This is a genomic window from Microbacterium testaceum, assembly GCF_003075375.1.
GTDB lineage: Bacteria > Actinomycetota > Actinomycetes > Actinomycetales > Microbacteriaceae > Microbacterium > Microbacterium testaceum_E.
Genome location: NZ_QDFT01000001.1, coordinates 1 through 115,343, shown reverse-complemented (window position 1 = coordinate 115,343; position 115,343 = coordinate 1). Strand labels below are relative to the sequence as shown.

Sequence of the window (115,343 nt, the reverse complement as noted above, 5' to 3'; positions counted from 1 at the left end):
CGCCCGGACCCTCCTGCAGGACGTGACGGCGACCCTCGGCTGAGACCCCTGACGGGGAGCATGACCGGCGTATGACACGATGAGTCGTGTGAAGGGCATCATCCTCGCCGGCGGTTCCGGTACCCGACTTCATCCGATCACACTGGGCGTCTCGAAGCAGCTCATCCCCGTGTACGACAAGCCGATGGTGTACTACCCGCTGTCCACCCTCATGCTCGCCGGCATCCGCGACATCCTGGTGATCACGACCCCCCACGATGCCCCGTTCTTCCATCGTCTACTGGGTGACGGGTCGCAGTTCGGGATCGACCTCTCGTTCGCCGAGCAGCCCTCGCCCGATGGGTTGGCGCAGGCGTTCACCATCGGCGCCGACTTCATCGGAGACGACAGCGTCGCTCTCGTCCTGGGCGACAACCTGCTCTACGGCCCCGGACTCGGCTCGCAGCTCAAGCGGCACAACGACGTCGACGGCGGCGCGGTCTTCGCGTACTGGGTGGCGGAGCCCCAGGCGTACGGTGTCGTCGAGTTCGACCGGGACGGACGCGCGGTCTCCCTCGAAGAGAAACCCACCCATCCCAAGAGCAACTACGCGGTCCCCGGACTGTACTTCTACGACAACGACGTCGTGGAGATCGCGAGGGGACTGCGCCCCTCGACGCGCGGCGAGTACGAGATCACGGACGTGAACGCGGAATATCTCCGACGTGGAAAACTGCAGGTCGAAGTGCTCCCCCGGGGTACGGCATGGCTAGACACGGGGACCTTCGATCAGATGACGGATGCCGCCGACTACGTGCGCACCATCGAGCGTCGGACGGGGTTGCGCATCGGTGTTCCGGAAGAGGTGGCGTGGCGACAGGGGTTCCTGAGTGACGAAGCCCTCCGCGATCGGGCGAACCAGCTCGTGAAATCCGGTTACGGAACATACCTTCTCGAGATTCTTGAAAGAGGACGCGGATGACCCATCTGCTCGTGACCGGCGGAGCCGGTTTCATCGGCTCCAACTTCGTGCATCACGTCGTGGCGAACACCGACGACACGGTGACGGTGCTCGACAAGCTCACCTACGCGGGCAACCGTGCGTCGCTGGCGGGCCTGCCCGAAGACCGCGTGCGCCTGGTGGTCGGCGATATCGCGGACGCCTCGGTCGTCGACCCCCTGATGGCCGAGGCCGACGCCGTCGTCCACTACGCGGCGGAATCCCACAACGACAACTCGCTGCACGACCCCCGCCCGTTCCTGGACACGAACATCATCGGCACGTACACGCTGCTCGAGTCGGCGCGCCGGCACGATGTCCGCTTCCACCACATCTCCACCGACGAGGTGTACGGCGATCTCGAGTTGGACGACCCGGCGCGATTCACCGAACAGACGCCTTACAACCCCTCGTCCCCGTATTCGTCCACCAAAGCCGGTTCGGACCTGCTCGTGCGCGCCTGGGTCCGTTCCTTCGGCGTCCGGGCGACGATCAGCAACTGCTCGAACAACTATGGGCCTCTTCAGCACGTGGAGAAGTTCATCCCGCGCCAGATCACCAACGTTCTCCGCGGCGAACGGCCCAAGCTGTACGGCGCCGGTCAGAACGTCCGAGATTGGATCCACGCCGATGACCACTCCTCCGCGGTCCTCGCGATCCTCGCGAAGGGCGAGATCGGCGAGACCTACCTCATCGGAGCGGACGGCGAGAAGAGCAACAGGGACGTCGTCGAGCTCATCCTGGAGCTGACAGGACAGCCCGCCGACGCCTACGATCTGGTCGCGGACCGCCCCGGGCACGATATGCGGTACGCCATCGATTCGAGCAAGCTCAGATCATCCCTCGGATGGTCGCCCTCCTACGCCGACTTCACCGCCGGCCTTGCGGCGACGATCGAGTGGTACCGGGCCAACGAGTCCTGGTGGGCTCCCGCCAAAGACGGCGTCGAAGCCTTCTACGCGAGCAAGGGTCAGTGAGGACGACGCTCCATGCGATTCGGTAAGGCTCTGGCCTCGCACACCACATCGATCCCGGGTCTGCTGGTGATCGATCTCCCGGTTCACGGCGATGATCGCGGTTGGTTCAAAGAGAACTGGCAGCGGCAGAAGATGACGGCCGCAGACATCGGTCTGCCCGATTTCGGTCCTGTGCAGAACAACATCTCCTTCAACGACGAAGTCGGCACGACGCGGGGGATCCACGCGGAACCGTGGGACAAACTGGTCTCGGTGGCGAGCGGACGCATCTTCGGCGCGTGGGTCGACCTGCGCGAGGGCGACAGCTTCGGCTCCGTCTTCTGCACGGAAGTCGATCCGTCCACCGCGATCTTCGTGCCGCGCGGAGTGGGGAACTCCTATCAGACCCTCGAGGCCGACACCGCATACTCCTACCTGGTCAATGACCATTGGGCGCACGACGCGACCTACACCTTCCTGAACCTCGCGGATGAGACCGTCGCGATCGACTGGCCGATCCCCCTGGACCGGGTGCAGATCAGTCAGAAGGACAGACTCCACCCGAGACTGGCCGATGTCGTGCCCATGCCCCCGAAGAAGATCCTCGTCGTCGGCGCGGACGGTCAGCTCGGGCGAGCCCTCGAGGTCGAATTCGGGCGTCATCCGTGGATCGAGTACGCGGGACGTGACGAGTTCGATCTCTCCTCGCCCGACGTGACCTCCGCACGCCGATGGCGCGACTACAGCGCGATCGTGAACGCTGCGGGCTTCACGGACGTCGACGGCGCTGAGACGCACGACGGGCGCGCCGAGGCGTGGGCCACCAACGTCAGCGCGCTGTCCGCCCTCGCCCGTGTCGCCGTCACGAATGACCTTCTGCTGGTGCATGTGTCCAGCGATTACGTCTTCGATGGCCGAAATCTGGATGCCTACACCGAAACGGACCGGCTCAGTCCTCTGGGCGTTTACGGACAGACGAAGGCAGCGGGCGAAGCGGTCGCCTCGGTCGTGCCGCGCCACTACATCCTGCGGACGAGCTGGCTGATCGGGGACGGTCCCAACTTCGTGAAGACGATGATGCACCTGGCTCAGACGGGAGCGTCCCCGACTGTCGTGGACGATCAGGTGGGCTCTCTGACCTTCGCCCGCGATCTCGCCAAGGTGGTGAAAGAGCTGCTCGAGACCCGCGCCCCGTACGGGATCTACAACTTCGTGGGTCGCGAGGGAACCAAATCGTGGTTCGGGTGGGCGCAGGACGTCTTCGCCGCGCTCGGCCACGATCCCGCTCGTGTCGCCCCCATCGGAACCGCGTCCTATTCGGAGGAGCACGGTGGCGGGGTCGCCCCACGACCCGCGAACAGCATCCTCTCCACGCAGAAGATCGAAGCCACTCTGAATGGGCTCACGCCGACCACGTCGCTCGCGGACTACCTCGAGAGCATCAGCTCGGTCAGGTGACGCCTTCCTGGTGCGTCGCCTCCGGGTGGGGCACGCACCCGATCTATCATCAGGGTGTGTCCCGTATTCTCCCGTCCCTGCTCGCCGGCGCGATCATCGTCATCGCTCTGAGCGGCTGCGCCCAGCAAGCCTCGTCGACGAGCGGAATGGCCTCGGAGAGCGCGCGGCCGTCCGCTTCATCGCCGGCTCCGACGGCGACGCCGACGTCTCCGTCACCCACCCCTTCGGCTTCGGCGTCACCCACGGTGGCACCGAGCCGCAGCTCTGAACCCGCCGACGATCCCTTCCCCACGTCGGCACTCGCGGATGTGTGCGTCACGGGCGTGCTCGAATCAGGCGCACCGACCGCTCGTACCGATATCGGCGCAGCCGAACGGGCGCAGGAAGCGAACGGATTGTGGGCCGTCGCCGTGCCCGGAGTGACCGATGCGGGGGCCGACGTCCTTTTCCTCTGCACCGTGTCGGGCACCGCGGACGCCTTCCAGCTCGAGCTCCGCGCTCAGATCGACGGTCGACTCGATGCGTCCTGGCAGTCGCGGCTCGATGATCTCGAAGCGGGCCGGATCTGACGCTACCGGTTCGAACGATCCTGATCCAGGATCTCCCGCACGCGCGTGGCGTCACCCCACACGGCGGGTGAATCGTAGGGACGGTCCGGGAAAGCGCCGTAATCCAGGCGAATGGGCAGCCCCTTGTCCGCGATGAAACGCTCCACCTGGTCGGCGAGAGCGACCGGTACCCCGCTGCAGCAATTGATCACGCCCGTGGCACCGGCGGTCAAGGCGACGGCCGAGATCTGATCGGCCAGTGCGCGGACATCGATGAAGTCGTACCGATTCCGCCCCGTGGTGAAGGGAATCGACTCCTTCCCCTCATCCACCGCATCGAGCAGACGCGCGAAGATCGATTTGTTGCGGCGATCGTCACCGTGGATGTAGAAGCAACGGACCCAGCTCAGCTCGGCCCGCTCCCAGGACTCCGAGGAGAGCATCAGGGACCGTCGAAGCGCGTCCTTGGCGATACCGTACTGAGAACGCGGCGCCGTCGGGGTCTCGGCGGTGATCGCGCCCTCCCAGTACCCGACCTCATGCATCGTGCCCAGCACGACGACTCGGTCCACGAGATGAGCCACCGTCTCGATGAAACGCACGTGGGCCGACAGGTTACCCATATGAGTGGGGGCGTTGTGCTGGAAGCCGTCCTGCCACGCCAGATGGATGAGCCGGCTCGACGTCTCGCCCACAATGGATGCGACGTCGGTCGACGGGTCGAGGACGTCGGCGATCACGGTCGTGGCACGCGGATCGACGTCCGCGCCCGCCTGACGAACGACAGCCCGGACGGCGTGCCCCCGATCGAGGAGGTCCGTCACGACGTGTCGCCCGACGTACCCGCCCGCCCCGGTCACGACCACCGTCTCGCGGCGTGGGACTTCACTGGTCATCGGCTCTCCTCTGTCTCGTTCGTGCGTGGACGATCCCCATCGGGGCAGCTCGTCCTCAGCTGTCCGCACCACCCCGGATGAGCCGACGCTTCATGCGTCGCCATCGCCTTCCGAGCGGTGATCGCGCTTCCAGCTCCTCCGCGACGATCCTCCGGACCTCGTCGCGCACGATGGTCCGCATCTGCTCCGACAGTCGTTCGACGGTCTGCCTCTGAAGATGGGCGAGGTAGAGGGGCAGCCCCGTGCCGTTCTGCTCGACCCACGACGTGAGTTCTCGGTCCCGCACGGTCAGATCGTCGCGGACGTGCTCGTGCTGCAGCCCCAGTGTCGAGTTGGCCTCCGACTGAGTCGCCCCGGGACGATGCACCCAGTAGGCGAGTGGCGGCCCGCTGATGAACCCGATGGGGAAACGGGGTAGCACCCGCAGGTAGAAGTCCCAGTCCTCGACCGCGTCGAGGCTCTCGTCGTACCACCCCACGGCATCGTGGACGCTCCGACGGTAGAGGAACGAGATGGGTACGGCGCGATTGATCTCGAGGAGCTCGGTGAGGGAGACACGTTCCATTCCCGACCAGAACGGAACGCGGTCGATCTCGCGCCAGGCCGACCCGTCTCGTTCCTCGAGAACGATGGCGGTGCTCGTCATCACGCCCGCGCACCCGGTGTCGGCATCCAATCGCTCCACCGTCCGCGACAGGAATTCGGGATGCCAGCGGTCGTCGTCGTCGTGCAGGACGACGTACTCCCCCCTCGATTCCCGGATGCCGAGGTTCGCCGCTCGGCATCGCCCGCGAGGCTCGACCGTGTCGACGACGCGAACGGTGTTCACACCGGACCGGGCGGCGATGTCGCGCAGATGCTCGCCGCCGTCACCGTCGTTGACCAGGACGACCTCGAGATCGGTGAACTTCTGCGCCGCCACATCGTCCAGTGCGCGCTGCACGAAGTCAGGCCTGTTCCGGGTACGGATGACGACAGAGACACGAACCGGCACCGCACCAGCCTAAATGACGCATCGGACCGCCGCCGGACCATCCCCGCTCGCGATCCGGGGTGATCTCACGGCGTCCGCACCTGCACGCACTCGGGTTTGGTGTCCGCGCCCGAGTTGCGGTTCACCGCATAGGCGCACACCCAGTGCGTCCCCGCGGCCACCGGCACCTCACCGTAGTACCCGCGGGTCTGACCGGCAGAGGGGTAGGTGTCCGCGAGCGGGGCGTACCCGAGGTTCGCCGGCCAACGGAACCACTGCGAATCGACCTGGACGATCACATCCGTCGTCGCGTCGAGGGCATCGGGATCGAAGGCGTAACCCCACACCGCCAGCCCCTTGCCTGCCGGGTAGGCGCCCATCATGCGGGTGACCGGAGACTGGTCGGCGGGCTGCGGGACCTGCACCTGACGACAATCCGCGGCGGGGTCCGCCCCGTCGTTGGCGTTCAGGTAGTAGATGCAGATCCAATGAGTGCCGGGGGTGGTGGGGACGCTTCCGGCATAACCGTGGTTCGCCCCGGCATCGGGGAACGTGGCGAGCGAGTCGCGGTTCGGCTTGTCGGCCGACCAGCGGTACCACTGGGAGTCGACCTGAACGATCACGGGAACGGCCGCCGCGGCTGCGTCGGGATCCACGACCCATCCGGACACGTTGATCACGCGGCCGTCGGTGGTGACGCTCTGGACCGCGCCCTGCGGAGAGACGTCCGCGATCGAGGGGACCTTGACGTCACGGCAACCGAACGGGACATTCGTCCCGGCGTTCTTGTTGATCATCGTGAGGCAGATGGTGTGCGCGCCCGCCGGGATCGGAAGGACAGCTCCGAAGCCATGCTGGTAGTTCGCGCCGGCGACGAGCTCCGGCCCGAGAGCGTAAGGCTGATTCGCCGTCACGACGTACCAGGTCTTGTCGACGAGGACGTGCAAGTCCACACTCGCGTCGACCGCGTCGGGATCGATCGCCCACCCCCAGAAGTGGATTCCACGAACCGTCGTCCAGAGGTCCTTGAGCTCCCCGCGAGGTGAGACGCGAGCAGGGAAGTCGACGGCACGGCATCCCAGAGACTGATCTGTTCCCGTGTTCTGGTTCACCGCCGTCACGCAGACGTTCTGCGTCGACCCCGGCGGGCCGGGAATGAGGCCCCTGAACCCGTGATTCGGGCCCGCCCCCGGGAAGTTGTCGGCGACCGGTTGATATGGCTGATCGGCCGTCAGGTAGGACGTGCTCCCTCCGACGTCGATCTTGATCTGCAGTGGCGAGGTGAGCGCATCCCCGTCCACGGCCCAGCCACCGATCCAGACTCCGTCTTCGGTCGCGCTCATCTCGGTGAGGACGCCCACCGGAGACTTGACGTTCTTGGTGGGATCACCGAACCAGTCGGTCCACATCCGCCAGAAATTGCGATTGCCGTACGCCGAGCAGCGATCGCCCTCACCGTAGAGGTTCCGCATGGCGGCGTCGTTGGGGGTGTACGGGGTGTAGATGTACAGACCGGCGGTCGCCTGGTTCTGGATGAAGACGGCTTTCGTGCCGCAGTTGCGCGCGGGTTCCGGGTGGTAGTTGATGTTGTTCGTCCGACCGGCGACATAGTTCCATCCGCCGGTCGTCGCCGTGACGCGATAGATCTGGAACTGCCGGGCACCGTAGTACAGCTGCGAGAAGAAGCCCGCGAACGCGGGGTCGCAGGGCGCCGTATCCGGACATGATTGGCCGAGCGCGTGGTCCAGCGCATACTGCGACGGGTTCGACGACGTGATGAGGCCCTGCTCCTTCTGGAGCATCACGAGGAGCGTCCGCTGGCTGATGCTGCAGGCAGCGCCGACCCTCGCGATCATGCTCGCGGCGGTTTCCTGGGTCCGGCCGTCCATCGCCTTGCAGTACCGTGAAGCGGCCATCGAAGGGGTGTTGCCCTTCAGCGCGGCGACGCAGTTCGCCTTCTGTCCGCATCGGTTGTTCGCATCGAGGAACGATTGAACCTCGGACGCGGACATCGCCGACCCGTCGTAGAAATTCTCGTCGGTGATGATCAGCCCCGGATCGAACCTCGACGCGTCGGCCGCCGCAGCGGGCTGCGAATCGAGAAGGCCCGTCGCGGGGAGCCCCGCACCGAGAATCAACGCGGCGAGAGCCACCACCGCGAACAGCCGGCGGAGGATCGGCGATGGTTCACGCATGGAGGGGCCTCTCTGACACGGGCGCCCGCCGTACCCGCACGCCATCGCGTTAGCGTCTCACACTCGATGCGATGACGCGTGCAGCACGCCGGGAAGACCGGATGTCGTCCGGTCTCAGGCGTCGTCGCGCTTGTCGAAGCGGACCATGTTCATGAAGGCGTGCACGTCACGGGTCGAACTCATCCTGACCCCGGCCGCGACCATTCGACGAGCCAGGTTCCAATCGCCGGGCTCGTCCACGCGCCAGCTCTCCGTGTCGTACTCGAAGAAGCGCAGACCGGAGAGGTACAGAGTCGATTGGAAGCTGAATCCGCCCGCCGCGGGCGGGTCGCTGAAGATCACACGGTCGACGCCCTCGGTCCGGTCGCGCTGGATGAGGGCGCCGTAGACCAGTTCGGCCCGCTCGGCACGCGCCAGCTCGAGCAGTCTCTCGATATGGTCCGCCGCGAACTCGTCGTCGTCGTCCAGCGGGGCGATCCAGGCTCCCTCCGCACGACGAGCAGCTTCGTTCATGGCGGGGGACCCCGCGACCATCCACCGCAGGTGCGGATGAGCCGGGTATGCCGCTCGTTCCGGCAGCTCGAAGTAGCGCACGCGCGGATCGCCCAGACCCTCCAGCGCAGCGCGCGTCGCGGGGTTCGGACCGTCGTTGACCACGACGATCTCGAGGCGCTGATAGGTCTGCTGCAGGACGGACGCCAGCGCGACCTCGACGAGCTCGCGCGTCCGGTTGTAGCTCGCGATACGGACGGTCACCAGCGGCTCGGTCTCGTCCCACAGTGCGTCGTAGCCGGGCGACATCCGGAAACCGTCGAGCGCGGCGCGAAGATCCTCGATGCCGTCCCGCTCTCGACGGGCGGATTCGATCTGGGCTTGCGAACGCAACTCGAGATGGCGGAGAAGTCCGTCCGTCTCGCGCCACCACTCGCGGGTCTCATCCCTGAAGCCGAGCTGAACCGCCGCGGACTCGTTCACCGCATCTTCGAGACGTTGCATGCGTGCCGCCAGGTCGGCGACGGCCCACTCCAGCGAACCGGGGGTGGGGCCTGTTACGGGGTCGGTCATCAGGTGCTCCGGGGGGTAAGGCGGTCGACGATGTCGGCGAGATGGTGGAAGACCTGTTCCGGCAGGCCTTCGAAGACGGGCAGCGCGATGCACCGTCGGCTTATCGCGTCGGTCGTCGCCAGGGTCCCCTGGCGGACGGCTCCGACGAATCGGGGCTGCTGATGAACCGGCGGCGCGTAGTAGACCCGCGCCTCCACGCCGGCTGCGCGCATCCCCGCGAGGATGGCATCCCTCGTCCCCTCGTCGGGCAGGACGATCGTCGCGAAGCAGACGGAGGACAGCTCGGCATGAGGGACGAGACGAGCCCCCGGAAGGCCTTCGAAGACGAGCGCGTAGCTTCGCAGCAACTCGCGACGGCGGCCGAGCGACTCCTCGAAACGCTCGAGTTGCCTCAGACCGATCGCGGCGTTGATCTCCTGCAGCTTGCCGTTCAAGCCGGCACGGACCGACCCGCCGGACGCGAAGCCAAAGTTCGAGTACGAGCGGGCGGACTCGATCAGGTCGAGGTCGCGGGAGATGATCGCACCCCCCTCGCCGATGGCGAAGGGTTTGGTCGCGTGGAACGAGAAGACCTCGCATGTGCCGCGCGCTCCGACGGGCGCCCCATCGGGATACACGGAGCCGAATCCGGCCGCCGAATCGATGACGAGCGGCACACCGTGCTCTGCGGCCAATTCCTCCCACGCTCCGACGTCAGGATTGCCGACGCCGAACGAATTGCACAGGAGGATGCCGTCGATCTCGGATCGTCGGTCGCGCAGAGCATCGCGTGCCGCAGCCAAGGACGGCTGGAGGGTCTCGCCGTCGACGTCGATGAAGAGCGGTTCGCGGCCGACGGCCTGAATCGACTGCGGCCCCGCGGCGAAAGTGAACGACGGCACGATGACGAACCGTCGTCGAACAGGGGTGTCGGTCGGCACCGGGTCGCCTAGGACGACCGACAGCGCCGCGACCAGCGCGATGGTCGCATTGCAGAATGTCGCCGCACCGAAGTCGTCGCCGACGAACGCGGCGATCCGAGTCGCGAAGTCCCGCTCCTTCGGCCCGAAGTTCGTGAACCAGTTGGATTCGATGATGTCGGTGACATCGCTCGCGATGGTCGCGGCAGGCGGGAAGACGGGCCGGATGAAAGGGACCTCATACGACATCGAGCCACCCCCTCTCGACGCGAAGGACCCGGGCGGGGACCCCGACGTGCACTTCGAGCGCGGGGACGTCGTGACGGACGACGGCGCCGGCGCCGACCACCGCGCCCTCTCCGACGCGCACGCCCTGAAGGATCGTGGCCCCCAGGCCGATGAACGCCCCCGCACCGATGGCAGTCCGCCCGCCGATCCGCACCCCGGGAGAGACGGTGGCGTAGGCGCCGATCACCGTATCGTGGCCGACCGTGGCCCCCGCGTTGATCAGCGCGTGCTCACCCACGACAACCCCCGACATGATGATCGCGCCGGGAGCGACCATCGTTCCCACGCCCAACCGCGCGTCGACGGCCACATACGCCGCCCGCGACACCGCTTGGGCGAAGAGCGAACCAGGCCATCGCTGAACGATACCCCGGCGCGCTCCGGGAGCTCCCAGCGCCGCGACGACGGGTACACTGCGTTCCCCCTCCGCGGAGGAGAGGCTGACGACGGGTGCGGGTCCGTTGATCGCGGCCCGAGCGGTGGGGAGATGCTCGTCGTCGACGGCGAAGAAGGCGACCGTCGCGCGCAGGAACTCTGCGACCTCACGCGCCTGACCACCCGCCCCCAGGATGCCGATCCGGAGCGCCTCGGTCACGGCCGCGATCGATTCGCCACTCTCGCGCGAAGGCCTTGCGTCTTCCGACGACCGAAATCGGCCACCCGCATGGCGAACCGGATCGGGGCGGCGTATCGGAAGCCGCGGCTCCGCAGGAGCGCATCGAGATCACCGCGGACGCGTCGCAGTTCATCGCGATCGTTCAGAAGCGACACGATCTCGGCGACGGTCCCGCCCCGGCCCAGCACGATGTGCTCGTCGATCTTGGCCGACACCCTCAGCTGGGAGGCCTGCCATTGCGTCTGATCGTGGGCGGTGTAGGACGATTCCCGACCTTCCCATCGCCGGTAGATCGCCGTCATCTCACCCGCGTCGGCGACTCCCAGGAGCAGCGATCCTCGCAGGATCATGTCCCAGTCCTCGCAGACGTAGAGCTCCTCGTCGAACCGCAGGCCCAGGACGGTGAACAGTTGAACGGGAAAGGCCCACCCCATGAAGGGAGAGAAATTCATCCGCAGGTGGGCGAACTGGTCGAATGTGGCCGGGTATTCCGCGCGAGGCCATGAGGTGTGACGGAAGCCGTCCTTGCCGCCCGCCCACGACTCGTGGTGCGCTTTCTGCGAGGCGACCACCGAGCGCACGAGCTTTCCCGGCTCGCGTTCGGCGATCTTCGCGAACGTCTCGACCCAATTGCCGAAGACCAGATCGTCGTCGTCGTAGAAGGAGAGGTATCGCCCGCGGGAGAGTTCGATGGCCTCGTTCAAGGGCCTGGCCCGGCGCCCGCCTCCGACGCGGACGACGCGGATGCGTTCCCGGAAGCTCGCGGGCTGCGCCGCCACGAGCTCCTCGACGATCTGCTGCTCCGCGGGATCGGTGTGATGGCACATCACCAGGACCTCGAAATCCTCGGAGGTCTGGCCCGCGAGACAGAGGAGGGAGTCCTTGAGCGTCTCGGGGCGACGGCCCTGGGTTCGGAGGACCACGGTGAGGAAGCAGGTGCGCGTCGCACCCGCCTGGGACAACTCCACCGTGAGCAGGTCGGTGAGGCGGTGGGCCCCACGGCTGGACGCGGGCTGCTCTTCGATGTGGTGGAACAGAGCGGTGAGCGAGTCCGCGCGCGCCGCAGGTATGCGCTCCACCCGGTTGGTCCGATCAGAAGCGGTGCTGTGCATAGTGATCTCCGATGAATCTGGCCACGGTGTGCTCAGGGTCGAGAGGGCTCGGCAGATCCCCCGCTGCGCGTCGGGAATCGAATGCGCGCCCCGCTCGCTCGAGGAACTCGACGTCGCTGGTGCGGAACACCTCCAGCAGCTGCTCGACGCGCTCGGAATAGGAGTACTTCCAGGCGAGCATGAGCGACGCTTCGGCGGAGTAGTAGCGTTCGGCCGGCGTGGTGGGCCATGACGCGTCGACCAGAAGGCGCTTGTCGTGGAACACGGCCGCAGCGGGCTCGAAGAGGACACGAAGTCCCTCGAGCCGCACGCGCCAGGAGTAGTCCACATCGTCGCCGTAGAGGAAGAACGTCTCGGAGTCGAAGCCGCCCACGCGTTCGAAGAGTTCCCGCGGGGTGACCGCGCAGGCGGTCGACGCCCAGCTCGTGTCGCCGGTCCCGGGCTCGTAGTCCTTGGGGTGATCGAGGGGGACCTGCCGCGCCTCGACGACCCCGACGTCGCTGCGCAATGCACGCACGAGGGATTCGACGGCGTCCGGGGCCATCCTGGCATCCGGGTTCAGGAAGAGCAGGACGTCCGCATCGGACCGCGCCGCGAGCCTGTTGTGCCCGGCGGCCGAGCCGAGGTTCGCCGCGAAGAACTCGACGTCGGACCGACCGCCCGCCTCGACGGCCGACCGGCCGATCTCGGCGACGACCTCGTCCGGCAGCGTGGGCGAGGGGGCGCAGTCACCGAGGCGGTAGTCCCACCCGCTCACCACTCCCGCGGCCATCGCACGCTCGAGAGAGTTGAAGGCCGCCTCGGCGGCCCGTCGGACGTCTTCCGGCGAGTTGGCGTACAGGACCGATTGCACGGTCACTCGTCTACTCATTCGTCTTTCCCTACTCCACTCCGATGGGCGACGCCGAGGCGTCCGTCGATGCACTGCGCGATCGTGACGTCCAGCGCGAACGCCAGAACGCGATCCCCTTGCCGGGGCCCCAGTTCTTCAGCGCGAGGGCGCGCTTCTCGATCACGTGCCAACTCAACCATGCCAAGAAGAACGTGATGGGCACGGCCGCGAGGGTGAAGAGCACGTAGCCGGCGCGGAAGACCCCGAGGTAGGCCAAGCACTGCTGGACGAGGAAGCCGTAGACGTACACGCCGTAGGAGTAGTCGTTCTTCGCACCGATCCACTGCAGCCACCGCGGCAGACGGGCGGCCAGGTACAGCACCAGGTATCCCCCGGCGGGGATACCGAGGACGGCGAACCCGCCCGTGAACATCGTGGCGATCAGCACCACGGCGGCGAGAATCCCCAGTCGATCGTCGTAGGCGATGCGCTCGGAGTAGATGCCGAGCGTCGAGCCCACGAGGAAGGCGGTGCCGAGGAAGATGACCTGCGGATCCGCCAGCAAGGGCAGGATCGCGCCCATGCGATCGGGGGCGACCACCGAGGCCACATGCGCGACCAGGAACGCACCGGTCAAGGCCGGCACGACGATCCGCGCGCGCGCCAGGACCGCCGAGACCGCGAGGACCGCGATCAGAAGATAGAAGCCCCACTCGTAGGCCAGCGTCCACAACGACCCGTTCAGAACGCTCGCTTGCACGGTTTGCCCGTACGGCGTCTCGACGAAGAGGTCGTGGATGCCGTACGCACCGATCGACAGGGTCCAGTTGGCCGTCACGTAGCCGAACGGACCTCCGGGGCCGAGGGTGAAGTATTCGCCCAGCGGGCGTCCCTCCGCCCACCAGACGGATGGCCCGACGACGAACGCCGCGAAGACGAGCACCCCCCAGAAAGCGGGGAAGATGCGGATGGCACGTCGCCACAGGAACTGGACGACGTCGGTCGCGACGCCGCTCTTGACGATGAGGTACCCGCTCACCGCGAAGAAGCCGCCGACCGCGAGACCACCCAGGGAGGTCTGTCCGTTGGTGTACCTCCAGAACGGGTCCTCACCGAAACCGCCGAGCGGGAACGCGTGGTCGACGATGACCAGGGAGGCGAGGATCAGCCGCAGGACGCCGAGGGAGTTGCGATGACCGTCGAGAGCCTCGCCGAGCGAGACCCCTGAGCCCCGAAGCAGATTCGAGCGGGGAACATCCGTCGTCGAACTCACCGAGACCATGTCTTCGCCCCTCCTCGGAACGTTCCGTCAGCCACCATGATGCAGGGAGGCGAGATAACGCTCGATGACGACATCGGCGGAGCCGGTCTCGACCAAAGACCCGTCCTTCATCCACGCGACGTTGTCGCACATCTCTTTCACCGCTTCCATGGCGTGGCTCACGAGGATGACCGTCTTGCCCTGGCGCTTGAATTCGACGAACTTCTCCGCGCACTTCTCCTGGAACTCGACGTCACCGACCGCCAGCACCTCGTCCACGACGAGGATGTCGGGATCGACGTTGATGGCCACAGCGAACCCCAGACGCACGTACATGCCCGACGAGTAGTTCTTCACGGGCTGATCGATGAAGTCCGCGACTCCCGAGAAGTCGACGATCTCGTCGAACTTCGCCTTGATCTCCCGTTGCGACATCCCCAGGATGGAGCCGTTCAGGTACACGTTCTCTCGACCCGTCAATTCGGGGTGGAATCCCGATCCGACTTCGAGCAGCGCCGCGATCTTGCCCTGCGGGCGGATGTCGCCCTCGTCGGGGACCAGGATGCGAGCCAGGCACTTCAAGAGGGTCGACTTACCCGACCCGTTGCTCCCGATGAGCCCGAAGGTCGAACCGGCCGGGACCGTGAAGCTGACATCGCGCACGGCCCAGAAGTCCTTGTGGACGGAGATGCGACCCCGCATGACCGCCGATTTCAGGCTCTGATTGCGCTCTTTGTAGAGACGGAACTTCTTGCCCACGCCCTCGATGTCGACCTGACCGATGCTCACAGGACCTCCGCCAATCGTCTTTCGCTCCGACGGAAGACCCACAGGCCGACGACGAGAGCGACCAGTGCCCACGCCGCCGCCGCCGCCCAGTCACCGGGTTCCGGGAACGTGTTGTCGTAAAGAAGTGTGCGGAAGATCTCGACGAACCGATCCATCGGGTTGATGCGATAGAGATCCAGCACGGTGAGGGACGTCCCGAAGAGCGGTCCCGTCGTCGCCGAGAGGTTCTCGACGTAGGAGACGGGATAGATGATGGGCGTCAGGTAGAGCCAGAACTGCATGACCAACCCGAGCAGGTACTGCGTGTCCCGGAAGTACACGTTGGCGACCGAGAGCATCAGGGCGAGTCCCGCGGAGAACAGGACGAGGAGCACCATCCCCGCGAGCACGAGGGGGATCCACGGCCACACGACCGCGCCGAAAAGGCTGAGGATGACGATCAGAACAGCCGTCTCGATCAGCCAGGTGTACGCGATCGACAGCACGATGGAAAGCGGGAGCACGATCCGGGGGAAATACACCTTCTGGATCAGGCTCGCATTGTCGACGAGAGAGCCCATGCCCACGGACACCGCGTTCGAGAAGAACAGCCACGGCAGCAGTCCGGACAACAACCACAGGGCGAAGACGTCGAGACCGCTGGGGTCACCCGGGTCCGGCTTGACGCGCAGGATGAGCGAGAAGACCGCCGTGTAGATGAGCATCAGGGCGAGCGGGTTCGCGAGCGACCACAGCTGGCCGAGAACGGTCCTCTTGTACTTCCCCCTGATTTCGCGGAGGGCGAGGTTCGCCAGCAGTTCGCGCGCCGAGAGGAGCTCTCTCACATACCCCATGAAACCTCGTGTCGATCAGGGAACACAACAACGGTCAAATGTATCCCAATCGCACCTGGGGAATAGGCGGGAGCCGCCCTCACAGCTCCGCGTGCAGCGCCCACACCCGCTCGGCCGTGGCGCTCCACTGGAACCCCTTCGCCCGGTCGCCCGCGAGGACGCGGAGGCGCTCGGCATCCGTCCCCAGGGCCCGCGAGAGCGCGGTGTCGAGCTCGGCGGCGGGGGCGAAGGCCGCGGCGTCGGCGAGCACCTCGTGATGCACGGGGGTGTCGACGGCGGCGATGGGGATGCCGATCGCCAGGGCGTCGACGGCGCGCCAGGGCCAGTCGGTGCGTGCGCCCGTGGCCATGAAGGCCGCGGCGTGCGAGAGCACGGCGGCGCGATCCCAGCGGTCGAGCGCGCCTCGGCAGTGCACCCGGGCCTCGCCGAGCCCGGCGGCCGCGGCGATGTCGATGACGGCGGGTTCCTCGCCCTCGGGGACGTCGAGCACGACGACGTCGCCGTCCCAGCCTGCGGCCACGACCGCGGCGAACCCCGCGAGCAGGCCGTCGGACTCCGCGGCGCCGCCGGCGAGCACCACCGACGCGGTCGGCAGGTCGAGAGCCCGCAGGCGGCCCACGGCATCCGAGGGCACCCGCAGACCCGCCGCGGGAGCGCCGCTGATGACGCGCACCTTCTTGACCAGCTTGGCCTTGGCCACCTCGCCCAGACGTTCCGCCATGGCGTGCGTGGGGACGATGACGGCGTCGGCGTGACGCGCGACGCGCGAGAGCAGGGCGCGCGCGGCGAGCAGCTCGGGCCTGCTCAGCTCATCCGGCGTCTCGAAGGCGCGCAGATCCCACAGGGTCGCCACGATCTGGTGCGTCTCGTTGACCCGGTCGTGCCGCACGAGGGGCGCGAGCGAGGTGGGCGAGTGGATGAGTCCCTTTCCGATCCCGGGAGCCACCCCCAGCTGCCAGGATGCCGCGAGCTCGCGCCGACGCATCGACAGGCGCGTCTCGGAACTCAGGCCGGGCACGGCCTGGTCGTCGGGGATGCCGGGCGAGGGCACGATCGCGGCGACGTCGCAGCCGCGCGGGGCGGTCGCGATGAGGGCTTCGGTGAGGGATGCCGAGGCCTCGGCCAGGTCGCGCGAAGTCGGGGCGACGAGCTGGTCGAGGACGACGCGCAGGGTGACGGTCACGAGGTCGGCGCCTCCGTCTCGGTCGGTGGGTGCAGCTTGTCTTTCACCATCTGCTTCACCTGGTTGTAGTCGGGGTCGAACTCGTCGACGCCGCCCTCGGGGGTGAGCTCGAGCGTCTGCACCGGCTGATCCTTCGCCTTGAGGGCGAGATTGACCAGGGTCGGGGCGATGAGGCCCTGCGGCAGGTCGGTCTGGACGATGTTCGTCCCGGCGGCGGCGACCTCTTGGAAATGCGCCAGCACGTTCTGGGGGTTGGTCTGGGCCAGGATCGCCTCTTGCAGCTCGCGCTGGCGGCGCATGCGGTCGAAGTCGCTCGTCGTGTAGCGCGAGCGGGCGTACCACTGCGCGGTGTCGCCGTCCATGTGCTGCTGCCCGGCCTCGACCCAGCCGAACGCCCAGTCGTCGACGGGCTGGCCGTCGTAAGCCGGACCGCCCTTGGGCAGGCGCTCCTTGACGTCGATGTCGACGCCGCCGAGCGCGTCGACCAGGTCGGCGAAGCCCTTCATGTCGATGAGGACGTAGTAGGGGATCTGGATGCCCATGATCCCCTCGGCGGCATCCTTGGTCGCCTCGACCCCCGGCTCCGAACCCTGCGACTTCGCGTCGGGATACAGCTTGTTGCCGTCCTGGCAGATCTCGACCTCGGTCTTGAGCTGATTGATGCCGCTCCCCCACCCGCACGTGGCATTGGCGTAGCCCGTGTGACCGTTCGGGTACTCGTCCTGCATGGGACCGGGGGCGAACGGGAAGTGCGGCATGTCGCGCGGGATGCCGGTGATCGTCGTCGCGCCCGTGTCGGCGTTGATGGACACGACCGAGATGCTGTCGAAGCGCATCGAGTCGCGGCCCTCGCCCGAGTCGGCGCCGAGCAACAGGATGTTGTAGTACCCGTCGGACGGGGGAACGACGGGTGCGGACTCGCCGAACAGTTCCGCGAACGCGTCGCGCGTGGTCCCGGCGGCCTGCGCCGCCCAGGCTGCTCCGGAGCCCGAGAGCACGAGCAGACCCACCGACACGATGACCATCGCGACGCGCGAGATCGCGCCCACGCGCACCAGGCGAACGAGCCGCAGGGTGTCGATGGTCAGCACGATCCAGAGCACCAGGTAGCCGATCAGGGCGATCTGCACGATCGTCAGCGGAAGCGGCCGGAACCACGACAGGAACTCGGGGACGAACGAGCCCGTCGCGATCGCGAACAGGACGCTCGGCGAGAGCAGAGCGGTGGCCCCCGCGAGGATCAGCACGGTCCACATCGCCAGCGTCGCGCCGAGGCCGAAACGACCCAGTCGCCGGTTGCCGGCGAGCACCTGCGCCGAACCGGGCAGGACGAAGTTGAGCACGACGAGCCACCACCCGCGGCGCGTCATGACGGCGGCGGAGGTGGCATCCGGATGACGCAGCGGACGCGACTCCATGAGCGGGGTCTGCGTGCGCGGGCGTGCGGCGGCGAGGGTCACAGGGACTCCTTCAGCCGCCGGTTCTTCTCTTCCACCTGACCTTCGAGGTCGCGGGCGTAGGCCTCGACCCTCTCGGTGAGCGCGTCATCGGCGCTGCCCAGGATCCGCGCGGCGAGCAGGCCCGCGTTCTTGGCACCGTTGATCGACACGGTCGCGACGGGGATGCCCGCGGGCATCTGCACGATGCTCAGCAGCGAGTCGAGCCCGTCCAGCGTGGCGAGCTGCACCGGCACGCCGATCACCGGAAGAGCGGTGACGGATGCCAACATGCCCGGCAGGTGCGCGGCTCCCCCGGCGCCGGCGATGATCGCCCGCAGACCGCGGCCGCGCGCCTCGCGCCCGTATCGCACGAGCTTGTCGGGGGTGCGATGGGCCGACACCACCTCGACCTCGTGCGGGATGCCGAACTCCGTCAGCACCTGCGAGGCGTCGCTCATCACGCGCCAGTCGGAGTCGGAGCCCATGACGACGCCGACCACGGGCGTCTCGGAAGAATGCAGCGGCCGGGTCACCGGTCCAGGCTAGAGCGGCTCGCTGGAAGATCGCGGAGCGGCGCGCTCTCGGCATCCGGTCAGTCGAAGAAAGCGGCCGCCGCGCGTCCCTCGTAGACGACGTCGTCGAGGTCGTCGCCGACGACGTTGACGTGCCCCACCTTGCGCCCGGGCCGCGGCGCCTTGCCGTAGGTGTGGATCTTGGCGGCGGGGTGGGCCGCCATCGCCCCGGCGAAACGCTCCTCGAGCGTGCCCTCGGCGGGCCCCCCGAGCACGTTGATCATCACGGTCCAGTCGGCCACGGCATCCGTCGCTCCCAGGGGCAGGTCGAGCACCGCGCGCAGGTGCTGCTCGAACTGGCTGGTGACCGCGCCGTCCTGGGTCCAGTGGCCGCTGTTGTGGGGGCGCATCGCGAGCTCGTTGATGAGGATGCGCTCGTCCGTCGTCTCGAACAGCTCGACGGCCAGCATGCCGGTGACGCCGAGCCCCTCGGCCACCGCCACCCCGATCTGCGCCGCGACGCGCTGCACCCGCTCGTCGGCGCGCGGGGCGGGAGCGACCACCTCGGCGCAGACGCCGCCGCGCTGCACCGTCTCGACGACGGGATAAGCGCGCACCTCGCCCGACGGGCGGCGCGCGACCTGCTGGGCGAGCTCGCGCGTGAAGTCGACCAGTTCTTCGACGAGCAGCGCCCCGCCGTTGGCGTCCTCGGCGAGGGCGGCGAACCAGTCGTCCGCCTCGGTCGCCGCGGACACCACCCGCACACCCTTGCCGTCGTAGCCGCCGCGCGGTGTCTTGACCACGCCTCGGCCGCCGTGGGCGTCGAGGAAGTCCTGCAGCGCGGCGGTGTCGGACACGGCCGCCCAGTCCGGCTGCGGAAGTCCGAGCTCGGCCATCTTGGCGCGCATGACCAGCTTGTCCTGGGCGACGCCCAGCGGCGCGGGTCCGGGGTGCACCGACACGCCCGCGTCGACGAGGGCGGCGAGCACGTCCTGCGGCACGTGCTCGTGGTCGAAGGTGATCACGTCGACGTCGCGCGCGAAGGAGAGCACGGTCTCGGCGTCGCGGTAGTCGCCCACCGCGGTCGCGGCGATCGCCGCCGACATGCCCTCCTGCTCGGCCAGGACGCGGATCTCGACCCCGAGCTCCACGGCGGGCGCGATCATCATCCGCGCCAGCTGTCCGCCACCGACCACTCCGACTCGCAGCGCCATGCCGCTCCTTCCGTCGGCATCCATTCTGTCCGGGCACGCGCGGCCGCGCGACCCGAGGGCCTGTGCGGGGCGTGGGCTGCGACGGGCTCGGCCCGGATCCGGTGTCAGTACCCGCCGACCGCGCCCGAGCCGAACGTCTGCGAATCGCGGTGCGCCAGGATCTGGTTGACCTCGACCTGGTCGACGAGCGTCTCGTGCACGAGGACCGCGTGGGGGATGTTCTTCATGCGCAACGGCGGCTCGACACCGTTCGACAGGGTGAGCGAGCCCGCTCCCCACAGACGCTGCAGGATGCCGCGGCGCATCTGGATCGCGTAGCCCCGCACGTGCGAGATCTCGCGCTGCGTGCCGCCGAAGGGCCCCGACCGCTCGATGACGCGCCGCGTGGTGATGGTCCAGGTGTGCGAGAGCCACACGAAGAACGGCACGACCACGAGCAGCAGCACGAGGACTCCCGCCGCGCTCAGCAGCATCCAGTTCTCGTACGGTGCGGGCAGGTTGTCGTAGAAGAACGCCGTGGCCCCCGACACCGCGATCAGCACCAGGGCCGACCAGAACAGGCGCCGCGCGTGCGCGCGCAGACGGGCGATGCGCAGCTCGGGCGCCGCCGTGCCCGGCGCCGGCATGCGCGGGCGTCCGATCGAGCTCGACGGCTGACTCACCCCTTCATTGTGCGGTGCGGATGCCGTGAGTCAGCCGATGCCACGCCCCGGCGCGTCGCGGGTCAGCGCACGTGCACCACGTCGCCCGCCGAGACGACGGTCTCGAGCGTGCCCGACTCGACGACCAGGCGGCCGTCGCCGTCCAGGCGCACGGCGGTGCCGGCGAGCGTCGAGCCGTCGGGCATCGACACCGTCACCTGACGACCGACGGTCGCGCACAGCTTCTCGACGTCGTGGTGCACGCGGTCGCCCTCTCCGCGAGCGAGCCGCGCGACGGCGTCGCCCAGGTGCTCGAGGTAATCGGCCAGCAGGCGGTCGTCGTCGCACTCGACGCCGATGGCGGCGAACGAGGTCGCCGTCGTGACGGGCAGGTCGGCCCGACTCATCCGCGTGTTGACGCCCGCGCCGACGACGACCGTGTCGAAGGTTCCGGGGACGGCTTCGGCCAGGATGCCGCAGATCTTGCCGCCGTCCACGAGCACGTCGTTCGGCCACTTCAGCTGCGCCTCCGCGCCGTGACCGGCGAGTTGGCGGCGCACCGCCGTGGTCATCGCCGCTCCCGCCACGAGCGGGATCCACCCCCGCAGCGCGGTGGGGATCGTCGAGGCGTCGACGACGACCGAGACGGCCAGGGCGGTACCGGCCGGAGCCGTCCACGAGCGATCGAGACGACCGCGCCCGGCGCGTTGATCGTCGGTCACGAGCAACGACAGGTGCGGCCACCCCGCGGGGTCGGCCATGACGGCGGCGACGACGTCCGCGTTGGTGGAGTCGGTGGTCTCGACGACCTGGACGCGGGGACTGTGGGCGGCGGCTCGCGGGTATCCGGCGGCGGGGATCGGCATGAGCACACCCTAGGCATCCCGGCAGGGTCGTGGCATCCCCCGGCCCATCCCGGGCGACCCGCGGGGGTGTTGCGATGGATGGATGCCACAGCACCCTCGCCCGTGGCTTGTCTGCACCCTCCAACGTCGGTGCCGGTGCGGTCGCTAGGGTGGAAAGCGTGACCGACCAGCCCGATCTCTACACCACCGCCGGCAAGATCGCGGACCTGCGCAACAGGTTCCAAGAGGCGGTCGTCGATGCCGAAGCCACCGCCCGCGACAAGCAGCACGCGAAGGGCAAGCTCACCGCCCGCGAGCGCCTCGAGATGCTGGTCGACCCCGGCTCGTTCGTCGAGCTCGACGAATACGTGCGCCACCGTACGACGGCCTTCGGCATGGACAAGTCCCGTCCCTACGGCGACTCGGTCGTCACGGGCACGGGCACGATCCACGGCCGTACGGTCGCCGTGTACGCGCAGGACTTCTCGACCTTCGGCGGATCGCTCGGCGAGGTCGCTGGCGACAAGATCATCAAGGTGATGGAGCTGGCGCTGCGCAGCGGCATCCCGATCATCGGCATCCTGGATTCCGGCGGCGCCCGCATCCAGGAGGGCGTGGTCGCACTCGGCAAGTACGGCGAGATCTTCCGCCTCAACACCGCCGCCTCGGGCGTGATCCCGCAGATCTCGATCATCATGGGACCCGCCGCCGGTGGAGCGGTGTACTCCCCCGCCCTCACCGACTTCGTGATCATGGTCGACAAGACCAGCCAGATGTTCGTGACCGGCCCCGACGTCATCAAGACCGTCACCGGCGAGGACGTCGGCATGGAGGAGCTCGGCGGCGCCCACACGCACAACACCCGCTCGGGCGTCTCGCACTACCTCGCCGACGACGAGGACGACGCGATCGACTACGCGCGCGGCCTGATCGGCTACCTGCCCGACAACAACCTGGCCGAGATCCCCGTCTACGACACCCCGTTCGAGTTCGAGACGACGGATGCCGATCGCTCGCTGAACACGATCATCCCCGACTCCCCCAACCAGCCCTACGACATCCACACCGTCATCGCGGGCATCGTGGACGCCGGGGAGTTCCTCGAGGTGCAGCCGCTGTTCGCCCCCAACATCGTGATCGGCTTCGGCCGCATCGAGGGACGCACCGTGGGCGTCATCGCCAACCAGCCCTCGCAGATGGCCGGCACGCTCAACATCGACGCGGGCGAGAAGGCCAGCCGTTTCGTGCGCTTCTGCGACGCGTTCTCGATCCCGATCGTGACGCTCGTCGACGTGCCCGGCTACCTCCCCGGCACCGACCAGGAGTGGACCGGTGTCATCCGCCGCGGCGCGAAGCTGCTGTACGCCTACGCCGAGGCCACCGTCCCGCTGGTGACGGTGATCCTGCGCAAGGCCTACGGCGGCGCGTACATCGTCATGGGCTCCAAGCAGCTGGGCGCCGACATCAACCTCGCCTGGCCCACGGCCGAGATCGCCGTCATGGGCGGCCAGGGCGCGGTCAACATCCTCTACCGCGGCGAGATCAAACGCGCCGAAGAGGCCGGCGAGGACGTCGCCGCCGTGCGCACGCGGCTCGCGAACGAGTACACCTACAACGTGGCATCCCCGTTCCTCGCCGCCGAGCGCGGGGAGCTCGACGGCATCATCGAGCCCGCGCAGACGCGCGTGTCGATCGCCAAGGCCCTGCGCGCCCTCCGCAACAAGCGCGCGAGCCTGCCGGCCAAGAAGCACGGGAACATCCCGCTGTGAGCGACACCGCCCCCGAGGTCGCGCCCGGCGCCGGCCTGCCGCCCGTCGTGGCGGAGGTCGTGCGCGGCACGCCCACCGAAGAGGAGCTGGCCGCGGCGATCGTCGTGGTCACCGAGTCGTACGTGCGCGAGGTGGCCGAGGCGACCGTCCCCGACGTCGCTGCCCGGTCGCGGTGGGAGCTGTCGGCCCGCGGCCTGCGCACCCCGCTGGACCGCGGCGCCGGCTGGCACGGCTTCACCGGCTGAACTGTCCCCCGAAATACCTACAGACGGCGCTCGTCGGGTGCCGAATACTGGAGGAGCTGGAACGCATCACGCGTTCGGTCGGTCCGCTCTCTCGAGCCGGTTCCGGCCGCGTGGACGGTTTTCGGGTAACCGTCCACCCGGGTGAGGGGCCGGCGACTACGCCGCCCCTCACCCCCACCTCCCCTGCGGCGGTAACGGTATTTGTCGACGGATCCCCCACCCCCCCTGTGTCGATGAGGACCACCGGACCGCAGGGGTGGTGGGTCTGGCACGCCGAGGACCGACGCGCGCGCACCCCTCGCTCGGGGCGGCGACTCAGCGCGGGCGACGGATCTCGCGCCACAGGTCGACGTTGTCGTCGTCCCCACCCGCGGCGTCGCCCGCGGAGCGTCCGACGACGGTCACCGCGACCTCGTGGTGCGGCGACGTGCGGATGATGACGCGATCCGACACCGACTCCCGCAGGATCCGCGCGAGCTCGCTGCGGATGCAGTCCAGATCCGACACGGCAAGGCCCTCGAGACCCCCCTCGTCGAACAGGCTGACGGCCGCGCCCCGGCGACGGGCCGCGTCGATCTCGGCGCGGACGCCGTCGTCGAGCAGGCGGGTGCCGCGCAGTTCGTCGCGCAGGCTCGCCTCGGCGCGGCGCGCGGCCTGCTTGTCGGCCGGGCGCAGATTGCCGCCGTTCTCGATCGTCCGCGCAAGGATCGGTCCCGCGGCCTGCAGCGCGCGCTGCACGTGCAGTCGACGCTCGCGCTGACGACCGCTCTGCGACGCCTGCCACGCCGACGCCGCCTGCTGCAGCTCGGCCAGTCGTTCGGCATCCCGCGCCGCGCGGTCCAGCGCGATCGTGACCAGCTGCGCCGCCGTCACCCACACGAACGAACCGACCAGCCCCAGACTCAGCGCCTGCAGCGGACCGAGCCAGATCGAGGTCGACACGGTCAGGATGCCCATGCCCGTCCACGCGACGACGGGGCGCCGCCGCACCATGACGATCGTCATGAGGGCGCCGATCGCGCCGATCACCCAGGTCACGAACGGCTGGGTGCGGCCGGACTCCGACACGGCGAGGAACGGCGCGTTCGAGACCACGACGGTGACGAGCAGGGCGAGGACGACGCCCCAGCCGGGGAGCATCGCCGGAGTCGTGGCCGTCGCCTCGGTACGGCGGTCGCGCGCGCCGATCGCGAAGATCCACAGCCACGTGACGGGCAGGTAGAGCAGCAGCGCCATCACGATGAGCCAGCCGCGCTCGACGGTGTCGGGCGACGTCCAGATGAGACCGCGCGCCGCGAGGTACGCCGTGAAGGCGAGACCGATGACGGACAGGATCGAGCGGACGGTCACCAGCGGTCACCGCTCTCCCACTCGAGGGTCACCGTGGTGCCGCCGGCCTGTGAGTCGATCTCGCTGCGCCCGCCGACCGCGGCCAGGCGCGCGTCGATGGATCCGCGGATGCCGAGACGGTCGGGCGGGATCGCCGCCACGTCGAACCCGGGTCCGGTGTCGCGCACCCGCACGGCCACGCCGCCCGGCGCCGCGTGCCCCGACAGCTGAACGGTCAGACCCTGCGCGTCGGCGTGCTGCACGGCGTTGGCCACGGCCTGCATCGCCGCCAGGACGAGGGCTCGCGCCACCCGGCCGGGGACGCGCGGCGTCCCCTCTTCGACGCGGCGCACGACGCTCAGCTCGACCCCGAGCTCGCGCGCGGCGGTCTCGATGTCGTCGGCGAGACGCACGGCCGGAACCGGCTCGTCGCTGCCCTCGAGCGAGTCCTTCTCGGCGTTGGCCAGGCGGGTCAGGGCCTCACGGGCCATGCTCACCGCCAGCGTGCGCTCCCGCGGGGTGGACGCGCGCTCGGCGGCGAGGAGCGCGCCGAGCACGCTGTCGTGCATGAGGGCGGCGACGGCGACGCGCTCGTGCTCCGTGGCCGCGGTCGCGGCGGCCGAGGCGTAGCTCGACACCGCTGACGCCCGCGCCTGATCGACGTTCGCGGCGATCGAGCGATACATCCACCCGAGGGTCACCAGGACGCTGCCGAGGATCAGGGCGAACGAGACGTCGAGCGCGATCGGCACGACGAAATCGCCGCGCCCGCCGACCTGGATCATCCGGACGATGCCGAACATCACGGGAGTGGCGATGGTCCACGCCACCTGCAGCCACAGGGGGAAGGCGACGATGGTCGCCACCGTCGCCACGTTGACGAGGTAGAAGATCCAGGGATTCTCGGTCGGCACCGGGGCCGGTCCCCCGGCCGTGGCCACCGGCCAGACCACGAGAGCCAGAAGGAAGACGACCGCGAAGACGCCCGAGAAGACGCGCGCGAAGCGCCCGAGGGAGCACGCCACGACCATCGCGACCAGCGGCAGGAAGACGGCGACCACGAGCGGCACGTGCCACCCGTCGGCCTCGTCGCCGGGGCCGAACGCCGCCGCGAAGGCCTGCGCGCCGAGCACCAGGGAGCCGGGGCCGACGATCAGCGTGATGACGCGTTCGATGCGCGTCTGCGTGAAAGAGCCCTGTTCGGCCTGGACCTCTCGCGTGTGGGGGATGCGCCCCCAGGCTTCGTCGAGCACGGACCGTTCGGTTTCAACCATGACCGGGAGCGTCATCGGGCGCGTCCTGGAGGATGCCGTCTTCCATCGCCCGTCGCAACAGGTCGACCTTGGTCGGGGCCGGACGTCCGACCTCGACGTACTTCACGCGCACCCGCGTGATGTTCTCTTTCGCGGTGGAGTAGGCCACACCCAGGCGGTCCGCGACGGCCTTGAGCGGCAGCCCGGCCGCGTACAGCCGCAGCACCTCGCGCTCGCGCACCGACAGCTGGGCGTCGGCGAACTCCCGGTCCCCCTCGACGGCGCTGGCCCACTCGACGTTGTCGAGCAGTTCGCCGCGCGCGACGGTGCTGATGGCGCCGAGCACCTCGTGGGTCGGCGACGACTTGCTGACGATGCCGGCGGCGCCCGCGGCGAGCGCCTCGCGCACCGCGGCGGCGCGATCGGCCACGCTGTGGATGATGACGCTGGATCCGTCGCGGACGACCCGGTCGACGTTCTCGGACACCGTGGTGCCGTCGCCGAGCGTCAGGTCGAGCACGACGACGTCGGCGGGCGAGGCCACGGCGCTCTGCCGCCACGACAGATAAGCGGCGACATTGGCGCCCGAGAAGACGACCTGGGTGGCCTCGGTGCGCGCGAGCGCGGCTTCGAGCCCGAGTCGGACGGACTCGTGGTCATCGATGAGGGCGACGCGCGTCATGCCGTCATCGTATCGGCGCGACGCGCCGCCGCGCAGGGATGCAGCCCGCTCTCGGCGCGTCCTCCCCCGCGGGCGCGGGCCCGGCGGACCCGTCGGACACGGACGGAGGGATGCCGCACCTCAGCGCCGCAGGACGGCGACGGCCTCGACGTGGTGCGAGTTCGGGAAGAGATCGACGCCGCGGATGCCGCGATCGGCGCGATAGCCGTGGTCGGCGAAGGTGGCGAGGTCGCGCGCGAGGGCGACCGGGTCGCACGCGACGTAGACGACCGCCGACGGACGCAGGGCGGCGATCCCGTCGACGGCGTCGCGACCGGCACCCGCGCGCGGCGGGTCGAGCAGCACGACGCCGCGGGCGAGCCGCTCGCGCTCGCGCGCCGAGGCGTCGGCGGCGAGTCGGGCGACGAAACGGTCGACCCGCGCGGTCTCGGCGCGCGCGCCAACCCACTCCGCGAGGTTCTCGCCCGCGTGCTCGGTGGCGCGCGGGTCGCTCTCGACGCTGACGACGCGCGTCCCCGCACCGCCCATCTCGGCCAGGGTCGCGGCGAACAGCCCGACCCCGCCGTAGAGGTCGAGGTGCGTGGCCTCGGGATCGAGCTCGCCGACGGATGCCGACAACTCGGCCGACACCAGCGCGCTGAGCGTGTGCGCGGCCAGGCGGTGCACCTGCCAGAAGCCGCCGGCATCCACCCGGAAGACCCGGTCGCCCACCCGCTCCTCGACGACCTCGGGAGCCTGACGCGCGCGGTCACCGTCGGGCCGGGGCAGGACGCGCACCCGGCCGTCGGCGGGCTGGACCAGGTCGATGCGGCCCGGGCGCGCCCCCGCGCGCGCCTCGCGGGCCGCGCTCTCGACGGCCTCGGTCGCCAGCGGCAGGTCGGGGGTCTCGACGACGTGGTGGGTCCGCGCGGCGTAAGCCCCGACGCGGCCCGCGTCGTCGACGTGCAGGCTCACCCGGGTGCGCCAGCGAGCGCCGTCCGCGGACTCCGGGTGCTCCGCGTCGCCCGCGGGCCGGACGTCGACGGGAAGCTCGAGGCGACCGACGCGCTCCACGGCCTCGCGGATGACGCGCTCCTTCAACGCGCGCTGGTGCGACGGGTCGATGTGCCCGAACTCGGCGCCGCCCACGCGCTCGGCCGGGTCGACGTCGATCGCGGCGGAGCGCCACACGTGGGGGCGGCGCTGGGGCGCGGCATCCAGGACCTCGATGGCGTCGGCGCGCCAGAACGCCTTCTTGCGCGTGTCGGTGAGTCGCGCGCGCACGCGCTCGCCCGGCAGCGTGTCGGGGACGAAGACGACGCGTCCCTCGTGCCGACCGACGAACACGCCGCCGTGGGCGATGCCGGTGATGTCGAGTTCGATGAGGTCGCCGTCGTGCATCCCCCGAGCCTGACACATCCAGCCGGGAGACCGCCGGGGCGCGCGTCGGTAGCGTTGACGCATGCGCGTGTGCCTGGCATCCACTTCCCCCGCTCGCATGATGCTGCTGCGTCAGGCGGGTATCGAACCGACGACCCGTGCTCCCGAGGTCGACGAAGAGGCCGTCGTGGCCGCGGTGGAGGCGGCCGAGGGACGCCGGCTGCCCGCCCCCGAGCACGTGCTGCTGCTCGCGCGGCGCAAGGCCGCCGACGTCGCGCACCGCCTGCGCGCCGAGGACGCCGCTTTCGACGGCTTCGTCATCGGCGGGGATTCGATGTTCGCGCTCGGCGACGAGATCCTCGGCAAGCCGTACACCGCCGAGGCCGCCACCGCGCGCTGGCACGCGATGCGCGGGCGCACCGGCGAGCTGCATTCGGGGCACAGCGTCTTCCGCCTCGCGCCCGGCGAGGAACCGCGCGAGGCCTTCGCCGTCGCCGAGGCGTCCGTGACCTTCGCCGCCGACGTCGACGACGACGAGATCGCCGCCTACGTCGCGAGCGGCGAACCGCTGCTGGTGGCCGGGGCGTTCACCGTCGACAGCCTGGGCGGCGCGTTCATCGAGCGGGTCGACGGCGACCCCTCGACGGTGGTCGGCATGTCGCTGTCGACCGTGCGCCGTCTCGTGCGCGAACTCGGGGGGTCGTGGACGGAGCTGTGGAACCGTTCGTAGACTCCCGCACACGTTTTTCGGCGTTTCTTGTCGAGGAGGGTCAAAAGGCGGGCAGGACCCCTCGCTAGGCTGGGAGGATGCCGAAGATCGCCAAGGTCCTTGTCGCCAACCGCGGCGAGATCGCCGTCCGAATCATCCGCGCCGCCCGTGACGCGGGCAAAGCCTCGGTCGCCGTCTACGCCGACCAGGACCGCGACGCCCTGCACACCCGCCTCGCCGACGAGGCGTACGCCCTCGACGGCGCCACCAGCGCCGACACCTACCTGTCGATCGAGAAGATCCTCTCGGTCGCCCGCCGTTCCGGCGCCGACGCCGTGCACCCCGGGTACGGCTTCCTCGCCGAGAACGCCGACTTCGCGCGCGCCGTGATCGGTGCGGGCCTGACGTGGATCGGCCCCTCTCCGGACGCCATCGAGGCCCTCGGCGACAAGGTGACCGCGCGCCACGTGGCCGAGAAGGTCGGCGCACCCCTGGCCCCCGGCACCCCCGGCCCCGTCTCGGGTGCCGACGAGGTCATCGCCTTCGCCAACGAGGTGGGTCTGCCCATCGCCATCAAGGCCGCCTACGGCGGCGGCGGACGCGGCCTCAAGGTCGCGCGCGAACTCGACGAGGTCGCCGAGATGTTCGAGTCCGCCACACGCGAGGCCGTCGCCGCCTTCGGCCGCGGCGAGTGCTTCGTCGAGAAGTACCTCGACAAGCCGCGCCACGTCGAGACGCAGTGCCTCGCCGACGCGGCGGGCAACGTCGTGGTCGTCTCGACGCGCGACTGCTCGCTGCAGCGACGTCACCAGAAGCTCGTCGAAGAGGCCCCCGCGCCGTTCCTCACCGACGAGCAGAACCGCATCCTGTACGCGGCATCCAAGGCCATCCTGAAAGAGGTCGGCTACGTCGGCGCGGGAACGTGCGAGTTCCTCATCGGGGCCGACGGCACCATCTCGTTCCTCGAGGTGAACACGCGTCTGCAGGTCGAGCACCCGGTGTCCGAAGAGGTCACGGGCCTCGACCTCGTGCGCGAGCAGTTCCGCGTCGCCGAGGGCGAGGAGCTCGGCTACGACGACCCCGCGCCCGTCGGCCACTCGCTCGAGTTCCGCATCAACGGCGAGGACCCGGGCCGCGGCTTCCTGCCCCAGCCCGGCCCCATCCACGTCTTCAAGACGTTCGGTGGCCCCGGCATCCGTCTCGACTCCGGCGTCACCGCGGGCGACAGCGTCTCGGGCGCGTTCGACTCGCTGCTGGCGAAGATCATCGTCACCGGTCGCGACCGCGCCGAGGCCCTCGAGCGCGCCCGCCGGGCGCTCGACGAGTTCGAGGTCGCCGGCATGCCCACCGTGCTGCCGTTCCACCGCAAGGTCGTCCGCGACCCCGCCTTCACCGCCGAGGACGGCACGTTCGGCGTGTTCACGCGGTGGATCGAGACCGAGTTCGTGAACGACATCCCCGCGTGGGACGGAGAGCTCGAGGCTCCCGCCGCGGCCCCCGGTCGCCACACCGTGGTGGTCGAGGTCGGCGGCAAGCGGCTCGAGGTGAGCCTTCCCGACCGCATCACGGCCGCGGCTCCGCAGGTCGGCCGTCCCGCCGCCGCTCCCCCGTCACGCCGCTCGCACGCGGCCTCGCCCGCGGCCGGCGCCACCGGCGACGCGGTGAAGTCGCCGATGCAGGCGACGATCGTCAAGGTCGCCGTCGAAGAGGGCCAGCAGGTCGTCAAGGGCGACCTCGTGGTCGTGCTCGAGGCGATGAAGATGGAGCAGCCCATCCAGGCGCACAAGGACGGCACGATCGCCGGCATCGACGCCGCGCCCGGCACCACGGTCTCGGCCGGTCACCAGCTGCTGCTGATCAGCTGACGCCTCGCTTCCCCACGGCGCCGCGCTCCTTCGGGGGCGCGGCGCCGTGCGTCGTTCAGCGGGGCGCGGGGCGGCGCGGGGCGGGGCGCGGGGCGGGGCGCGGGGCGGGCGCGGGCGGACGCGGTCTGGCGGGACGCGGGCCGGCGCGGTTTTGCGGGGCGGGGGTCGGCGCGGCGCGGCGGCGATAAACGGCATCCGTGCCGAAACACGCTGCGAGACCGCGTTCCTCGACAGGGACGGCGTTTATCACGACGAAGAGGGCGTGCTCCGGCGTCGACAGGCAGTGGGGCGCGGCGCCGTGCGCGGATCAGCGGGGCGCGGGGCCGGCTGCGGCGCGCGGGCCCGGCTGCGGGGCGGCAGGCCCGGCTGCGGGGCGGCGAGAAACGGCATCCGTGCCGAAACATGCTGCGACACCGCGTTCCTCGACAGGAACGGCGTTTATCGCGACGGAGAGGGCGTGCTCCGGCGTCGATAGGCCGTCGGGACGCGGCGGTGTGCGCGGTTCAGCGGGGCGCGGGCCCGGCTGTGGGGCGGCGAGAAACGGCATCCGCGCCGAAACACGCAGCGACACCGCGTTCCTCGACAGGAACGGCGTTTATCGCGACGAAGAGGGCGTGCTCTGGCGTCGACAGGCCGCCGGCGAAGGAGGGCCGTGCCACGTCCAGCGGGCGCGGGCCGTGCGCGGTTCAGTGGGGCGCGCGCCCGGCCGCGGGGCGGCGAGAAACGGCATCCGTGCCGAAACACGCTGCGACACCGCGTTCCTCGACAGGAACGGCGTTTATCGCGCGCGAAAGGGCGTGCGCCGACGCCGGCAGGACGCAGGCGCAGACCGGAGGGCGGCGCCGGCAGGATGGAGGACGGCGCCGGCAGGACGGGGGACGGCGCCGGCAGGACGGAGGACGGATGCCGCAAGGCGCGGCATCCGGAAGGGTCAGTCCTCGCCGGGGTCGTCGCGGTCGACGATGTGCATCGCGCGCGCGGCGTCGGTGATGCTCGAGGTGAGCGAGGGGTACACCGCGAACACGCGGGCGACCTGATCGACCGTGAGGCGACGCTCGACGGCGATCGCGATCGGGTAGATCAGCTCGGACGCCTTGGGGCCGACGATCACGCCGCCCATCACGGTGCCGCTGCCCTCGCGGGCGATGAGCTTGACGAAGCCGTCGGTGATGCCCTGCATCTTGGCGCGCGGATTGGCCGAGAGCGGGAGCTTGCGCACCTTGCCGGCAATCCGGCCCTCGGTCACGTCCTGCTCGCTGAATCCGACCGTCGCGATCTCGGGCGCCGTGAAGATGTTGGCCGTGATGCGACGGGTCTCGAGCGGGATGACGATGTCGCCCAGGGCGTGGAAGATCGCCTGGCGCCCCTGCATCGAGGCGACGGATGCCAGGGGGTAGAAGTTCGTGCAGTCGCCGGCGGCGTAGATGTTGGGCACCGAGGTGCGCGCGACGCGGTTGACGCGGATGTGCCCCGAGGGGGTCATCTGCACGCCGGCCTGCTCGAGACCGAGACCGGCGGTGTTGGGGATCGAGCCGACCGCCATGAGGCAGTGGCTGCCCTCGATCGTGCGACCGTCGGCGAGTGTGACGACGACGCCCTCGCCGGTGTTGACGACCGACTCGGCGCGCGCCTTGGCCAGCAGCGTCATACCGCCGCGCTGGAACACGCGCTCGAGGACGGCGGCGGCGTCCTGGTCCTCGCCGGGCAGCACCTGGTCGCGGCTCGACACGAGCGTGACCTTGGCACCCAGGTTCATGTACGCCGAGGCGAACTCCGCACCCGTCACGCCCGAACCGACCACGATGAGGTGCGAGGGGACGGACTTCATGTTGTAGAGCTGCGTCCACGTGAGGATGCGCTCGCCGTCGGGCTGCGCCGAGGGCAGCTCGCGCGGGGACGCGCCCACCGACACCACCAGGGTCTCGGCCTCGATGCGGTCGAAGTCGGTGCCGCCGGCCTCGGTCGACACCACGACCGCGCCGTTGCCGTCGAGGCGCCCGTGACCCGAGATGATGCGGACGCCGGCCTCGAGCAGCGAGGAGCGCATGTCGTCGGACTGCTGGCGGGCGAGGGAGAGCAGACGCTGGTTCACCGCGGCGAGGTTGATCGCGACCTCGGGGGTCAGCGGCTTGCCGCGGTCGTCTTTGGCGAACAGCTGCACGCCAAGGCTGCTGGCGTTGCGGATGGCGACGGCGGCGTCGGCCGTGGCGATCAACGTCTTCGAGGGCACGACATCCGTGATGACGGCCGAGCCGCCCACCCCGGCCCGCTCGACGAGGGTCACGTCAGCGCCGAGCTGAGCGGCCGACAGCGCCGCCTCGTACCCGCCCGGGCCGCCGCCGACGATCGCGACGGACTGCTTGCGCTCGAAGCTCTGCACCATGGCATCCATTCTGTCAGCGCGGACGTGCGCGCCCGTCACCGCGGGCGTATTCCCCGACCGACACGGGCCCGCCGTCTGGCCCGCGCGCCCCGCGTTTTCTAGAGTGGGGGGATGTCCAACAGCACTTCTCACCCGCTCGATGACCCGGCGGTCGACCCGTTCGAGGTCGCCACGGCCGCAGCGGCCGACATCGCCCGCCTCTCGGGCGTCGAGCATCACGACATCGCCGTCACCCTCGGGTCCGGCTGGGGACGCGCCGCCGAACTCATCGGCGAGGAGACGGCGTCGTTCCCGGCGACCGAGGTGGTCGGCTTCTCTAAGCCCGCTCTCGAGGGTCACGTCGGCACGCTCCGCAGCGTGCGCACCCCCGGCGGCAAGAACGTCCTGGTCATCGGCGCGCGCACGCACTACTACGAGAACCACGGCGTCCGTCGGGTCGTGCACAGCGTGCGCACCGCGGCCGCGACGGGCGCGTCGACGATGATCCTCACCAACGGCGCGGGCGGTATCCGCGAGACCTGGAAGCCCGGCCAGCCCGTGCTGATCAGCGACCACATCAACCTCACGGCCGACTCGCCCCTCGAGGGCGCCACGTTCGTCGACCTGACCGACCTGTACTCGAAGCGCCTGCGCGACATCGCCCGGCAGATCGACCCCACCCTCGACGAGGGCGTCTACACCCAGTTCCGCGGTCCGCACTACGAGACCCCCGCCGAGGTGCAGATGGCGAAGACGATCGGCGGCCACATCGTCGGCATGTCGACCGCCCTCGAGGCGATCGCCGCTCGCCAGGCCGGCATGGAGATCCTCGGCTTCTCGCTCATCACGAACCTGGCCGCCGGCATCCAGCAGACGCCGCTCAGTCACGAAGAGGTCCTCGAGGCCGGCCGCGAGGCCGAGCCCGTCATCTCGGCCCTGCTCGCCCGCGTGATCGGCGCGCTGTGAGCGCCCATGTCGAGGCCGCCCGCGCCTGGATCGCGCAGGACCCGGATGCCGTGACCCGCGAGGAGCTCACGGCCCTGGTCACCCGCGTCGAGGACGGGGATGCCGAGGCATCCGCCGATCTGGACGACCGCTTCGCCACCCGCCTCGCGTTCGGCACGGCGGGCCTGCGCGGCACCCTGGGCGCCGGTCCCAACCGCATGAACCGGGTGCTCGTCGCCCAGGCCGCCGCCGGTTTCGCCGCGTACCTGGCCGAGCGCGCCGACGGGGCGACCCCGACGGTCGTCGTGGGCTACGACGGGCGCCGCAACTCCGACGTCTTCGCGCGGGACTCCGTCGAGATCTTCGCCGGAGCGGGACTGAACGCGATCCTGCTCCCCCGGCTGCTGCCCACGCCCGTGCTCGCCTTCGCCGTGCGCCACCTCGGCGCCGACGCCGGCGTCATGGTCACCGCGAGCCACAACCCGCCCGACGACAACGGTTACAAGGTGTACCTGGGCGGCGACGACCGGGGGGCGCAGATCGTCTCTCCGGCCGACGCCGAGATCGCGGCGCACATCCAGCGGATCGCCGATGTCGGCAACGTCACGACCCTCCCGCGCTCGGTGGGCTACGCCAACGCCCCCGAGTCGCTCGTCGAGGCGTACGTCGCCGCGACCGCCGCCGTCGCTCCCGCCCCCGCGGGCGCCGACGGTCTGCGCTGGGTCTACACCGCGATGCACGGCGTCGGGTGGGAGACCGTCTCGCGCGTGCTGAGCGAGGCCGGGTACCCGTCCCCCGTGCTCGTCGAGGCGCAGATCCACCCCGATGGGCGGTTCCCGACCGTGGCGTTCCCCAACCCCGAGGAGCCCGGCGCGATGGATCTTGCCTTCGAGACCGCCCGCGCGGCCGACGCCGAGCTGATCATCGCCAACGACCCCGACGCCGACCGGCTCGCGGTGGCGATCCCCGACGCCGACGCCGAGGGCGGCTGGCGCCGCCTGACCGGCAACGAGATCGGGCTGCTGCTGGGGTGGCGCGCCGCGCGTCAGGCGGCCGAGGCGCGGGATGCCGACACCCCGCCCGCGGACGACGAGAACCCCGACGCGGGAGCGACGGCATCCCTCGCCTGCTCGTTGGTGTCGTCACCGGGACTGCAGGCGGTCGCGGAGCACTACGGTCTGGCGTTCCACTCCACGCTCACGGGCTTCAAGTGGATCTCGCGCGCGCCGGGGATCGTGTTCGGGTTCGAGGAGGCCCTGGGTTACCTCGTCAACCCCGGGACCGTCCGCGACAAGGACGGCATCTCGGCCGCGATCGCCCTGCTGGGCATGGCCGCCGAGGCGCGTGGACAGGGGCGCACCGTCGCCGACCTGCTCCAGGAGTTCCGCGACACGTTCGGCGCGTTCGCGAGCGATCAGATCTCGGTGCGCGTCACCGACGTGAGCGAGATCGGCGGGATCATGGCATCCCTGCGCTCCCAGCCGCCGTCCGCGGTCGGCGAGGTCGCCGTCACCCGTATCGACGATCTGCTCGAGGGCGTCGACGGCTTTCCTCCCGGCGACGTGCTGCGCCTGTGGCTCGAGGACGGTTCGCGCCTGATCGTCCGTCCGAGCGGCACCGAGCCCAAGCTCAAGCTCTACCTCGACGTGCGCGGGTCGTCGGCGAAGAAGGCCGGTCGCCGTCTGGCCGCGCTGCGCGCCGGCGCAGAGGAGCTGCTCGCCTCGGTGCGCTGAGGTCGTGTTCTCGCCGCGTTCCCGCGGCGTGGGGCGGGGTTCTCTCGTCGGGGCGTGATCTCTGCGCCCCGACGAGGGGGATGCGCCCCGAACCCCTCCTTGCGGGGTTCCTCCACAGGGCGCTTTCCCGACGCGTCATCCCCCACGGACAGGGCAGTGGCGGATGCCGCGACCGCCGCGCCGCGACACTGTCGATCATGTCCGGTCTCACTGTTCTCTCTCGCGACGACCTCGCCGCGGACGGCGTCGGCTCATCGGCACTCGAACGGCTCCTCGGCACGGGGACGATCGTCCGGCTGCGGCCCGGTGTCTACGTCCGACCAGGCTCCGACGCCGCCGCGAAACCCGAGGAGTGGATGGTCGCGCGCGCGCAGGCCCTCGCGAAGATCAGCCGCCGCGCGCCCCTCTTCTCCCACCTCACGGCAGCTGCGTTGCACGGTCTCCCCGTCTACGCCCCGTCCTCGACCAGGGTGCACGTCATCCTCGATCCCGACCGTCCGGGAGCCGCGGCCGACGTCGTGAGGCACCGCGGCCACGTTCCCGCCGATCAGATCGAACACCGCCGTGGCCTTCGATGCACCAGCCTGGAACGAACGCTCTCCGATGTCGCGCGCACCGCGGCCTTCGAGACCGCGGTGTGCGCCCTGGACGCGAGTCTTCGGCCGATCGCCGTTCCCTCACCCGGCGTCTTCCTGCCCGACGCGGCGGCGGAATGGCTCGAGCGCATCCGCGAGATCGCGTCGATGTCCGCGCACGGACGGACCCGTGCGTTGCGCGCGCTGGTGTTCGCCGACGGTCGTGCCCAGCTTCCCGGTGAGAGCATCAGTCGCATCCGCCTCGCCGAACTCGGGTTCGCGCCGCCCGATCTGCAAGTCGCCGTTCCAGGGCCCGCGGGCCGCCCCTTCTACGTCGATTTCGGCCTCGACGACGTGCGCGCCTGGGGCGAGTTCGACGGCGAGTCGAAGTACCGAGACGAAGCCCTGCGTTCCGGTCTGTCTCTGGACGAGGTGCTTCTGCGCGAGAAGCAGCGCGAGGACTGGATCCGCGGGAGCACGCAGCGCCCGATGGCGCGGTGGCAGTGGACGCACTTGCGCAGCAGCGACACCCTCGGCCGGCGCCTCTCGAGCTTCGGCATCCGCCCCCGCTGAAGCCCCCGTCCGAGTCATAGGGCCGGCTGCGACCGCCCGGGTTCGGGGCGGGATGCTTCGCTCGGGCCGCGAATCCCCCGCCCCAGCGCGCGCGATCCGCCCCAAACCGGGCCGCACGGGTTCGGGGCGCGATTCCTCGCCCGGGGCGCGAATCCCCCGCCCCAACGCGAGCAACCCGCCCCAAACCACACCGCACGGGTTCGGGGCACGATCCGTCGCCCGGGGCGCGAATCGTCCGCCCCAACGCGCGCAATACGCCCCAAACCCGAACCGCCGGGTTCGGGGCGCGATTCCTCGCCCGGGGCGCGAATCCCCCGCCCCAACGCGCGCAACCCGCCCCAAACCCAAACCGCCGGGTTCGGGGCACGATCCGTCGCCCGGGGCGCGAATCGTCCGCCCCAACGCGCGGGATGCGCAGCAAACCCAGACCGCCGGGTTCGGGGCGCGATTCCTCGCCCGGGGCGCGAATCCCCCGCCCCAACGCGAGCAACCCGCCCCAAAACCAAACCGCACGGGTTCGGGGCGCGATCCGTCGCGCCCCGAACGGAAGAAGGAGCCGCGGACCGGACGGCGAGCCCGGCGTCAGCCGTCGATCACCGCGACCAACTCGTCGAGGAACGCGGGGAACGACACCGCGCGGCGCACGATGCGCTGCACGCTGTCTCGCTCGCTGAACACCTCGACGAACTGCTCGAACACCGTCTGGAACGCCTCGCGGTCGGTCTCGCTGAACGCCACCAGCGCCACGACCTGCACGCGCCCCTCGCCCCAGGCGATCGAGGGGTCGGCGATCCCGATCGCGATCCGCGTCTGCGTCGCGGTCATGCCCATCGCGTGGGGGACCGCGAGCGCGTCGGTGAACGCCGTCGACGAGATCCCCTCGCGCTCGACGGCACGGTCGACATAGGCCTCGTCGATGACCCCCTGCTCGACCAGCAGCCCGCCCAGGCGCCGGATGACGCCGGCTTCGCCGGTGGTGGCATCCACTCCCCGGACGAAGGCCTCGGGGGCGAAGTAGCGCTCGAGCTCGGCCCGCAGTCGGGCGAGGCGACGCCCCCGGCGGATGCGCCCGGCGGCCGCTTGCACGCGCTCGACGTCGGCGTCGGTGAGGAAGGGCTGGATGCGCACGAAACGGTCGCCGGGCCGCGGCGGGTCGATGGTCGTGAGCACGAGGTCGGAATCGATCGCGTCCCACGCCGGGTCGATGCGCGTCTCGACGCCCACGACCTCGATCGCCTGGCCGAGCGAGCGGTCGACGCTCGAGCGGAGCAGCTCGTGCAGCTCGTAGTAGCCGGGACACACGATGGTCGCCGTCAGCAGCTGATCGGCGCGACGGCTGCGCTCGAGGCGGCCGCCGACGTGCATCGCGATGTAGGCGATCTCGTCGTCGAGGATCGGGATGCCCAGGCCGTCCTGCAACCCCTTGGCGATGTAGACGGCGACCTCGAAGATCATCGGGTACGTCGACTTCAGCGAGCGGGTCAGGGGGTTGCGCGACCACGCCTGCTCGCGCGAACGCGCCAGCAGGTTCTGCACGTGCAGCGCGAGGCGCAGGATGAAATCGTCGTGGGCGATGTCGACGAGGAACTCGGATGCCGCGTTCTCGACGACCAGGCGGACCGCCGCCTCGACCGCGGGGTCCAGGCGCGCGCGCACGTCGTCGCCGGCGGGCGTCCCGGGTGCGACGATGCGCGTCAGCACGAGGGTCGCGAGGTGGCGCAGGTCGCCGGAGCCGAGCTGCACGCCGATGTGCTTGCGCGTCAACCGGTCGAGCAGGTCGACGACCGCGGCGGCCGCGTCGGACGAGTCGCCGCCCGGCGAGCCGAGCGCGCGGTCGCGGGTGGTGCGGTCGGCCGCGATCGCGATGTGCATGACGACGTCGCCGATGCCGATCTCGTTGACGTAGTAGCCGAGACCGCCGAGCTCGGCGACCAGCTCGGCCTTGAAAGGGCCGAAGGCCCGCGCGCCGACGGAGCGCTCCCCCAGCGTCCGGCGCAGCGCGTCGAGGTCGAACAGACCGGCGTCCATCTCGTCGTGCGCGAGCTTGGACAGCAGGCGGCGCTGGGCGACCTCGGTCCCGCGCAGACGGGCGGTGGATGCCGAGCGCTCCAGCGTCAGCTCGGTTCCGCCCAGCAGACCGCGCACGCGCGCCAGGTCGGCCTCGAGGGTGGCGGTGCTCACGTGCAGGGCGTCGGCGGTGTCGAACACGTCGATGCCGTCCGCGGCATCGAGCAGCCGGCGGACGAGGGTGTGGAGGCGATCGCGGGGCGTGCCGGCGTCGGCGCCGGGCGCGGCGCGCAGCGCCGAGGCCGCCTCGGAACCGGCACGGTAGCCCAGGGGACCCGATTCGATCGCGGCCGCACCGGCGACGCGGGCGTTGATCGCGGTGACGTACGACCGGATGCTGCGGGGCGTGACGCCGAGGGCGTCCGCCAGCGAGGCCGCCGTGGACCATTCCGCGTCGCGCATCAGCAGAGCCAGCAGGCGGTCCTGGCGAGCCTTGGTCGTCACGATCCGTCCTTTGCGCCGCGTCGGTCGGCGGCGTTCTTCCCATCCAACCACGCTGTGCAGCGCTCGGCCCCGCTCCGCGCGAACGCGGGCGCGGCGATACGCGGAACACACGTTCCGGGGGGTGGGAAACGAACCTGGTTGTCCGCTGTGAACGCCGTGCGCAGAATCGAGAGGAAGAAAGGCCGGTCGATGAAGATCCTCGTGGTGTGTGGAGCGGGTGCGTCGAGCACGTTCGTCGCGCAACGCGTCCGTCGTGCTGCGCTCGACCGGGGCCTCGATCTCTCTGTCATGGCGGGCACGTCCCGTTCGGTCCCGAACGACCTGGATGCCGCCGATCTCGTGCTCGTGGGCCCGCACCTGGCGCTGGACGTCGAGCGCATCCGCGCCGAAGCCGCGCCGTGGAACGCCCTCGTCGTCCTTCTGCCCGACGACGTCTTCACCGACCTCGACGGCACCCGAACCCTCGCCCTGGTCGAGGACGCGCTGCGTTCACGCCAGCACGCGGACACGATCTGAGAGCGACGGAGAGACCATGCCCCACCTGACCCGCACCGTCCGCATCGGTTCGTCGCGCGGCCTGCACGCGCGTCCGGCCAAGCTCTTCGCGCAGGCCGCGAAGGACGCCGGCATCCCGGTGACCCTCGCCAAGGACGCGGGCGCCCCCGTCAACGCGGCGAGCATCCTGGGCATCATCGCGCTCGGACTCGAGCAGGGCGACTACGTCACCCTCACCGCCGACGGCGACAACGCCGACGCGACGCTGGAGCGCCTCGCCGAGCTCCTCACCACCGACCACGACGCCGAGTAAAGGAAACACAGCACCATGACGGAACTCCGTGGAGTCGGAATCGGACTGGGCGTCGCCCAGGGACCCATCGCGCGTATGGCCGAGCCCCTGCCCGCCCCGAAGGACGCGAAGAGCGAGCTCTCGGTCGAAGAAGAGACGGCGCGCGTGCGCGAAGCCGTCGGCGCCGTCGCCCGCGAGCTCGAGGCCCGCGGCGCGCAGGCCGGTGGAGCCGCCCGCGACGTCCTCGAGGCGCAGGCGATGATCGCCGAAGACCCCACCCTCGAGGCCGAGGTCGACAGCCGCCTCGCGGCCGGCAAGACCGGCGAGTTCGCCGTCCACGACGCCTTCGCCTCGTTCCGCGAGCAGCTCATCGCCCTCGGCGGGTACCTCGGCGAGCGCGCGGCCGACCTCGACGACGTCGCCCAGCGGGTCATCGCGCGCCTGCGCGGCGTCGCCGCCCCCGGCATCCCCGATCCCGGACACCCCTTCGTGCTCGTCGCGAAGGACCTCGCCCCGGCCGACACGGCCCTTCTCGACCTCGACAAGGTGCTCGCCCTGGTGACCACCGAGGGCGGGCCGACCTCGCACACCGCGATCCTCGCGCGCGAGAAGTCGATCGTCGCCGTCGTCGGAGCGAGCGGCGCGAAGGACCTCGCCGACGGGCGGACGGTGATCGTGGATGCCGCTGCCGGCGTCGTGACCGTCGACCCGAGCGACGACGACCTCGTCCGCGCGCGGAACCGAGCCGACGCCCGCAAGGCCGCGGCATCCGCTCCCCTCACCGACGGCGCCCTCGCCGACGGCACGAAGGTGCCCCTGCTCGCCAACCTCGGCAAGCCCGGCGGCGCCGCCGAGGCCGTCGCGCTCGGCGCCGAGGGCGTCGGACTGTTCCGCACCGAGTTCCTGTTCCTGAGTTCGAGCTCGGCCCCGACCGTCGAGGAGCAGCGCGCGGCCTACATCGAGCTGCTCAGCGCCTTTCCCGGCAAGAAGGTCGTCGTGCGCGTCCTCGACGCGGGCGCCGACAAGCCGCTGCCCTTCCTCAACGACGCGCACGAGGAGAACCCCGCCCTGGGTCTGCGGGGACTTCGCGCCCTCCGCGCCAGCGAGGACATCCTGCGCGAGCAGCTCACCGCCCTCGCCGAGGCGGATGCCGCCACCCGCGCCTCCGAGGCCGGTCCCGCCGACCTGTGGGTCATGGCACCCATGGTGTCGACCGTCGAAGAGACCCGCTACTTCACGGCCCTCGCCCAGGACTACGGCCTCAAGACGACCGGCGTCATGGTCGAGGTGCCCTCGTCGGCGCTGCTGGCCGACCGCATCCTGCAGATCGCCGACTTCGCCTCGATCGGCACCAACGACCTGACGCAATACACGCTCGCCGCCGACCGCCTGCTCGGTTCGGTCGCCTCGTTCCAGGACCCGTGGCATCCCGCCGTCCTCCGCCTCATCCGCGAGGTCGGAGCTGCGGGCCGCGCGAACGGCAAGCCCGTCGGCATCTGCGGAGAGGCCGCCGCCGACCCGCTGCTGGCCGTCGTGCTCGTGGGCCTGGGCGCCACGACCCTGTCGATGGCCCCGACGGCCCTCGCCGACGTGCGCGCCAGCCTGCTCACCCACACTCTCGACGATGCCCGCCGCATCGCCGAGGCCGCCCTGGCCGCGGACGACGCGGCCTCCGCCCGCGAGGCAGCCCAGGCCGCCTCGTCCTCACCCGTCGCGGCGTAAGCCGCACCCTCATGCGGCTCACGCCGCACAGCTGAACAAGGAGACACAGCAATGACGACGACGTCACCCACCAAGAAGCCGGGAGGAGCCCGGATCGCCGTCCAGCGGTTCGGCACGTTCCTGTCCGGCATGATCATGCCGAACATCGCGGCCTTCATCGCATGGGGATTCATCACCATGCTCTTCATCCCCGCCGGGTTCTTCGGCGCCAACAGCCCCTTCGGCTGGCACTGGGCCCCGGTCGCCGAGATCATCGGCGGCGGCGGCGACGCCGCGACCATCGGCTGGCCCGGAGCGGCGACCGCGCTGACCGCGAACGCCGACGGCACGACCTACCAGGGCTACGTCGGCCTGGTCAGCGTCATGATCACCTACCTGCTGCCCCTGCTCATCGCCAACACCGGTGGACGCATCGTCTACGGTGCGCGCGGTGGCGTGGTCGCGACCATCGCCGTGATGGGCGTGATCGTGGGCACCAACATCCCGATGTTCCTCGGTGCGATGATCATGGGCCCGCTCGCGGCCTGGATCACCAAGCAGATGGACAAGCTGTGGGACGGCAAGATCCGTCCCGGCTTCGAGATGCTCGTGAACAACTTCTCGGCCGGCATCCTCGGCATGATCCTCGCGATCGTCGGCTTCTTCGCCTTCGGCCCGGTGTTCCTCGGCATCAGCGCGGTCCTCGGCAGCATCGTCGCGTTCCTCGTGCAGTTCAACCTGCTGCCGGTGCTGTCGATCATCGTCGAGCCCGCCAAGGTGCTGTTCCTCAACAACGCCATCAACCACGGCGTCTTCACCCCGCTCGGCATCGAGCAGGCGGCCGACACGGGCAAGTCGATCCTGTTCCTCATCGAGGCGAACCCCGGCCCCGGTCTGGGTCTGCTGCTGGCCTTCACCTTCTTCGGTGTCGGTGCGGCGAAGGCGTCGGCCCCCGGTGCCATCGTGATCCAGTTCCTCGGTGGCATCCACGAGATCTACTTCCCGTACGCGCTCGCCAAGCCCATGACGATCCTCGCCCTGATCGCCGGTGGCGCCTCGGGCGTCGCGGTCAACATGATCTTCGGCGGCGGCCTGGTCTTCCCGGCCGCTCCCGGCAGCATCATCGCCGTGACCGCCGCGGCCGCCGGTGGTGGCGTGGCGAACGTGCTCGTGGTCTACCTGTCGGTCATCGTGGCCGCCGTCGTGACCTTCCTCATCTCGGGCATCATCCTGCGGGCCTCCCGCAAGCGCGACGCCGAGGCCGAGGGCGACAGCTTCGCCGCCGCGATCGATCAGACCGCGGCGAACAAGGGCAAGGAGTCCTCCGCCCTCGGCGCCCTGCGCACCCGCGCTGCCGGCACCACCGGCTCGGGCACCACCGAGACGGCCGACCGCGACGTCGACGGCACCCTGGGCGGCCTCGGCGGAGCCGTCGCGACGAAGCAGCTGAACAACATCGTGTTCGCCTGCGACGCCGGTATGGGCTCCTCGGCGATGGGCGCGAGCGTCCTGCGCAACAAGATCAAGAAGGCCGGCATCGACGGCGTCACGGTCACCAACCAGGCGATCGCGAACCTCGACGGCTCGGCCGACCTGGTCATCACGCAGAACCAGCTCACCGATCGCGCCAAGGCGCAGTCGCCCGGCTCGATGCACGTCTCGGTCGACAACTTCATGAACTCGCCGCGTTACGACGAGGTCGTGGAGATGGTCCGCGCGCAGCACGAGTCCAAGTAACACCCCCCTAGCACGCCAGGGGTCGGAGCGTCAGCCCGGCCCCTGGCGTCTTCCCGTCCGGCCCGTGTTTTGCGAGGCTGGACAGCACGACGAGAAAGGCGAGAACAATGTCAGACGTCCTCCGCATCGAATCCGTCCGCATCCACCCCGGGAGCGCCACCCGCGAGGAGGCGATGAAAGAGGCGGCCGACCTGCTGCAGGCCACCGGCTCCGTGACCGACGAGTACTTCGCCGCCATGCAGCAGCGCGAAGAGACCGTGTCGACCTACATGGGCAATGAGCTCGCCATCCCGCACGGCACCAACGAGACCAAGCAGGCGATCCTCGCCTCGGGCCTGTCCGTCGTGCGCTACGACGGCGGCGTCGACTGGGGCGGCGAGCCCGTCACCTTCGTCGTCGGCATCGCCGGCAAGGGCGACGAGCACCTCGAGATCCTGTCGCAGATCGCGATCCTCTTCTCGGAAGAGGACGACGTCGCCCGCCTCAAGGCCGCCTCCACCCCGGAGGAGCTCTTCGAGGCCCTCTCGGGCTCCGTCAACGCATGAAGGCCGTCCACTTCGGCGCCGGCAACATCGGCCGCGGCTTCGTCGGACTGCTGCTGCACGAGGGCGGCTACGACCTCGTCTTCTCGGACGTCTCGGCGGCGCTCGTCGCCGCCATCAACGACGCGTCGTCCTACACGGTCCACGAGGTGGGCGAGGGCGGCGTCGACAAGCAGGTGACGGACTTCCGCGCGATCGACAGCTCGGTGGATGCCGAGGCCCTGGTCGACGAGATCGCCACCGCCGACGTGGTCACCACCGCCGTCGGCCCCACGATCCTGAAGTTCGTCGCCCCGCACATCGTCGCGGGACTGGCGCTGCGCGACCCCTCCCTCGCGCCGCTGCAGATCATGGCGTGCGAGAACGCGATCGGGGCCACCGATCAGCTGCGCGAGCACGTGGTGGAGCTGGCCGGCGAATCGTGGGACGCCCTGGCATCCCGCTCCGTCTTCGCCAACACCGCCGTCGACCGTATCGTGCCGGCCCAGGCCCAGGGCGGCGTGGACGTCACGGTCGAGCCGTTCTACGAGTGGGCCATCGAGCGCGCGCCGTTCGGCGACACCCCGCCGCACATCCCCGGGGCGCACTTCGTCGACGACCTCGAGCCCTACATCGAGCGCAAGCTCTTCACGGTCAACACCGGTCACGCCACCACGGCTTACTTCGGCGCGCAGGCGGGGATCGAGCGCATCTCGGACGCCCTCGCCGACCCCGCGATCGCCGCGAAGGTCGAGGCTGCGCTCGAAGAGACCAGCGCTCTGCTGGTGCAGAAGCACGAGTTGGATGCCGCGGTGCAGGCCGAGTACCGGGCGACCATCCTGCGTCGATTCCGCAACGCCGCCCTGCCCGACACGGTGTGGCGCGTCGGTCGCCAGCCGCTGCGCAAGCTCTCGCGGCACGAGCGGTTCGTCGGCCCCGCCGCCGAGGCCGTCGAGCGGGGTCTGCCCGTCGACGCCCTCGTGGCCGCGATGGCCGCCGCGCTGGAGTTCGACGACGCCGAGGACGCCCAGGCCGTCGAACTGCAGCGCCTGCTGCGCGAGAGCGACGCCGCGGCCTTCACGGCCGAGGTGACCGGCCTCGACCCCGAGCACCCGCTGTACGGGCGCGTGGTCGAGATCGTCTCGGCGCGCCAGGCGGCGCTCACGGCCTGACACCGTCCCCCTCGACCTCGCCGCCGACGTGCCGCCCTCGGGCCACGTCGGCGGCGTCGTGTCGAGGGCCGGCAGCGTGTCGGCGGCCGGGGATACGCTCGAGACGTGACCGACCGAGACACCCCCGCCGACTCCGCTCCCGCCCGTGCTCCCCGCCGTCGTCGGCGGTGGCTGCGGTGGACCCTCGGCGGCCTGGGCGCCCTGGTGGCGCTGCTCGTCGGCGGCATCCTGATCTACAGCCAGGTCGGGGTCATGGGAGCCGAGCCCGGTCCGCTCGCCGAGGCCCGGGCGAACCCGGGTCTGACGATCACCGACGACGGCGCGGGCATCGTGCTCTCACCCGCCGGCGGCGCGACCGGCCAGGGCCTGGTGTTCATACCGGGCGCGAAAGTGCAGGCCGAGGGCTACATCGCGACCTTCGCCGACACGGTCGTGGACGACGGCGTGACCGTCGTCATCACCCGCCCGTGGCTCAACCTCGCGTTCTTCGACCCGCGCCCGCTGACGACGTTCACCGACCTCGCCCCCGACGTCACCTCGTGGGCCGTCGGCGGGCACTCCCTCGGCGGAGTCCGCGCCTGCCAGCTCGCGACCGACGCCGACGCCCTCGTCCTGTTCGCCTCGTACTGCGCGAACGACCTCTCGGCATCCGGCCTCCCCGTACTCAGCCTCTCGGGGTCCGAGGACGGCCTGTCGACCCCGCAGAAGATCGCGGATGCCAAGGCCGAACTGCCCGCGAACGCGACCTTCGTCGAGATCCCCGGCGCCTCGCACGCCTCGTTCGGCGCCTACGGCCCGCAGCCCGGGGACGGGACGCCGACCGCCGACCCGGCCGAGGTCGACCGCGTGATCGCGGAGGAGCTGGCGACCTTCCTGCCGCGTCCGTGAAGCGGGCCGCGCGACCAGTAGTCGGCCAGTAGTGCGACCCGTAGCGAAACCGGTAGTCGGCGCCTGGAGGCGGCACCCAGCGGTTTCATAGCATTTTGCTCACGGGTTCCTCGCGAGTCGCGAACAGACGAGAGCCTCATCCCCCACCGCTCTCGTTCGCCCGGTGTCATCGCGACGCCGGCTTTCGTCGACCCCCACCACGGCGTTCGCTCGCGCCGTGCGAGAGGCCCATGATCTCTTCGCGCTACCCTGCCGCGCACCCGCATCGCCGTGCGGTGGCGCGGGACCGGCGTTCCCCGCTGCGGCGCTGGACGTCGAGCGTGGCGGCGGTGACGGCGGCGGCGGCCCTCGTGGCCGGACTGACCGCGGCCCCGACGGGGGCGGCCGCCGGGGCGACGGCGGCGACGCCCACTCCCGCCCCGACGTCCGCGTCACCGGCCACCGCGTCCCCGGCACCCACCGCGTCCCCGACGCCCACGGCCTCCTCGACACCCACCGCGTCCCCCGCGGCGACAGCGCAAGCGACTCCCCCTGCCCCCACCGCGCCGACGCAGACGGCGACCCCCGCCCCGACGGCCTCCGCGAGCGCGACCCCGGCTCCCGCTCCGACGGCCAGTCCAGCGACGCCGTCGACCCGTTCGTCGGTCACCGGCGTCGGCATCCTGGCAGCGGGGGTCCCGGAGAACCCCGCGGAGGTGTGGGGTGAGAACTTCGACGGCGTCGCCGCCAACTCGGCATCCTCCGTCACCGACTTCCCCACCCGTCGCTACACGACCGTGGGGTGGAATGCGGGTACCAACTGCACGGGCGTCCTGCTGAACTTCGGTGCCCCCTACCCGAACTCGAGCTTCTGCCCGAGCCAGGCCCTGCTCAACATCCCGGTCTCGTCGGGCTCCGCCCGCGAGGTGCGCCGTCTGGCCGACGTCCTCGGCCAGGTCGCCGCCGGGTCGTCGGGCGGGTCCGCCGCGAACGCCCCCGCCAACTCGTCCACGGCGGCGACCCGGGCGAATGTCGCGCTCGTCAACCTGCCCTACTCGGGCACCGGAACGGGTAACACCACCGTCCTGCAAGCGGCGTCCGGTATCGGCATCACCTCCAGCACCTCCCGCTATTACGCGATGCGCATGGACGTGGCGGCCGCGCCGTGCGGCAGCAACCCGCCGTCCCTGTCCCTGGCCCTCGTCTCGGGTGGGACCTCCGTGCTGAACGCCTATTCGTCGCCCGTCCTGCCGTGCAGCGCGGTCGGCGCCGGCTTCTACACCTCGAACGATCAGGCCCGGCTCAACCTGCTCGACCCCGCCATCAGCACCTCCGTCCGCGCCGCCCGATACGTCGGCAACACCGCCGCGCTCCTCACCCCCGCGCAGATCTCCGGGGCTCAGGTGCGTCTGACGAACACCGCCACCGGCGCCGGTAGCGGGTTCGGCGTCGACAATCTGCGCATCCTCGACGTCACCCCGAGCCTCGACTCGTCGTTCGCCCCGTCCACGGTGGCGGTCGGAACCCCGACGACCCTCACCTACACGGTCACCAACACCAGCGATCTCATCGCCAAGAACGACTGGTCCTTCACCAACACCCTGCCGACCGGCCTCACCGTGGCACCGACCCCGGCCGTCGGCGGCACCTGCACGAACGTCGCGGGCGCGGCATTCGCCGTCACCGCGGTCGCCGGAGCGAGCACCATCGCCGCCGTGGGGGGCGACCTCGCCGCCGGGACCTCCTCGTGCACGATCACGGTGAACGTCGTGGCATCCACCGACGGCACGGTCACGAACGGCCCCGCGAACGTGGCCACGGTGCTCGTCGCTCCCGAGGCGGCATCGCTCACCGTCGTTCCCGCCACCCGCCTCACGGTGCGCAAGAACCTCCCCGCCCGTCTCGCCTCGACCGACCAGTTCACCCTGTCGGTCCGCAGCGGCTCGACCGTCCTGGGCTCGGCCACCACCACCGGTACTGCGACGGGCGTGCAGCCCGCGCAGGTCTCGCGCCTGATCGTCGACGCCGGCGGGACCTACACGATCAACGAGGCACCGACGTCCGGCGCCGGTCTCGGCTACGCGAGCTCCTACGAGTGCGTCCGGGACGGCACGGTCATCGCTGTGGGATCGTCGCGCTCGGGTTCGCTGACGATGCCGAGCGACCCCGGCGCAGAGGTGGTGTGCACGTTCACGAACACCGTGCAGCAGGCGCGTCTGGCCTGCGACAACAGCCTGTTCTACGGCATCACGGCCGCCGGCGCCCTCATCCAGGGCGACAGCGCCTCGGGCGGTCAGGCGACCGTCGGCAGCTGGGCGAACACCACCGGCGCCAACGCCCTCGGCATCGGTGCCGGCGGAACCACGGCGTACGCGGTCAACAGATCGTCGGATGCCACGACCGTGCTGTCGATGCTCAAGTGGACGACCGCCGGGGGGTTCGAGACCCTGGCGAACACCGCTTACACGCCGGTCGGCGCGAACGGTGCGGCGGTGGGGGGCAGCATCGTGGCGGGCGCCGTGGATCTGGCGTCGGGACGTTACGTCTTCGGCAAGTTCGACGGCGGCGTGTTCTCGCTGTGGAGTTTCACCGAGTCCGCCCCGAGCGCCTCGCGATTCGCCTTCCTGGGTTCGTTCAACGCGGGCTCCGGCCCGAACGGCAACGGCGACATGGCATTCGATTCGCGCGGCAACCTGTACGTGCTCGGCGCCGCGGCCAACAACAGCGTCGCGATCTTCTCGGTCACGGCCGCGAACCTGGCCGCCGCGAACGGGGGGCTGCTCCCGGTGAGCACGTCGAACACCCGGATCCTGAATCCCGGGCTCGGCAACGTGAACGGCCTCGCCTTCTCGCCGCGCGGAACCGCCTACCTCTCCAACGCGACCACGACGTACGAGTACGACCAGACGACGTGGACCCGCATCCCCGGCTCGGCGGGCGTCGACTTCGCCTCCACCGACCTCGCCACGTGCAACTCCCCCGCGACGGTGTCTCTGCTGAAGAACGTCGTCGGTCGCGCCGCGGCCGCCGACCAGTTCCAGATCACCCTGTCGGACTCCAGCGGCACCGCGATCGGTTCCGCGACCACCTCCGGCGCCGCGACCGGGCGGCAGGCCGCGCAGGTCGGCCCGTTCCCCGTTCAGGTGGGCACCTCGCTCACGGTGTCCGAGGCGATGGCGAGCGGGTCGACGTCGACCATCGGCGCGTATACCGTCCGACTCGAGTGCTGGTCCGACGGCATCCGGGTCTCCGCCTCGAACACCACCAGCAGCGCGCTCACGATGCCCGACCGACTCGGCGCGAACGTGGTGTGCACGTTCTTCAACTCGCCGAGCCCGGTGACGACGGTGACGGTCACGAAGCTCGTCCTCGATCCCGCGACAGGCCGATCGGCTCCGGCGGCGGGGTGGAGCCTGGGTACCGCCGCCGCCGCGACGAGCGGCACCGCGACGGCGCTGCCCAGCGAAGCCCCGCGGCAGAACTCCGACGCGTCGGGCAACGCGGTGTGGACGGTGCTGTTCGGTTCGGCCACCTCGCAAGCCACCCTGACCATCTCGGAGGTGCAGCAGTCGCGCTTCTCGTTCGTGAGCGGGTCCTGCTCGGTCGGCGGGCAGAACAGAGCGATCACGTTCACCACCAGCGGTGGGGTGGTCAGCGGCACGCTGACCAACATCGGCCCCGGGACCACGGTCGCGTGCACGCTCACGAACCAGGCGGTCACCACTCTGACCCTCGTCAAAGCCGTCTCGTTCGGCTCCGCAGCGGCGACCGACTGGACCCTGACCGCCACCGCGCCCGCCGGTTCTCTGGCCGGGCCGACCGGCCGCACGGGAACCGCCGCCGTGACCGGTGTCGCGGTGTCGCCGGGGCGCGCGTACCGCCTGTCCGAGACCGGTACGGACGCCGCCTACGTGCAGGTCGGGACGTGGCGCTGCGTCGAATCGACCGGCACGGAGGTCGCCGTCACCGCCGCGAGCGACGTCACGCTGCGGACCGGAGCAGCGGTCACGTGCACTGTCACCAACGCCACGGCCACGATGACGCTGCTCAAGGACGTCGTGTCGCCCACCCCCGGCTTCGAACCCTCGACCTGGACCGTGACCGCCGCACCCACCGCGCTCAGCGGGGGGACCCTGCCCACGCAGAGCCGTGTCGGGGCGGCCTACGCCGCTGGGCAGAACGCCGCGAGCACCTTCGAGGTGCGTCCCGGTCACGGGTACACCCTGTCCGAGGCGCCCACCGTGTCGGGCACCCGACTGAGCTACCGGACCCTCCGCCTCGAGCGCCTCGACGGCGCGACGTGGACGACGGTGGACAGTCGCTCGGTCACCGCTCCCCCCGCCGGGCAGAACGTCGTCTACCGGTTCGTCAACGCCTCCGTCGTCGGGCCCGTCCTGCCTCTCACCGGCGGCGTGGGCGGCGACGCGTTCCTCATCGCCGGAGGCCTGCTCCTCGCCCTCGCCGTCGCGGGCGCCACGATCCACCGCAGACGCAAGGGAGGACGTGCTCCGACATGACCCCTCCCGTCGCGCGATGCCGCCGACCGCACCACTTCCTCATCCGCATCACTCACCACTCATCACTTCTCAAGGAGAGAACGCATGTCCATCCGTAAGAGAGCAGGCGCCGTTCTGAGCGTCCTCACGCTCGGCGCACTCGCCGCCGTCGGTGCCGTCGCACCGGCGTCAGCGGTGACGCTCCCGGGCAACATCGACTCGGCCGTCACCCGCACGCTGACCATCCATAAGCACGCGCTCGGTCCGTCGACCCCTCTGAACCCGTTCAGCACCGGCCAGCAGCTGGCGACTCCGCCGGCGGACCCGCTGGCCGGCGCCCAGTTCACCGCGACACTCGTCTCGGGTATCGACCTGACCACCGCGGCCGGTTGGACCCAGGCGGCGGCGCTGACGCCCGCCCAGGCGGCTCAGCGGGCGAACACCGTGAGCTTCGTGTCGACGGAGTCGAACACCGCGGGCGTCTCGACCTTCCCGGTCGATGCGGCGCAGTACCCCACGGGCATGCCCCTCGGCGTCTACCTCGTCACCGAGACGAAGCTGCCGCCCACGGCCACCAATCCGGCCGCACCGTTCCTGGTCACCCTCCCGACGCCCACCGGCGCCGCGGGCAGCCCGGCGAACCAGTGGATCTACGACGTCCACGTCTACCCGAAGAACGCCGTGACCCAGCTGACGAAGACACGCGTCCCGGCTCCCGCCGGCTCGATCGAGCAGCGCAACCCCGACCTCGTCCGCTGGGCGATCGCCTCGTCGATCCCGACCCTCGCGGCGGGTGACACGCTCGATGTCTTCACCCTGACGGACGCTCTGCCTGCCGAGCTCGCCTACCTCGACGCGACGACGACCCCGGCGGGCGTGACCCCGACCAACGTCGTCGTGGCCAACGCCGCGGGCACCGCTCAGACCTTCACGGCCGGTAGCGATTACACCGTCACGAACACCGCAGGCACGCTGACCCTCACGTTCACCCCGGCCGGTCTCGCCCGTCTGACCTCCCTCCAGGGCGGCACCGTCACCTTCAACGTGTTGACGCGCGCCACGGCGATCCCCGCCAACGGCGTCATCGTGAATACGGCATCGGCGAACGTCAACGGTGCGACCGAGACCGTCACGGGAAGCACGCCGATCGGTCAGCTCACCGTGTCGGCCTACACCACCTCGAACGGCACCCGCGTGCCTCTCGCCGGCGCCGTGTACCAGGTGTTCCTGACGGAACAGGATGCCATCAACGGGGCCAATCCGATCATCATCAACGGCGAGACCAACTGGACGACGGGCGCCGACGGCAACGTGATCATTCCGATCATCACCCCCGGCAACTACTACGTGCGCGAGATCACCCCGCCCAGCGGGTACCAGCTGCCCACTCCGTCGCAGGTGTCCACGACCGTGTCCCCCGGCCCCACCTCCACCACCGCGCCCGTGCGCAACTACGTGGAGTTCGCTCACAACCAGGTGCCCGCGTTCGCCCTGCCCCTCACCGGTGGTGACGGCGGCCTGTGGTTCGGCGTCGGCGGTGCGGCCCTGCTGACGGCGATGATCGGCTCCGCGCTCGTGGTCGCGCGTCGGCGCGCCCGCGGCGCTCAGGCTGCGGTCTGAGGGACGATCGCCAGGTGAACAGGGGGGCGGTGCCGCGGCAGGCCGTGGCGTCGTCCCCCTCCCCGGAGGGGAGGTCCGACGACAGGACCTCCCCTCCGTCGTTGCGCCGGGACCGGCGGCGCCCGCGATGGCGCCTCTCGGCGGTCTCGCTCCTCCTGGCCGTCGGTGCCCTCGTCGGTGTCGCTCTCCTGATGTATCCGACGGTGGCGGCGTGGTTCACCCAGTACGCCCAGTCGCAGACCATCGACGACTACTCCGACCAGATCAGGGATCTGGGAGCGCAGACGCTCGCCGACACCCTCGACAGAGCGCGCGAATACAACACCGGGCTCGTCGACGGCGGAGCGGAGATCGCCGCCAACGAGCGACTCCCCCTCGCCAACGCCCCCGACCAGACCAGCGCGTATGCGGAACAGCTCCGCGCCGACGCAGCCGGACTGATGGCGCGTCTGAAGATCCCCGCCATCTCGGTCGACCTGCCCGTCTATCACGGCACGAGCGAAGAGGTGCTCTACGAGGGGGTCGGCCACCTGGAGGGCACGGCCCTCCCCGTCGGCGGCGAGACCACGCACTCCGTGCTCACCGCCCACCGCGGCCTCGCGACCGCCGAGCTCTTCACCCATCTCGACAGGGTGCGTCTCGACGACGAGATCACCATCGAGGTCTTCGGAGAGGTCCTCGCCTACCGCGTCGTCGACACCCGTGTCGTCGAGCCGCAGGACACCGAGTCGCTCGTCCCCGTCGTCGGACGCGATCTCGTCACCCTGGTCACCTGTACGCCGCTGGGCGTCAACAGCCACCGGATCCTCGTGACCGGTGAGCGGATCATCCCCACGCCCCAGGCCGACCTCGACGGCGCCGGCGCACGACCCGACATCCCCACGTTCCCGTGGTGGATCCTCGTCCTCACGGCCGCGCTCATCGCCGCGGGAGCCTATGTGTGGTGGGCGGGGCGTCCCGCCCGGCCGAAGCGCGTCGATGAGTCCCCCTCGCGGGCGCACCGACGCACGGCCTCGGCCCGGGGTCGGTGACGCGCACGGGCGCGCACCGAGATCGGCGCGCGCCCGTGCGGATCAGACGTTCAGCGCCCGAAACCCTCGCTGATGATCTCGATGAGCTCCTCGCGCTCCTCGACCGGCAGGAAGGCGCCGGCCGCAGCGTTCAGCTGGAACGCCTCGAGGTCGTCGAGGTCGTACTCGAAGGCCTGCGCCAGCAGTCCGAGCTCGCGCGTCAGCGTGGTCGCGCTCATGAGGCGGTTGTCGACGTTCACCGTGACCGAGAAATCGAGCTGGTAGAGCAGGTCGAACGGGTGCGCGTCCAGGGTGTCGCCCCAGGCGGTGACGGCGCCGGACTGCAGGTTCGACGTCGGCGAGAGCTCGAGGGTGATCTCGCGGTCGCGGACCCAGCGCGCGAGGTCGCCGAAGGTGACCTGCACCTCTTCGCCCTCGCGCGACACGACGTCGAGGTCGTTGGCGACGCGCACGCCGTGACCGAGGCGCAGGGCCCGGCCGTCGATGAGGGCGGAGCGGATGGATGCCAGGCCCGCCCCCTCCCCCGCGTGCACCGTCGTGGGGAAGAACTGCTCGGCGAGGTAGTCGAACGCCGCGCGGTGGCGGCTGGGCAGGAATCCGTCCTCGGCGCCGGCGAGATCGAAGCCGACGACCCCGCGCCCGCGCCAGGCGACGGCGAGCTCGGCGATGTCGCGGGAGTTGTCGGCGTGCCGCATCGCGGTGAGCAGCTGGCCGACGCGGATGTCGTGTCCGCGGGCGTCCGCGGCATCCTCACCTTCTTCGATGCCCTCCTGCACGGCGTCGACGACCTCGTCAAGGCTGAGGCCGCCGGTCAGGTGCTGCTCGGGGGCCCACCGCACCTCGCCGTAGACGACGCCGTCGGCGGCGAGGTCCTCGACGAACTCCTTCGCCACGCGGACGAGCCCCTCACGCGTCTGCATGACGCCGACGGTGACGTCGAACTTCTCGAGGTAGTCCTCGAGCGAGCCGCCGTCGATGTGGTCCGAGAACCACGCCTCGAGGCCCTTCGCGTCGTCCGCGGGCAGGTCGAGGCCGACCTCGTCCGCGAGCTCGAGCACCGTCGCGGGACGGAGTCCCCCGTCGAGGTGGTCGTGCAGCGACACCTTCGGCAGCTCGCGGACCTTGCGGCCCCGGACCCGGAACTCTTCGGTGGCCATGGTGCTCCTCTTTCCGGCAGCCATCACGCGGTGATGCGTTCGCGCACGATCGGGGATGCCGCGGGCGCGGTGTCGCCGATCTCCCAGGCCCCTTCGACGGCGCCGAGGGCGCGGTCGAAACGCGACTCGTCGTCGGCCGAGAGGGTGAACAGCGGCTGGCCGGCGCTGACCGACTGACCGACCGTGACGTGCAGGTCGATGCCCGCCGCGTGCACGACGGCATCCTCGGCCCGCGCGCGACCGGCGCCCAGGCGCCACGCACCGATGCCGAACGGCAGAGCCTCCACGCGCGTCACCACGCCGGAGCGGTCGGCGACGACGGTGTGCGTCTCGCGCGGGGTCGGCAGGGCGGCATCCGGGTCTCCGTCCTGGGCGCGGATCATGCGCTTCCAGACGTCCATCGCCCGCCCGTCCGAGAGGGCGGCCTCGATGTCGGCGTCGGGCTGACCGGCGAGCGTCAGCATCTCGCGCGCCAGGGCGACGGTGAGCTCGACCACGTCGGCGGGGCCGCCGCCGGCCAGGACCTCGACCGATTCGCGCACCTCGTTGGCGTTGCCGATGGCCAGGCCCAGCGGGGTGTTCATGTCGGTGAGCAGCGCCGTGGTGTTGACGCCCGAGTCCGTGCCGAGCGCGACCATCGTCTCGGCCAGCTCGCGCGCGCGGTCGATGTCCTGCATGAAGGCGCCGGAGCCGAACTTCACGTCGAGCACGAGCGAGTCGGTGCCCTCGGCGATCTTCTTCGACATGATGCTCGAGGCGATCAGCGGGATGGCCTCGACCGTGCCCGTGACGTCCCGCAGCGCGTAGAGCTTCTTGTCGGCCGGGGCCAGGCCCGTGCCCGCGGCGCAGATGACGGCGCCGACGTCGCGCAGCTGCGCCATGATCTCGTCGTTCGAGAGAGCGGCGCGCCACCCCGGGATCGACTCGAGCTTGTCGAGGGTGCCGCCGGTGTGCCCGAGCCCACGGCCCGAGAGCTGCGGCACCGCCACACCGAACACGGCGACCAGCGGGGCGAGCGGCAGGGTGATCTTGTCGCCCACGCCGCCCGTCGAGTGCTTGTCGACGGTGACCTTGCCCAGCGACGAGAAGTCCATGCGCTCGCCCGACGCGATCATGGCGTCGGTGAGGACGCGGATCTGGTCCCGGCCGAGGCCGTTCAACAGGACCGCCATCGTGAACGCCGACATCTGCGCGTCCATGACGTAGCCGCGCGTGTAGGCGTCGACCAGCCAGCGGATCTCGCCCTCGGTGATCGGTCGGCCGTCGCGCTGAGCGCGGATGATGTCGACGGCGTCGTACTGCTCGGCGCTCATCGGGCCGCCTCCTCGAGGTCGCGCGGGCCGAAGGCGTCGGGCAGCACCTCGTCGATGGTCCGGATGCCGCTGACGGTCTCGAGCAGCATCCCGGGGATCGCGTGCTCGAACAGCAACTGCCGGCAGCGGCCGCACGGCATGAGCGTGCGGCCCTCGCCGTCGACGCACACGAAGGCGACCAGCTGGCCGCCCCCGCTCATGTGCAGGTCGGACACGAGCCCGCACTCGGCGCACAGCGTCACGCCGTACGAGGCGTTCTCGACGTTGCACCCCGAGACGATGCGCCCGTCGGCGACGAGCGCCGCGGCGCCCACCTTGAAACGGGAGTAGGGCGCGTAGGCGCGGTGCATGGCATCCGTGGCGGCGACGCGGAGTTCGTCCCAGTCGATGTCGGTCATCGTGAAGTGCAGGGTCCTCTCGTGAAGGGGTAGGGGGTCAGCCCTTGATGTAGGGCTTTCCGGCGGCCGCGGGGCCCCGGATCTGACCCGCGAAGCCGGCCACCGCGATGATGGTCACGACGTAGGGCAGCATGAGCATGAACTCGCTGGGGATGGGGGTGCGCAGCACGGTCAGCAGGTTCTGCAGGTTGGTCGCGAAACCGAACAGCAGGGCCGCGAGCGTCGCACGGATCGGGTCCCACCGACCGAAGATGACCGCCGCGAGGGCGATGAAGCCGAGGCCCGCCGTCATCTCTTTGGTGAACTGCCCCACCGAGACGAGCGTGAAGTACGCGCCGCCGATACCGGCGATGGCGCCGGCGAGCGAGACGTTCCAGAACCGGCTCGAGTTGACCTTGATGCCGACGGTGTCGGCGGCCTGCGGGTGCTCGCCGACGGCGCGCAGGCGCAGGCCCCAGCGGGTGCGGTAGAGCCCCCACGCCACGACGGCGACGACGGCGTACATCAGATAGACGATGAAGGTCTGGTTGAACAGCACCGGTCCGATGATCGGGATGTCGCCGAGCAGCGGGATCTCCCACCGGGGGAAGCGCTCCGGGCGGTTCATGATGTCCTCGTTCGGCACGAGCAGGGCGCCGTAGAGGAAGCCGGTCAGACCGGTCACGAGCACGTTGAGCACGACACCGACGATCACCTGGTCGACCAGGTACTTGATCGAGAACGCCGCGAGCACGAAGGCCACGAGCACGCCGCCCACCATCGCCGCGATGAGCCCCAGGAAGGGGTTGCGGGTGAGGGATGCCACGAGTGCGGCGCTGAACGCCCCGAACAGGAACTGCCCCTCGATGGCGACGTTGACGACACCGACGCGTTCGCCGATCACGCCGCCGAGCGCGCCGAAGATCAGCGGGACCGAGAGCGACAGCGCACCGAACAGCAGACCCGTGACCGGCACGAGGCCGTCGGCCGCGGCCCAGACGAGGAACGCGAACACCGCCAGCGCGCCGAAGGCGATCGGCAGCCACAGCGGGGTGCGGCGGTAGCTCACCGCGTCCCAAACCGACCAGGCGGTCAGCAGCACGAGCACGACGAGCACGCCCCAGCTGGTCGCGGCGGTGGGAACGCCCACGCTGCCGAGGTCGATGTTCGAGGCCGGGTCGCCGAGGCGGAAGGTGCTCTGGCCGTCGCGCGGCACGAGGGCGAAAAGCAGGGCGAGCAGCACGGTCACGACCGCGAGGCTCACCGCCAGCTTGATGTGGCGCACGCGCACCGTGGTCAGCTGGATCGCGTCATCCGCGAGATGCGTCGCGGTCATGCCGCCACCGCCTTCTTGGCCGCCTTGGCCCGGTCCTTGGCCGCGCGCTCGGCCTCGCTCTTGGGGAGGAAGAAGATCGTGCGCACCAGGGGCGGAGCCGCGATGAACAGCACGATGAGGGCCTGCACGACGAGCACGATGTCGACGGGGATGCCCTGCGACGCCTGCATCGTGAACGAGCCCGACTTCAGGGCGCCGAACAGGATGCCGGCGGCGAACACGCCCCACGGACGGCTGCGTCCGAGCAGCGCCACGGTGATGGCGTCGAAGCCGATGCCCGCGTCGATGAGTCCGTCGAAGCCGGTGGTGACCGATCCCTGGATCTGGTTCATGCCGGCCAGACCCGCCAGCCCACCCGCGAAGAGCATCGCGTAGACGTACATGCGAGGTACCGAGATGCCCGCCGCGCGCGCCGCGTGGGGGTTCTCGCCCACCGCGCGGAGGCGGAAGCCGAGGCTCGAGCGCTCCATGAGCCACCACACGAAGACGGTGGCCGCCACGACGAAGACGAAGCCCAGGTCGAGCAGCGGGAACTGGGGACCGAACAGCTCGGGGAACTGCGCGTTCGCGGGAGTGGCCGACGAGATCGGCTGGTCGCCGGCAGGACGCTGCAGCAGACCCGGGGTGCGCACCATCCACGTCACCAGGTAGTAGGCGACGTAGTTGAGCATGATCGTCAGGATGACCTCGTGCGCGCCGGTGCGCGCCTTCAGCAGACCGACGATCCCGCCCCAGAGGGCACCGCCGGCGATACCGACGATGAGGGTCAGCGGCAGCTGGATGATCATCGGCAGGTCGAGGTTGAACGTGATCAGGCCGGCGAAGGCACAGGCGACGAGGATCTGACCGCGTCCACCGATGTTGAACAGGCCCACCCGGAACGCCAGCGCCACACCGAGGCCGGCCGCGATGAGCGGAGCCGCGAAGCCCAGGGTATTGGTGAGGGGCCGGATCTGCGCCCCGAAGTCCGACACGCGGGAGTTGAAGATCGCCCCGCGGAAGAGGGCCTCGTATCCGCCGTAGACGGAGTTCCACACGGCGGCCAGCATGTCGCCGGGACGCGCGAAGAAGTACCCCGCCGTCACGCGCACCTGGTCGTTCGTGGCGGCCATGAGGATGCCGCCGACGATCATCGCCGCGACGACCGCCAGAACCGTGGTGATCCACGACGAGCGCAGCAGCTCCGTGAGGAACTGGTTGGTGCGCGGGGGCGCGGGGGTCTCGGCCGGGGCGTGACCGGTCAGCGGCCCCGACGCGCCGGGCAGCTGCTCGGGCGGCAGGCCGGAATCCCCGGTCGCGCCCGTGCTCGGGATGTGGCCGCTCACGCTGTCTCCTCCGCGGGCTGCTCGCCCGCCATCATGAGCCCGAGCACCTCGCGCGGGGTGTCCCCCGGCACGATGCCCACGATGCCGCCGCGGTACATGACCGCGATGCGGTCGCCGAGGGCGGCGATCTCGTCGAGCTCGGTCGACACGACGATGACGGGCACTCCGGCATCGCGCGCGGCGACGATCTGCTTGTGGATGAATTCGATCGAGCCGACGTCGACGCCACGGGTGGGCTGGGCGGCGACGAACAGCTTCAGCGGGCGGCTCATCTCGCGGGCGATGACGACCTTCTGCTGATTACCGCCCGAGAGGGTGCCGACGGGGGTGGATGCCGACTGCGTACGGATGTCGTACTCGGTGATGCGCTCGCGCGCGAAGGCGCCCAGCGCGGCCCGCTTGATCGTGCCGCCCGACACGAAGGCGGAGTCCGACGACCGGTCGAGGATGAGGTTCTCGGCGACCGAGAAAGCCCCGACCAGTCCGTCCTCTTTGCGGTCCTCGGGCACGAAGCCCACGCCCGCGTCGAGGATGGCGCGCACACTCTTGCCGACCAGGTCGGTGCCGTCGAGGTCGACGGTGCCGGTGACGCCGTCGGCCAGGCCGACGATGGCCTCGACGAGCTCGGTCTGCCCGTTGCCCTGGACGCCCGCGATCGCGACGATCTCGCCCGGGCGCACGTCGAGGTCGACGTCGTCGACGACCACCGCTCCCTCGGGGGTTACCACGCGCAGGTTGCGGATGGACAGACCGCCGGATGCCGCCGCCTTCGGCGCATCCTTGACGACGGTGAGCTCGACGGCGCGGCCGACCATGAGCGAGGCGAGTTCGCCGTTGCTCGCGGTGGGCTCGGCCTGGCCGACGATCTTGCCCAGGCGCACGACCGTGATGCGGTCGGCGACCTCGCGCACCTCGCGGAGCTTGTGCGTAATGAAGACGATCGACGTGCCCTCGTCGCGCAGCTGGCGCATGATGCCCATGAGCTCGTCGGTCTCTTGCGGGGTGAGGACGGCGGTGGGCTCGTCGAAGACGAGCACCTTGGCGTCGCGCGAGAGCGCCTTGATGATCTCGACGCGCTGCTGCACGCCCACCGGCAGGTCGCCGACGAGGGCGTCGGGGTCGACCTCGAACCCGAAGCGCTGCGCGACGTCGCGCACGTGCTTGCGGGCGGCGTTCAGGTCGAGCGCGCCCAGCGCCTTGGTGTTCTCGTGTCCGAGCATGACGTTCTCGGCGACGGTGAAGACGGGGATGAGCATGAAGTGCTGGTGCACCATGCCGATTCCCGCGGCCATGGCGTCGCCGGGGCCGCGGAAGCGCTGGACGGCGTCGTCCAGCAGGATCTCTCCCTCATCGGCCTGGTACAGGCCGTAGAGGACGTTCATGAGTGTGGATTTACCGGCACCGTTCTCTCCGAGGAGAGCGTGGATCTCGCCAGGCTGGACGACCAGATCGATGTGATCGTTCGCAACCAGGGACCCGAACCGCTTGGTGATGCCGCGGAGCTCGAGCTTCATGCTGTGCACCCTATTCGAAGACTTTCAGAAGACGGACGGAAACCGCGGCCGCTCGGACGGATCCGAGCGACCGCGGTTTCGTGGAGATGCCTTACGGCGAGCTGGGCGAGGTGACCTCGAGCGAGCCCGAGACGATCTGCTCGCGCAGGGCCGAGAGCTCGTCGGTCAGACCGGCCGGCAGCGTGAACTTCGAGTTGAAGTCGGCCAGGCCGACGCCGTCGTTCTCGAGCGTGCCCACGTAGGGGGTCACGTCGAACTCGCCCTTGGCGGCCTGCGTCACCGCGTCGTACACGGCGGTGTCGATGCGCTTGAGGATCGAGGTGAGCACCAGGTCGGACACGTTCGGGTCGGCCTTGGCGAGGTCGGAGTCGACACCGAGCATGACGCTCTTCGAGCCGCTGTCGCGGATCGCGTCGGCGGCGCTGCTGTAGATCGGGCCACCGACGGGCAGGAGCACGTCGACACCCTGGTCGAGCAGACCCTGAGCGGCCTGCTTGGCGGCGTCGTTGGCGGCGAAGCCACCGGTGAACGAACCGTTCTGCGCGGCGACGTCCCAGCCGAAGGTCTGGACGTTGCCGCCCTTGTCCTCGTCGTACTTCTTGACGCCGTCGACGAAGCCGTCCATGAAGATGGTGACCGGCGGGATCGGGATGCCACCGACGGTGCCGACCTTGTTGACGCCGTTCTCGGCGGAGTAGGCGGCGGCGGCGTAGCCACCGAGGTAGGCGGCCTGGACCGTGTCGAACAGCAGCGGCTTGATGTTCGGGGCGTCGGTCTCACCGTTGTTGTCGGTGTCGGCGCGGTCGTCGATGATGGCGTACTGCAGGTTCGGGTTGGCCGTCGCCGAGGCCACGGTGTCGGCGCTCAGCTTGAAGCCGACGGCGACGATGAACGTGCAGCCCTCGGCCACGAGGTTCTCGAGGTTGGGTGCGTAGTCGTTCGCCGAGCTGGACTCGACGTCGATCGACTTGACGCCGAGCTCGGCGGCGGCCTTGTCGATGCCCTCCTTGGCGGACTGGTTGAACGAGCGGTCGTTCCAGCCACCGTCATCCGAGATGATGCAGGGGGTGAAGCCGTCGACGACGCTTCCTCCGGCCGCGCCGGACGCGCCGTTGCTCTCGGGTGCGGCGCCGCAACCGGCGAGCAGCGCAGCGGCGCCGATCATGGCGAGGCCGCTGACGACGGCCTTCTTCGTGGTCTTCACGAATGGTCCTCCAAAACGGATTCCCCCGACGGGTTCGGGGGACGATGCCGTCACGTTACCTACTGTGTCGCTCCGCTTGCGCCCCGAGAGGCCCTGCGCAGGCCAATGGTTACAAAGACGCAATCTCGCGTGATGCGCCCGCCACACGCGCGGGTCGAAGCGGGACTGGATGCCACGGAGTGTGGCATCCGGTGTCAGAGGACGTCGCCGCGGCCGGTGAGCTTGAGCGCGTCGACGACGCCCTTGACGCGCTGGGCGTTCTCGCTCGTCGTGACCAGCAGCGCGTCCGGGGTGTCGACCACGACGATGTCGCGCACGCCGATGAGGCTGATGACGCGCTTGGTCTGCGAGACGACGATGCCGCTCGAGGCGTCCGACAGCACGCGCGCGTCCTCGCCGAGGATCGCGAGCTCGTTGCGCCCGCCCGAGGAGTTGAGCTTGGACAGGCTGGCGAAGTCGCCGACGTCGTCCCAATCGAAGTGCCCCGGGATGACCGCGAGTCGGCCCTTCTCGGCGGCCGGCTCGGCGACCGAGTAGTCGATCGCGATCTTCTTCAGCTCCGGCCAGATGCGGTCGACGGCGGGGCCGCGGCGATCGCGGTCGTCCCACGCCTCGGCGAGCTCGAGGAGCCCCGCGTGCAGCTCGGGCTCGTTCACGGCGAGCTCGGCCAGCAGCACGTCGGCACGGGTGATGAACATGCCCGCGTTCCACAGGTACGAGCGGTCGGCGAAGTACTGCTTCGCGGTCTCGAGGTCGGGCTTCTCGACGAAGCGCTCGACCATGTACGCCTCGGGGGCGCCGTCGACGATCAGCTCGTCGGCCTGCTTGATGTACCCGAAGCCGACCGACGGCTCGGCGGGCTGGATGCCGATCGTGCAGATGTACCCGGCGCGGGCGACGGCGACGGCCTGGCGCACGGCGAAGTCGAACTGGCGCGTCTGGCGGATGACGTGGTCTGCGGCGAACGACCCGATGATGACATCGGGCTCGCGACGCACCAGGATCGCGGCGGCCAGGCCGATCGCGGCCGAGGAGTCGCGGGGTTCGGACTCGAGGAAGACGTTGTGGTCGGGGACGCCGGGCAGCTCCCGCTCGACCGCGGCGCGGTGCGCGCGCCCGGTGACGACCGCGATGCGGTCCTCTCCCGACAGCGGCGCGAGGCGCTCCCACGTGTCGCGCAGCAGCGTCTGCCCCGACCCGGTCAGGTCGTGCAGGAACTTGGGCGCGTCGGCGCGCGAGAGCGGCCAGAGGCGGCTCCCGATGCCCCCGGCGGGGATCACGGCGTAGAAGTCGTCGATAGCGAGGTCGGCCATGGCTTCGACCCTACTGCCCACGCCCTGGACACCCCGATCGGCCCCGGTCGACGAGAGAGTCGCGGCATCCCGGAACTATCTCGATATCGAGAGAGTCTTAGGACGGCCTAATCCCCGCGGTTCATAGGCCGGACGTAGTATTCAGGAGCGCCCGTGTGACGCTCGGGGCCTGTGCGGGCCCCCACACCGTGTTCGATCAGGGAGGACGACCGTGTCAGCACCAGCACGTGCCACGCCGTCGGTGAAGGAAACGACGTCGAAGAGGCCGCGCGGCACTCTCTACCGCGGTCGCGAGGGGATGTGGTCCTGGGTCCTGCACCGCATCACCGGTGTGGCGATCTTCTTCTTCCTGCTCGTGCACATCCTCGACACGGCGCTCATCCGCGTCTCGCCCGAGGCGTACGACGCCGTCATCGGCACGTACAAGAACCCGGTCATGGGTCTCGGCGAGGTCGCTCTGGTCGGCGCGATCGCCTACCACGCCTTCAACGGCCTGCGCATCATCCTGGTCGACTTCTGGCCCTGGGCCACCCGCCACCAGCGTCAGCTCTGGTGGGGCGTGCTCGGCCTCTGGGTCGTCACCATGGCGGGCTTCACCCCGCGCCACCTGATCAACGTCTTCAGCGCCGTCACCGGGAGCCACTGATGTCCGTCGCCCAAGAAGCCGCCACGATCCCCGCCCCGCGTACGCCCAGCGTCCGCAAGAAGGGCTCCAACCTCGAGAAGTGGGGCTGGATCTACATGCGCGCCTCCGGCGTGCTGCTGATCGTCCTGATCTTCGGCCACCTGTTCGTCAACCTGATGACGGGCGACGGCATCCACCAGATCGACTTCGCGTTCGTCGCGGGCAAGCTCGCCTCGCCGTTCTGGCAGTGGTGGGACGTGCTGATGCTGTGGCTCGCGCTGATCCACGGCGCCAACGGCATGCGCACGATCGTCAACGACTACGTCACGAACGCCAGGATCCGCACCATCCTGGTCGGTTCGCTGTGGGTGTCGGCCGGGTTCCTGATCCTGCTCGGCACGCTCGTCGTCTTCACGTTCGACCCCTGCCTCGGCGTGACCGAGAGCAGCTCCCTGTGGGACGTGTGCCAGGCGGCGTGAGCCGGCGGCATCCCTTCTTTCCCCTGACAGCAGAGGTATTGCACACGTGAGCACTCAGACCAGCTCGGACTCGATCGTCAAGGACGGCGTCCACTACCACCAGTTCGACGTCGTCATCGTCGGCGCCGGCGGTGCCGGCATGCGCGCCGCCATCGAGGCGGGCCCCGGCGCCAAGACGGCCGTCATCTCGAAGCTGTACCCCACCCGCTCGCACACGGGTGCGGCGCAGGGCGGTATGGCCGCGGCCCTCGCCAACGTCGAAGAGGACTCCTGGGAGTGGCACACCTTCGACACCATCAAGGGCGGCGACTACCTCGTCGACCAGGATGCCGCCGAGATCCTCGCCAAAGAGGCCATCGACGCCGTCATCGACCTCGAGAACATGGGCCTGCCGTTCAACCGCACGCCCGAGGGCAAGATCGACCAGCGTCGCTTCGGCGGCCACACGGCCGACCACGGCAAGACGCCCGTGCGCCGCGCGTGCTACGCCGCCGACCGCACCGGCCACATGATCCTGCAGACGCTGTTCCAGAACTGCGTCAAGCTCGGCATCAACTTCTTCAACGAGTTCTACGTGCTCGACCTGATCACGGTGAAGGATGCCGCGGGCAAGACCCAGATCGCCGGCGTCGTCGCCTACGACCTGGCCACGGGTGAGCTGCACGTCTTCCAGTCCAAGGCCGTCGTCTTCGCGACCGGTGGCTTCGGCAAGATCTTCAAGACCACCTCGAACGCGCACACCCTCACCGGTGACGGCGTCGGCATCGTGTGGCGCAAGGGCCTGCCGCTCGAGGACATGGAGTTCTTCCAGTTCCACCCGACCGGCCTGGCCGGTCTCGGCATCCTGCTCACCGAGGGTGCCCGCGGTGAGGGCGCGATCCTGCGCAACGCCAGCGGCGAGCGGTTCATGGAGCGGTACGCCCCCACCATCAAGGACCTCGCCCCGCGCGACATCGTCGCGCGCTGCATGGTCCAAGAGGTGGCCGAGGGACGCGGCGCGGGCCCCCACCGCGACTACGTGCTGCTGGACTGCACGCACCTGGGCGCCGAGGTGCTCGAGACCAAGCTCCCCGACATCACCGAGTTCGCCCGCACGTACCTGGGCGTCGACCCGGTCGTCGAGCCCGTGCCGGTCATGCCGACCGCGCACTACGCGATGGGCGGCATCCCCACCAACATCAAGGCCGAGGTGCTCGCCGACAACGACACCGTCGTCCCGGGTCTGTACGCCGCCGGCGAGTGCGCGTGCGTCTCGGTGCACGGCTCGAACCGCCTGGGCACCAACTCGCTGCTGGACATCAACGTCTTCGGAAAGCGCGCCGGACGCAACGCGGTCGAGTACGTCAAGACCGCCGAGTTCGTGCCGCTCCCCGAGGACCCCGCCGCCGAGGTGCGCGGTCTCATCGAGAGCCTGCGCAACAACACCGGTACCGAGCGCATCGCGGTGCTGCGCAAGACCCTGCAGGACGAGATGGACAAGGGCGCGCAGGTCTTCCGCACGCACGAGTCGCTGTCGAAGGTCCTGGACGTCATCGCCGACCTGCGCGAGCGCTACAAGAACATCCACGTCGACGACAAGGGCAAGCGGTTCAACACCGATCTGCTCGAGGCCGTCGAGCTCGGCTTCCTGCTCGACCTCGCCGAGGTCGTCGTCTACTCGGCGCAGAACCGCGAAGAGAGCCGTGGCGGTCACATGCGCGACGACTTCCCCACGCGCGACGACGAGAAGTACATGCAGCACACCATGGCGTACCTGTCGGGCGACCCGCACTCGTCGCACCCCGCCGACCACATCGAACTCGGTTGGAAACCCGTCGTGTTCACCAAGAACGAGGCCGGGGAGCTGCGCTACCCGCCGCTGGAGAGGAAGTACTGAGATGGCATCCACCGTCATCGAGCAGGTCGACACCTCGGAAGAGGTCGAGCAGACTCCTGAGGACACCGGCATCCAGTCGTTCCTCGTCACCTTTAACATCCGCCGCTTCGACCCCGAGGTCGACGACGAGCCCCGCTGGGTCGACTACGACGTGGAGCTGTACTCCACCGACCGCGTGCTCGACGCCCTGCACAAGATCAAGTGGGAGGTCGACGGCTCGCTGTCGTTCCGCCGCTCGTGCGCGCACGGCATCTGCGGGTCCGACGCGATGCGCATCAACGGCCGCAACCGCCTGGCCTGCAAGACGCTGATCAAGGATCTCGACATCTCGCAGCCGATCTACGTCGAGGCGATCAAGGGCCTGCCGCTCGAGAAGGACCTCATCGTCGACATGGAGCCGTTCTTCGCCTCCTACCGCGAGGTCCAGCCCTTCCTCATCTCGAACTCCAAGCCCGAGGCGGGCAAGGAGCGCGTGCAGTCGATCGTCGACCGCGAGGTCTTCGACGACACCACCAAATGCATCCTGTGCGCCGCGTGCACCTCGTCGTGCCCCGTGTTCTGGACCGACGGGCAGTACTTCGGCCCCGCCGCGATCGTGAACGCGCACCGCTTCATCTTCGACTCCCGCGACGACGCCGGCGACGTGCGTCTGGACATCCTCAACGACAAAGAGGGCGTGTGGCGCTGCCGCACCACCTTCAACTGCACCGAGGCGTGCCCCCGCGGCATCGAGGTCACCAAGGCCATCGCCGAGGTCAAGCAGGCCGTCCTGCGCGGCGGTCGCTGACCAACACTCTCGAACGGCGGGGGCGCTCCGGTGCCCCCGCCGTTCGGCGTTCCCGGCGTTCTCCGCCGAAACGACAGGATCTGGCGGTTCACGCGGCGAAGAACGGGGACGGATGCCGGGGGCGGGTGGCATCCATTCATTAGGCTTTCCGAGTGACCGACGCGACCTCCGATCCGCGACCGCTGCCCGCGGTGCGCGACGACGAGACGACGCTGCGCGATCGGCTCAGCGAGGCGCAGTCCGCCGTGCGCGGCCGACTGGACCAGCCGATCGCTCGTGCGGCGCGGATCGCGCAGTGGTTCCCGATCCGCGTGTGGCGGCACTTCCTGCAGCACAACGGTTTCCTGCTCGCCGCAGGGATGAGCTACCAGGGCTTGTTCGCCGTCTTCTCGGCGCTGTACCTCGCGTTCGCGGGGGTCGGCATCTGGCTGGGCGGCAGCCGAGCGGCGGTCGACGGGCTCATCCGCATCGTCAACGGCTACATCCCCGGGCTCATCAGCGCCCACGGCCTGGTCAAACCCGAACAGGTGGAGGCCGCCACGCAAGAGAGCGGGCGACTGCTCACCATCACCGGTGGCGTCGCCGCCGTGGTGGTCATCTGGACCGCCATCGGTTTCGTCACCTTCACGCGACGCGCGGTGCGCGACACGTTCGGTCTGCCGTTCGACATGCGCAACTACGTGATGCTCAAGGCGCGCGACTTCCTCGCGTCGATCCTCTTCGGCATCGCGCTGCTGATCGGCGCCCTGCTCGGATCGATCACCACGGGCGCGGTCGACCTGGTCTTCGGTCTCATCGGCTGGGACAGAGAGACGCTGGGATGGTCGGTGGGCGCACGCCTCATCTCGATCGTCGTGGCGTTCGGGGTCAACACGGTCGCGCTGGCGTCGCTCTTCCGCTTCCTGACCGGCACCACCCTCACCTGGCGACGGGCCTGGCCGGGCGCGGTGGTCGGGGCGATCGGCATGGTGGTGCTGCAGATCGGTGCGGGCTTCCTGTTCGTGTACACCCCGTCCAATCCGCTGCTGTCGACGTTCACGGTGCTGATCGGCTTCCTGCTGTGGTTCCGCTTCATCGGGATCGTCATCCTGGTGTCGGCGGCGTGGATCGCCGTGGCCGCGGGCGATCGCGACGTCCCCCTGCGCTCCCCCGAGGACCGTCGTGCGATGGAGCAGGCGGCGCTGGTCATCGCGGCACAGGTCGGGGTGCGCGACGCCGAGAAGCAGCTCGCGCTCTCGCGCTGGCCGTGGCGCTGGCGCGCGCGCCGACGCCTGGCGGCCGCCGAGAAGACCCTGGCTCGCGCCGAGGCCGACGTGCCCGCGCCGCGTCGGATGTCGCTCATCCCCGACTGAGCGGGGCCCCGACCCGGTGTCGGAGGTCGCGGCTAGGCTCGTGGGGTGGCTCGCTCCGTACGCATCGTCTCGATCAACGTCAACGGCATCCGTGCCGCCGTCCGCAAGGGCATGACCGAATGGCTCGATGCCGCGGGAGCCGACATCGTGGCCCTGCAAGAGGTCCGCGCCACCGCAGAGCAGCTCGCCGAGGCCCTGCCCGGCTGGCAGATCGTCAACGACGAGGCCCTGCAGAAGGGGCGCGCGGGCGTCGCGATCATCAGCCGCCTGCCCGGCGTCGAGACGCGCACGCACCTGGGTCCCGAGCCCCTCGACGCCTCGGGCCGGTGGATCGAGACCGACTTCGACATCGACGGCGAGACCCTCACCGTCGTCAGCGCCTACGTGCACAGCGGCGAGGTCGACACCCCCAAGCAGGATGCGAAGTGGCTCTTTCTGGATGCCATGGAGCGTCGGCTGTCCACGTTGAGCGCCGAGCGCGAACTGGCTCTGGTCGTCGGGGACCTCAACGTCGGCCACCGCGAGCTCGACATCAAGAACTGGCGCGGCAACCGCAAGAACGCGGGGTTCCTGCCGCGCGAGCGCGCCTACTTCGACCGCTTCTTCGGCCCCGCGGGCGAGCAGGTCGAGGGCGTCGACGGCTCGACCGGCACGGGTCTCGGCTGGGTCGACGTCGGCCGCCGCGCCATGGGCGAGGTCGACGGCCCGTACACGTTCTGGTCCATGCGCGGCAAGGCGTTCGACACCGACAGCGGGTGGCGCATCGATTACCACGTCGCCACCCCGGCCCTGGCCGAGCGCGTCACCTCGTACGCCGTCGAGCGGGCGCCGTCCTACGACACCCGCTGGAGCGATCACGCCCCGGTCATCGTCGACTACACGCTCGGCACCTGACCCGGCGGCGGTCCGGGTGGCGCGCGCCGCCTAGGATCGAACGGTGACCACCGAGCGCCTCTACTCCGGAATGCAGCCCTCCGCCGACAGCCTCCAGATCGGCAACTACATCGGGGCCCTGCTGCAGTGGCGCGACCTGCAGGACGAGTACGACGCCTTCTTCTCGGTCGTCGACCTGCACGCCCTCACCCAGCCCGGCGATCCCGCCGAACGTCGCGAGAAGACCCGCCGCACCGCCGCCCAGTACATCGCCGCCGGCATCGAGCCGTCGCGCTCGACGCTGTACGTGCAGTCGCACGTGCCCGCGCACGCCGAGCTGCAGTGGGTGCTGTCGACCCTGACCGGCTTCGGCGAGGCGGGGCGCATGACCCAGTTCAAGGACAAGTCGGCACGGTACGGCACGGATGCCACCAACGTCGGACTCTTCACCTACCCGGTGCTGATGGCCGCCGACATCCTGCTGTACCAGACCGACGTCGTGCCCGTCGGTGACGACCAGAAGCAGCACATCGAGCTGACGCGCGACCTCGCAGAGCGCTTCAACCAGCGGTACGGTCAAACCTTCACGGTGCCCAAGCCCGTCATCCAGCGCGAGACGGCCCGCATCTACGACCTGCAGAACCCGACCTCGAAGATGTCGAAGTCGGCCGAATCCGACGCGGGCGTGCTGTGGCTGCTCGATGACCCCAAGGTCAGCGCGAAGAAGATCATGCGGGCCGTGACCGACTCCGAGGGCGCGGTGCGTTTCGACCGCGACGAGAAGCCCGGCGTCTCGAACCTGCTCGTCATCTACTCGGCCCTCACCGGCCGCGAGATCACGGCCATCGAGGACGAATACGCCGGCCGCGGCTACGGCGACTTCAAGAAGGGCCTCGCCGAGGTCGTCGTGAGCGAGTTCGAGCCGGTGCGCGCGCGGGCCCTCGAGCTGCTCGACGACCCCGCCGAGCTGGACCGGGTGCTGGCCGTCAACGCCGGGCGGGCGGCATCCGTCGCCGAGAAGACCCTCTCGGACGTCTACGACCGCATCGGACTGCTGCGCCGCGGCTGATCCGCCCGCCTGACGGCGGGTTCGCCCGCGCCGCGGCAGAACCGGGCGCGCACGAAACTCGGAGAAGCGCACGAAATTCGGAGAACCCAGCCTGGAACGTCCGAGATCGGCGCATTGCTCCGAGTTACGGGCGACGACCGCCGGCTCGGCCGGGCGGGGCCGGCGCTAGGGTGACCGAATGCACGCCGAGACCCTGCGCACCGCCCGCCTCGAGCTGTCGGCTCCGCTCGATGCCGACGCCCCCGCGATCCATGCGGAGTGCCAGGATGCCGCGATCCAGCGGTTCACGACGGTCCCCTCGCCATACCGGCTCACCGATGCCGAGACGTTCGTCGAGCTGACGCGCGCCTGGTGGGACGAGGGGTCGGAGGCGACCTGGGCGATCCGGCTCGAGGAGCGGCTCGTCGGCATGGTCGGCCTGGCGAAGCTGCCGAGCGGCGCGCCCGAGATCGGGTACTGGGTGTCGTCGCGCGTGCGGGGGCAGGGTGTCGCGACCGAGGCGGCGCGCGCGGTGGTCGAGTGGGGCTTTTCACCGGCGCGTCCCGCGCTCGCGCGCATCGAGTGGCGCGCCGTGGTGGGCAACGTCGGATCCGCCCGCGTCGCCCGTGCGCTGGGATTCAGGTACGAGGGGCTGCTGCGCCAGGCGGGGGTCAACGCGTTCGGGCGCTCCGACATGTGGGTGGGCGGACTGCTGCGCGACGACGACCGCGCGCCGCAACCGTGGCCCGTGGGATGACGCGGCGCAAGTCCCGCCCGCGATGTCGGGGGTGCGTGGCACCATGGCGGCATGCCGGAGATGCCTGAGGTCGAGGGACTCGTCGAGTTCTTGCGGGGTCGCATCACGGGGCTGCGCATCGACAAGGCCACCGTGTCGGCGATCAACGCCCTGAAGACCTACGATCCGCCGCTGACCGCGCTGGTCGGGACGACCGTCGTGGGCGTCGAGCGGCACGGCAAGTTCGTCGACGTCGCGACCGAGGGTGGCATCCATCTGATCTTCCACCTCGCCAAGGCGGGATGGCTGCGGTGGTACGACGCCCTGCCCGCCACCGTGATCAAGCCGGGCAAGACCCCGATCGCGCTGCGCGTCGGCTTCGACGACGGCGCGGGTTTCGACCTCACCGAGGCCGGCACCAAGAAGTCGCTCGCCGTGTACGCGGTCCGCTCCCCCGACGAGGTGCCGGGGATCGCCCGCCTCGGTCCCGATCCGTTGAGCCCGGGTTTCGACCGCGCGGCCTTCGGGGCGCTGCTCGAGGGCCGCCGCACGCAGATCAAGGGCGTGCTGCGCGACCAGTCGATCATCGCGGGGGTCGGCAACGCCTACTCCGACGAGATCCTGCACGTGGCCAAGATGTCGCCGTACGCGCTCGCGGCGAACCTCTCGGCCGAAGAGGTCGATCGCCTCTTCGCCGCGATGACCGCCACGCTCGCCGAGGCGATCACCGAGGCGCGGGGTAAGCCGCCCGCCGACCTCAAAGACGCCAAGCGGCGCGGCATGCGCGTCCACGGTCGGCGCGGCGAGGCGTGCCCGGTGTGCGGCGACGAGGTGCGCAGCGTCTTCTTCGCCGACAACTCCCTCGAGTACTGCCCCACCTGTCAGACCGGCGGCAAGCTCCTGGCCGACCGGCGCCTGTCGCGGCTGCTGAAGTAGCCGGGGGACGCACCCGGGACTGCAGCGGGTGGCCACCACGTACCACGAAACGTCGCCAGATGACGGGGAATGAAACCGGCTGATGCACGTTGACTACACTTCGAAGTGCAACAACGTGCTCCGGGGTCGGTGAGAATCCGAACCGGCGGTGACAGTCCGCGAACCCCTCCGCGAAGCGGTGGGGCCGATCCGGTGGAACTCCGGAACCGACGGTGATGCGAGGGTCCGCCCGCGCTAGTCCGGATAGGAGGCAGCACGGACGGCGCGTCGCGCCTTCCCGCTGACCCTGCCCCGACTTCGCGGGAAGGACAGGGAAATGGCATCCGCCGTCGAGATCGACGCCATGCGGCGAGCGCTGCAGCTCGCCCGGCGCGGCCCGCGCGGGCTCAACCCGCAGGTGGGTGCCGTCATCCTCTCGACCGATGGCGATGTCCTGGCCGAGGGGTACCACCGCGGGGCGGGAACCGCCCACGCCGAGGTCGACGCCCTCTCGCGACTCGCCCCCGGTGCCGCCCGCGGAGCGACCGCCGTCGTCACCCTCGAGCCCTGCAACCACACCGGCCGAACCGGCCCCTGCGCCCTCGCCCTGATCGAGGCCGGCGTCGCCCGCGTGGTCTACGCCCTCGATGACCCCACCGACGCGGCGTCCGGCGGGGCCGACAGACTGCGCGCGGCCGGAGTCGACGTCGAGTCGGGAGCCGAGGCCGCCGCGGCCGAGGAGGTCGTCCACGACTGGGTGCATCTGCAGCGCACGGGCCGCCCGCGGGTGACGGTCAAGTGGGCGCAGAGCCTCGACGGCCGGGCCGCCGCCGACGACGGGTCGAGCCAGTGGATCACCGGTCCCGCCGCCCGCCGAGACGTGCACGACCGTCGCGCGCAGGCCGACGCGATCGTCGCCGGCACCGGCACGGTCCGCTCCGACGACCCCGCCCTGACGGCGCGCGCGGCCGACGGCTCGCTGCTCGACGCGCAGCCGATGCCCGTCGTCATCGGCGAGAGCGAGACGGCTCCGGATGCCGCCGTGCGCCGCCACCCGCGCGACCCGCTGTTCTACGCGACGCACGACCTGCACGCGGTGCTCGCCGATCTGGCCGAGCAGGGCGTGCAGCGCGTGTTCGTCGAGGGCGGTCCGACCCTCGCGAGCGCCTTCGTGCGCGAGGGCCTGGCCGACGAGCTGCTGGTGTACGTCGCCCCCGTCCTGCTGGGCGGTTCGCGCCTGGCGCTCGGCGACCTGGGCGTGCCCACGATCGACGCCGCGCGGCGGTTGGACGTGGCATCCCTGCAGACCCTCGGCGACGACCTGCTGATCGTCGCCGTCCCCCGCCCGAGCGGCCACGAGACCGCCGGTACCCACGAGAACAGAGGAGAAGCCTGATGTTCACCGGAATCGTCGAAGAGATCGGCGCCGTCACCGCCGTCGAACCGTCCGGCGACGGCGTCCGCCTCACCCTGCGCGCGCCGCTGTCGGTGTCGGATGCCGGCCACGGCGACTCGATCTCGGTCAGCGGCGTGTGCCTGACCGTGGTCGACCAGGGCGAGGACTGGTTCACCGCCGACGTCATGAAGCAGACCCTCGACATGTCGACGCTCGCCGACGTCGCCCCCGGACGCGCGGTCAACCTCGAACGGGCCACGGCCGCGCACGGGCGCCTGGGCGGCCACATCGTGCAGGGCCACATCGACGGCACCGGGACCGTGCGCGAGGTGCGGCCGGGTGCGCAGTGGAGCGTCGTGCGGGTCGGCATCCCGGCCGTCCTGGCCCCGCTGGTGGTCGACAAGGGCTCCATCGCGATCGACGGCGTCTCGCTGACGGTCAGCGCGGTGAGCCCCGTCGAAGAGCCCGAGCCGTGGCTGGAGGTCTCGCTCATCCCCGAGACGCTCGCCGCCACGACCCTGGGTCGCGCCGAGGCCGGGACGCCCGTGAACCTCGAGACCGACATCCTCGCCCGCCACGTGCAGCGCATGCTCGCCTTCCGTACGACAGAGAACCCCGCGGCCGCGGCCGCGCAGACCGAGAGGGGCTCCGCATGAGCCTGTCCACCATCCCCGAGGCCCTCGAGGCCCTGCGCCAGGGCCGGCCGATCCTGGTCGCCGACGACGAGAACCGCGAGAACGAGGGCGACGTCATCCTCTCGGCGCAGCTCGCCACCCCCGAGTGGCTCGCGTGGACCGTGCGCTGGTCGAGCGGCTACGTCTGCGCGCCGATGCCCGCCGAGTGGGCCGACCGTCTGGACCTGCCGCCGATGGTCGAGGTCAACCAGGACGCCCGCGGCACCGCGTACACGGTGAGCGTCGACGCCGCGTCGGGCGTGACCACCGGCATCAGCGCCGCCGACCGCGCCCACACCCTGAGCGTGCTGGCCGACCCCGCGTCGGTGCCGACCAGCCTCATCCGCCCCGGTCACGTTCTGCCCCTGCGCGCGGTGGACGGCGGCGTGCGCGAGCGCGCCGGGCACACCGAGGCCGCGGTCGATCTCATGCGGCTCGCGGGGCTCGAGCCGGTCGGCGCGATCGCCGAGGTCGTCGCCGAGGACGGCAGCATGATGCGCCTGCCCGGGCTGTTCGAGCTCGGCGAGCGCGACGGCATCCCGGTCATCACCATCGAGCAGCTCGTCGCCCACCTGAACGAGACCGACCCGCTGCCGGCGACGGCCGCACCCCGGCGCCGCGTGAGCCTGCGCGCGGAGTCGAACGTGCCCACCTCGCACGGGACCTTCCGCTTCCTCGCGTACAAGGACCGCGTCACCGGCACCGATCACCTGGCCGTGGTCTCGGGCGACCTCACCGAGCAGGCTCCCCTCGTGCGCGTGCACTCGGAGTGCCTGACCGGCGAGGCGTTCGGTTCGCTCAAGTGCGAGTGCGGTCCGCAGCTGGAGGCCGCCCTCGACACGATCGACCGCGACGGCGGCATCGTCATCTACATGCGCGGACACGAGGGGCGCGGCATCGGCCTCATCAACAAGCTGCGCGCCTACAACCTGCAGGAGCGCGGAATGGACACGGTGGATGCCAACCTCGCCCTGGGTCTGCCCGCCGACGCGCGCGACTACGCCGCCGCCGCCGGCATCCTCACCGACCTGGGCGTCGAGAAGGTGCGCCTGCTGACCAACAACACCGACAAGGTCGCGCAGCTGCGCGGCTTCGGCCTGGACGTCGTCGAGCAGGTTCCTCTGCTCGTGGGCGTGGGACCCAACAACCACCAGTACCTCGAGACGAAGCGCGACCGCATGGGTCACATCATCGCCGAGGACGACCTGCGCGACGCCCTCGCGCACATGAAGGAAGAGAGCGCCTGATGGCCGGTAGTGGAGCACCCGAGACCGGTGGCGTCGACGCCTCGGGCCTGAACGTCGTCGTCATCGCCGGCACCTGGCACGAGGTCATCACCGACGGTCTGATCGCCGGCGCGAAGCGCGTGCTGGATGCCACCGGAGCGACCTACCGCGTGGTGCGCGTGCCCGGATCGTTCGAGCTGCCCGTCGCCGCCCGCGCGGCGTTCGAGGGCGGGGCCGACGCGGTGGTCGCCCTCGGCGTGATCATCCGCGGTGGCACGCCGCACTTCGAGTTCGTCTCGTCGGCGGCCACGGACGGCCTGACCCGCGTCGCCCTGGATGCGGGCAAGCCCGTGGGCTTCGGCGTGCTCACCCTCGAGGACGAACAGCAGGGCCTGGACCGTGCGGGCCTCGAGGGCTCGAAAGAGGACAAGGGCGAGGAGGCCGCGGACGCGGCGATCCGCACCGCCCTGGTGCTGCGCGACCTGCGCGGCTGAGGCCCGTCCTTCGACAGGCTCAGGAACCACCCGCCGAGGTGGCTGAGCCTGTCGAAGCCGTCGGAACCCGCGGTGAGGCCCCCCTTGCTGGCGCCGAGGGGACGGCATCCCTACCCTGACGGGTATGGAGATCCTGCGGAACGTCGTCGTCCTCGTCCACCTCGTCGGTTTCGCCATCCTTTTCGGCGCCTGGGTCGTCGAAGCCGCTGCGCGCCGCATCCGCGTGACCCGGTTGATGAACGTCGCCCTCGCGATCTCCCTGCTGACCGGCCTGATCCTGTCGGCTCCGTGGGGCCTGGACCACGACCTGAACTACGCCAAGATCGGGATCAAGCTGGTCGTGCTGATCGTGATCGGCGCCCTGCTGGGCATCGGCTCGGCCCGCCAGAAGCGCAACGGGTCGCTCTCTCCCGCGATCTTCTGGCCCATCGGCATCCTCACGCTGCTCAACGCCGCCCTCGCGGTGATCTGGCGCTGATCGCGACGATCGGCGGGCCCTCAGCCGGCGCATAGACTGGAGGGTCTAAACGTCCCCCACTCGGGGACGTCGCCGGTGCCTCCGCCCGTGCGCTCCCTCACCACCACCCTCGTGACTGCGGCGCACCACCGCTGCGCCCCATCCCGGACGCGATTGCAGAATCCTCTCGTCAGGCAGTCATGACCACCTCATCCCCCTCCACCCGCTCGACCTCCGGCGCACCGGCGAACCCGCGCTCGCGCGTCATCACCGCGAGCCTCATCGGCACCACGATCGAGTTCTACGACTTCTACGCGTACGCCACCGCGGCGGTGCTGGTCTTCCCGATCCTCTTCTTCCCGACCGGCAACGAGACGACCTCGCTGCTGCTGTCGTTCAGCGTGTTCGGCGCCGCCATGGTCGCGCGCCCCCTGGGCGCCGTGGTCTTCGGCCACTTCGGCGACCGCTTCGGACGCAAGGCCACGCTCGTGGCATCCCTTCTCACCATGGGTGTGGCGACGTTCCTCATCGGATGCCTGCCGACCTTCAACGAGATCAACGTCTGGGCCGCGGTGCTGCTGCTGATCATGCGCCTCGCGCAGGGCTTCGCGCTCGGCGGCGAATGGTCGGGCGCGGCGCTGGTCGCCACCGAGAACGCCCCCACGGGCAAGCGCGCCCTGTTCGGCACGTTCCCGCAGCTGGGTGCGCCGATCGGCTTCATCATCGCCAACACGGTCTTCCTCGTGATCAACTTCGCCCTGCCGCACCCCGACGGCACCGCCCAGCGGTCGGCGGAGTTCCTCTCGTGGGGCTGGCGCGTGCCGTTCCTGTTCTCGGCGATCATGGTGATCGTCGGCCTCTACGTGCGCCTCAAGCTCGTCGAGAGCGAGTCCTTCGCCAAGGCCGAGAAGAGCGGCGCGATCCGCAAGTTCCCGCTGGGCGAGGTCATCCGCCGCAACGGGAAGCAGCTCATCCTCGGCACGTTCATCATGCTCGCGACCTACGTGCTCTTCTACCTGATGACCAGCTTCACCCTGTCGTACGGCACCAAGCCGACGGTCGAGGGGGCGGCCGCCGCGGCCGAGAAGGCGGGCACCGCGTTCGACGCCGCCGCCTACGTCCCCGGTCTCGGCTTCGGGTACACCGACTTCGTCATCATGCAGATCATCGGCGTCGTCTTCTTCGGTGTCTTCACGATGCTGTCCGGCCCCGTCGCGGACGCGATCGGACGCAAGCGCCTGCTGATCGGCGTGACCGTCGGCATCATCGTCTTCGGCCTGCTGTTCTCGGTCTTCCTGCTGCCCGCGGCCGACCCGAAGTTCACGGGCGCCCTCGTGCAGGCGTTTCTGGTGTTCGGCTTCCTGCTGATGGGGGCGACCTTCGGGCCGATGGGCGCCGTGCTGCCCGAGCTGTTCCCCACCAACACCCGCTACACCGGATCGGCGATCTCGTACAACGTGTCGTCGATCCTGGGCGCGGCTCTCGCGCCCCTCGTCGCGGTCGCCCTGTGGGCCGCGGGCGACGGCAACCCGTGGCTGGTGGGTTTGTACCTGTCGGCGATGGGCGTGCTGACGCTGATCGCGCTGGTGCTGTCCCCCGAGACCAAGGACGTCGACTACGACGACAACATCGCCGCCGGAGCCACCGCGCCGTAAGCGCAGCTCTTCTCGGCATCGGATGCCACGGGGCCTCGGCCTCGTGGCATCCGTCGTTCCGGCGGCGCGACGCGGCCGATGGCGGCGGCGTCGGGAGGTACGGTCGAAGTACCCCGATCCCTTTCCCGAGGATGAGCATGTCCGTTCCCGCTCCCGCGCGCGGTCGGCGCGGCCGCCGCGCGCCCGAAGGCCCGCGCGCCTCGTTCCGTCAACTGCTGCCGTTCCTCCTCGAGCACAAGCGCACGCTCGTCGTCGTCGCCGTGCTCAGCGTGCTCGGCGCGGGCGCCACCCTCGCCCAACCCCTCGTCGTCGGGCAGGTCATCACCCGGGTGCAGAACAGCGTGCCGCTGGGCGCACTGGTCTGGTTGCTGGTCGGCTTCGTGGTGCTGTCGTCACTGATCTCGGGTTGGCAGCACTACCTGCTGCAGCGCACCGGCACCGCCGTGGTGTTCTCGAGCCGCCGCCGGCTCATCGCGCGCATCCTGCGTCTGCCCATCAGCGAGTTCGACGCCCGCCGCACCGGCGACCTCGTCTCGCGCGTCGGCACCGACACGACGCTGCTGTACGCGGTGCTCACGCAGGGATTCGCGGATGCCGTGGGCAACACCCTCATCCTCGTCGGCGCGGTCATCGCGATGGCGTTCATCGACCCCCTGCTGCTCGCGCTCATCGTCGTGGTCGTCGGCGCCTCTCTCGCCGTGGTCGTCCTGCTGAGCACGCGGATCCGGGCGGCCTCCGCCGAGCAGCAGCAGAAGGTGGGCGAGCTGTCGTCGGGCGTCGAGCGGGCGGTCGGGTCGATCCGCACGATCCGCGCCGCGGGTGCCACCGAGCGCGAGGTCGCCGCCGTCACCGAGAACGCGACGGCCGCCTACGCCGCGGGCGTGCGCATCGCGCGGGTGTCGGCATTCATCGTGCCGATCGCCTTCGTCGCTCTGCAGGTCTCGCTGCTCGTCGTGCTCGGCGTGGGCGGGTACCGGGTGGCATCCGGAGCCATCGACGTCGCCTCTCTCGTGACGTTCGTCATCTTCCTCTTCCTGCTCGTGCAGCCCCTGGCCTCGGCGATCGGGGCGATCACCTCGGTCAATCAGGCCCTCGGCGCGCTCGGACGCATCCAAGAGGTGCTCGATCTGCCGCTCGAGGCGGACGGCGACCGAGCCGGTTCGACCCCCTCTGTTCCGGATGCCGCGGCCCTGGCGTTCCGCGAGGTGCACTTCCGCTACCCCGACCACGTCGTGAAGGCGCGCGAGGCCGCCGCGGCCGAGGCGCGCTCGGTGCTCGCGCAGGTGCACCTCGAGCCCGCGGCGGAAGACGACGCCGCCGGGGTCGTCGAGGACGACCGCGAGGTGCTGCGCGGGGTGTCGTTCGAGGTCCGGCGCGGTGCGCGCGTGGCGCTGGTCGGGCCGTCCGGGGCCGGCAAGAGCACGATCCTCTCGCTCGTCGAGCGCTTCTACGACCCCACCGAGGGTGCGATCCTCGTCGACGGCGTCGACGCTCGCGACCTCGCGCGCGACGACCTGCGGGCGCGCTTCGGCTACGTCGAGCAGGACGCCCCGACCCTCGCGGGAACCATCGCCGACAATCTGCGGCTCGCGACCCCCGATGCCACGGACGCAGACTGCGAGCGGGTGCTGCGGGCGGTCAACCTGGGCGACGTCCTCGCCCGCAGCCCCCTCGGCGTCGACGCTCCCGTCGGCGAGGACGGCGTGATGCTCTCGGGCGGAGAGCGCCAGCGCCTCGCGATCGCCCGTGCCCTGCTGGCCGCTCCCCCGGTGCTGCTGCTCGACGAGTCGACGTCGTCGCTCGACGGCGTCAACGAGCAGCGCATGCGCGAGGCCATCGACGCGGTCGCCGCGGGCCGGACGCTGCTGGTCATCGCGCACCGGCTGTCGACGGTCGTCGACAGCGACCTCATCGTCGTCCTCGACAAGGGACGGGTCGTGGGCCAGGGCACGCACAGCGAGCTCGTGGCATCCACTCCCCTCTACCGCGACCTCGCCAAGCACCAGCTGCTCGTCTGACCGCGCGGGTCGCTCGCTCCCGGCGGGTCGCTCGCGACGGGCCGTGAGACTGCGTCCCGCTGACGAGTCGGTTGCAGAATGTCGCTGAGTTGTCAGCCGGATGCAGTCTCGCGTGCACAGGGCGGGCGCGGGCGGGCGCAGGACGGGCACGAGCGCAGGCGGGCGGGCACGGGCACGGGCGCGGGCGCCGCGCACGCGCGACGACGCCCCTCCCGCGCGCCAAGAACGGGAGGGGCGTCGAGTCACGGCCCGCCCGCCCGCGACACGGCGGGCGGACGGGAGCGGTCAGTCGCGCGTGAGGCGGTACCGCAGCGACGCGAGCTCGGCACGCAGGGCGGCCGGCAGGTGGGTTCCAAAGGTGTCGTAGAACTCCTCGGTCAGATCGGCCTCGGCGAGCCACGAGTCGCGGTCGATCGAGAACAGCTCCTCGAGGTCGGCGGCCGGCAGGTCGAGGCCCGACAGCTCGAGGTCCTCGACGCGGGGCAGGCGTCCGATCGGGCTGTCCACGGCATCCACCTGTCCATCCACACGGCGGATGATCCAGTCGATGACGCGCGCGTTGTCGCCGAACCCGGGCCACAGGAATCGGCCGTCGTCGCCCTTGCGGAACCAGTTGACCTGGAAGATGCGGGGCGCGCGGTCGAAGCGCAGCTTCTGGCCGACCTCGAGCCAGTGGCCGAAGTAGTCGCCCATGTTGTATCCGCAGAACGGCAGCATCGCGAACGGGTCGCGGCGCAGCTCGCCGACCGTGCCCTCTTGCGCCGCGGTCTTCTCGCTCGACACCGTGGAGCCGAGGAAGACGCCGTGCGACCAGTCCGTCGCCTCGAGCACGAGCGGGACGTTCGTGGCGCGGCGACCGCCGAACAGGATCACGTCGAGCGGAACGCCCTCGGGGGCCTCCCAGTCCTCGGCGATCTGGGGGCACTGCGCGGCACCGACGGTGAAGCGCGAGTTGGGGTGCGCGGCGGGGCGACCCGACGCGGGCGTCCAGGGCTTGCCCTCCCAGTCGATGAGCTGCGGCGGCGCCTCGTCGGTGAGCCCCTCCCACCACACGTCGCCGTCGGGACGCAGGGCGACGTTCGTGAAGATCGTGTTGCCCCACAGCGTCTCGATCGCGGTGACGTTGGTCGACTCGCCCGTACCGGGTGCGACGCCGAAGAAGCCGGCCTCGGGGTTGATCGCCCACAGGCGTCCGTCCTCGCCCGGGCGGATCCAGGTGATGTCGTCGCCGAGGGTCTCGACGCGCCAGCCGGGGATGGTGGGGCGCAGCATGGCGAGGTTGGTCTTTCCGCACGCCGAGGGGAAGGCGGCGGCGACGTGGTAGGCCTTGCCGGCAGGGTCGATCACGCGGATGAGCAGCATGTGCTCGGCGAGCCAGCCCTCGTCGCGACCGATGACCGAGGCGATGCGCAGGGCGAAGCACTTCTTCGCCAGGATCGCGTTGCCGCCGTAGCCCGAGCCGAACGACCAGACCTCGAGAGTGTCGGGGAAGTGGACGATGTACTTCTCGTCGTTGCACGGCCAGGCGACGTCCGCCTCGCCCGGGGCCAGCGGCGCTCCGACCGAGTGCACGGTCTTGACCCACGGCGCACCCGCCGCGATCCGCTCGGTGACGGCGGTGCCGACGCGGGTCATCACGCCGATGGATGCCACGGCGTAGGCGCTGTCGGTGATCTGCACGCCGATGTGGCTGAGGGGTCCCCCGACGGCTCCCATCGAGAACGGGACGACGTACATCGTGCGCCCGCGCATCGAGCCCTTGAAGACGCCGTTCAGCGTCTCGCGGATCTCGGCGGGGGCGATCCAGTTGTTCGTGGGTCCGGCATCCTCTTCGCGCTCCGACGCGATGTAGGTGCGCGACTCGAGACGGGCCACGTCGCCGGGGTGCGAGCGGGCCAGGTACGAGCCGGGACGCCACTCGGGGTTGAGCTTGATGAGCTTGCCCTCGTCGACCATCTCGCGCAGCAGCGCGTCGTTCTCGGCGGCCGAGCCGTCGACCCAGTGGATGCGGTCGGGCTGCGTGAGGGCGGCGACTTCGTCGACCCAGGCGGTGAGAGCGGCCAGACCCGGACCCTCGACGGCCGGCTTCACGCCGTAACCGGGGCCGACGGGGGCGGCGGGAGCCGCGGCGGCGCGGCCGGTGGTGCGGGACGTGAAGATGTCGGCGAGTGCCATGTCGTTCTCCTCGGTGGGGAGTCAATTCGGTGGTCTTCCCCCATGGTGCGGGCATTCGCACGCCTCTTTCGAGGGTTTATCCGTGTAAGAAGTTCGAATCTTTCGATATGGTCAAGGAATGGCGTCGTCCTTCGAACTCACCACCTTGGGCCACCGCATCCGGCATCACCGCCTCGCCCGCGGTTACACCCTCGACGAACTCGGCGCCCTGGTCGGCGTCGCCGGCAGCCAGCTGAGCCTCATCGAGAACGGCAAACGCGAGCCGAAGCTCTCGCTCCTGCAGGAGATCGCCCGCGCGACCGAGACCGAGGTCGCCGAGCTGCTCTCTCAGGAACCCCCCAATCGCCGCGCCGCCCTCGAGATCGAGCTCGAGAAGGCGCAGACCAGCCCGTTCTTCCGCCAGCTCGGCATCCCCCCGGTCAAGGTCAGCAAGGGCACCAGCGACGACACCATCGAGGCCGTCCTGGGCCTGCACCGCGAACTGCAGCGCCGCGAGCGCGCGACCATCGCCAGTCCCGAAGAAGCGCGCCGCGCCAACACCGAACTGCGTCTGCGCATGCGCGGCATCGCCAACCACCTGCCCGAGATCGAGCGCCTCGCCGAGAAGCAGCTCAAGGCCGCCGGCCATTCGACCGGCGCCCTCACCCACCGCACCGTCAGCATCATGGCCGAGCAGCTGGGCTTTGAGCTCATCTACGTCAGCGACCTGCCGCACTCGGCACGGTCGGTGACCGACCTCGAGAACGGCCGCATCTACCTTCCTCCCGCCTCGATCCCCGGCGGTCACGGCCTGCGCTCGATGGCGCTGCAGGCGATGGCGCACCGCCTGCTCGGTCACCGCCCACCCACCGACTACGCCGACTTCCTGCAACAGCGCCTCGAGATCAACTACTACGCCGCCTGCTGCCTCATGCCCGAGACGAGCTCGGTCGCCTTCCTCGCGCAGGCGAAGAAGGATCGCAACCTCGCGGTCGAGGACTTCCGCGACGCGTTCGGCGTGACCCATGAGGCCGCCGCGATGCGCATGACCAATCTGATGACGACGCACCTCGGCATCCATCTGCACTTCCTGCGCGTGGACGGCGACGGAGCCATCTCGCGCGTCTACGAGAACGACGGGCTGCCGCTGCCCACCGACGTCACCGGCAGCGTCGAGGGGCAGATCGTGTGCAAGAAGTTCTCGGCGCGCTCCGCCTTCTCGGAGCACAACCGCACGACCGAGCACTACCAGTACACCGACACCCCGGCGGGGACGTTCTGGTGCTCCACGCAGACCGGGACCACGAGTGACGGTGATTTCTCGATCACCGTGGGCGTGCCGTTCGACGACGCGCGGTGGTTCCGCGGCCGCGAGACCGTGACGCGCGGCATCTCGCACTGCCCCGACGAGTCGTGCTGCCGACGCCCCGACACCGAGGCCGCCGCGCGCTGGCAGGGCAAGGCGTGGCCGAGCGCGCGCGTGCACCGGCACATGTTCTCGCCGCTGCCGCGCGGCATGTTCCCCGGCGTCGACGACGCCGAGGTCTTCGCGTTCCTCGACCGTCACGCCGACGGCTGACGCCGCACCCGCGTGAGGCGCCCTCGACGCTCGGCACGGGCCGGGGGCGACACGCTCTGGCGACTCGCGCGCGGGGGACGGAACGACGGATGCCACGACCCCGGGCCCTCGTGGGGCGCCGGGGTCGTGGCATCCGGTGTCTTACGCGTAGGGATTGGCCGTCAGCGTGTACTTCGTCTGCATGTACTCGTGGATGCCCTCGTCGCCGCCCTCGCGGCCGAGGCCGGACTGCTTCCAGCCGCCGAAGGGCGCCGCGGCGTTGGAGACGACGCCGACGTTCAGGCCCATCATCCCGGTCTCGAGCTTGTCGATCATGCGCTGACCGCGCGCGAGCGACTCGGTGAAGACGTACGAGACCAGGCCGTACTCGGTGTCGTTGGCGATGCGCACCGCGTCGTCCTCGTCGTCGAAGGGGACGATCGCGAGCACCGGTCCGAAGATCTCCTCGCGCAGGATGTCGCTGCCCGGCTGCACGTCCGACACCACGGTCGGCTCGAAGAAGGTTCCGGGGCCGTCGACGGGCGAGCCGCCGGTGGTCACCGTGGCGCCGCGCTCGACGGCATCCCCGACGAGGGTCTTGGCCTTGTCGACCGCGCGGTCGTCGATCAGGGGGCCGATCTGCACGCCGTCCTCGGTACCGCGGCCGATCTTCAGGCCCTGCACGCGCTCGGTGACCCGGCGGGTGAACTCCTCGACGACGCTGCGCTGGACGATGAAGCGGTTGGCCGCGGTGCAGGCCTGGCCGATGTTGCGGAACTTGGCGAGCATCGCGCCCTCGACGGCCTTGTCCATATCGGCGTCCTCGAACACGACGAAGGGGGCGTTTCCGCCGAGCTCCATCGAGGTGCGCAGCACCCCGGGGGCCGCCTGCTGCAGGAGCTTCACGCCGACCGGAGTCGAACCCGTGAACGAGAGCTTGCGCAGGCGGGGGTCCGAGATGATGCGCTCGGACACGGGGCCGGTGTTGGTCGTGGTGACGACGTTGACGACGCCGGCGGGGAGGCCGGCATCCTGCAGGATCTGCGCGAAGAACAGGGTCGTGAGGGGGGTCAGCGTCGCGGGCTTGATCACGACGGTGCAGCCGGCGGCGAGCGCGGGCGCGATCTTGCGGGTGGCCATCGCGAGCGGGAAGTTCCACGGCGTGATCAGGTAGCAGGGACCCACGGGGTGCTGCGAGACGATCATGCGCCCGGTGCCCTCGGGATTTGCGCCGTAACGGCCCTGGGTGTGGGCGGTGACCTCGCTGAACCAGCGCAGGAACTCGCCGCCGTAGCCGACCTCGCCGCGGGCCTCGGCGAGGGGCTTTCCCATCTCGAGGGTCATGAGCAGCGCGATGTCCTCTTTGCGCTCCTGCAGCAGGTCGAACGCCCGGCGCAGGATCTCGGCGCGCTCGCGCGAGGGGGTCGCCGCCCACGACGGGAACGCGTCGGCCGCGGCATCCATCGCCGCGACGCCGTCGTCGATGCTCGCGTCGGCGATCTCGTGGATGACCTCACCGGTGGACGGGTCGTTCACGGCGACGGTCTTGCCGCCCTCGGCCGCGCGCCACTCCCCGTTGATCAGCAGGCCGGTGGGTACGGATGCCAGCAGCTCGCTCTCGCGCGAATCGGTCATGAATCCTCCTGGATCGATGCGGTGTCTGCGCCCATTCTTCTCGCGGCGATGGGCGGTGCCGATATACGACGTGTACAACACGGGCGGTGTGATCACCGCCGCGGCCGGTGCGGGGGCGACCGCGCCGCCGCGTCACCCTGCCGCCGTGCCGCGCCGTGCCCCGCCAAGCCGTGCCGTGCCGTGCCGTGCCGCGCCGCGGCGTGCCGTGCCGTGCCGTGCCGCGGCATCCCCACCGATAAACGCGATCCGTGCGCAGAAACGCGGTGCGCCCGCGTTTCTCGACACGAATAGCGTTTATCGGCGGAGGGAGGGGGCGGATGCCGCGACCTTCGCGGGCGGCACGGCGAGGGAGGGGGCGGATGCCGCGACCTCAGCGTGCGGCGAGGGCGGCGGGCTCGGCGAGGGCGGCGGGTTCCCGCACCACCCCGGCGAGGAAGCGCTCGAGGGCGGCGGGGTCGGTCAGGGGCAGCACGGTGGCGACGTACTGGTCGGGGCGGACCACCACGACCGCGCCGCTGTCGCCGATCCCCCGCTCGACGAAGATGTCGCTGCTCGTCCAGGCTGAGGGGGCGGCGGCGAACACCTTCTCGAGGTCGGTCAGACCCAGCGGACCCGACCGCGGGCGGAACAGCGCGGGTACGTCGACGACGTCCTCCCACCGTCCGGGGAAGATCGCCTTGACGTCGAAGACGGCGTCGAGGTCGGCACCCTCGGGGGTGAAACGTTCCACGACCCCGCGCGCCTCGGCCGCCCACGACGCGAGGGCCGAGCCGTCGGCATCCGCGAAGGCATACACGCGCCAGCGACCGTCGGCTCTCGCGTGATGGCCGAGGTGCACGGCGTTGCCGTCGCACACCCGCACGACCTCCACGCTGTGGAAGCGCTTGCCGACGGGGAATCCGGATGCCAGCTGCTGCGCCGCGTCCGCCGCGACGATCCGCGAGGGGGCGTAGTGCGTCCCGAACCCGGACGGGAACTCCGCCGTGGCCAAGTAGTAGGTCGCAAGCTCGGCGGGATCGGTGATCTCGCCGGGCTTGCGCGCCATGAGCGACGACCACTCCCGGTCGAAGTCGATGAGCTGTTGGGCGACGGGGCGACGCTCCTCGTCGTAGGTGCGCAGCAGCGCGGCCGGGGCGAGCCCGGTGAGCACGTGTCCCAGCTTCCACCCGAGGTTGAAGCCGTCCTGCATCGAGACGTTCATGCCCTGCCCGGCCTTGGCGCTGTGGGTATGGCAGGCGTCGCCGGTGAGGAAGACGCGCGGGCTGTCGAGGTCGTCGACGAACCGGTCGGTCACCCGGTGCCCCACCTCGTACACGCTGTGCCAGGCGACCTGTTTCACGTCGATCGAGTACGGGTGCAGGATCTCATTCGCCCGGCGGATCACCTCGTCGATCGGGGTCTGCCGCACGCGGTGGTCGTCGTCCGCGGCCACTTCACCGAGGTCGATGTACATGCGACTGAGATAACCGCCCTCGCGCGGGATGTGCAGGATGTTGCCCGCGGCGGCGTTGATCGCGCACTTGATGCGCCAGTCGGGGAAGTCGGTCTCGACCAGCACGTCCATCACCCCCCACGCGTGCCGGGCCGCGGCGCCGACGTGGGTGCGGCCGATCGCTCGACGCACGCCGCTGCGGGCACCGTCGCACCCGGCGACGTACCGCGCGCGCACGGTGCGCTCGCCCTCCCCCGTCCGCACCCGCACGTCCACGTGGTCGTCGCGCACGTCGAGGTCGAGGAACTCGACGCCGTAGTCGGGGGCGATGCGCGCCGGGCCGTGCAAGGCGGCCTCGGCGAAGTAGTCCAGCACGCGCGCCTGGTTGACGATGAGGTGGGGGAACTCGCTGATCTTGTAGCCGTAGTCCTCGGTGCGGCTGGTGCGGACGATGCGGTCGGGGTTCTCGGGGTCGGGGGCCCAGAAGTTCATCCAGCCGATGTTGTAGGCCTCGGCGGTGATGCGGTCGGCGAAGCCGAATGCCTGGAAGGTCTCGACGCTGCGGGGCTGGATGCCGTCGGCCTGGCCCAGCGCGAGACGGCCGTCGCGCTTCTCGACGAGGCGCGTCGTGAGCTGGGGGAACTGCGACAGCTGCGCGGCCAGCAGCATGCCGGCGGGTCCGGAGCCCACGATGAGCACGTCGACCTCGTCGGGCAGGCGTTCGGGCCGGTCGCGGCCCGTGCCCGCGGCGTTCTGCACGCGCGGATCACCCGAGACGTAGCCATGGTGGTGGAACTGCATCGTCTCTCCTGACGTCGATGTCGGGTTGTGCCGTGGCACCTCGCGTTCTATATTCGAACGCAACGTTCAGCTATCGAACGAGAGGCTAACCGACCCATGTCGTCGCGGCAAGACTCCGCCCCCGCCTCGCAGACCCTCAGTCGTGGCATCCGCCTGCTCGAAGAGCTCGCCGACGCCCGCGCACCCCTGTCGATAGACGACCTCGCCGCCCGCGTCGAGCTGCATCGCTCGGTGGCGTACCGTCTGCTGCGCACCCTCGAGGACCACGGGCTGGTGACGAGGGATGCCGCGGGCGCGGTGCGACTGGGGACGGGCCTCGCCGCGCTGGCCGCGGGGGTCGCCGCCGACCTGCAGGCCGAGGCCCTGCCCGAGCTCACCGCCGCCGCGAACGACCTGGGCATGACGTGCTTCCTCGTGGTGCTCGATCACGACGAGTGCGTCACGCTCACCAGCGTCGAGCCGCGACATGCCGTCACGGCTGTGGCGCAGCGGCCGGGGGCGCGGCATCCGATCACCCGAGGAGCCCCCGGACGGGCGATCCTCGCGCAGCTGCCGCCGCGGCGGTGGCCCGACGAGGTCGACGCGCGACTCGCCGCCGAGGTCGCCGACGCCGCCGAACGCGGCTGGGCGACAAGCCACGACGAGGTCGTTCCCACGCTGCGCGCGGTCGCGGTGCCGCTGGCCGTGCAAGGGCGCGAGCCCGCGGCCGTCGCCGCCGTGCACGTGGCGACCGCCCTCGACGACCCCGCGATCGCGGCCCGACTGTCCGCCGCGGCCGAAGCCATCCAGTCCGCCTTGTAACCCCTCCCCGCACGAGTCGCCGGCATCTGTCGTCTTCGCGGCTCGGCTGGCGACGGACCTGGCGAGTCGCGCCCCTATACTCGAACCCGTCAGGCGCACGAGGTCGTGCGTCGCTGCTCGAAAAAAGGGCACGTAGCGGGCATCCGCGAGACACATACGGCATCCCTCCGTCTCCGTCTCGAAAGGCCCCGTTCGCCATGCCCACCGTCTCCGCGCACGTCGCGCACACCCTCGCCCACCACATCGACACCGTCTTCGGCGTCATGGGCAACGGCAACGCCTACTTCCTCGACGCCCTCGGCCGCGACACCGCCTCGGGCTTCGTCGCCGTGCGGCACGAAGCCGCCGGCGTGGTCGCCGCCGATGCGCACTATCGCGCGTGCGGACGGCTCGCCGCCGCGACCGCCACCTACGGCGCCGGCTTCACCAACACGCTGACGGCCCTCGCCGAGGCGGTGCAGGCGCGCACGCCGCTCGTGCTGATCGTCGGCGACGAGCCCACCTCGGGCCCCCGCCCCTGGGGCGTCGACCAGATCGCCCTGGCCGCAGCCGTCGGCGCCCGCACCTACACCGTGGGTCACCGCGACGCCGCCGCGACCATCGTCATCGCCATCGAGCACGCCCTCACCTACCGACTGCCGGTCGTCGTCGGCATCCCGTACGACGTCGCGACCCGCGAGGCGGGACCGATCCCGGATGCCGAGGCCCCCGGCGCCGCGGTACAGGTGACCCCCGAGCACCCCCCTCTGGGCGCACACGCCGAGGCGGTCATCGACCGGATCGCCGACGCGCTCGCGGCGGCCGAGCGTCCCGTGCTGCTCGGCGGTCGCGGCGCCTGGCTGGCCGGCGCGGGAGCGGCCCTCGACGACCTCGCCTCGCTCACGGGAGCCCTGACCACCACGAGCGCCCTGGGCCGGGGACTGTTCTCGGACCGCTCGCGCGACCTCGGCGTCGCGGGCGGCTTCGGCGCGCCGGGCGCGATGCGTCTCGTCGCAGAAGCCGATGTCGCCGTGGTCTTCGGCGCGGGGCTCAACCAGTTCACGATGCGCTTCGGCGAGCTGTTCGCCCCGGGCGCGCGCGTCTTCCAGGTCGACCTCGCTCCCACGGCGACGCACCCGCACGTCGGCGGCTACGTCCGGGGCGATGCCGCCGACGTGGCGACCGCGATCGCGGACCGTCTGCGCGCGCGCGGCGCGACCGCCTCGACCTGGGGGAACGGGCTCGACCTCGCGGCCGCGCGGCAGCAGCCCGCCGGGCAGGGCCTCGGTCCCGACGGCCGTCTCGATCCCCGCACGGCTGCGGCGCGCCTCGCCGAGCTGCTGCCCGCGGACCGCGTCGTCGTGCACGACGGCGGCCACTTCATGGGCTGGTCGAACATGTACTGGCCGGTCGAATCCCCCGACCGCATGCTCATGGTGGGCACCGCGTACCAGTCGATCGGCCTGGGCTTTCCGAGCGTCCCGGGCGCCGCGGTCGCCCGTCCCGACTCCGCGATCGTGCTGAGCACGGGCGACGGGGGCGGGCTGATGGCCCTCGCCGACCTCGAGACGGCGATCCGCGTAGCCGGCGGGCGCGGGATCGCGGTGGTGTGGAACGACGCGCAGTACGGCGCCGAGGTGCTGAACTACGGCATCAAGGGTCTGCACCCCGACCCCATGCTCATCCCCCAGGTCGACTTCGCGGCCGTCGCGCGAGGGTTCGGCGCCGAGGGCGTGGTCGTCGAGTCGGTCGACGACCTCGACGCGTTGGCATCCTGGGTCGCCCGTCCGGAGTCGGACCGCCTCTTCCTGCTGCTGGATCTGCGGGTGAGCGCTGCGGTCGTGGCGCCCTTCTGGGAGGAGATCGCGGCGCGCTGAGCCGCGGACGGGGGGCCGTCCGCTCTTGCTGGGCCGCTGAGTGATCGTATACGATTTCGAATACGACGCAAGGGAGCCTCCATGACCGACACCGACCCCCGGTTCGCCGCCCTGGGCGCACGCCCGGGGAAGATCGTGGCCGTCCACCTCTCGTACGCCTCGCGCGCCGACCAGCGCGGCCGTCGACCGGCCGCCCCCTCCTACTTCTTCAAGCCGTCGAGCTCGCTGGCCCCCTCGGGCGCCGAGATCGTCCGCCCCGCCGGAACCGAACTGCTCGCCTTCGAGGGCGAGATCGCGCTCGTCATCGGTGCACCCGCCCGATGGGTCACCCCGGACGTCGCGTGGGAGCACGTGGCATCCGTCACCGCCGCCGACGACTTCGGCCTGTACGACCTGCGCGCGAACGACAAGGGCTCGAACGTCCGCTCCAAGGGCGGCGACGGCTACACCCCGCTCGGCCCGGCGCTCATCGACGCCCGCGAGGTCGATCCCGCCGACCTGCGCCTGCGCACGTGGGTGAACGGCGAGCTCGTGCAGGACGACTCCACCGCGGGCCTCATCTTCTCGCTCGCCCAGATCGTCGCCGACCTCTCGCAGCACTTCACCCTCGAGACGGGCGATGTGATCCTCACCGGCACCCCCGCGGGATCCTCGGTCGTCGTGCCGGGCGACGTCGTCGAGGTGCAGGTGGATGCCGGCACCCTCTCGACCGGTCGGCTCCGCACCGTCGTGGTTCAGGGCCGGCAGCCCTTCGACGCCGCGATCGGCTCGCTCCCCTCCGTCGACGACACGCAGCGCACCGAGGCGTGGGGCTCGGCCGAGGCGGCCTCCGCCGCCTCGAGAACAGGAGATGTCACCGGAACAGGCGAGAACCCGGCGGATCAGCCTGTTCCCGTCGCATCCCCTGTTCTGGTGACGGATGCCGCGGCACCCCGTACCGGCGACGTCGCCGAGGCGGCAGAACAGGCGACGGATGCCGCGACGTCGACGCTCGATCCCGCCCTGCGCGCCAAGCTCGAGAGCGTCCCGGTCGCCGCCCTCAGCGGGCAACTGCGCAAGCGCGGCCTCAACGACGTCACCATCGACGGCGTGCACCCGCTCACCCCCGGCAGCCGCTTCGTCGGCACCGCGCGGACGCTGCGCTTCGTCCCCCACCGCGAAGACCTCTTCGCCGCGCACGGCGGCGGCCAGAACGCCCAGAAGCGCGCGTTCGACGCGGTCGGCGAGGGCGAGGTCATCGTCATCGAGGCCCGCGGCGAGACCGGCTCGGGCACGCTCGGCGACATCCTCGCGATCCGCGCGCACGTCCGCGGAGCTGCAGCGATCGTCACGGACGGCGGGGTCCGCGACGCCGAGGCCGTGGCCGCGGTGGGCATCCCCGTCTTCACGGCCGGGGCGCACCCGGCCGTCCTCGGCCGCCGCCACGTGCCCTGGGAGACCGACGTGGCCGTGGGCTGCGGCGGCACGACGGTCGAGCCCGGCGACATCCTCGTCGGCGACGGCGACGGCGTGATCGTCATCCCGCCCGCGATCGCCGAAGAGGTGGTCGACGCCGCCCTCGCGCAAGAGGCCGAAGACGCGTGGATCGCCGAGCAGGTGGCATCCGGGCACCCGATCGACGGGCTGTTCCCCATGAACGCGGAATGGCGCGCCCGCTACCAGAGCGAGACCGCCCGATGAGCGACGTCGCCAGCAGGAGCAAGTCGCAGCAGGCCTACCACTGGATCAAGCAGCGCATCGCCTCGCAGGACTTCACCCCCGGCTACCGCCTGGTGCTCGGCTCGATCGCCGGCGAGCTCGACATGAGCGTCGTGCCCGTGCGCGAGGCGATCCGTCAGCTCGAGGCCGAGGGGCTGGTGATGTTCGAGCGCAACGTCGGCGCACGCGTGTCGATGGTCGACGACACCGCCTACCGCTTCAGCATGCAGGCCCTCAGCCTGCTCGAGGGGGCGGCGACGGCCCTGTCGGCCCGCTCGCTCACCGCCGACGACGTGCGTCGCGCCCGCCGGGTCAACGAGCTCATGGTCGAGACGCTCGAGCACTTCGACCCCCGCGCCTTCACCGCGCTGAACCGGGAGTTCCACGCGATCCTGTTCGAGAAGTGCGCCAACCCGCGCATGCTCGAGCTCATCGAGGCCGAGTGGGCACGACTCGGGCACCTGCGCGACTCCACCTTCAGCTTCGTCCCGGGCCGCGCCGCGGAGTCGGTGCGCGAGCACGAGAACATCCTCGTGCTCATCGAGAACGGCGCCCCGCTCGGCGAGATCGAGAAGGTCTCGCGCCGCCACCGCTCGGCCACCCTCGACGCCTACCTCATCCACGAGCACCCCGACGAAGTGCTCGGCCTCCCCGCTTTCTGATCCCGGATGCCACCCACCCCGCGCCCCGCCGACGTCGCCGTCGCGCAGCCGCGGGACACGGCATCCCCCCTCTCCACCGAGGAGCACTCATGACCACCCCGCTCACCTCCGCCCGCCGCATCCCGGCCGATCTGCCGGAGCGCATCCAGCACTACATCGGCGGTCGCTTCGTCGATTCGGTCGACGGCGACACCTTCGACGTCCTCGACCCGGTGATCAACACGACATACGTGACCGCGGCGGCGGGCAAGAAGGCCGACGTCGACCTCGCCGTCGCCGCCGCACGGAAGGCATTCACCGAGGGGCCGTGGCCGCGGATGCTGCCCCGCGAGCGCTCGCGGGTGCTCCACCGCATCGCCGACCTCGTCGAGGCGCGCGACGAGCGCCTCGCCGAGCTCGAGTCCTTCGACTCGGGTCTGCCCATCACGCAGGCGCTGGGGCAGGCGCGTCGCGCCGCCGAGAACTTCCGCTTCTTCGCCGACCTGATCGTCGCCCAGACCGACGACGCCTTCAAGGTCCCCGGACGCCAGCTCAACTACGTCAATCGCAAGCCGATCGGCGTCGCGGGCCTGATCACGCCGTGGAACACCCCGTTCATGCTCGAGTCGTGGAAGCTCGGTCCCGCGCTCGCGACCGGCAACACCGTGGTGCTCAAGCCCGCCGAGTTCACGCCACTGTCGGCGTCGCTGTGGGCCGGGATCTTCGAAGAGGCGGGACTGCCCGAGGGCGTGTTCAACCTCGTGAACGGCCTCGGCGAGGACGCCGGCGACGCGCTCGTGAAGCACCCCGACGTGCCGCTCATCTCGTTCACCGGCGAGAGCTCGACGGGCCAGCTCATCTTCGCGAACGCGGCGCCGTTCCTGAAGGGACTGTCAATGGAGCTCGGCGGCAAGAGCCCCGCGATCGTCTTCGCGGATGCCGACCTCGACGCCGCGATCGACGCGACCATCTTTGGCGTCTTCTCGCTCAACGGCGAGCGCTGCACCGCGGGCAGTCGCATCCTCGTGGAGCGCTCGGTCTACGACGAGTTCGTCGAGCGCTATGCCGCGCAAGCCGATCGCGTGACGGTCGGATACCCCGACGACCCCGCGACCGAGGTCGGTGCTCTCGTGCACCCCGAGCATTACGCCAAGGTCATGTCGTACGTGGAGCTCGGCAAGACCGAGGGGCGTCTGGTCGCCGGTGGCGGCCGTCCCGACAAATTCCCCGAGGGCAACTTCGTCCGTCCCACCGTGTTCGCCGACGTCGCCCCTGACGCGCGCATCTTCCAGGAGGAGATCTTCGGTCCGGTCGTCGCGATCACGCCCTTCGACACCGAAGAAGAAGCGCTCGCCCTGGCGAACGACACGAAGTACGGCCTCGCCGCCTACGTGTGGACGAACGACCTGAAGCGCGCCCACCTCTTCGCGCAGAACGTCGAGGCCGGCATGGTGTGGCTGAACTCCAACAACGTCCGCGATCTGCGCACCCCGTTCGGCGGGGTGAAGGCCTCGGGCCTGGGCCACGAGGGCGGCTACCGCTCGATCGACTTCTACACCGATCAGCAGGCCGTGCACATCACGCTCGGCGGCGCCCACAACCCCACGTTCGGCAAAGGAGCCTGAGATGACCGACCGCAGCACGATGACCCGCACCTCGTCGGGATTCTTCGTCTCGCAGGAGGCCCCCATCGAGGCCTCGAACCCCATCCCCACCCCCACCTCGCCCGCTCCCGACATCCTGCGCTGCGCCTACATGGAGCTCGTGGTCACCGACCTCGCGGCATCCCGTGTCTTCTATGTCGACGTGCTGGGCCTGCACGTCACCGAAGAGGACGACCAGGCGATCTACCTGCGCTCGACCGAGGAGTTCATCCACCACAACCTGGTGCTGCGCCGGGGCGACGTGGCCGCGGTCGCCGCGTTCTCGTATCGCGTGCGGTCCTCCGACGACCTCGACAGGGCGGTGGCGTTCTACGAAGAGCTCGGCTGCGACGTCCGCCGCGAGCCGAACGGTTTCACGAAGGGCATCGGCGACTCCGTGCGCGTGGTCGACCCGCTCGGCTTCCCGTACGAGTTCTTCTTCGACACCGAGCACCAGGAGCGCCTGTCGTGGCGCTACGACCTGCACTCCCCCGGCGAGCTCGTGCGCCTGGACCACTTCAACCAGATCACCCCCGACGTGCCCCGCGCGGTGAACTTCATGCAGTCGCTCGGCTTCCGCGTGACCGAGGACATCCAGGACGAAGAGGGCACCGTCTACGCCGCCTGGATGCGCCGCAAGCCCACCGTGCACGACACCGCCATGACCGGCGGCGACGGACCGCGCATGCACCACGTGTGCTTCGCCACGCACGAGAAGCACAACATCCTCGCCATCTGCGACAAGCTCGGCGCCCTCCGCCGATCGGATGCCATCGAGCGCGGCCCCGGCCGCCACGGCGTCTCGAACGCGTTCTACCTGTACCTGCGCGACCCCGACGGCCACCGCGTCGAGATCTACACGCAGGACTACTACACCGGCGACCCCGACAACCCCGTCATCACGTGGGACGTGCACGACAACCAGCGTCGCGACTGGTGGGGCAACCCCGTCGTCCCCTCCTGGTACACCGAGGGCTCGCTCGTGCTCGACCTCGACGGCAACCCGCAGCCGGTCCGCGCCCGCGAGGACTCCAGCGAGATGGCCGTGACCATCGGCGCCGACGGCTTCAGCTACACCCGCGCGCCCGAGGACGCGGCATCCGGTCCCGGCGAGTTCAAGCTCGGCAACCAGCTCTGACCCCTCTTCGCGCGAGATGCCAGGTTTCGTCGCCGGGGACCCCTCCGAAGCGACGATTCTCGGCGCCTCACGCGGCACGAACAGGAGACCCATGCTCACCGACGCACAGATCGACGCCATCGCGGCCGAGCTCGCCGAGGCCGACCGCACCCACGCGGTGATCCCGCGCATCACGGCCAGGTATCCGGATGCCGTGGTCGAGGACTCCTATGCGATCCAGGGCCGCTGGCGCGATACGCAGATCGCCGCGGGTCGCACGCTCGTCGGGCGCAAGATCGGCCTGACGTCCAAAGCGATGCAGCAGGCCACGGGCATCACCGAGCCGGACTACGGCGTGATGTTCGACGACACCGTCTACCGCTCGGGCGACGACATCCCGGTCGCTTCGTTCTCGAACGTGCGCATCGAGGTCGAGCTGGCCTTCGTGCTGAAGACAGCGCTCGAGGGCCCCGACTGCACGCTCGACGACGCCCTCGCCGCGATCGACTACGCGGTGCCCGCGCTCGAGGTGCTGAACTCGCACATCGAGCTCGAGGGGCGCACGATCGTCGACACGATCAGCGACAACGCCGCCTACGGCGCGATGGTGCTCGGCGACGTGCGCAAGCGCCCCGACGAGATCGACCTGCGGTGGGTGCCGGGCGTGCTCAGCCGCAACGGCGAGATCGAAGAGACGGGCGTCGCCGCGGGCGTCCTCGGCCACCCGGCGACGGGCGTGGCGTGGCTCGCGAACAAGTTCCACCAGCACGGCGCGCGCCTGGAGGCGGGCGAGATCATCCTGGCAGGATCGTTCACCCGGCCCATGTGGGTCTCCCGGGGCGACGACGTGCTCTGCGACTACGGACCGATGGGAACCATCTCATGCCGCTTCGTCTGAACCCGACCTTCCGCGCCGCGCTCGCGGCATCCGATCGCCCCCTCGCGGGCATGTGGCTGTGCACCGGCAACCCGGTGATCGCCGAGGTCGCCGCGGGCTCCGGCCTGGACTGGCTGCTGATCGATATGGAGCACTCCGCGACCTCGGTCGAACAGGTGCTCGTGCAGCTCCAGGTCGCGGCCGCCTACCCGATCACCGCCGTCGTGCGCGTCCCCTCGAACGACGCCGTCACGATCAAGAGGGTGCTCGACGTCGGCGCGCAGAACCTCATCGTGCCGATGGTGTCGTCCGCCGACGAGGCGCGCGCCGCGGTCGCGGCCACCCGGTATCCGCCCGCCGGTGTGCGCGGCGTCGGCAGCGCGCTCGCCCGCAGCGCGCGCTGGAACCGCGTCGACGACTACCTCGCCGACGCCAGCGCGCACGTCTCGTTGACCGTGCAGATCGAAACGACCGCGGGGGTCGACGCGGCTGCCGAGATCGCCGCCGTCGACGGGGTGGATGCCGTCTTCGTCGGTCCCGCGGACCTCTCGGCATCCATGGGCCTGTTGGGTCGGCAGTCGCACCCCGACGTGGTCGCGGCGGTGCACGCCGTGTTCGCCGCGTGCCGGGATGCCGCGACCCCCGTCGGCGTGAACGCCTTCGACCCGGCGGTGGCCGAGGCCTACCTCGACGCGGGCGCGGACTTCGTCGCGGTCGGTGCCGACGTGGCGTTGCTGGCCCGGGCGTCCGAGGCGTTGGCGGCGCGATTCGTCACGGGTCGGCGGGATGGCGGGCGCGCGAGCTACTGACGGCCGCGGCACCCCCGGCCGGCCGGCCGCGGCGTCGGCCCGACCACGGCGCCCTGCCGACCGCGAGGTCTCGGAACGGGCACGGTCGTCACGGGGCCCGCGACGCCCCGAGCGCGACGAGTTCCGCGCGGGTCGCGACGCCGGCCTTGCGCAGCAGGTTCGACACATGGAACTTCGCGGTGTTCTCGCTGATGCCCAGCTGGGTCGCGATGGCGCGATTGCGCGCACCCGCGACGACGAGGGTCAACACCTCCCTCTCGCGGGGACTCAGGTCGACCGCGTCGTCCAGCATCTCGGGGCGGGCCGGCGGATCGAGAGGGAGCCGCACCGACAGCTCGGATCCCCAGCCCACGGTGGAGGCGACCTCGAAGTCGCCGTTGAGCGCGCTCACACGCTCCACGATCGGGCGCAGCGAATCGTCGTGCGCGGTCAGGCGCCCCTCGCCGTCGTCGCGGATGCCGATCAACAGGTTCAGCCCGTCGCAGTCCCACTGGATGCGGACGCGGTGCGGCGCCCCGCGGTCGAGCAGGGCGAGGACGGCGCTGCGCACGATGGCGCGCGCCTCGTGCGCCACCTCTCCGGGAAGCGCGCGACCGGTGGTGGGCGGCTCGACGAACTGCACATCGAGGTCGCCGTGGCGGACGAGCGGGCGCAGGTCGCTGCGCAGCCGCGCGAAGGCACCCGTGACGGGCTCCAGCAGGGCGCTGCGTTGGCGATCCGTCGAGGTCCGCAGCACCACCAACGCCGCCGCCGCCGCTTCGATCGCGAGGGCTCGAGCCGCACGGTCGTCCAGACGGGGCGAGCGCAGGATGGCCAGCACGGACTCCAGCGTGACGGCGTGGCGGTCCGCCTGCTCGGCGACGACGCGTTCGTGCTCGATGACGAGCGCGCGCGAGGCAGGCGACGGCAGGGGTCCACTCTCGATCATGACCTCAACCTAGCCCAGCGGATACACCTACCCGTTCGGGTAGGCACCCCTCTGCCGTCGACCGGCGTCGCCGCGCGCCGGCCGCGCCGAGCATGGAGCCATGCCCTCCTCCGCCGCCGCCCCCGTCGAGACCTCCCTCGCCCGCATCGCCGCCGAGGTGGCATCCGTCCTCGACCGTCTCGTGGCCGAGCCCGGCGATCTGGAGCGCGTCCTGGACGTCCTCACCGAGGCGGATCGCGTCTTCGTCCTCGGGGCCGGACGCTCCGGCTCCGCACTTCGCATGACCGCGATGCGTCTGATGCACCTGGGACTCGACGTCCATGTCGTGGGCGAGACCACGACGCCCGCGATCCGCGCCGGCGACGCGCTTCTCACGGCCAGCGGGTCGGGCACCACCCCCGCGATCGTCCGGGCCGCCGAGACCGCGGCCGCGGTGGGTGCGCGGATCGCGGCGATCACCACGGCATCCGACTCCCCCCTCGCCGCCGCCGCCGACGCCCTCGTCGTCATCCCCGCGGCGGCCAAGCTCGACCGCTCGGCCACGGCCTCGGCGCAGTACGCCGGGGCCCTGTTCGAGCAGGTCGTCGTCCTCGTGGGCGACGCCGTGTTCGACGCCCTGTGGCAGCGCTCCGGTCTCGACGCCGATGACCTGTGGCCCCGCCACGCCAACCTCGAATGACCCACCCCAGAGAGTAAGGACACCCGCATGAAGCTCCAGTTCGCCATGGACACCCTGTCCACCGAAGCCGCCCTCGACCTCGCCGCCGCGGCCGCGCCGCACGTCGACATCCTCGAGCTCGGCACCCCCCTCATCAAGAGCGAGGGCCTCTCGGCCATCACCGCGATCAAGCAGGCGCACCCCGACAAGATCGTCTTCGCCGATCTCAAGACGATGGATGCCGGTGAGCTCGAGGCCGACATCGCCTTCTCCGCCGGGGCGGATCTCGTGACGGTGCTCGGTTCGGCCGGCGACAGCACGATCGCCGGTGCGGTCAAGGCCGCGAAGAAGCACGGCAAGGGTGTCGTCGTCGACCTCATCGGCGTCGCGGACAAGCCCGCCCGGGCCAAGGAGGTCGTGGCGCTCGGCGCCGAGTTCGTCGAGATGCACGCCGGCCTGGACGAGCAGGCCGAGGAGGGCTTCACCTTCGGAACGCTGCTGCGCGACGGCGAAGCGGCCGGCGTGCCGTTCTCGGTCGCCGGAGGCGTCAACGTCTCGAGCATCGCCGACGTGCAGAAGTCGGGCGCCCAGGTCGCCGTTGCGGGCAGCGCCATCTACAGCGCCCCCGACGTGGGCGCCGCGGCCGCCGCGCTGCGCGCCGCGATCGTCTGACCGCACGGAGCGCAACGACAGAGGGACCGGGCCGTCACGGCCCGGTCCCTCTCGTCGTCTCGGAGGATCAGTCTTCGTCGTCGTCCTCTTCGTCGTCGTCGCCGATGATCTCGATGTCCTCGACCTCGAGCTCGGGCGTGAGCTGCACGTGCACGAGCGCGTCGGGGAACGAGGTCTGGCCCGCGAACACCACGATGATCGCGTCGGCGAACACGCCCACGCCGATGGCCTCGAGGTCGGTGCGCAGGTCGACGTCCGCGTCGAGTTCGTCGTCATCGAGGGCGTCCTCGATGTCGCTCGAGACCTCTTCGACGATCGCGCGCCAGCGGTCCTCGCTCACCGACAGGACGTCCTTGAGGTTCGACAGGATCGCGTCGAGGTCGGGCTCGTCGTCCTCGTCCAGCTCGGGGTCGAGATCGACCTCGACCTCGACGCCGGCGGCATCCAGGTGTCCGGAACCGATGACGCTGTCTTCGTCGATCTGGGCGTCTTCGAGCAGGCCGCTCTCGGTGACGCGGCGGAGGAGGTCGTTCAGCACGGACTCAGTCATAGAAGAACTCTGACACGTCCCGGCGCCGGGCGCCTCCCCCATTGCGCGCGACATCCCGTGTGTTCAGCGTGCGGCACGCCGTGGTTCACCGATCGACGGTGGCGACGGGATGCCGCGTACCCCGCGTCAGACGGATGCCGCCCGCTCCGCCGCCTCGACGACGTTGGTCATGAGCAGCGCGACGGTCATGGGCCCCACCCCGCCCGGGTTGGGAGAGACGAAGCCGGCGACCTCGGCGACGTCCGGATGCACGTCCCCGTGGACGCGGCTCTTGCCGGTCTCGGGGTCGGTCTCACGGGTCACGCCCACGTCGAGCACCGCGGCGCCCGGCTTGACGTCCTCGGCGCGGACGATGTGCTTGACGCCCGCGGCGGCGACGATCACGTCCGCCTCGCGCAGGTGCTTCGCCAGGTCGGCCGTGCCGGTGTGGGTCAGGGTCACCGTCGCGTTGATCTCGCGGCGCGTCAGCAGCAGACCGATGGAGCGGCCGATCGTGACGCCGCGCCCGACGACCACCACCTCTTTGCCCTTCAAATCGTAGTCGTTGCGCAGCAGCAGCTCGATGACCCCTCGCGGGGTGCACGGCAGCGGCGTGAGGATCGGGGCGTTGACGTTGAGCACCAGGCGCCCGAGGTTGGTGGGGTGCAGGCCGTCGGCATCCTTGGCCGGATCGATGCGCTCGAGTATCGCATCGGTGTCGATGTGCTTCGGCAGCGGCAGCTGCACGATGTAGCCGTGGCACGCCGGATCGGCGTTGAGGCGGTCGATCACGGCCTCGACCTCGTCCTGCGTGGCGTCGGCGGGGAGCTCGACCTGGATGGAGTTCATCCCGATCGCCTCGGACTGCTTGTGCTTCATGCCCACGTAGAGCTGCGAGGCGGGGTCGGCGCCGACGAGCACGGTCGCGATGCCCGGGACGATGCCCTTCGCGCGCAGCGCCGCCACGCGCTCGGTGAGCTCGGCCTTGATCGCCGCGGATGCGGCCTTTCCGTCGAGAATCGTCGCCGTCATGGCATCCCTCGTTCCGTGTCTGTCGTTCTCATGATGGTGTCGCTGCCGCTGTCCCGGCCGCCGCTGGTGCGTCGGGCGCCGTCGCCGTCGCCGTCGCCGTCGCCGGTGTCACCGCGCCGATAAACGCCGGTGCTGTCGAGACACGCGGCCTCGCACCGTGTCTCGACAGGAACACCGTTTATCGACGCTCGGGACCGCGCCGCTGCGGCTCGGGACCGCGCCACTGCCGCTCGAGACCGCGCGACTGCCGCTCGGGGCCGCGCGACCGCGGCGCCGCGAGCCCGACACGGCACGCACCGGATGCCGGGGCGGGGCCGTACACGCGGCCCCACCCCGGCGGGGGCTCACTGCTGCAGGTCGGGGTACAGCGGGAAGGCGGCGGTCAGCGCGGCCACGCGGGCGCGCAGGGCCTCGACGTCGGCGCCGGGGATCAGCGCGAGGGCGATGATGTCGGCCACCTCGGTGAACTCGGCGTCGCCGAAGCCGCGGGTCGCCAGCGCGGGCGTGCCGATGCGCAGGCCCGAGGTCACCATGGGCGGGCGCGGGTCGTTCGGCACGGCGTTGCGGTTGACGGTGATGTGGATGTCGTGCAGCAGGTCTTCGGCCTGCTTGCCGTCGATCTCGGCCTCGCGCAGGTCGACGAGCACGAGGTGCACGTCGGTGCCGCCCGAGCGCACGGCGATGCCGGCGTTCTTGACGTCGTCACGGGTGAGGCGGTCCGCCAGGATGGCCGCTCCCCGCAGGGTGCGCTCCTGGCGCTCCTTGAACTCGGGCGTCATCGCCAGCTTGAAGGCCGTCGCCTTGGCGGCGATGACGTGCATGAGCGGGCCGCCCTGCTGGCCCGGGAAGACCGCGGTGTTGATCTTCTTGGCCAGGTCGGCGTCGTTCGTGAGGATGAGGCCCGAGCGGGGGCCGCCGATGGTCTTGTGCACGGTGGTCGAGACGACGTGGGCGTGCGGGATCGGCGAGGGGTGGACGCCCGCGGCGACGAGGCCCGCGAAGTGCGCCATGTCGACCCACAGCAGCGCGCCGACCTCGTCGGCGATCGCGCGGAAGGCGGCGAAGTCGAGCTGGCGGGGGTAGGCCGACCAGCCGGCGATGATGACCTTGGGCTTGTGCTCGACGGCGAGGCGGCGCACCTCGTCCATGTCGATGACGCTGGTCTCGGGGTCGACGCCGTAGGCGACGATGTCGTACAGACGACCCGAGAAGTTGATCTTCATGCCGTGCGTCAGGTGACCGCCCTGGTCGAGGGCGAGACCGAGCAGCGTGTCGCCGGGACGCGCGATCGCGTGCAGCACGGCCGCGTTCGCCGAGGCGCCCGAGTGCGGCTGGACGTTGGCGAACTCCGCACCGAACAGGGCCTTGGCCCGCTCGATGGCGAGCGATTCGGCGACGTCGACCTCTTCGCACCCGCCGTAGTAGCGGCGGCCGGGGTAGCCCTCGGCGTACTTGTTGGTCAGCACCGAGCCCTGCGACTGCAGCACCGAGACCGGCACGAAGTTCTCGGACGCGATCATCTCGAGGAACCCGCGCTGGCGGTCGAGCTCGCGCTCGAGCACCTGGGCGATCTCGGGATCGACCTCGGACAGAGGGGCGTTGAAGTACGGATCGGTCATGCGATCTCCTTGACGATGGTTCCGGATGCCGCGGACTCGGCGAGCCCGCGAAGATACCGCATCGACCCAGGCGTGCGGTCGAATACCGTCAAGCGGTCGCTCCCCGGTGGTTACCCACCTCAACGCCAGTCGCGACGCTGCCACTTTAGCGGGTATCGGGGCGCGAACAGGGCTGCTTCCGGCATCCACTGGTCCTCCACAGGTGCGGCTGCGGCCGCGTCGACTCGACGCCGAGGGATCACGGATGCCGCGACCGCGAGCCCGCGTAAAATGGGGGCGTGACCGACTCCCCCCACGTGCGCGCGCAGGCGCCCCTCGCTCCCGGAATGCGCCCCCGGCCGTCGGCCGTCGAGATCGGCAGCGTCGTGTGCGGGCTCTTCGCCTTCGTCACGCTGGCCATCTGGGGCTTCACCGCGTGGCCGCTGCCGTGGAACATCGTCGCCGGTATCGGCGCCCCGGCTCTCGCGATCATCGTCTGGGCGCTGTTCGTCTCTCCCCGCGCCGTCCTCGCGGTCCACCCCTTCGTGCGCGCCCTCGTCGAGCTGTTCGTCTACGCCGCGGCGACCGTGGCCTGGTGGAGCATGGGGCAGGCGCTCATCGGTCTGGTCTTCGCGATCGTCGCCGTCACCTTCGGCGCGCTGAACGGACGCCGGCGCCTGGCATGACCGACGTCGTCGCGCTGCTCCGGGCCGAGCTCGGCGAGCGCGTCGACACCTCGGCGAGCGCCCTCGAGGCCGCACGCTCCGACAAGTCCGGCCACGCGGCCGCGGGCCTTCCCCTCGCGGTCGTGAACGCGGGATCCGTCGCCGACGTCCAGGCCGTGATGCGCATCGCCACCGCCACCCGCACGCCCGTCGTCCCGCGCGGTGCCGGCACGGGACTGGCCGGCGGGGCCAACACCGGCGGCGGCGAGATCAGCCTCTCGCTGCGCGGGATGGACCGCATCCTCGAGGTGCGTCCCGACGATCTTCTCGCGGTGGTGGAGCCCGGCATCCTGAACGCCGACCTCAACGCGCAGCTCGCCCCGCACGGCGTCTGGTGGGCACCCGACCCGGCCAGCCGCGCCATCTCGACGGTCGGCGGCAACATCGCCACCGGCGCCGGCGGCCTGTTGTGCGCAAAGTACGGCGTGGTGCGCGATGCGGTGCTCGGCGTCGACCTCGTGCTCGCCGACGGACGACTGCTTCACCTGGGACACCGCAGCGTCAAGGGCGTGACCGGTCTGGACCTCACCTCGCTCGTGATCGGCTCCGAGGGCACCCTGGGCGTGGTGGTCGGAGCAACCCTCAAACTGCGCCGCGCCGTCGAGGGCGAACGGGTCACGCTGACCGCCCTGTTCGACGGCGTCCGTGCCGCGGCCGTCGCCTCCGCCGCCGTCACCGCCTCGGGTGTGCAGCCCGCGATCATGGAGCTGATGGATGCCACGAGCCTGGCGGCCGCGCACCGCCTGCTCGGGCTGTCGGCACCCGCTCCCGGTGTCGCCCAGCTCACGGTCCAGACCGACGGACCCGTCGCCGCGGACGAGGCGCGGGCGATCGCGGACGTGCTGCGCGCGGCCGGGGGAACCGTCGCGGTCGCCCGTGACGCCGCCGAGGGCGAGCAGCTGCTGGCGGTCCGCCGGGCGATGCACCCCGCGATGGAGACGCTCGGCACGACGCTGATCGAAGACGTCTCGGTGCCGCGCAGCGCGCTGCCCGACATGTTCGACGAGATCGCCCGCATCGAGGAGCGGTTCGGTCTCGTCATCCCCGCCGTCGCCCACGCCGGCGACGGCAACCTGCACCCCAACTTCGTGTTCGAGGGCCCCGAGGTGCCCGCGGTGGTGTGGGAGGCCGCCGAAGACCTGTTCCGCGCCGCCCTCCGCCTCGGCGGGACGCTGACCGGCGAGCACGGCATCGGGGTGCTCAAGCGGCGCTGGCTCGCCGACGAGCTCGGCGACGACCAGTGGGCTCTGCAGCGTCAGATCGCGCGGGTGTTCGACCCCCTCGGCATCCTGAATCCGGGCAAGGTCTTCGCCGACTGAGCGGCGCGGCGGTCCCTCCCGGCTGACCATGTGATGAGACCGTGATGTGGAGGATCGATTCCCCGTCACATCCGCGCATAGCATGAGAAGACTGACTTCTGGGGGGTTTGACTATGACCGACGGCGCACCTGGCACCGACGGCGCGACGTACGCCTGGGCTCCCACCGAGCCCGCGAAGCGCAAGAACCGCTCCGGCCTGTGGATCGGCATCCCCGCCGGTGCGACGGCCGTGGCCCTCATCGCGGCCTCGCTCGTGCTGATCGCGCCGGGCGCGTCGGTCGCCGGCGTGCAGATCGGCGGCCTCACCGCCGGCGCCGCCGCGCAGGCCATCTCGAGCCGTCTGGCGGACACGACGATCACGGTCGACAGCCCGGCAGGTGCGGTCACGGTCACCGGTGCCGAGCTCGGCGCGACCGTCGACGCGGCGGCTCTCGCCGACAAGGCCTTCTCCGACAACCCGATGTGGAAGCCCGCCGCGTGGTTCCCCGAGGGCACGGGCGTGTCGGTGCAGATCGACGCCGCCGAGGCGGCCGCGGCCCTCAGCGCCAAGGCCCCCGGCGCGTACCGCGCCCCGGTCGACGCGACCCTGGCCTACGACGCCGGCTCGCAGGCCTACGTCACCACGCCCGCCCAGCCGGGCGAGGGCATCGACACGGCCGCCGTCACCGCCGCGCTGCAGTCGGCTTTCGACGCCGGCACCCCCGCGACCACGGTCGAAGCCACGCTCGTCCCGGTCGACGCCGCCGTCTCGACCGAAGAGGCCGACGCGGCCGTCGCCTCGCTGAACGGCATCCTGGACTCCGCCGGCTTCTACATCGGCGACGAGCGCACCGTGCCCGTCGACCGCGCGACCGCCGCGTCGTGGCTGACCGTCACCCCCGACGGCAAGGGCGACTTCGCGATCTCGGCCGACGAGTCCGCGATCGCCGCAGCCGTCCAGGGTCTTCCCGCCGCCGTGAACCGCGCCGCGGTCAACGCGGACGTGATCGTCGACACCGGCGGAGAGGTCATCAAGACCCTCACCGAGGGACAGACGGGCCGCACCCTCGGCGACACCGGCAGCGTCGCCGCCGCCTTCGCGAAGCAGCTCGCCGACGGCAACGGCCGCTACGCGCTCGACGTCGCCGAGACGGCCTTCGACACGACCAAGACCGAGCGCCGCATCGACGTCAACCTCAGCGCGCAGACCACGACGCTCTGGCAGAACGGCCAGGTGTACCGGTCGTACACGATCTCGTCGGGAGCGGGCGACCACGCCACTCACACCGGCGAGTTCCGCATCGGCTGGAAGACCGAGATGCAGGACATGGGCTGCGTCCCCGGCTACGACTACTGCACGAAGGACGTCCCCTGGGTCGCCTACTTCAACGGCGACGAGGGCTTCCACGGCACGTACTGGCACAACAACTTCGGAACGCCGATGAGCCACGGCTGCATCAACATGACGATCCCGCAGGCCAAAGAGCTGTACGACTGGGCCTACCGCGGCACCGAGGTGTCGGTCCACTACTGAGTCCTGCTCTGAGTCGAGGGGCGGATGCTTCGGCATCCGCCCCTCTGTCTTTCGTCCCGGCGGATCGGCGTCATCTCGTCCTGCGTCGCACCGCGGCACGTCCGCCCTGCGATCTTTCCCCGACACCATGCGTCGGTGGCCCCTGGCGAGCACAACTCGTGCACTCTGGCCCGTCCGGGGCTCCGAAGGCCCGAAAACCGGCAGATCGCAGGAGTTGTGCCGCGCCGACCAGCGGCCCGAACATGCAGAAGGGGCGGATGCCGATCGGCATCCGCCCCGTGCGGGTCGCGGGTCAGCGCAGGGCGTCGACCACGGCGTTCAGCGTCGCCGAGGGGCGCATGACCTTCTCGACGAGCGCCGTGTCGGGGCGGTAGTAGCCGCCGATCTCGGCGTGGTGGCCCTGGACGGCGTTGAGCTCGGCGACGATCGTCTGCTCCTCCGCCGCCAGCTTCTCGGCGACCGGTGCGAAGACGGCGGCCAGGTCGGCATCCGTCGTCTGCTTCGCCAGCTCCTGCGCCCAGTACAGGGCGAGGTAGAAGTGGCTGCCGCGGTTGTCGATCGTGCCCAGCGCACGACCCGGCGACTTGTCGTTCTCGAGGAACGTGCCGGTGGCGGCGTCGAGCGTCTGCGCGAGGACGCGCGCGCGGTCGTTGCCGGTGGTGTCGGCGAGGTGCTCGAGCGAGGCCGCGAGCGCGAAGAACTCACCCAGCGAGTCCCAGCGGAGGTAGTCCTCTTCGACGAGCTGCTGCACGTGCTTGGGAGCAGAACCGCCCGCACCGGTCTCGAACAGGCCGCCGCCCGCGAGCAGCGGGACGATCGAGAGCATCTTGGCGCTCGTGCCCACCTCGAGGATCGGGAACAGGTCGGTGAGGTAGTCGCGCAGGACGTTGCCCGTGACCGAGATGGTGTCCTCGCCGCGACGGATGCGCTCGAGCGAGTACCGCGTGGCCTCGGCCGGGGCGAGGATCTCGATCGTGAGGCCCTCGGTGTCGTGGCCGCCCAGGTACTCGTGCACCTTGGCGATGAGGTTGCGGTCGTGCGCGCGGGTCTCGTCGAGCCAGAACACGGCGGGCACGCCCGTGGCGCGGGCGCGGGTGACGGCGAGCTTGACCCAGTCGCGCACGGCGACGTCCTTGGTCTGGGTCGCGCGCCAGATGTCGCCCGTGCTCACCTCGTGCTCGAGCAACACGTCGCCGTTCGAGGCGACGACCTGCACGCGACCGGGGGCGGGGATCTCGAACGTCTTGTCGTGGCTGCCGTACTCCTCGGCCGCCTGGGCCATCAGGCCGACGTTGGGGACTGAGCCGATGGTGGCCGGGTCGAGCGGACCGTTCGCGATGACGTCCTCGATCGTCGCCTGGTACACCCCGGCGTACGAGGAGTCGGGGATGACGGCGAGCGTGTCGTCCTCTCCCCCGTCGGCGCCCCACAGCTTGCCGCCGTTGCGGATGAGCGCGGGCATCGAGGCATCCACGATGACGTCCGAGGGCACGTGCAGGTTGGTGATGCCCTTGTCGCTGTTGACGTACGACAGACGGGGGCCCGCGGCCAGCGCCTCGTGGATCTCGGCGGCGATGGCGTCGCCGCCCGCGACGTTCGACAGACCGGCGAGGATCGAGCCGAGGCCGTCGTTGGGGGTCAGGCCCGCGGCGGCGAGGGCGTCGCCGTGCCGGTCGAAGACGTCGGCGAAGAAGGCCTTCACGACGTGGCCGAAGATGATCGGGTCGCTGACCTTCATCATCGTGGCCTTGAGGTGCACCGAGTAGAGCACGTCGTCGGCCTTGGCCTGCGCGAGCGTGTCGGCGAGGAAGGCGTCCAGGGCCGCGGCCGAGAGGAACGTGGCATCCACGATCTCTCCCTGCAGGACCTTCAGGCCCTCTTTCAGCGTCTTCGTCTCGCCATCGGCCGACACGTGCTGGATCGTGAGCACGTCGTCGTCGGCGATGACGACCGACTTCTCATTCGAGCGGAAGTCGTCGTGGCCGAGGGTGGCGACGCGGGTCTGGGACCCCTCGCCGAAGGCCTTGTTGCGGTGCGGGTGCTTCTTGGCGTAGTTCTTCACGGCCAGGGGCGCGCGGCGGTCGCTGTTGCCCTCGCGCAGCACCGGGTTGACGGCCGAACCCTTGATGCGGTCGTAGCGGGCGCGCACGTCCTTGTCTTCGACGCTCGACGCCTCGTCCGGGTAGTCGGGGATGTCGTAGCCCTGCGACTGCAGCTCGGCGATCGCGGCCTTGAGCTGGGGGATGGATGCCGAGATGTTCGGCAGCTTGATGATGTTCGCCTCGGGCAGCGTGGCGAGCCCGCCGAGCTCGGCGAGCGCGTCGCCCACCTGCTGCTCGGGCGTCAGTCGCTGCGGGAAGGCCGCGAGGATGCGGCCGGCGAGCGAGATGTCGCGGGTCTCGACGTCGACGCCCGCCTGCTTCGTGACGGCCTGCACGATAGGCAGGAACGACGCGGTGGCGAGAGCCGGCGCCTCGTCGGTGTACGTGTAGATGATGGTGGAATCGGGCACGTCAGATCTCTCCGTAGAGGCGGCCAGGGTTGACGCCCAGCCTATCGCACCGCGGCAAAGTGTCTTGATATCAAGATAATTCGGATGCCGCCGCCCCGGCGTGGTCGGACGACGAACGCATGCGGGGGCATGCGATCTTGGGGGCGGGGTGGCCGTGCCGCTAGCCTGGGCGCATGGCCGACCTGCGTCTCGTCGAACTGTCCGCCGCCACGATCGTGGCCGTCAACACGCTCTCGCTCAAGCCCGGGCAGGAGCAGTTCCTCGCGCCGGTGAGCTACGGGATCGCCGCGACCGTCAGCAACCCGCAGACCTCCTGGCAGCGCGTCGTGCTCGACGGCGACGAGGTCGTCGGCTTCGTCAGCGCCAACTTCGACCGCGACGCGCACGAGGAGCACTTCCAGTCGGTGCTGTGGCGCATCAACGTCGACGCCGACGAACAGGGCCGCGGTGTCGGCAGCTTCGCGATCGCCGCGGTGATCGAAGAGGCGCGCGGGCGCGGTATGGACCACGTCGACGTCATCTACGAGCCCGGCGACGACGGCCCCGAGGCGTTCTTCCGCCGCGTGGGCTTCGAGCCCGTCGGCGAGACCGAGTACGGCGAGGTCATCGCGCGCGTCCACGTCTGACGCCGCGGGCGCGCGTGCTCGTGTGACGCTGCCGACGCCCGTCCTGGTGTGACGCCGCCGACGCCCTTCCTGGCTCAGCTCGCGGCGGGACGGAGCGCGCGCGGTCGCGCGCCATCGCCGAACTCGGAGAAACGCGCGAAACTCGGACGATCCCGGGCGAAGAGTCCGACTTCCGCGCGATGTTCCGAGCTCGGGGCGGGACGGAGCGCGGGCGGTCGCGCGCCCTCGCCGAACTCGGAGAAGCGCGCGAAAGTCGGACGTTCTCGGGCGAAAAGTCCGAGTTCCGCGCGATGTTCCGAGCTCGGGGCCACGGCCTCGTGCGCGGTCGCGCGCCCTCACCGAACTCGGAGAAACACACGAAACTCGGACGATCCCGGGCGCACGCACGAAAGTCGGAGAAACGCACGAAACTCGGACGATCCCGGGCGAAGAGTCCGAGTTCCGCGCGATGTTCCGAGCTCGGGGCCACGGCCTCGTGCGCGCACGCCTCCTCCCCCGCGCCGGATGCCTCCACCGGAGGGCCCATTCGGGCGGAACGCAGCCCCGGACTCCGCGACACTCGCGCCATGGAACTTCGTGAATGGCTCATACTCCGGGGCGGTATCGCGGCGCGGACGGCGGCGGGCGACGCGGGATTCGACGTGCGGCGGGTGCGCGACGCCGCGCGCGCGGGCGATGTCGAGATCGTCCGCCGACGGTGGATCGCCACGGGCGACGCCCCTCCCGACGATCTGGCTGCGGCGCGGGCGGGCGGCGTCGTCGCCTGCGTGTCCGCGGCCCGACGGCGAGGGTGGTGGATCCCGCCGGCAGTCGAGGAACGTCTGCATCTCCGCCTGGCTCCGAAAGCGGCGCGCGACGGTATCGGTGACGGCATCCTCGTCCACTGGACGCGCGCGATCGTACCGGTCGCCCGGGATGCTCTGCTCGAGAGCATCGAGGACACCCTCGCGCACGTCGCGCGCTGCCTGGGGACGGAGGATGCGCTGATCGTCTGGGAGTCCGCGATTCGGACCGAGAAGCTCGATCTCGAGGCGCTGCGGCGGGTGAGGTGGCCGTCGCTGGCCGCCCGAGCGTGCGCGGATGCCGCGGGCTCGCAGGCGGATTCCGGCTTGGAGACCATGGTGGTTTCGCGTGTCCGGGGGTGGGGTGTCCTCGTGCGCCAGCAGATCGTGATCGCCGGGCGGCCCGTCGACCTGCTCATCGGCGCCCGCCTGATCACCCAGTGCGATGGGTGGCAGTTCCACTCATCGTCCGCCCAGCGCAGCGCGGACATCGCGCACGACGCCGAGCTGCGGCTCCGCGGGTACACCGTCCTGCGGTTCAGCTACGCGCAGATCATCCACGACTGGCCGTCGGTGGAGCGGACGCTGCAGCGCGCCATCGCCGCCGGCCTCCACCTGTAGCGACCGCCGCGGGGCGCGCGAAACGCGGAGAAACGCATCATTCTCGGAACATCGCGGCCGGATGTTCCGAGTTACGCGTCGGATTCCGGGCGGCGCACGCGCGGCGGCGCACGCGCGGCGGCGCACGCGAAGCGGCGCACGCCGGAACCCCGGGAGCAGCGTCGGACCGCGCAGACGACGGATGCCACGCCCCGGCGGGGACGTGGCATCCGCGTTCGGACAGGGACTGGGCTAGACCAGCGACTCCCGCCACGCGGCGTGCAGCTGCGCGAACTTGCCCGTGCCGGCGATGAGCGCGGCGGGGGCGTCGTCCTCGATGATGCGGCCGTGCTCCATGACCAGCACACGGTCGGCGATCGCCACCGTCGAGAGGCGGTGCGCGATGATGATCGCGGTGCGATCGGCCAGCAGCGTCTGCAGGGCGTCCTGGATGAGGCGCTCGCTCGGGATGTCGAGCGACGCCGTCGCCTCGTCGAGGATCAGCACGGCGGGGTCGGCGAGGAACGCCCGCGCGAACGAGATCAGCTGGCGCTGACCCGCCGACACGCGACCGCCGCGCTTGTTCACGTCGGTGTCGTAACCGTCGGGCAGCTTGGAGATGAACCCGTCGGCACCCACCGCGCGAGCCGCCGCACGGATCTCGTCCATCGTGGCGTCGGGTTTTCCGAGCGCGATGTTGTCGGCGACCGTGCCGCTGAACAGGTACGCCTCTTGCGTGACCATGACGATCGCGCGGCGCAGGTCCTTCGGGTGCAGGCGACGCAGGTCGACGTCGTCGAGGGTGACAGCGCCCTTCGTGGGGTCGTAGAAGCGCGAGATGAGCTTGGCGAGGGTCGTCTTGCCCGCGCCGGTGGTCCCGACGAGGGCGATCGTCTGCCCCGCGGGGATGTCGAGCGTGAAGTGCGGCAGGATGACGCGCCCCTCGGTGTAGCCGAAGGTGACCTCGTCGAAGCGGACGTGCCCGCGGGCGCTCCACAGATCGACCGGGTCGGTCGGGTCGGGGACGGTCGGTTGCTCCTCGAGCACGCCCGACACCTTCTCGAGCGCCGCCGTCGCCGACTGGTACGAGTTGAGGAAGAACGCGACCTCCTGCAGGGGCGAGAAGAAGTTGCGCACGTACAGCACCGCAGCCGTCAGCACACCGATCTCGAGCGGGCCGGCGATGACGCGCCCGCCGCCCCAGAGCAGCACCACGGCGACCGAGACCGCGGCGACGGTCATGATGCCCGGCTCGAACGTGCCGAACAGGCGGATCGAGCGCATGTTGACGTCGCGGTAGTCGGCGGCGAGCTTTCCGAACTCCTCGTCGTTGCGGGGTTCCTTGCGGAACGCTTTCACGGCGCGGATGCCGGTCATCGACTCCACGAACTTGACGATCACCTGCGCGCTGATGACGCGCGACTCGCGGTAGATGACCTGCGAGCGCGCGTAGAACCAGCGCATGAGGAAGTACATCGGGATGCCCATGAGGGTGAGGATCAGCCCCGACTGCCAGTCGATGAGGAACAGCGCGGCCAGGGTGAACAGGCCGTAGAGCACGCCCGAGACGAGCTCGTTCAGCCCGCCGTCGAGCAGTTCGCGGATGGTGTCGAGGTCGCTGGTCTGACGCGAGATGATGCGGCCCGAGGTGTACGACTCGTGGAACTCCAGGCTCAGCCGCTGGGTGTGAAGGAAGATGCGCTTGCGCAGGTCCAGCATGACCGCCTGGGTCAGGCGGGCGGCGACGACGACGTACCACCCGATCAGCACGGCACCGCCGATGCCCGCGAGCAGGTACACCCCGACCACGCCGTAGGTCGGCATCCAATCGCTTCTCTCGATCACCGCGGGCAGGGCGTTGTCGATGCCGTAGGCGATGAGGGCGGGACCGGCCACGCGCAGCGCGGTCGAGACGACCAGGACGGCGGCGGCGAGCACGAGCTGCCACCGCAGCGGCGAGACGAGCGAGCCGAGCAGGCGCAGCGAGCGCTGACGGATCGCGCGACTCTCGGCGCGCGTGTAGTCGGAGCGGTCTTCGCCGCTGGTTCCGGCGACGGTGGCGGTGGTCATCGGGTCGCCTCCTTCTCGGTGAGGGCGTCGTCGTCGGCGGCGGAGACGATCGGGATGGCCCCGGTGCGCGCCTCGCGCTCGGCCTCTTCGAGGCTCGAGATGACGTAGCGGTAGTGCTCGCTGGTGCGGAGCAGGTCGGAGTGGGTGCCGACGGCGGTGACGCGGCCGTCCTGCAGCAGGGCGACGCGGTCGGCCAGCGTCACCGTCGAGGGGCGGTGCGCGACCACCAGCGCGGTCGTCTCGCTGAGCACCTCGCGCAGGGCGTCCTCGACGAGGGCCTCGGTGTCGACGTCGAGCGCCGACAGCGGGTCGTCGAGCACGAGCACGGCCGGGCGGGCCGCCACCGCGCGCGCGAGTGCGAGCCGCTGACGCTGGCCGCCCGAGAGGCTGAGGCCCTCTTCGCCGATGACGGTGTCGAGGCCGTCGGGCAGGTCGTAGACGAAGTGCGCCTGGGCGACCTGCAGGGCCTCGCGCAGGATCTCGTCCGCCTCGGCCGAGCCCGGCGTGAGGTCTTCACGACCGAGCAGGACGTTGTCGCGGACCGTCTGAGAGAACAGCGTGGCGTCCTCGAACGCCATGCCGACGTGACGGCGCAGCTCGGACAGCGACAGCTCGCGCACGTCCACGCCGTCCAGCAGCACGCGCCCTCCGGTGACGTCGTACAGGCGTCCCGGCAGGGTGGTCAGGGTCGTCTTGCCCGAGCCCGTCAGGCCGACGAGCGCCATGGTCTCGCCGGGCCGGAGCGTCAGGTCCACGCCGTCGAGCAGGTCGGGCTCGGTGTCGGCGGCATCCTGGTACCGGAAATGAGCACCCTCGAAGACGAGCTCCCCGCGGGGCTCCGCGATGGTGCGGGGCCGGTCGGGATCGACGATGGTGTTCTGCTCGTCGAACACCTCGAAGATGCGGTCGGTCGCCGTCCGCGCGTCGAGGAGGAACGAGAACAGGAACCCGATCGACTCCATCGGCCAGCGCAGGACGGTGGCCATGGCGAAGAACGCGACGAGCTCGGCCACCTGCAGCTGGCCGAGCTGCGTGAGCACGATGCCCGCGCCCAGGCACACGGCGAAGGCGATGTCGGGCAGCAGCACGAGCCAGAACCAGATCCAGCCGATCGCGCGGGCCTTGTCGATCTCGGTCTCGCGCAGCGATTCGGCCTGCCGGGTGAACTTCTGCAGCGCGTGCTTGCCCCGACCGAAGGCCTTGAGGACGCGGATGCCGTGGACGCTCTCTTCCACCGAGGTGGCGAGGTCGCCGGCCTGGTCCTGGCTCTGGCGCGTCAGAGCGCCGTAGCGCTTCTCGAAGCGGAAGCCGACGTAGATCACGGGAGCCGAGGTGACCAGGAACAGCGCGCCGAGCAGCCAGTGCCAGCGGAAGAGCAGGACCGCGCCGATCACGATGGTCAGCAGGTTGACGACGAGCAGGATGACGCCGAAGGCGAGCCACCGGCGCAGCATGCTGATGTCCTGCATCATGCGCGAGAGCAGCTGGCCCGACTGCCACCGGTCGTGGAAGGCGACGGGCAGACGCTGCAGGCGCGAGTAGAACGACTGGCGCAGGTCGTATTCGACCTTCGTGGCCGGCGCGAGCACGAACCACCGACGCAGCCACACCATCGCGGCCTCGGCGAGGCCGAGTGCGAGCACGGCGAGCGAACCCCACACCAGGGCGGTGGGGTCGAGCGAGGCGATGGGGCCGGCGACGATCTGCTCGAGGACGAGCGGAATGGCCAGCGCGAGCAGGCTCGCGATCAGCGCGGTGACGGCGCCCGCGATGAGGCGCGGCAGCACCGGGCGGGCGATGGGCAGCAGCCGCGCGAGCGCGCGCGGCGTCGAGAGGCGTTTTGCAGACGATGAGGTGGTCATGATCCTCGTGGGGTCGAAGCGGGCGCCGGGATCGGGCGCGGACAGGGATGCCGGAGGCGCGACAAAGTGCGTCGGTCGGGGCGGAGCGGGTGCGCCGGAGCGCGGACGCGGGCCCTAGGAGCGTCGGCCGGGACGCGCAGCGACGGAGGGCGCGGCGGCCGGGGCGACGGGGGCGTCGATCTGGTCCATGGCATCCTCCTTGATCGGTGTGAAGCCATCGCCGGGGGAACGACAGCCCTCCAGACTATCCCTGTGAGAACGCTGGGGGCAAGAGTGTCTTGCGCCTCACGCCGCGGATTCGCGCGCGAGCAGCCGTTCCTTCACGTCGGTCCCCCACGCGAAACCGCCCATCGTGCCGTCCGCGCGCAGCACGCGGTGGCATGGGACGAAGAGGGCGACCGCGTTACGGGCGCAGATGGATGCCGCGGCCCGCACCGCCGAGGGCGAACCCAGGGCGGTCGCGAGGCCGGTGTAGGTCAGCCGCTCACCGGGCGCGATGCGGCGCAGCTCCCGCCACCCCGCGAGCTGGAGCGCCGTGCCCTGCTGCGCGACCTCGACGTCGTCGATGGCCCGGACGTCGCCGGCGTAGTAGGCGCGGACGGCGTCCGCCGCCGCCGTCTGCCCTTCGACGATCCGGGCGGGGCGCCGGTCGGGCCGCAGACGCGCGAGCACGGCATCCGGGTCGGCCGTCCATCCCGACACGATCACGCGGTCGTCCGCGTCGGAGAGGATCGCGAAGCCGCCGTCGGGGGTGTCGACGATCTGCAGGGTCGCCGTGCGGGTCGGGGCGATGGTGGTCATGCGGGCATCTCGCTCTCGGGAGGACGGACGGGACGGGTGGGGGCGGCGGGCGACCGCCAGGCCTGCGTGACGGGGGCGGCGTACCAGTAGTGCGCCATCGCGTAGCTTCGCCACGGGGCGAGGCGTTCGGACCGGGCGGTGAAGCCGGCCGGGTCGGAGGGCAGCCCGAGGGCGGCGGCGCCCGCGCGGGCGGCGACGTCGCCGGGGAGCAGGACGTCGGGATCGCCGAGCACACGCATGCGCACGTAGTCGGCCGTCCACGGCCCGATCCCGCGCATCGCGAGAAGACGTTCGCGCTGCTCGACGCGGTCGTCGCCGGGCCCGAGGGTCAGTGACCCGTCGGCGAGGGCCGCCGCGGCCTCGACGATCGCGCGCATGCGCGCGGCGGGTCCGCGCAGCACCTCGAGACCGCGCTCGGCGATCACGGCCGGCGGGGGGAACAGGATCGAGGGTGCGGGACCGATGTCGACGCTCTCGCCGAGCTCGGCGGCGAGGCGCCCCTGCATCGTGCGCGCGGACGCCACGCTGATCTGCTGACCGATCATCGCGCGCAGCAGCATGCWGGGG

At 70.6% G+C, this 115,343-nt stretch carries 97 protein-coding genes and 2 riboswitches (1 of these 99 running past the window's edge); of the genes, 54 read left to right on the top strand and 43 right to left on the bottom strand.

The window, feature by feature from the left end; translation table 11 throughout:
• The 5 genes in view from DC432_RS00490 to DC432_RS16590 are tightly spaced (at most 45 nt apart) and all read left to right on the top strand, a layout consistent with a single transcriptional unit that may run on beyond the window.
• Positions 1-43: the final stretch of a glycosyltransferase gene (locus DC432_RS00490; RefSeq protein WP_133177857.1), read on the top strand. 2,198 nt of this gene lie to the left of the window's left edge; 43 of the gene's 2,241 nt are visible here — the last part of the coding sequence; its start codon lies beyond the left edge, outside the window; it ends in the stop codon at positions 41-43.
• 45 nt (positions 44-88) lie between these two features.
• Complete coding sequence (rfbA, locus tag DC432_RS00485) at positions 89-961, top strand: glucose-1-phosphate thymidylyltransferase RfbA (protein WP_116536214.1); 873 nt, start codon at positions 89-91, stop codon at positions 959-961.
• Positions 958-1,956: a dTDP-glucose 4,6-dehydratase gene (gene rfbB, locus DC432_RS00480; protein ID WP_116536213.1), complete on the top strand. Its 999-nt coding sequence runs from the start codon at positions 958-960 to the stop codon at positions 1,954-1,956. Before rfbA ends, rfbB begins: the two co-directional genes overlap by 4 nt.
• Positions 1,957-1,968: 12 nt before the next feature.
• On the top strand, positions 1,969-3,393 hold the full coding sequence (rfbD, locus tag DC432_RS00475) for a dTDP-4-dehydrorhamnose reductase (RefSeq protein WP_116536212.1): 1,425 nt from the start codon (positions 1,969-1,971) through the stop codon (positions 3,391-3,393).
• Positions 3,390-3,962: a hypothetical protein gene (locus DC432_RS16590; RefSeq protein ID WP_207770713.1), complete on the top strand. Its 573-nt coding sequence runs from the start codon at positions 3,390-3,392 to the stop codon at positions 3,960-3,962. Before rfbD ends, DC432_RS16590 begins: the two co-directional genes overlap by 4 nt.
• 2 nt (positions 3,963-3,964) lie before the next feature.
• On the opposite strand, the gene DC432_RS00465 is transcribed toward DC432_RS16590, so the two are convergent.
• The 17 genes from DC432_RS00465 to DC432_RS00390 form a co-directional block, all read right to left on the bottom strand.
• Entirely contained in the window at positions 3,965-4,837 is an 873-nt protein-coding gene (locus DC432_RS00465; protein WP_116536210.1) for an NAD-dependent epimerase/dehydratase family protein, read from the bottom strand.
• 55 nt (positions 4,838-4,892) lie between these two features.
• On the bottom strand, positions 4,893-5,831 hold the full coding sequence (locus tag DC432_RS00460) for a glycosyltransferase family 2 protein (RefSeq protein WP_116536209.1): 939 nt from the start codon (positions 5,829-5,831) through the stop codon (positions 4,893-4,895).
• 65 nt (positions 5,832-5,896) lie between these two features.
• Entirely contained in the window at positions 5,897-8,005 is a 2,109-nt protein-coding gene (locus DC432_RS00455) for a hypothetical protein (RefSeq protein WP_133177854.1), read from the bottom strand.
• A gap of 114 nt (positions 8,006-8,119) precedes the next feature.
• A complete protein-coding gene (locus DC432_RS00450; protein ID WP_116536207.1) occupies positions 8,120-9,070 on the bottom strand; it encodes a glycosyltransferase family 2 protein in 951 nt (316 codons plus the stop codon).
• Positions 9,070-10,218 carry a DegT/DnrJ/EryC1/StrS family aminotransferase gene (locus DC432_RS00445; RefSeq protein ID WP_116536206.1) on the bottom strand — a complete coding sequence of 383 codons (1,149 nt, stop codon included), beginning with the start codon at positions 10,216-10,218 and terminating at the stop codon, positions 9,070-9,072. Before DC432_RS00445 ends, DC432_RS00450 begins: the two co-directional genes overlap by 1 nt.
• Positions 10,208-10,852, bottom strand: a complete 645-nt coding sequence (locus DC432_RS00440; RefSeq protein WP_116536205.1) for a DapH/DapD/GlmU-related protein — start codon at positions 10,850-10,852, stop codon at positions 10,208-10,210. The genes DC432_RS00445 and DC432_RS00440 overlap by 11 nt, the downstream gene beginning before the upstream one ends.
• Entirely contained in the window at positions 10,849-11,952 is a 1,104-nt protein-coding gene (locus tag DC432_RS00435) for a glycosyltransferase family 2 protein (RefSeq protein WP_165801148.1), read from the bottom strand. The genes DC432_RS00440 and DC432_RS00435 overlap by 4 nt, the downstream gene beginning before the upstream one ends.
• A gap of 13 nt (positions 11,953-11,965) precedes the next feature.
• The gene (locus DC432_RS16285; RefSeq protein ID WP_207770712.1) at positions 11,966-12,844 is read right to left on the bottom strand and encodes a hypothetical protein; all 879 of its coding nucleotides are present in this window, start codon (positions 12,842-12,844) and stop codon (positions 11,966-11,968) included.
• 22 nt (positions 12,845-12,866) lie between these two features.
• Complete coding sequence (locus DC432_RS00430; RefSeq protein ID WP_116536203.1) at positions 12,867-14,099, bottom strand: acyltransferase family protein; 1,233 nt, start codon at positions 14,097-14,099, stop codon at positions 12,867-12,869.
• Positions 14,100-14,126: 27 nt separating this feature from the next.
• Positions 14,127-14,867, bottom strand: coding sequence for an ABC transporter ATP-binding protein (locus DC432_RS00425; RefSeq protein ID WP_243392965.1), 741 nt, complete (start codon positions 14,865-14,867; stop codon positions 14,127-14,129).
• Positions 14,864-15,700, bottom strand: a complete 837-nt coding sequence (locus DC432_RS00420) for an ABC transporter permease (protein ID WP_116536202.1) — start codon at positions 15,698-15,700, stop codon at positions 14,864-14,866. Before DC432_RS00420 ends, DC432_RS00425 begins: the two co-directional genes overlap by 4 nt.
• A gap of 79 nt (positions 15,701-15,779) precedes the next feature.
• Positions 15,780-16,883: a glycosyl transferase gene (locus DC432_RS00415; RefSeq protein WP_116536201.1), complete on the bottom strand. Its 1,104-nt coding sequence runs from the start codon at positions 16,881-16,883 to the stop codon at positions 15,780-15,782.
• Positions 16,880-18,301, bottom strand: a complete 1,422-nt coding sequence (locus DC432_RS00410) for an LCP family protein (RefSeq protein ID WP_116536265.1) — start codon at positions 18,299-18,301, stop codon at positions 16,880-16,882. Before DC432_RS00410 ends, DC432_RS00415 begins: the two co-directional genes overlap by 4 nt.
• Before the next feature lie 38 nt (positions 18,302-18,339).
• A complete protein-coding gene (gene purE / locus DC432_RS00405; RefSeq protein WP_116536264.1) occupies positions 18,340-18,807 on the bottom strand; it encodes a 5-(carboxyamino)imidazole ribonucleotide mutase in 468 nt (155 codons plus the stop codon).
• Between the two features lie 107 nt (positions 18,808-18,914).
• A complete protein-coding gene (locus DC432_RS00400) occupies positions 18,915-20,048 on the bottom strand; it encodes a 5-(carboxyamino)imidazole ribonucleotide synthase (RefSeq protein ID WP_116536200.1) in 1,134 nt (377 codons plus the stop codon).
• A gap of 104 nt (positions 20,049-20,152) precedes the next feature.
• Complete coding sequence (locus DC432_RS00395) at positions 20,153-20,710, bottom strand: PH domain-containing protein (protein WP_116536199.1); 558 nt, start codon at positions 20,708-20,710, stop codon at positions 20,153-20,155.
• Positions 20,711-20,772: 62 nt separating this feature from the next.
• Positions 20,773-21,555 carry a biotin--[acetyl-CoA-carboxylase] ligase gene (locus tag DC432_RS00390; RefSeq protein WP_116536263.1) on the bottom strand — a complete coding sequence of 261 codons (783 nt, stop codon included), beginning with the start codon at positions 21,553-21,555 and terminating at the stop codon, positions 20,773-20,775.
• A 158-nt stretch (positions 21,556-21,713) separates the two neighbouring features.
• Between DC432_RS00390 and DC432_RS00385 the strand changes: the two genes are divergently transcribed.
• Both DC432_RS00385 and DC432_RS00380 read left to right on the top strand, forming a co-directional pair.
• A complete protein-coding gene (locus DC432_RS00385; RefSeq protein WP_420196527.1) occupies positions 21,714-23,303 on the top strand; it encodes an acyl-CoA carboxylase subunit beta in 1,590 nt (529 codons plus the stop codon).
• A complete protein-coding gene (locus tag DC432_RS00380) occupies positions 23,300-23,548 on the top strand; it encodes an acyl-CoA carboxylase subunit epsilon (protein ID WP_243392963.1) in 249 nt (82 codons plus the stop codon). The genes DC432_RS00385 and DC432_RS00380 overlap by 4 nt, the downstream gene beginning before the upstream one ends.
• 315 nt (positions 23,549-23,863) lie before the next feature.
• Here DC432_RS00380 and DC432_RS00375 read toward each other — a convergent pair whose 3' ends face one another.
• The 4 genes from DC432_RS00375 to DC432_RS00360 form a co-directional block, all read right to left on the bottom strand.
• Positions 23,864-24,898 (bottom strand): hypothetical protein, encoded by a 1,035-nt coding sequence (locus DC432_RS00375; protein ID WP_116536197.1) that lies wholly within the window; start codon positions 24,896-24,898, stop codon positions 23,864-23,866.
• A complete protein-coding gene (locus DC432_RS00370) occupies positions 24,895-26,151 on the bottom strand; it encodes an ATP-binding protein (protein ID WP_116536262.1) in 1,257 nt (418 codons plus the stop codon). Before DC432_RS00370 ends, DC432_RS00375 begins: the two co-directional genes overlap by 4 nt.
• Entirely contained in the window at positions 26,144-26,812 is a 669-nt protein-coding gene (locus tag DC432_RS00365; protein ID WP_108319734.1) for a response regulator transcription factor, read from the bottom strand. The genes DC432_RS00370 and DC432_RS00365 overlap by 8 nt, the downstream gene beginning before the upstream one ends.
• A 120-nt stretch (positions 26,813-26,932) precedes the next feature.
• Entirely contained in the window at positions 26,933-28,192 is a 1,260-nt protein-coding gene (locus tag DC432_RS00360) for a class I SAM-dependent RNA methyltransferase (RefSeq protein WP_116536196.1), read from the bottom strand.
• 61 nt (positions 28,193-28,253) lie between these two features.
• Here DC432_RS00360 and DC432_RS00355 point away from each other — a divergent pair, with 61 nt between their 5' ends.
• Positions 28,254-28,901 (top strand): Maf family protein, encoded by a 648-nt coding sequence (locus DC432_RS00355; protein WP_116536195.1) that lies wholly within the window; start codon positions 28,254-28,256, stop codon positions 28,899-28,901.
• Positions 28,902-28,978: 77 nt separating this feature from the next.
• Positions 28,979-30,745 (top strand): biotin carboxylase N-terminal domain-containing protein, encoded by a 1,767-nt coding sequence (locus tag DC432_RS00350; protein WP_108319167.1) that lies wholly within the window; start codon positions 28,979-28,981, stop codon positions 30,743-30,745.
• 931 nt (positions 30,746-31,676) lie between these two features.
• On the opposite strand, the gene DC432_RS00345 is transcribed toward DC432_RS00350, so the two are convergent.
• The gene (locus tag DC432_RS00345) at positions 31,677-33,137 is read right to left on the bottom strand and encodes an NAD(P)H-quinone dehydrogenase (RefSeq protein ID WP_207770717.1); all 1,461 of its coding nucleotides are present in this window, start codon (positions 33,135-33,137) and stop codon (positions 31,677-31,679) included.
• Between the two features lie 102 nt (positions 33,138-33,239).
• Here DC432_RS00345 and DC432_RS00340 point away from each other — a divergent pair, with 102 nt between their 5' ends.
• From DC432_RS00340 to DC432_RS00330, 3 genes are all read left to right on the top strand, one after another.
• Positions 33,240-34,073, top strand: a complete 834-nt coding sequence (locus DC432_RS00340; RefSeq protein WP_116536193.1) for a purine-nucleoside phosphorylase — start codon at positions 33,240-33,242, stop codon at positions 34,071-34,073.
• The gene (locus DC432_RS00335) at positions 34,070-35,785 is read left to right on the top strand and encodes a phospho-sugar mutase (RefSeq protein WP_116536192.1); all 1,716 of its coding nucleotides are present in this window, start codon (positions 34,070-34,072) and stop codon (positions 35,783-35,785) included. Before DC432_RS00340 ends, DC432_RS00335 begins: the two co-directional genes overlap by 4 nt.
• Positions 35,786-35,982: 197 nt before the next feature.
• Complete coding sequence (locus DC432_RS00330) at positions 35,983-36,933, top strand: type IV toxin-antitoxin system AbiEi family antitoxin domain-containing protein (RefSeq protein ID WP_116536191.1); 951 nt, start codon at positions 35,983-35,985, stop codon at positions 36,931-36,933.
• 582 nt (positions 36,934-37,515) lie between these two features.
• Here the strand turns inward: DC432_RS00330 and DC432_RS00325 are convergent.
• Positions 37,516-39,402 carry a BglG family transcription antiterminator gene (locus tag DC432_RS00325; protein WP_207770716.1) on the bottom strand — a complete coding sequence of 629 codons (1,887 nt, stop codon included), beginning with the start codon at positions 39,400-39,402 and terminating at the stop codon, positions 37,516-37,518.
• 231 nt (positions 39,403-39,633) lie between these two features.
• On the opposite strand from DC432_RS00325, the gene DC432_RS00320 reads away from it, so the two are divergent.
• From DC432_RS00320 to DC432_RS00270, 10 genes are all read left to right on the top strand, one after another.
• Positions 39,634-39,960, top strand: a complete 327-nt coding sequence (locus DC432_RS00320) for a PTS sugar transporter subunit IIB (RefSeq protein ID WP_116536190.1) — start codon at positions 39,634-39,636, stop codon at positions 39,958-39,960.
• Between the two features lie 16 nt (positions 39,961-39,976).
• Positions 39,977-40,252: an HPr family phosphocarrier protein gene (locus tag DC432_RS00315; protein WP_108320639.1), complete on the top strand. Its 276-nt coding sequence runs from the start codon at positions 39,977-39,979 to the stop codon at positions 40,250-40,252.
• Between the two features lie 15 nt (positions 40,253-40,267).
• Positions 40,268-41,953 (top strand): phosphoenolpyruvate--protein phosphotransferase, encoded by a 1,686-nt coding sequence (gene ptsP / locus DC432_RS00310; RefSeq protein WP_116536189.1) that lies wholly within the window; start codon positions 40,268-40,270, stop codon positions 41,951-41,953.
• Between the two features lie 51 nt (positions 41,954-42,004).
• On the top strand, positions 42,005-43,669 hold the full coding sequence (locus DC432_RS00305; protein ID WP_116536188.1) for a PTS mannitol transporter subunit IICB: 1,665 nt from the start codon (positions 42,005-42,007) through the stop codon (positions 43,667-43,669).
• Between the two features lie 107 nt (positions 43,670-43,776).
• A complete protein-coding gene (locus DC432_RS00300; RefSeq protein WP_108320636.1) occupies positions 43,777-44,214 on the top strand; it encodes a PTS sugar transporter subunit IIA in 438 nt (145 codons plus the stop codon).
• Positions 44,211-45,362 (top strand): mannitol-1-phosphate 5-dehydrogenase, encoded by a 1,152-nt coding sequence (locus DC432_RS00295; protein ID WP_116536187.1) that lies wholly within the window; start codon positions 44,211-44,213, stop codon positions 45,360-45,362. The genes DC432_RS00300 and DC432_RS00295 overlap by 4 nt, the downstream gene beginning before the upstream one ends.
• 105 nt (positions 45,363-45,467) lie before the next feature.
• Positions 45,468-46,250 (top strand): alpha/beta hydrolase, encoded by a 783-nt coding sequence (locus tag DC432_RS00290; RefSeq protein WP_116536186.1) that lies wholly within the window; start codon positions 45,468-45,470, stop codon positions 46,248-46,250.
• Between the two features lie 230 nt (positions 46,251-46,480).
• Positions 46,481-50,746: a prealbumin-like fold domain-containing protein gene (locus tag DC432_RS00280; RefSeq protein WP_165801145.1), complete on the top strand. Its 4,266-nt coding sequence runs from the start codon at positions 46,481-46,483 to the stop codon at positions 50,744-50,746.
• Positions 50,747-50,830: 84 nt separating this feature from the next.
• Positions 50,831-52,345 carry a SpaH/EbpB family LPXTG-anchored major pilin gene (locus DC432_RS00275; protein WP_116536183.1) on the top strand — a complete coding sequence of 505 codons (1,515 nt, stop codon included), beginning with the start codon at positions 50,831-50,833 and terminating at the stop codon, positions 52,343-52,345.
• Positions 52,346-52,446: 101 nt separating this feature from the next.
• Positions 52,447-53,376 carry a class C sortase gene (locus DC432_RS00270; RefSeq protein WP_116536182.1) on the top strand — a complete coding sequence of 310 codons (930 nt, stop codon included), beginning with the start codon at positions 52,447-52,449 and terminating at the stop codon, positions 53,374-53,376.
• Between the two features lie 50 nt (positions 53,377-53,426).
• On the opposite strand, the gene DC432_RS00265 is transcribed toward DC432_RS00270, so the two are convergent.
• From DC432_RS00265 to DC432_RS00230, 8 genes are all read right to left on the bottom strand, one after another.
• On the bottom strand, positions 53,427-54,533 hold the full coding sequence (locus DC432_RS00265; protein ID WP_116536181.1) for an adenosine deaminase: 1,107 nt from the start codon (positions 54,531-54,533) through the stop codon (positions 53,427-53,429).
• A 23-nt stretch (positions 54,534-54,556) separates the two neighbouring features.
• Positions 54,557-55,846 (bottom strand): thymidine phosphorylase, encoded by a 1,290-nt coding sequence (locus DC432_RS00260; RefSeq protein ID WP_116536180.1) that lies wholly within the window; start codon positions 55,844-55,846, stop codon positions 54,557-54,559.
• On the bottom strand, positions 55,843-56,244 hold the full coding sequence (locus DC432_RS00255) for a cytidine deaminase (RefSeq protein ID WP_108320631.1): 402 nt from the start codon (positions 56,242-56,244) through the stop codon (positions 55,843-55,845). The genes DC432_RS00260 and DC432_RS00255 overlap by 4 nt, the downstream gene beginning before the upstream one ends.
• Positions 56,245-56,281: 37 nt before the next feature.
• Entirely contained in the window at positions 56,282-57,559 is a 1,278-nt protein-coding gene (locus DC432_RS00250) for an ABC transporter permease (RefSeq protein WP_108320630.1), read from the bottom strand.
• Positions 57,556-58,884 (bottom strand): ABC transporter permease, encoded by a 1,329-nt coding sequence (locus tag DC432_RS00245; RefSeq protein WP_243392962.1) that lies wholly within the window; start codon positions 58,882-58,884, stop codon positions 57,556-57,558. The genes DC432_RS00250 and DC432_RS00245 overlap by 4 nt, the downstream gene beginning before the upstream one ends.
• Positions 58,881-60,398, bottom strand: a complete 1,518-nt coding sequence (locus DC432_RS00240; RefSeq protein WP_116536179.1) for an ABC transporter ATP-binding protein — start codon at positions 60,396-60,398, stop codon at positions 58,881-58,883. The genes DC432_RS00245 and DC432_RS00240 overlap by 4 nt, the downstream gene beginning before the upstream one ends.
• Positions 60,399-60,489: 91 nt before the next feature.
• A complete protein-coding gene (locus DC432_RS00235) occupies positions 60,490-61,563 on the bottom strand; it encodes a BMP family lipoprotein (protein ID WP_108320643.1) in 1,074 nt (357 codons plus the stop codon).
• A 233-nt stretch (positions 61,564-61,796) separates the two neighbouring features.
• Entirely contained in the window at positions 61,797-62,915 is a 1,119-nt protein-coding gene (locus tag DC432_RS00230; protein WP_116536178.1) for a mannose-1-phosphate guanylyltransferase, read from the bottom strand.
• Between the two features lie 211 nt (positions 62,916-63,126).
• Here DC432_RS00230 and sdhC point away from each other — a divergent pair, with 211 nt between their 5' ends.
• From sdhC to DC432_RS00150, 16 genes are all read left to right on the top strand, one after another.
• Positions 63,127-63,561 carry a succinate dehydrogenase, cytochrome b556 subunit gene (gene sdhC / locus DC432_RS00225; RefSeq protein WP_108320627.1) on the top strand — a complete coding sequence of 145 codons (435 nt, stop codon included), beginning with the start codon at positions 63,127-63,129 and terminating at the stop codon, positions 63,559-63,561.
• Positions 63,561-64,019, top strand: a complete 459-nt coding sequence (locus DC432_RS00220; protein WP_116536177.1) for a succinate dehydrogenase hydrophobic membrane anchor subunit — start codon at positions 63,561-63,563, stop codon at positions 64,017-64,019. The genes sdhC and DC432_RS00220 overlap by 1 nt, the downstream gene beginning before the upstream one ends.
• 46 nt (positions 64,020-64,065) lie before the next feature.
• Positions 64,066-65,895 (top strand): succinate dehydrogenase flavoprotein subunit, encoded by a 1,830-nt coding sequence (sdhA, locus tag DC432_RS00215; RefSeq protein ID WP_116536176.1) that lies wholly within the window; start codon positions 64,066-64,068, stop codon positions 65,893-65,895.
• 1 nt (position 65,896) lies between these two features.
• The gene (locus DC432_RS00210; protein ID WP_116536175.1) at positions 65,897-66,682 is read left to right on the top strand and encodes a succinate dehydrogenase iron-sulfur subunit; all 786 of its coding nucleotides are present in this window, start codon (positions 65,897-65,899) and stop codon (positions 66,680-66,682) included.
• A 152-nt stretch (positions 66,683-66,834) separates the two neighbouring features.
• A complete protein-coding gene (locus DC432_RS00205) occupies positions 66,835-68,034 on the top strand; it encodes a YihY/virulence factor BrkB family protein (RefSeq protein ID WP_116536174.1) in 1,200 nt (399 codons plus the stop codon).
• Positions 68,035-68,079: 45 nt separating this feature from the next.
• The gene (locus DC432_RS00200) at positions 68,080-68,928 is read left to right on the top strand and encodes an exodeoxyribonuclease III (RefSeq protein WP_116536173.1); all 849 of its coding nucleotides are present in this window, start codon (positions 68,080-68,082) and stop codon (positions 68,926-68,928) included.
• Positions 68,929-68,971: 43 nt separating this feature from the next.
• Entirely contained in the window at positions 68,972-69,976 is a 1,005-nt protein-coding gene (trpS, locus tag DC432_RS00195; protein WP_116536172.1) for a tryptophan--tRNA ligase, read from the top strand.
• A gap of 178 nt (positions 69,977-70,154) precedes the next feature.
• The gene (locus DC432_RS00190; RefSeq protein ID WP_116536171.1) at positions 70,155-70,712 is read left to right on the top strand and encodes a GNAT family N-acetyltransferase; all 558 of its coding nucleotides are present in this window, start codon (positions 70,155-70,157) and stop codon (positions 70,710-70,712) included.
• A gap of 51 nt (positions 70,713-70,763) precedes the next feature.
• Complete coding sequence (locus DC432_RS00185; RefSeq protein ID WP_116536170.1) at positions 70,764-71,627, top strand: Fpg/Nei family DNA glycosylase; 864 nt, start codon at positions 70,764-70,766, stop codon at positions 71,625-71,627.
• Between the two features lie 112 nt (positions 71,628-71,739).
• Positions 71,740-71,887: riboswitch (FMN riboswitch) on the top strand.
• 56 nt (positions 71,888-71,943) lie between these two features.
• Positions 71,944-73,002 (top strand): bifunctional diaminohydroxyphosphoribosylaminopyrimidine deaminase/5-amino-6-(5-phosphoribosylamino)uracil reductase RibD, encoded by a 1,059-nt coding sequence (gene ribD, locus DC432_RS00180; protein WP_116536169.1) that lies wholly within the window; start codon positions 71,944-71,946, stop codon positions 73,000-73,002.
• Entirely contained in the window at positions 73,002-73,658 is a 657-nt protein-coding gene (locus DC432_RS00175; protein WP_116536168.1) for a riboflavin synthase, read from the top strand. Before ribD ends, DC432_RS00175 begins: the two co-directional genes overlap by 1 nt.
• Positions 73,655-74,923, top strand: coding sequence for a GTP cyclohydrolase II (ribA, locus tag DC432_RS00170; protein WP_116536167.1), 1,269 nt, complete (start codon positions 73,655-73,657; stop codon positions 74,921-74,923). The genes DC432_RS00175 and ribA overlap by 4 nt, the downstream gene beginning before the upstream one ends.
• Positions 74,923-75,396, top strand: a complete 474-nt coding sequence (ribH, locus tag DC432_RS00165; protein WP_108317677.1) for a 6,7-dimethyl-8-ribityllumazine synthase — start codon at positions 74,923-74,925, stop codon at positions 75,394-75,396. Before ribA ends, ribH begins: the two co-directional genes overlap by 1 nt.
• Positions 75,397-75,520: 124 nt before the next feature.
• The gene (locus DC432_RS00160) at positions 75,521-75,874 is read left to right on the top strand and encodes a Fe-S protein (protein WP_116536166.1); all 354 of its coding nucleotides are present in this window, start codon (positions 75,521-75,523) and stop codon (positions 75,872-75,874) included.
• Between the two features lie 179 nt (positions 75,875-76,053).
• Positions 76,054-77,508: an MFS transporter gene (locus tag DC432_RS00155; RefSeq protein ID WP_116536165.1), complete on the top strand. Its 1,455-nt coding sequence runs from the start codon at positions 76,054-76,056 to the stop codon at positions 77,506-77,508.
• A gap of 137 nt (positions 77,509-77,645) precedes the next feature.
• Positions 77,646-79,526: an ABC transporter ATP-binding protein gene (locus DC432_RS00150; protein WP_116536164.1), complete on the top strand. Its 1,881-nt coding sequence runs from the start codon at positions 77,646-77,648 to the stop codon at positions 79,524-79,526.
• A 285-nt stretch (positions 79,527-79,811) separates the two neighbouring features.
• Here DC432_RS00150 and DC432_RS00145 read toward each other — a convergent pair whose 3' ends face one another.
• Positions 79,812-81,701, bottom strand: coding sequence for a phosphoenolpyruvate carboxykinase (GTP) (locus DC432_RS00145; protein ID WP_207770710.1), 1,890 nt, complete (start codon positions 81,699-81,701; stop codon positions 79,812-79,814).
• 118 nt (positions 81,702-81,819) lie between these two features.
• Between DC432_RS00145 and DC432_RS00140 the strand changes: the two genes are divergently transcribed.
• A complete protein-coding gene (locus tag DC432_RS00140) occupies positions 81,820-83,259 on the top strand; it encodes a helix-turn-helix transcriptional regulator (protein WP_116536163.1) in 1,440 nt (479 codons plus the stop codon).
• A 141-nt stretch (positions 83,260-83,400) separates the two neighbouring features.
• Here DC432_RS00140 and DC432_RS00135 read toward each other — a convergent pair whose 3' ends face one another.
• Both DC432_RS00135 and DC432_RS00130 read right to left on the bottom strand, forming a co-directional pair.
• Positions 83,401-84,873 carry an NAD-dependent succinate-semialdehyde dehydrogenase gene (locus DC432_RS00135; protein ID WP_108317835.1) on the bottom strand — a complete coding sequence of 491 codons (1,473 nt, stop codon included), beginning with the start codon at positions 84,871-84,873 and terminating at the stop codon, positions 83,401-83,403.
• Positions 84,874-85,243: 370 nt separating this feature from the next.
• The gene (locus DC432_RS00130) at positions 85,244-87,106 is read right to left on the bottom strand and encodes an FAD-dependent monooxygenase (protein ID WP_116536162.1); all 1,863 of its coding nucleotides are present in this window, start codon (positions 87,104-87,106) and stop codon (positions 85,244-85,246) included.
• A 96-nt stretch (positions 87,107-87,202) separates the two neighbouring features.
• Here DC432_RS00130 and DC432_RS00125 point away from each other — a divergent pair, with 96 nt between their 5' ends.
• The 8 genes from DC432_RS00125 (at position 87,203) to DC432_RS00090 (ending at position 96,548) form a co-directional block, all read left to right on the top strand.
• Positions 87,203-87,907, top strand: coding sequence for an IclR family transcriptional regulator (locus DC432_RS00125; protein ID WP_116536161.1), 705 nt, complete (start codon positions 87,203-87,205; stop codon positions 87,905-87,907).
• A gap of 197 nt (positions 87,908-88,104) precedes the next feature.
• The gene (locus DC432_RS00120) at positions 88,105-89,763 is read left to right on the top strand and encodes a thiamine pyrophosphate-binding protein (protein WP_116536160.1); all 1,659 of its coding nucleotides are present in this window, start codon (positions 88,105-88,107) and stop codon (positions 89,761-89,763) included.
• 81 nt (positions 89,764-89,844) lie between these two features.
• The gene (locus DC432_RS00115) at positions 89,845-91,443 is read left to right on the top strand and encodes a fumarylacetoacetate hydrolase family protein (RefSeq protein WP_116536159.1); all 1,599 of its coding nucleotides are present in this window, start codon (positions 89,845-89,847) and stop codon (positions 91,441-91,443) included.
• On the top strand, positions 91,440-92,123 hold the full coding sequence (locus DC432_RS00110; protein WP_116536158.1) for a GntR family transcriptional regulator: 684 nt from the start codon (positions 91,440-91,442) through the stop codon (positions 92,121-92,123). The genes DC432_RS00115 and DC432_RS00110 overlap by 4 nt, the downstream gene beginning before the upstream one ends.
• A gap of 89 nt (positions 92,124-92,212) precedes the next feature.
• Positions 92,213-93,727 carry a 5-carboxymethyl-2-hydroxymuconate semialdehyde dehydrogenase gene (gene hpaE, locus DC432_RS00105; RefSeq protein WP_116536157.1) on the top strand — a complete coding sequence of 505 codons (1,515 nt, stop codon included), beginning with the start codon at positions 92,213-92,215 and terminating at the stop codon, positions 93,725-93,727.
• A 1-nt stretch (position 93,728) separates the two neighbouring features.
• On the top strand, positions 93,729-94,883 hold the full coding sequence (hpaD, locus tag DC432_RS00100) for a 3,4-dihydroxyphenylacetate 2,3-dioxygenase (protein WP_116536156.1): 1,155 nt from the start codon (positions 93,729-93,731) through the stop codon (positions 94,881-94,883).
• Positions 94,884-94,974: 91 nt separating this feature from the next.
• A complete protein-coding gene (locus DC432_RS00095; protein WP_116536155.1) occupies positions 94,975-95,760 on the top strand; it encodes a fumarylacetoacetate hydrolase family protein in 786 nt (261 codons plus the stop codon).
• Positions 95,745-96,548 (top strand): HpcH/HpaI aldolase family protein, encoded by an 804-nt coding sequence (locus DC432_RS00090; protein WP_116536154.1) that lies wholly within the window; start codon positions 95,745-95,747, stop codon positions 96,546-96,548. Before DC432_RS00095 ends, DC432_RS00090 begins: the two co-directional genes overlap by 16 nt.
• Before the next feature lie 88 nt (positions 96,549-96,636).
• Here DC432_RS00090 and DC432_RS00085 read toward each other — a convergent pair whose 3' ends face one another.
• Positions 96,637-97,476 carry a helix-turn-helix transcriptional regulator gene (locus DC432_RS00085; RefSeq protein ID WP_116536153.1) on the bottom strand — a complete coding sequence of 280 codons (840 nt, stop codon included), beginning with the start codon at positions 97,474-97,476 and terminating at the stop codon, positions 96,637-96,639.
• 100 nt (positions 97,477-97,576) lie between these two features.
• Between DC432_RS00085 and hxlB the strand changes: the two genes are divergently transcribed.
• Entirely contained in the window at positions 97,577-98,155 is a 579-nt protein-coding gene (hxlB, locus tag DC432_RS00080; RefSeq protein ID WP_116536152.1) for a 6-phospho-3-hexuloisomerase, read from the top strand.
• A gap of 27 nt (positions 98,156-98,182) precedes the next feature.
• A complete protein-coding gene (gene hxlA / locus DC432_RS00075) occupies positions 98,183-98,806 on the top strand; it encodes a 3-hexulose-6-phosphate synthase (protein WP_108318389.1) in 624 nt (207 codons plus the stop codon).
• A gap of 67 nt (positions 98,807-98,873) precedes the next feature.
• Here hxlA and DC432_RS00070 read toward each other — a convergent pair whose 3' ends face one another.
• The 3 genes from DC432_RS00070 to glyA all read right to left on the bottom strand — a co-directional run bounded on the left by DC432_RS00070 (position 98,874) and on the right by glyA (position 101,986).
• A complete protein-coding gene (locus tag DC432_RS00070) occupies positions 98,874-99,356 on the bottom strand; it encodes a cytochrome C5 (RefSeq protein WP_108318387.1) in 483 nt (160 codons plus the stop codon).
• Positions 99,357-99,482: 126 nt separating this feature from the next.
• The gene (locus DC432_RS00065; RefSeq protein ID WP_108318385.1) at positions 99,483-100,367 is read right to left on the bottom strand and encodes a bifunctional methylenetetrahydrofolate dehydrogenase/methenyltetrahydrofolate cyclohydrolase; all 885 of its coding nucleotides are present in this window, start codon (positions 100,365-100,367) and stop codon (positions 99,483-99,485) included.
• A gap of 344 nt (positions 100,368-100,711) precedes the next feature.
• Positions 100,712-101,986 (bottom strand): serine hydroxymethyltransferase, encoded by a 1,275-nt coding sequence (gene glyA / locus DC432_RS00060; protein ID WP_116536150.1) that lies wholly within the window; start codon positions 101,984-101,986, stop codon positions 100,712-100,714.
• 57 nt (positions 101,987-102,043) lie between these two features.
• A riboswitch (ZMP/ZTP riboswitch) is annotated at positions 102,044-102,129 on the bottom strand.
• A gap of 135 nt (positions 102,130-102,264) precedes the next feature.
• Between glyA and DC432_RS00055 the strand changes: the two genes are divergently transcribed.
• The 3 genes from DC432_RS00055 (at position 102,265) to DC432_RS00045 (ending at position 105,523) form a co-directional block, all read left to right on the top strand.
• Entirely contained in the window at positions 102,265-102,651 is a 387-nt protein-coding gene (locus tag DC432_RS00055) for a YrdB family protein (RefSeq protein WP_181373528.1), read from the top strand.
• Complete coding sequence (locus DC432_RS00050) at positions 102,648-104,009, top strand: FAD-binding oxidoreductase (RefSeq protein WP_116536149.1); 1,362 nt, start codon at positions 102,648-102,650, stop codon at positions 104,007-104,009. The genes DC432_RS00055 and DC432_RS00050 overlap by 4 nt, the downstream gene beginning before the upstream one ends.
• A 113-nt stretch (positions 104,010-104,122) precedes the next feature.
• Positions 104,123-105,523 carry a L,D-transpeptidase family protein gene (locus DC432_RS00045; RefSeq protein WP_116536148.1) on the top strand — a complete coding sequence of 467 codons (1,401 nt, stop codon included), beginning with the start codon at positions 104,123-104,125 and terminating at the stop codon, positions 105,521-105,523.
• Positions 105,524-105,815: 292 nt separating this feature from the next.
• On the opposite strand, the gene DC432_RS00040 is transcribed toward DC432_RS00045, so the two are convergent.
• On the bottom strand, positions 105,816-108,035 hold the full coding sequence (locus tag DC432_RS00040) for an NADP-dependent isocitrate dehydrogenase (RefSeq protein ID WP_116536147.1): 2,220 nt from the start codon (positions 108,033-108,035) through the stop codon (positions 105,816-105,818).
• A 173-nt stretch (positions 108,036-108,208) separates the two neighbouring features.
• Between DC432_RS00040 and DC432_RS00035 the strand changes: the two genes are divergently transcribed.
• Positions 108,209-108,661, top strand: coding sequence for a GNAT family N-acetyltransferase (locus tag DC432_RS00035; RefSeq protein ID WP_108318375.1), 453 nt, complete (start codon positions 108,209-108,211; stop codon positions 108,659-108,661).
• A 566-nt stretch (positions 108,662-109,227) separates the two neighbouring features.
• On the top strand, positions 109,228-110,064 hold the full coding sequence (locus DC432_RS00025) for an endonuclease domain-containing protein (RefSeq protein ID WP_243392961.1): 837 nt from the start codon (positions 109,228-109,230) through the stop codon (positions 110,062-110,064).
• Between the two features lie 231 nt (positions 110,065-110,295).
• On the opposite strand, the gene DC432_RS00020 is transcribed toward DC432_RS00025, so the two are convergent.
• The 4 genes from DC432_RS00020 to DC432_RS00005 all read right to left on the bottom strand — a co-directional run.
• On the bottom strand, positions 110,296-112,113 hold the full coding sequence (locus tag DC432_RS00020) for an ABC transporter ATP-binding protein (RefSeq protein ID WP_116536145.1): 1,818 nt from the start codon (positions 112,111-112,113) through the stop codon (positions 110,296-110,298).
• A complete protein-coding gene (locus DC432_RS00015; protein WP_116536144.1) occupies positions 112,110-113,975 on the bottom strand; it encodes an ABC transporter ATP-binding protein in 1,866 nt (621 codons plus the stop codon). Before DC432_RS00015 ends, DC432_RS00020 begins: the two co-directional genes overlap by 4 nt.
• A 285-nt stretch (positions 113,976-114,260) precedes the next feature.
• Complete coding sequence (locus DC432_RS00010) at positions 114,261-114,776, bottom strand: methylated-DNA--[protein]-cysteine S-methyltransferase (RefSeq protein ID WP_116536143.1); 516 nt, start codon at positions 114,774-114,776, stop codon at positions 114,261-114,263.
• A partial coding sequence (locus DC432_RS00005; protein ID WP_133177853.1) for a DNA-3-methyladenine glycosylase family protein occupies positions 114,773-115,343 on the bottom strand: 571 nt, incomplete at its 5' end. The genes DC432_RS00010 and DC432_RS00005, both read right to left, overlap by 4 nt.

What these genes read in the sequence shown, in the direction of transcription:
- DC432_RS00035 (WP_108318375.1), top strand. Translation starts at nt 108,209, where the DNA reads ATGGCCGACCTGCGTCTCGTCGAACTGTCCGCCGCCACGATCGTGGCC.
- DC432_RS00260 (WP_116536180.1), bottom strand. Translation starts at nt 55,846, where the DNA reads ATGAGCGCCGAGCAGTACGACGCCGTCGACATCATCCGCGCTCAGCGC.
- ribA (WP_116536167.1), top strand. Translation starts at nt 73,655, where the DNA reads ATGAGCCTGTCCACCATCCCCGAGGCCCTCGAGGCCCTGCGCCAGGGC.
- DC432_RS00235 (WP_108320643.1), bottom strand. Translation starts at nt 61,563, where the DNA reads ATGATCGGCGCCGCTGCGCTGCTCGCCGGTTGCGGCGCCGCACCCGAG.
- ribH (WP_108317677.1), top strand. Translation starts at nt 74,923, where the DNA reads ATGGCCGGTAGTGGAGCACCCGAGACCGGTGGCGTCGACGCCTCGGGC.
- rfbD (WP_116536212.1), top strand. Translation starts at nt 1,969, where the DNA reads ATGCGATTCGGTAAGGCTCTGGCCTCGCACACCACATCGATCCCGGGT.
- DC432_RS00160 (WP_116536166.1), top strand. Translation starts at nt 75,521, where the DNA reads ATGGAGATCCTGCGGAACGTCGTCGTCCTCGTCCACCTCGTCGGTTTC.
- purE (WP_116536264.1), bottom strand. Translation starts at nt 18,807, where the DNA reads ATGGGCTCCGACTCCGACTGGCGCGTGATGAGCGACGCCTCGCAGGTG.
- DC432_RS00070 (WP_108318387.1), bottom strand. Translation starts at nt 99,356, where the DNA reads ATGACTGAGTCCGTGCTGAACGACCTCCTCCGCCGCGTCACCGAGAGC.
- DC432_RS00325 (WP_207770716.1), bottom strand. Translation starts at nt 39,402, where the DNA reads ATGCGCGACGCGGAATGGTCCACGGCGGCCTCGCTGGCGGACGCCCTC.
- hpaE (WP_116536157.1), top strand. Translation starts at nt 92,213, where the DNA reads ATGACCACCCCGCTCACCTCCGCCCGCCGCATCCCGGCCGATCTGCCG.
- DC432_RS00370 (WP_116536262.1), bottom strand. Translation starts at nt 26,151, where the DNA reads ATGGTTGAAACCGAACGGTCCGTGCTCGACGAAGCCTGGGGGCGCATC.
- DC432_RS00135 (WP_108317835.1), bottom strand. Translation starts at nt 84,873, where the DNA reads ATGACCGATTCGCGCGAGAGCGAGCTGCTGGCATCCGTACCCACCGGC.
- DC432_RS00050 (WP_116536149.1), top strand. Translation starts at nt 102,648, where the DNA reads ATGACCGACGTCGTCGCGCTGCTCCGGGCCGAGCTCGGCGAGCGCGTC.
- DC432_RS00130 (WP_116536162.1), bottom strand. Translation starts at nt 87,106, where the DNA reads ATGCAGTTCCACCACCATGGCTACGTCTCGGGTGATCCGCGCGTGCAG.
- DC432_RS00140 (WP_116536163.1), top strand. Translation starts at nt 81,820, where the DNA reads ATGGCGTCGTCCTTCGAACTCACCACCTTGGGCCACCGCATCCGGCAT.
- rfbB (WP_116536213.1), top strand. Translation starts at nt 958, where the DNA reads ATGACCCATCTGCTCGTGACCGGCGGAGCCGGTTTCATCGGCTCCAAC.
- ptsP (WP_116536189.1), top strand. Translation starts at nt 40,268, where the DNA reads ATGACGGAACTCCGTGGAGTCGGAATCGGACTGGGCGTCGCCCAGGGA.
- DC432_RS00300 (WP_108320636.1), top strand. Translation starts at nt 43,777, where the DNA reads ATGTCAGACGTCCTCCGCATCGAATCCGTCCGCATCCACCCCGGGAGC.
- DC432_RS00045 (WP_116536148.1), top strand. Translation starts at nt 104,123, where the DNA reads ATGACCGACGGCGCACCTGGCACCGACGGCGCGACGTACGCCTGGGCT.
- DC432_RS00330 (WP_116536191.1), top strand. Translation starts at nt 35,983, where the DNA reads ATGTCCGGTCTCACTGTTCTCTCTCGCGACGACCTCGCCGCGGACGGC.
- DC432_RS00445 (WP_116536206.1), bottom strand. Translation starts at nt 10,218, where the DNA reads ATGTCGTATGAGGTCCCTTTCATCCGGCCCGTCTTCCCGCCTGCCGCG.
- DC432_RS00155 (WP_116536165.1), top strand. Translation starts at nt 76,054, where the DNA reads ATGACCACCTCATCCCCCTCCACCCGCTCGACCTCCGGCGCACCGGCG.
- DC432_RS00250 (WP_108320630.1), bottom strand. Translation starts at nt 57,559, where the DNA reads ATGACCGCGACGCATCTCGCGGATGACGCGATCCAGCTGACCACGGTG.
- DC432_RS00455 (WP_133177854.1), bottom strand. Translation starts at nt 8,005, where the DNA reads ATGCGTGAACCATCGCCGATCCTCCGCCGGCTGTTCGCGGTGGTGGCT.
- glyA (WP_116536150.1), bottom strand. Translation starts at nt 101,986, where the DNA reads ATGACCGATCCGTACTTCAACGCCCCTCTGTCCGAGGTCGATCCCGAG.
- DC432_RS00095 (WP_116536155.1), top strand. Translation starts at nt 94,975, where the DNA reads ATGCTCACCGACGCACAGATCGACGCCATCGCGGCCGAGCTCGCCGAG.
- DC432_RS00240 (WP_116536179.1), bottom strand. Translation starts at nt 60,398, where the DNA reads ATGAAGCTCGAGCTCCGCGGCATCACCAAGCGGTTCGGGTCCCTGGTT.
- DC432_RS00345 (WP_207770717.1), bottom strand. Translation starts at nt 33,137, where the DNA reads ATGGATGCCATGGTGCAGAGCTTCGAGCGCAAGCAGTCCGTCGCGATC.
- DC432_RS00230 (WP_116536178.1), bottom strand. Translation starts at nt 62,915, where the DNA reads ATGGCCGACCTCGCTATCGACGACTTCTACGCCGTGATCCCCGCCGGG.
- DC432_RS00360 (WP_116536196.1), bottom strand. Translation starts at nt 28,192, where the DNA reads ATGCACGACGGCGACCTCATCGAACTCGACATCACCGGCATCGCCCAC.
- DC432_RS00400 (WP_116536200.1), bottom strand. Translation starts at nt 20,048, where the DNA reads ATGGCGCTGCGAGTCGGAGTGGTCGGTGGCGGACAGCTGGCGCGGATG.
- DC432_RS00125 (WP_116536161.1), top strand. Translation starts at nt 87,203, where the DNA reads ATGTCGTCGCGGCAAGACTCCGCCCCCGCCTCGCAGACCCTCAGTCGT.
- DC432_RS00185 (WP_116536170.1), top strand. Translation starts at nt 70,764, where the DNA reads ATGCCGGAGATGCCTGAGGTCGAGGGACTCGTCGAGTTCTTGCGGGGT.
- DC432_RS00025 (WP_243392961.1), top strand. Translation starts at nt 109,228, where the DNA reads ATGGAACTTCGTGAATGGCTCATACTCCGGGGCGGTATCGCGGCGCGG.
- hxlA (WP_108318389.1), top strand. Translation starts at nt 98,183, where the DNA reads ATGAAGCTCCAGTTCGCCATGGACACCCTGTCCACCGAAGCCGCCCTC.
- DC432_RS00255 (WP_108320631.1), bottom strand. Translation starts at nt 56,244, where the DNA reads ATGACCGACATCGACTGGGACGAACTCCGCGTCGCCGCCACGGATGCC.
- DC432_RS00085 (WP_116536153.1), bottom strand. Translation starts at nt 97,476, where the DNA reads ATGATCGAGAGTGGACCCCTGCCGTCGCCTGCCTCGCGCGCGCTCGTC.
- DC432_RS00295 (WP_116536187.1), top strand. Translation starts at nt 44,211, where the DNA reads ATGAAGGCCGTCCACTTCGGCGCCGGCAACATCGGCCGCGGCTTCGTC.
- DC432_RS00355 (WP_116536195.1), top strand. Translation starts at nt 28,254, where the DNA reads ATGCGCGTGTGCCTGGCATCCACTTCCCCCGCTCGCATGATGCTGCTG.
- DC432_RS00465 (WP_116536210.1), bottom strand. Translation starts at nt 4,837, where the DNA reads ATGACCAGTGAAGTCCCACGCCGCGAGACGGTGGTCGTGACCGGGGCG.
- DC432_RS00410 (WP_116536265.1), bottom strand. Translation starts at nt 18,301, where the DNA reads ATGGAGTCGCGTCCGCTGCGTCATCCGGATGCCACCTCCGCCGCCGTC.
- DC432_RS00210 (WP_116536175.1), top strand. Translation starts at nt 65,897, where the DNA reads ATGGCATCCACCGTCATCGAGCAGGTCGACACCTCGGAAGAGGTCGAG.
- DC432_RS00110 (WP_116536158.1), top strand. Translation starts at nt 91,440, where the DNA reads ATGAGCGACGTCGCCAGCAGGAGCAAGTCGCAGCAGGCCTACCACTGG.
- DC432_RS00115 (WP_116536159.1), top strand. Translation starts at nt 89,845, where the DNA reads ATGACCGACACCGACCCCCGGTTCGCCGCCCTGGGCGCACGCCCGGGG.
- DC432_RS00390 (WP_116536263.1), bottom strand. Translation starts at nt 21,555, where the DNA reads ATGCCGATCCCCGCCGCCGGATACCCGCGAGCCGCCGCCCACAGTCCC.
- DC432_RS00220 (WP_116536177.1), top strand. Translation starts at nt 63,561, where the DNA reads ATGTCCGTCGCCCAAGAAGCCGCCACGATCCCCGCCCCGCGTACGCCC.
- DC432_RS00145 (WP_207770710.1), bottom strand. Translation starts at nt 81,701, where the DNA reads ATGGCACTCGCCGACATCTTCACGTCCCGCACCACCGGCCGCGCCGCC.
- DC432_RS00010 (WP_116536143.1), bottom strand. Translation starts at nt 114,776, where the DNA reads ATGACCACCATCGCCCCGACCCGCACGGCGACCCTGCAGATCGTCGAC.
- DC432_RS00305 (WP_116536188.1), top strand. Translation starts at nt 42,005, where the DNA reads ATGACGACGACGTCACCCACCAAGAAGCCGGGAGGAGCCCGGATCGCC.
- DC432_RS00150 (WP_116536164.1), top strand. Translation starts at nt 77,646, where the DNA reads ATGTCCGTTCCCGCTCCCGCGCGCGGTCGGCGCGGCCGCCGCGCGCCC.
- DC432_RS00175 (WP_116536168.1), top strand. Translation starts at nt 73,002, where the DNA reads ATGTTCACCGGAATCGTCGAAGAGATCGGCGCCGTCACCGCCGTCGAA.
- DC432_RS00450 (WP_116536207.1), bottom strand. Translation starts at nt 9,070, where the DNA reads ATGACCGACCCCGTAACAGGCCCCACCCCCGGTTCGCTGGAGTGGGCC.
- DC432_RS00265 (WP_116536181.1), bottom strand. Translation starts at nt 54,533, where the DNA reads ATGGCCACCGAAGAGTTCCGGGTCCGGGGCCGCAAGGTCCGCGAGCTG.
- DC432_RS00120 (WP_116536160.1), top strand. Translation starts at nt 88,105, where the DNA reads ATGCCCACCGTCTCCGCGCACGTCGCGCACACCCTCGCCCACCACATC.
- DC432_RS00430 (WP_116536203.1), bottom strand. Translation starts at nt 14,099, where the DNA reads ATGGTCTCGGTGAGTTCGACGACGGATGTTCCCCGCTCGAATCTGCTT.
- DC432_RS00275 (WP_116536183.1), top strand. Translation starts at nt 50,831, where the DNA reads ATGTCCATCCGTAAGAGAGCAGGCGCCGTTCTGAGCGTCCTCACGCTC.
- hpaD (WP_116536156.1), top strand. Translation starts at nt 93,729, where the DNA reads ATGACCGACCGCAGCACGATGACCCGCACCTCGTCGGGATTCTTCGTC.
- hxlB (WP_116536152.1), top strand. Translation starts at nt 97,577, where the DNA reads ATGCCCTCCTCCGCCGCCGCCCCCGTCGAGACCTCCCTCGCCCGCATC.
- DC432_RS00420 (WP_116536202.1), bottom strand. Translation starts at nt 15,700, where the DNA reads ATGGGGTATGTGAGAGAGCTCCTCTCGGCGCGCGAACTGCTGGCGAAC.
- ribD (WP_116536169.1), top strand. Translation starts at nt 71,944, where the DNA reads ATGGCATCCGCCGTCGAGATCGACGCCATGCGGCGAGCGCTGCAGCTC.
- DC432_RS00190 (WP_116536171.1), top strand. Translation starts at nt 70,155, where the DNA reads ATGCACGCCGAGACCCTGCGCACCGCCCGCCTCGAGCTGTCGGCTCCG.
- DC432_RS00020 (WP_116536145.1), bottom strand. Translation starts at nt 112,113, where the DNA reads ATGACCACCGCCACCGTCGCCGGAACCAGCGGCGAAGACCGCTCCGAC.
- DC432_RS00365 (WP_108319734.1), bottom strand. Translation starts at nt 26,812, where the DNA reads ATGACGCGCGTCGCCCTCATCGATGACCACGAGTCCGTCCGACTCGGG.
- DC432_RS00280 (WP_165801145.1), top strand. Translation starts at nt 46,481, where the DNA reads ATGATCTCTTCGCGCTACCCTGCCGCGCACCCGCATCGCCGTGCGGTG.
- DC432_RS00320 (WP_116536190.1), top strand. Translation starts at nt 39,634, where the DNA reads ATGAAGATCCTCGTGGTGTGTGGAGCGGGTGCGTCGAGCACGTTCGTC.
- DC432_RS00340 (WP_116536193.1), top strand. Translation starts at nt 33,240, where the DNA reads ATGTCCAACAGCACTTCTCACCCGCTCGATGACCCGGCGGTCGACCCG.
- DC432_RS00065 (WP_108318385.1), bottom strand. Translation starts at nt 100,367, where the DNA reads ATGACGGCGACGATTCTCGACGGAAAGGCCGCATCCGCGGCGATCAAG.
- DC432_RS00090 (WP_116536154.1), top strand. Translation starts at nt 95,745, where the DNA reads ATGCCGCTTCGTCTGAACCCGACCTTCCGCGCCGCGCTCGCGGCATCC.
- DC432_RS00015 (WP_116536144.1), bottom strand. Translation starts at nt 113,975, where the DNA reads ATGACCACCTCATCGTCTGCAAAACGCCTCTCGACGCCGCGCGCGCTC.
- DC432_RS00315 (WP_108320639.1), top strand. Translation starts at nt 39,977, where the DNA reads ATGCCCCACCTGACCCGCACCGTCCGCATCGGTTCGTCGCGCGGCCTG.
- DC432_RS00350 (WP_108319167.1), top strand. Translation starts at nt 28,979, where the DNA reads ATGCCGAAGATCGCCAAGGTCCTTGTCGCCAACCGCGGCGAGATCGCC.